Raw genomic sequence first — 97,063 nt, 5'->3', positions numbered from 1 at the left:
TCAGGTTAACAGTTAACGGTTAACAGAAAAATACTCAGATATAAGAAAAACCAATCCTTTTGTAGATTGGTTTTTTTTTTAGTTCATTGCTTCACTAGCTCATTGTCTCACCAACTCACCCTTTCAACAACCTACATCAGGTTAACAGTTAACGGTTAACAGAAAAATACTCAGATATAAGAAAAACCAATCCTTTTGTAGATTGGTTTTTTTACGTTCATTGCTTCACTAGCTCATTGTCTCACCAACTCAACAACTAGCAAATAAACAACCAACTTCAAATCAGTTATTTATCACCTTGTCACTTCTTCAATCAGGTAGAAAATAGACTTAAACGGATGCTCGCTATGTGCAGTTAAGCCAATTTCACAGGTTCGACTTGTAGAAAAACCTTCCGTACAAGTAGGGGGAATTTGTTGTTTGAGGTTTTGCGTTCCATGTTGATTGAGTTCAGGGAATGTAAAACCGCGATCTCCAGCAAATCCACAGCAATTGCTATCGAGAATAGTTACATGCTTAGCACATTGGTTGGCTACTTGGAGTAATTTTTCTTCCAAACCTAGTTTCTTCACAGAACAAACAGGAAAAATAGTTACTTCTTCTCGAGGATGGGTAACGGTTAATTGTGGAAGGGCTATATCCAAGATAAAGTCAATAGGGTCATAGCATGTAAAAGCCTGGTCGTCATGGTGTTTGTGAAAGGTATAAAAACAAGGACTCATATCAAATAAAACGGGGTATTCACCCTGCTCTGAAGCAATTAACAATGCGGTTTCAAGGGCAGTAGATTTTTGTGTTCCTTCTTCTTCAAAGCCTTTACTGCTAAAAGGCATGCCACAGCATAAGTTGTCGACTCCCTTAGGGTAGATTACTTCATAACCTGCACGCTCAAGTAGTACAACAATTAAATCTTTTAAGTCTAGTTCCCCTTTGCTGTAATCTTTCGATTTTCCCATGGTTCGATTGATACAGGAAGGAAAGTAAACCACTTTTTGCTTTGCCGTTACTGGAGTAGTAACAGGGGAAATGTTTTTTTTCGTTCCTGTAGGCATTCCCGTATTCCATTGAGGAAGGCGGTTATGGCTTATTTTTCGCATTTTAGTAGTCAATCGCAACATGGCGCGATCACCGAGTATATGTTGAAAAAAACGCACAAATTTGAGGCTGTATCGACCGATTTGGGTTAGCCGGTCTAAATGTTCGACAAAGTAGATCGCGTCTTGGTGATTTTTAGGGGTTAATTGATCCCTTCTTACTGTTTTTACATAGGTTCCTGTATCTATTTTAACAGGACAAGCCAGTGCACACAGGCCATCTGTAGCGCAAGTATCATCTACAAAATACGGTGCTTCTTTTTTCAGTAGAGCTAAAAGAGTGGGGTTGTCGTTGGTTTGTTCTAAACGAGCGATCTCTCGACCAATAACGATACGCTGACGAGGAGATAAGGTGAGTCCCTCTGAAACACAATGTGATTCACAAAAACCACATTCAATGCACGTATCGATAACAGGATGCGTCGCAGGTGTTGCTTTAAGATTTTCTAAGTGTATTTTAGGGTTTGTGTTGATCATCACTCCTGGGTTGATGACCTCATTTGGATCAAAGACCTGTTTGATGCGCAACATAAGCGCATAGGCTTGTTCTCCCCATTCTTTTTCAACAAAGGGAGCCATATTCCTACCCGTTCCGTGTTCCGCTTTTAGGGATCCATCAAATTGATGAACAACCAAGTTTACGAGCTCATCCATGAGATTTGCATAGCGTTGAATAGACGTTGCTGTGCTAAAATCTTGCGAAAAGACGAGGTGTAAATTTCCTTCTAAAGCATGTCCAAATAATACAGCATCATCATAGTGATATTTGGCAAATAGCTGTTGTAACGCCAAACTAGCTTCTGCTAATCGATCTAAAGGAAAAGCAACATCTTCAATAATACACGTAGTACCTGTTTCTCTTAAAGCTCCAGTTGTAGGTAATAAACCATTGCGTGCTTTCCAATTGAAAGCATACTCCTTTGGATCAGAGGTAAAAACAAAATCGCCCAGCGTTGGAATAGGTTTAACGGCTTGTTGTACCTCGCGTTGTTTGGTTTCCAATTCTTCTTGCGTACTAGCTTGTACTTCAACAAGTAACAAGCAAGCAGATGCAGGGAGTGTTTTAAAGTAAGAAGGAGCTTGAGGCTCATTTTCGATGGATCGAATACTATTTCGATCTAATAATTCAACCGCTGCAACAGGGCTGTTTTTCAAATAGGGTACTGCTTGACAAGCGGTAGCAATAGAATCAAAAACCAGTAACGTACACGCCTTTTTTTTGTGGTTAATTACGGTGTTATACGTGATCGTTGAAATAAAAGCTAGTGTACCTTCAGACCCAATCATGAGGTGCTTGAGGATCTCAATAGGATCGTGAAAGTCTATAAAAGCATTTAAGCTATACCCTGTGGTATTTTTGATCTTGTATTTGCGTTTAATTCGCTCGTATAGTGTTGAGTTATTTTGTATTTCATCGTGAATCGCTTGTATTTCAGTAATAATTTCTGGATGCTTGGTTTTAAACTGTTGTCGACTTACCGCATCTGCAGTATCTAGTACCGTTCCGTCGTAAAAAACGAGGCGAATATCCGCTACAGTATTGTATGAGTTTTGTGCCGTACCACAACACATTCCACTGGCATTGTTCGCTGCAATTCCGCCAATCATAGCTGCGTTAATGGAACCGGGATCCGGGCCAATTTTACGCCCATAAGGCGCCAAGAGTATATTCGCACGTCCACCAATTATTCCCGGTTGAAACGTAGCTTGTAAGCCGTTGTTTACAATCGTGTAATTCTTCCAATGATGGGTGGCTACTAATAAAATAGAATCGGTAATAGCTTGTCCTGATAAGCTCGTCCCTGCTGCGCGATACGTGATTGGAAGTTTGTTTTGATGTGCTAGTCTAATGGTTTGAATTGCCTCTTCTTCATTGTGTACTTCTACAACTACTTGCGGATTGAGACGGTAAAAACTCGCATCTGTTCCGTAAGCAATCGTTTGGATAGGATTAGTGATGATCTGCTGATTAGGAAGATGTTGACCTAACTCCTGAACAAAAGAAGCATAACGTTCTACTAGCATAACAGTGTTTTTTTGGTTTTATAGCAGAAAGTTACGATAAATAAGGGAAAGAGGAAATCGAAACGTGGTGAAGATTCATCGAATACCAAAATAAATATAAACCTAATGAGATAAAGAGGGGAAATCGGAGAGGGGAAATCGGAGCGAAGCGTAGATTCATCGAATACCAAAATAAATATAAACCTAATGAGATAAAGAGGAGAGAGGAAATCTCCTCTCTTCTTCCTTCTTTCCATCAATAACTAAACTCCATGGGAACATCTATTTTTTTAGCCATGCGTTCAGCTTGTAGTGCGCGGAGTTCCACGCGTTTTATTTTACCGCTAATCGTTTTGGGTAATTCCGTTACAAATTCGATTTTACGGGGCATTTTATAAGGAGCGAGGTGTTCACGGGAGAATTGAAATAATTCCTCAGCAAGTGCAGCATTTCCTTGTTGGATATCTTTGAGGATAATGAAAGCTTTAACTTCAAAGCCCTTGATGTTATGTGGGCTTGCGACTACAGCTGATTCAATAACCATGGGATGCTCAAGTAATACACTTTCCACTTCAAAGGGACCAATGCGGTAGTCAGATGCTTTAATCACATCGTCATCGCGACCAATAAACCAAATATATCCTTCTTCATCTTTGTAAGCTTTGTCTCCTGTAAAGTAGACTCCATTTTTGAATACTTGTCGTTGTCGTTCTTTGTCAAACATATACTCTTTGAATATACCATTGATTTTGCCTGTGTCTGTTCTAACGCAAATATTACCTTCTTCATTGTGGGGTAGCTCACGACCTTCTTCATCGGCGATTACAATATCGTAGAGAAAGGTTGGTTTTCCCATAGAACCGTATTTTAATTTTGCATGAGGATAGTTGGCTACCATACAGGTACTTTCTGTTTGACCAAAACCGTCTCGAATATATAGACCTGTAGCTTCATACCATTCTTCAATAATTTCAGGATTAAGAGGTTCACCTGCTGCTACACATTGTCGCAGACTAAATTGATAGGAAGCTAAATCTTCTTGAATAAAAAAGCGCAATACAGTAGGAGGTGCACAAAGCGTTGTGATTTTGTGTTTTTCCATTAAGGATAGGGTTGTCTTTGCCTGGAAGCGCGCTTTGGTGTGATAAGCAAAAATAGTAGCCCCAACGCTCCACGGTGCAAATAAGCTACTCCAAGCAAATTTGGCCCATCCAGGTTGAGAAATATTGTAGTGAATATCGTCTTTTTTCAAGCCAATCCAAGCTGCAGTTGTCAAGTTTCCAATAGGATAACTTAGTTGGGTGTGACAAACAATTTTAGGCATTCCCGTAGTGCCTGAGGTAAAAAAGAGAAAGAGATTGTCGTCGGGTTGAGTGTCAGCTCCTTCGGCTTCTGTAGCTTGTTCATCTAACACAGTTAGAGGATACCATCCTTCGCGTTCTCCATCGATGATTATTTTGATAGGAATACTCATATTAGCCGCCTTTTCTGCTGCATCAATTTTTTCAACGTTGTCTGAATCAGCAAGGATTACTTTAGGACCAATTTTTTCAAAGCGGTATTTTAAGTCATTAACACCTAAAATACTCGCTGCGGGAGATAGGCGATATCCTCCTTTAATTGTTGCTAAATGCGTAACCCAATTGATGCGCTGTAACATCATTTGAGTTAAAATAACATCTTGTTGTTGTATTCCCTTTTGGCGTAAAAAATTCAAAAGTTGATTGTAACGGTTGTATAAAGTTTTGAATGTATAGTGTTCCGTTTTTTTCCCATCAGTCCAGAGTAAGGCTGTTTTATCGGGAGTTTCCTTGACGTGTATCCCTTCAAATATTTCAGTTACCCAATTAAAGCGTGTGGGCTTTTCTACTTTTAATTCGCGTAAGGCACTAAAGTTTTCTTCAGCAATTAAGCTTCCAATAGTTTTAAACAGAGTTTTCATGTAATTTATGGTTTTTTGTGGTAGTATAAGATACACAAAAGGTTTTAGAGTACACAACAAAAAAGACGGATCAAACGCATTTTACTAGCGATTATGTCATTTTATACCCCTTTTAGGAAAAAAGTAAAGCTGATTTTAACCTTGTTTTTGTTGATTTATCAATTAAAAGGAGTTGGTTTGAAGGAAAAGTACCCACAAAATAGATATTTAATTCCTTGTTTTTCTGTTTTGGCTTTTTAGTGATAAATCAATTAATAAATTGTTATTAATGGTTAAAATAGAGTATAATTTATAAGTTTTTGAAGTAAACACTAGGGTTAGTGTCAAAATAAAATTACTGTTTTTAACGATTTGCAGGTTAATTAATTGTTATTCTTTATTTTTTTGAAATAAAAAATGATATTGTTGTAATATAATCAGTTTTTATTCGTTTTCTTTGGTATAAACCAAGAAACCCAAATTTTAAAATGAAAACATACTCCTTAAACGAAATTAATGAAGTGCTAAACGGAATAATTATAGGCACAACAGTAAAGAAAATTCATGCAGCAGAACAATTAGAAAAGGCACAAGACGGTCAAATATCCTTTATTGGAAATAAGAAATATGAGCGTATGTGGGCAAATTCTAAAGCTAGTATTGCTATTGTTAACCAAGATATCTCAATTGTTCCTGGTGACGATCGCGCTTTCATTAAAGTTGATAATGTAGATATTGCAATGTCGCAGTTGCTTGCTTTTTTTGCACCTAAATTGCCTGTTGTTAAAGAGGGGATTCACGCTAAAGCTGTTATTGAAGAAACGGCTCAAGTAGGAGAAGGGGCTCAAATTGGAGCTGGATGTTATATAGGAGAACACGTTGTGCTTGGAAAGAATGTTGTTTTATATCCGAATGTAACTGTGATGGATCACAGTGTGATTGGAGATAACACAATCATTTGGTCTGGAGCTGTTGTTCGCGAACGCACTCAAATCGGGAATCACTGTATTATTCATCCCAATGCGGTACTTGGTGCTGATGGATTTGGGTTTTGTCCATCAGAAAAAGGGTTGGTAAAAATTCCTCAAATCGGTCATGTTGTTATTGGAAATCACGTTGAGATAGGTGCTAATTCATGTGTTGATCGCGGGAAGTTTAGTGCTACTATTATTGGCGATGGCTGTAAAATAGATAATTTAGTTCAAATCGGACACAATTCAGTTTTAGGGAAGTGTTGTATTATGGCTGGAAATAGCGGATTAGCAGGATCTGTAACTTTAGGAAACTTCGTTATTATTGGGGGAAGTGCTTCGATTAAAGATCACGTTACTTTAGGTGACGGTGTAGTAGTAGGGGCAGGATCAGGTGTGACGGGTGATGTAGAAGCAGGGAAAACAGTGTTGGGATATCCCGCATTAGAAGCTAAAACAACATTGAAGCAATGGGCTTTTCTAAAGCAATTGGTAAAAAATTACAATAGCAAAGGATCCTAATAAACTTTGCGCACACATAAAAAAAGCCTCCATTACTGAGGCTTTTTTTATTGTTCTATTGCTTTTTGTTTGTTTTCTTGAATCATCTTGAGTTCTTCTGACTCAATTTTGTTCCCTTCTAAGTCGTATTTTGCGTCACTTTCAGGAATCGTAAATGCTTTTTTATTCGATTTGTATAGGGGGATAAAATAGCTAACGGTGTAATTAAAACCTACGCCAATTGCTCCGCTGTATTTTCTATTATACCCTGGAATGTATAAATTTTCGAAATCGTTCGGTTGTTTTTGAGAGATCAAACCAGTCAATCGAAGACTGAATCCCATAAAAACATTATTGAAGACTCTAGTTTTTATACCTGCTACAAATTCGACCCAGTGGGCTGATAAACCACTGTATTTTTTATCTACAGGAATTGCTGGATTATCAAAGTAACCGGAAGTAGTATAAGGTTTGTACCAATCTAAATTTTGAGAAAAAGTAGCAAAGCCATAACGTCCACCTACGTAAATCATGTCTTCTCGGTCTAACCAGTTTTCATGTAGGTTGTAATCAACCCCGATGCGAAGATAGGTTCCGTCTGTAGTAAATCCGTAGGTACTCTCTGTTTTATTTAGTTTATCACGACCTAATTCAGCAACAGCAAACAGCTTTTTATTGAGCCTATAGTCGCCAACAACTTCAAAACCATTATAGGTCTTATCGTACATGGAACGTGTGATACGAAACAAATCTGCACCTAAACGCAAACCATATCGCTGTGGATATTTAGGTGGTGCTTGAACAGCCATATGGGTGTTCTTCTCTGTAGTATTAGTTAACTCCTTGCTTTTTTCTTGTGCAGTGATGACAACAGAAAACAACAGAATTAAACTACTAGTAAAATACTTTAAAATGAGCTTCCTTTTCATTTTCTTTGTCTGCTAAATTGTTATCGATCTCGTTTGTTTCTGTTATATAGAGCTTAATCCAATTGCCTTTTGTACTATTGGCTTTTCCGTTTAAAAGAGGAGAGCTACCATCTTGAAGAAGAGAAAAGGTCGAGACATAGCCACATGCTTTGTTTAAATAGTGTGTATTCACACGGTATTTTAAGGTAAGTGTGTCGCGTAAAATAATAGTTTCTTTGCCTTTGGTTTCTTTAATTTGCAAGATCCAATCGGTTTGTTGTTGATCCAAACGAAGGGGAAGCAACAAGGTGTTTCCCGAATTGCGTATCGTGTCTTGTATTCCTACAGCATATGCTTCTACCATCCCATTTTGAGGTACCTCTTGATCCTCATAATTAAAGAATTGGATTTTATAATTGGGAGTTGTCGGTTCGTCTTTACCGCAAATATCATCTTTTTCACAAGCAACAAAGGCAAGTGTAGCCAAGGCTAAAAAAGAGGTGATAAGCATTGTTTTTTTCATATAGAAATAAGTCTAACTAATAGTAACAGCATCAAAAATACTAAAAACAAACCAAACGGTTTATATTCTTATGAATGCTTTTGCAAATAAGTAGGAATAAAACGATTTCACCTAAAAAGGCAAAAGAAACCTTTTGGCTTTTTAGATGAAATAAGCTGCAATTACACCAAGTAATATAGCAATTAGTTTATTGATATTAAATTTGTGGTCTTCGTTACTCTCAAAAATAATAGTAGAAGAGATGTGGAACAATATTCCCACGACAACTGCTGATATTTCAGCATAGTACGCGTTTAATAGAGGAATATTACTCGACACTAGTGTTCCCAAAGGAGTCATAATAGAAAAGAGCATCATAAAGATGAATACCATTTTCTTATTCATGTGTGCATTTATGAAGAAAGCAGTCAGAATAATAGCAATAGGCAAATGGTGGATACCTATACCTAGAGCTAATTCACTGTGTTGACTAATGGGCATTCCTTCAAAAAAGGCGTGAATACACAAGCTGATAAACAATAACCAAGGAATGCGTTCTAGCTTTTCATGACTGTGTACGTGACCGTGTTCAGCTCCTTTAGAGAAATACTCTAATATAATTTGAAATACAATACCAGCCATAATGAAAAAACCAATGCGTCCCGCACCACTGTGATCGTGGCTATGGTCGTGTATATGTTCTCCCCCGGCTGTTACAAGATCGCCAACTGCAGCTTGATACACATCAGGTAGTAAGTGCGTTACTGTTAAAGTAAGCAAGAAAGAACCACTAAACGCCATCAAAAGCTTGAGGTGTTTTTTGTTTTTCGGTTGAATAAGTAGCGCAATTAAATATCCAATAATTACGGCTAGTAAAGGTACGATATACGCCATCGGCTTATTTAAAGATCATAATTAATCGATCAGATTCGTTCGGATAGAATTTTCTTAATTTGTAATCGCCAAATACATCAAGCAAATAAATGTCGTTTTCATTCATCATTGTTTCAAAATCTTCCAAGGTAAAGGCTTTTACTTTTTCTGTGTAAGCGTGATCTTCACCATCAGCATGAAAGCGAATAGCTTTGATAATGTAGCCATCTTCTATTTTGCGTTCGATATGAAACTCAATACCGTCCACTGTTTTTACTTCTGTTTCTACTAAATTAGCGCTTACTTTATTTACATTCATAAAGTCAATCACAGCTAGTCCGTAGTCAGTTAAGCTATTGTGCATAGCTTTTAACGCCTTGATGTTATCTTCTGGATGACTAAAATAACCAAAACTCGTGAATAAGTTAAAGATCGCATCGTATTTTTTTTTCAATGGTTCACGCATATCGTGTACCTCAAAGTGCAGTTTTTCATTTTCAAATGCCTTCGCTGCAGTAATACTATTTGCAGATAAATCTGCGCCTACAACATCATAGCCTAAGCTGTTGAGGTAAATGGCATGACGTCCTTTGCCACAAGCTAAATCTAGCACCTGAGAATCTTCTGCTAAATTCAAATAGTGCGTAAGGTTATCGATAAAAAGTTGTGCTTCATCATAATCTCTGTCCTTATATAAAATGTGATAATAAGGAGTATCAAACCACGATGCATACCAAGCTTTCTTCTGTTCAGACATAGTTTTAAATTAAATCTTTTATTAGCTTGCAAATTTACTTTATTTTTGCACATTTGGATAACGAATGCAATTATTCCTTATAGCAATATAAAAAAATGGAGAATTTTAAAATGGTTGCTAAGACTTTATTCGGTTTGGAAGAAGTTTTGGCAAAAGAACTACAGCTTTTAGGAGCAACGAAAGTGAAGGAAGGAACTCGTATGGTGAGTTTTGAAGGTGATAAAGGTTTTTTATATAAAGCTAACTTAGCTTTGCGTACAGCATTGAAAATCTTAGTTCCAATTAAGCAATTTGCCGTGTATAACGAAAGCAACCTGTATAAGGGAATACAAAGTATTGATTGGAGTAAATATTTAGGAGCACATCAATCTTTTGTTATTGATTCTACTGTTTTTTCAGATCAGTTTAACAATAGCTTATTCGTGTCGCTAAAAGCGAAAGATGCTATTGTCGATCAATTTAGAGATAAATTGGGCAAGCGTCCGAATATTGATAAAGATTTTCCAGATTTGCGTATCAACGTACATATTCAACGTGATATGTGTACTGTTTCCTTAGATTCATCAGGGGCCTCTTTACACCAACGAGGATACAAAACAGCAACGAATATCGCACCTATTAATGAAGTATTAGCATCGGGTATGCTCTTATTGTCAGGGTGGGATGGAAGAAGCCACTTTATGGACCCCATGTGTGGATCAGGTACACTCTTGATTGAAGCAGCCATGATCGCTTGTAATATACCCGCTAATATTAATAGAAAGGAGTTTGCTTTTGAACGTTGGAATGATTGGGATGCGGATTTGTTTGAAGTGATCCAAGGTTCCTTGCTAAAACGCGTTCGCGAGTTTCACTATACAATTCAAGGGTATGACAAAGCACCTTCTGCTGTTATGAAAGCGATGGACAACGTACGCAATGCCAACTTGGAAGAATATATTAAAGTAGAAAATCTCAATTTTTTCGATACCTCCAAAGATGTAGAAGGTCCTTTGCATATGGTGTTTAATCCCCCTTATGGCGAGCGTCTGGATATAGATTTAGAGCGATTCTACCGTGAAATAGGCGATACCCTAAAGCAAGGCTATCCCGGAACAGAAGCTTGGTTTATTACCGCAAATATTGATGCGTTAAAATACGTAGGTTTACGTCCTTCAAGAAAAATTAAGCTATTTAATGGTAAATTAGAGGCTCGCTTAGCTAAATATGAGCTATACGAAGGAAGTAAAAAAGGAAAATATAGGAATCAAAATTAAAAGACTATGAGTGCAGGAACTAAAACATTGCTGTTTCAATTTGTGAGCTTTGCTGTATTGTTTCTTTTAGTGCGAACAGGTTTGATGTATTTTACCGATTTATCGGGCATCTGGTTACCACTTGTCAGTGCTATTATTGCAACAGTTTTCGCGCCACAATTTAAGGTTTTTAAAACAGATGAAGGAGATAAAATCTGTGTGAAATGGATTTTTCTAAAAGGCGTAAAGGTCTTGAACTAATAAAAAAAGGAAGCAACTCGCTTCCTTTTTTTATTGGAGAGAGGAAATCGAAGCGCAGCGAAAATCGAAACGTAGTGAAGATTCATCGAACACCAAAACAAAATATCAACTAGGTGAGGTATATTCATCGAATACAAAAAACAATATAAACTAGGTGAGATATAGAGGAGAGAGGAGAGAAGTGAAGGGACACGAACAACCTGTTAAAACGCTTATTAACATAAGTAAAGCATTAGCTTGATCGCCTTGAGTACTTTTGTATCACTAAAAAGAGAAGAAATGATACGATTATTTAGGGCTGCAGACAGCAAAGAAGTAGTAGAGCTATGGTATGAAGCATCTGTTATTGCGCATGATTTTATTGAACCGAATTATTGGCAAGAAAAAAAGGAAGACATGGCACAAATTTACATTCCCAATAGCGAAACTTATGTATATGAAAAAGAAAAACATATACTTGGTTTTGTATCTTTGATAGGAAATTATATCGCAGCCATATTTGTCGCTCCTGAACAACAAGGAAAAGGAATCGGAAAAGAGTTAATGCAGTTTGTTAAACAAAGAAAATCAACGTTGGAGTTGGGGGTTTACGCTAAGAATACTAATTCGATTGCCTTTTACAAAAAACAGGGATTTGTTGTAGTGGAAGAGAAACTAGAGGAAGCAACAGGTGAACGAGAAGTTGTGATGGAATATAAATAAGAGATGTTAACTTTTAATAGAGCTGATTTACCACTGGAAGAAGTATTAAGTGAAAGAAGTGTTGCTTTAATTGAGCAAACCCTTAAGCTTATTGTATTGCCTAAAGGATATAGACTATTAGAAGACAAGGAGGGAGTTAAGTATGCGTATCTTATAAAAAAGGGGATTGTTCGTGTTTTTGTAACAACAGAAGACAAAGAGATTACTTTTGAATTTGCTCGAGAAAAAGATATTTTGAGTGCTTCGTTCGGGTATTTTTACCAATCAATCAGTGATGAAAGTTTTGAGTTGTTAGAAGACACAATCCTGTATCAAATCGATTTAGTGGCAATGAAGAAACTCTTTCAAGAATCCCTGGAGATATGCAATTGGGCAAGACAAATTACAGAACTTAACGCCATACAAACGCAAAGACAGCTCATTGATGTTTTGGTATTAACCCCAGAAGATCGGTATCTTCATTTAATGGAACACGATAAAGCATTGTTTCAACGTGTTCCATTGAAGCAAATCGCCTCTTTTATTGGTATATCGCCAATTTCACTGAGTAGGATTAGAGCAAGAATAAAATAAAAAAAGCGGTATCATACCGCTTTTTTTATATCATCTGACTTAATTCGATCAACTGCTCTTGAATTTGTGCCATTCCTACAGAGGCTTTCTCTGCAATGACTTCTATTTTTCGGTGAAAGTGTTTCGTAGAGGCTGGGTGTAGATCAATATAGTAAACCAAAGCCTCAGGCTTTGCAAAATCTAATAAAGATGCGGCGGGATATACTTGTAAGGATGTACCGATGATCAGCACAATATCCGCTGCTTCTACATAGGGAATGGCGCGTTCTAGTTCTGGAACCATCTCGCCAAACCAAACAATGTGAGGGCGTAAACTATGCCCTTGTTCATTGCGATCTAAATCCGTTAAATCCGTTGTCCAAGTATATACAAGTTGTTCATTTACTTCACTGCGTACTTTTAATAATTCACCATGTAGGTGAATGACATCTTTACTTCCAGCACGCTCGTGTAGATCATCTACATTTTGTGTGATGACGGTCGTTTTAAAATGTTGTTGCAACTCGGCAATCGCCAAATGCGCTGCATTGGGTTTACAAGTCAACAATTGACGTCGTCTATCGTTGTAAAACTTTAAAACTACTGCTTTGTTTTTTGCCCAACCAACGGGTGAAGCTACCTCCATAATGTCGTGCCCTTCCCATAGACCGTCAGCATCTCGAAAGGTTTTTATTCCACTCTCTGCACTCATTCCTGCTCCTGAAAGTACAACCAAACGTTTTTCCATAATATTGTTACCTTTGCTTTTTTGAATAAAACGAAAGATATAATGAATATTTCAAACAAGCTATTTCAAGACAAAGAATACTTAGCTTATTTAGAAACTTTTTTAACTGAAAATCGAGTAGAGCGATTTAAAGAAGTTTTAGCAAATCGAACAGATCACATTACGGTTGTGGCAGAAGATGTCTATCAATTACATAATACGAGTGCTGTTATGCGTAGTTGTGAGGTTTTTGGTGTACAAAGCTTGCATGTAATTGAACAAAAGTTTGGCAAGCGAATTGATAAGCAAATTGCTCTTGGAGCAGAAAAATGGGTAGATATTCACCGCTATAACTCCATACAAGGAAGTATTGACGCAATTAAGGCGAAAGGGTATAAAATAGTTGCAACAACACCTCATGGAACAGCCCAAAGTTTGGATAAGTTTGACTTATCTGAGCCAGTAGCTATTTTTTTTGGTACTGAAAAATCGGGACTCTCTCCTGAAATTATTGAACAAGCAGACGATTTTATCACTATTCCCATGGTAGGGTTCACAGAGAGCTTAAATATATCTGTTTCGGCTGCCATTATTATTCAAAGCCTAACAACGCGATTAAGGGAATCTACAGTCCCATGGCAATTGACAGAAGAAGAATTATTGGCTAAGCGAATTGATTGGGCAAGAAAATCAATCAAAGATATTGACTTTGTCACGGAGCGCTTTTTAAATAGGTAATGGTTTACAGTTTACAGTTTGAATCGAAAAAACGTATACACAAAAAGGGTTCAGTTTTTTTAAACTGAACCCTTTTTGTGTATAGTTCCTCTCAACGACTCACCATTTCTCTATTTTGCTCTTTTTCGAATTCGCATATTGATAAACTCAACAACGAGTGAAAAAGCGATTGCGAAGTAGAGATAGCCTTTAGGTACAGCCCCAACATCTTGCCCAGCTAATTTAGCGTCAGATAAGTGCATACTCTCGGTAGTAAGCATAAAGCCGATTAAAATTAAGAAGGATAAGGCTAAGATTTGAATGGAAGGATTATTGTTGACGAATGTTCCAACAGGTACAGCAAAAATCATCATTACGGCAACAGAAACGATTACTGCTGCGACCATGATATACAGAGCTCCTGCTATTCCATTGGTCATACCTACGGCTGTTAGAATACTGTCAACAGAGAAAATCAAATCAATTAACAGAATTTGAACAAGGATATTTCCAAAAGATTTCGCTGCAATTTGTTTGGCATTGGGTGTAGCACTAACGTCTTCTGCAACTTGTACATGAGCGACTTTTTCATGTATTTCTTTGGTGGATTTGTAGATCAAAAAGATCCCCCCCGCCAATAAAATTAGTGCTTGACCATTGAAATTCGCACTAAACCAACCCCAATCTACAGAAAAGAGTGTGGCTTTCATTTTGATCAACCACGTGATAGCAAATAGTAAGCCTATTCGCATGAACATGGCTAAAAATAGACCAATTCGAGTGGCTTTTTTTCTTTTTTCTTCCGGGAGCTTGCCCGTTACAATTGAAATAAAAATGACGTTGTCAATTCCCAAAACAATTTCTAAGAAAGTTAGGGTAATAAACGCAACAATAGCGTCAGCAGTTAAAAAAACTTCCATATAGAGATAGGATTATAGTTCTCCAATTTTTTTTAGGTTTCCGCGCTCTTTTCGTGCGTCACCAACCAATCCGTATTCAAAAACACAATTATCACCGTCTGTAGTGATAATTTTAATACCCACTGCTTTTTTCTCTGCCATGTTTTTTGGATTCTTTTTTTGCAGAACAAATTCGCAATCATTGATCCAGCGGATGCTTGAAGTGTCTATTTTACCTTCAAATTCCTCTATTTCATACTCAGCTGTGCGAGTAAAAGTAGATCTTTTTTCAACACCGTCGATTTCCGTGACAAATTCAAATTTCCCTGTGCGAAAGTTAGTGCAATTGCGTTCTTGCTGATAGCAAGAGGCAAATAAAGCAAAACAGGGCAAAAGATAGCATAGTTTAGTTTTCATAGAATGATTATTTCCCAAATAATGATTTCATAATTGTATTAATACCCTTATAGAGTAAAAACATGGATGACAAACAAATGATACATCCTAATCCAAAGACAGGAATAAAAAACGGATTATTTTGGTTTTTTAACGAGCTGTGGATGACAATTGGACCAAGAAACAATAAAGGTAGTGTAATAGCAAGATATTTAACTCCTTTTTGTAATACTTTTCGATTTGTACCTTGAGGTTCCATAATGTTTATAATTTATAGTGATCAAGTGCCGAACGGACACTTTTATATTGATTTAATAGCTGTGTAGCTTCCTCTTCACTGAGTTGTAGTTCTTGTTGTAACATAGCAATACCGCGTTGAATCAGTTTTGCATTGGTCATTTTCATGTCCACCATGCGATTGCCTTTTACTCGTCCCAATTGAATCATAGTGGTTGTAGAGATCATATTGAGTACTAGTTTCTGTGCTGTACCAGCTTTCATGCGAGAACTTCCTGTGATGAATTCAGGGCCAACAACAACTTCAATGGGAAACTGTGCAATTTGACTCAAAGGACTATTAGGGTTACACGTAATACAAGCCGTTGGAATGTCATGTGCTTGACAAGCTTCTAATGCGTGTATTACATAAGGTGTTGTTCCCGAAGCAGCAATACCAACAACGAAATCATTGGTGTTAATTTGATGGGCTTGTAGGTCTAGCCATCCTTGATTGCTATTGTCTTCAGCATTTTCAACCGCATGGCGAATAGCGTGATCACCACCAGCAATTAATCCAATAACTAAATCAGGGGAAACGCCATAAGTAGGAGGACATTCTGAAGCGTCCAAAACACCTAATCGACCCGAGGTACCAGCACCAATATAAAACAAACGCCCTCCTTTTTTGAGTTGTGTAACAATAGCTTGAACAACAACTTCAATTTGGGGAATTGCTTTTTCAACTGCTAACGGAACACGCTGGTCTTCTTTGTTTATATTGGTCAATAGTTCTTGAACAGACTTATCTTCCAAGTGATCATAAGCAGAGGGTTGTTCCGTAATCTTAATAAAATCCACTTCAATTGCTTTAAGGTTGATACAAAAATACTCAAAAATAGTTTAGGTTTAATGGAGAAAATGCAGATTTAAGTTGAGGTATTTCATCCAGTTAAGGTATTGTGTTTTACTTTTTTAAAGGGGAGCTACATCTTTCTCTAGCGCTATTAAACGTACAAAAGACGCCAGTAAAAAACACTTTTACTGGCGTCTAGGTAATTTATTAAAAATTAAAGACAAATTATTTTAAAATTCAATTTCAATGGGGACTCTATTGCGGTCTTAACTAGTCGGTTGCCGTTCGAATACAGGAATTAATTCTTGTAAACTAATTCTTCTTCAAAATCAAATCCACTTCTTGTTGTTGTTTCAGTCTCTACAATAGAAGAGAATTGACCATTGATAATGGAAAACGAACCAATCAGTACATGTCGACTAGGTGTGTTTCCACTTCCTTCATCATTATCATTGAATTTGCCCATCATATGTTCAGATAAGCGAATACTAGAACCATTGTACATTACATTTACAATGTATTTACTACCCGCTCTTGGTGATTGACATTTGCTGTATAAGTCAACATAAATAGAGTAAACACCATCTGTTTTTAAATCATTGAAATAGATGTTCTCATTCTTAATCTCATCAATACTACAACCTGGATTAGAGTCGATATCTAATTCTGCAATTCTAATACCTTCTGTATCTAGTAGCGTTTTATTTCCATAGTATATGCGTTGACCTTCTTGGTTTACTAAATGTAAATCTACGTCATCTTCTAAATCCCATGAAAGTGAAATTTGCAATTCACCTGTACCTGCAGCTACCAATTGTAAGTCTACATATTGCGTTTCAGTCATGGTTCCATCCATTAGTCTTCCTGCAATTGCAAGTTCAAAATTTTCTAGACTTAATTTCTGTGATAAATCAACAATCACTTCATACGTGAACTCGTTTGTTCGTGTTAAAGTTTCATTTTGTAATTTAAAATCGTAAAACCCATCATGTCCTTTTAAGGCAACTAAAATGGCGTCTAACTGATCTGCACTTGTAATAGTCATAATGGTTTTTCCTCCATTGATAACATATTTATTGATGCGAATGTGCTTTACAGAATTTTTGTCACCTACAGGAATTTCCCCTTCTTTAAAAGTCGCTCCATCAATAGTAAAGAACTCATCTTCTAGTGTGTTAGGGATTTCTTTTTCTACATTAGTAGGGTTGCTGTTATCGTCATTACTACAAGAAGTAGTACCTAAAAGGAAAAAAACAGCTAGGGTAAATAATAAAACTTTCTTTTTCATAGCCTTTTATTTGTTATTAATAATTTATTTCTTTTTCAGTGACAAATATAGATAGAGTTTTATATATAAAATAAAATAAATTATTACTTTTTGGTATAGAATGTTCTTTGATTTTGTTTATTTATTGATAATAATTTAATTTAAAACCAAAATAACATAAAAGATGAAATGCTATGCTTTGTTTTTGTAACAGATTGTTTTATAAAAAGTTAAAAATAAAACTTTCTTTTTCAGTAGAATAATTGATGTTTTTTTTAATAAATGCGTGAATAGTGCAAATTATGCGTCTGTATTAATGCAAATGATTGATTATATGGGACGAATTGTCATGCGTCCAAACGGGTAAGGGGCCCATTTCTATGCGCCCCTATTCCGGAAGAACTATATTTTAATGCAAATGATTGATTATGTAGGGTATATATTTTAATGAAAATTAGCTATTCCTTTACACCTGATATACAAATGCATTAATATTCATACCAGCACCTACGGAAGCAAATAACAAATAATCGCCTGTTTTAAAGCTGTGGTTTTCTAGTTGCTTTCTGATAATCATATCGTACAGTGTTGGAAGAGTGGCAACACTGCTATTCCCCAATTTTTGAATGTTCATTGGCATGATGTGTTCTGGCATGGTGCGCCCATACAGTTCATAAAAGCGTTTGACAATAGCTTCATCCATTTTTTCGTTCGCTTGGTGAATGATGATTTTTTTGATTTGATCTATTTTTACACCACTCTCATCTAAACAGGCTTTCATGGCTTGGGGTACTTCTGTTAAGGCGAACTCATAAATTTTACGACCTACCATTTTAATATAGCGTGTGTCTTGTTGAGATTCTTTTTTATACGATTCTCCAAAGTGAATATAATAGGCTTCATCGGTTGTGAAACTGCAACTTTTCGTTGCAATAATTCCACCAGGTTCATTCGTTACCTCTAGTACAGTAGCACCTGCACCATCTGCGTAAATCATGGAGTCTCTATCGTGTAGGTCAATGACACGAGACAAGGTTTCTGCACCAATAACTAAGCAATATTTAGCAATTCCCAACGACATGAATGCATGGGCTTGGATGACACCTTGTAACCATCCTGGACAGCCAAACAATACATCATAAGCCACGCAATTTGGGTTTTTGATCTTGAGGTGGTGTTTTACCCTTGAAGCTAAGCTAGGAACAATATCCGATTGGTCTGTGCCGTATTTGATATCGCCAAAATTATGCGCAAAGATAATATAATCGAGTTTTTCGATGTCGATTTGGGCGTGTTCAATGGCGCGTTGAGCAGCAATCGTACCAATATCAGTGGTTGTTAAGTCAGAAGTAATATAACGTCTTTCTTGGATACCTGTAATTTGTTCAAGTTTTTTTGCCACTCTTTCGTTAGAATCCTTTAATGGTTGTCCACTTTCATCGCGAAAATCAAATTGATGAAAATCGTTGTTTGTGATAACCTCAGTTGGAATATAACTCCCTGAACCCTTTATTTTAATTGCCATAATTTAATTTTTTTGAAGTAATTAAGAGTTGTGTTGTAATTACTTTGATATTAGGTGAATTAATTTGTAAAGTTAATACCTACTAAGGTACATAAACCTCTTGTTTTGTATACTTAAATAAAAGTGAAATTATGTCGAATGTAGCTTAAATTTAGTTAAGTCGAGATAAATAGTTGATTTATGAATGTAATAGGAATAATTTCTTAGAATAGATACGCTGATAGAAGAGGAAAAGTTTTTTTAATTCTTTAAATTAGTACAAATTAAAAGTTAGTATGACATGACAACAAGAGAAAAAGTAGTTTACATCACAGGGGGAACTAAAGGTATTGGTAAAGGTATAGCTGCGGCTTTACTTGCAGCGGGGTATAAAGTAGCGATTTCAGGACGCTCTTTAGCGGATGTAACTCAAGTGGCTCGTGAATTGGGAGCTGAGGATCAGGTATTGGCGTTAGCTTCTAATGTGACGGTCTATGAAGATGAGGTAAAAGCAGTGGAGAAGATTGTTGATACATTTGGGCATTTAGATGTAGTTATTGCCAATGCGGGAGTAGGGATTTTTGCTTCTATTGAGGAGCTGTCTATTGAGGATTGGAATACGATGATTGACACTAACCTAACGGGAGTTTTTCATACGTTAAAGGCGAGTGTAGCTCAGCTGAAACAAAACAAAGGATACTATATCAGTGTGGCGAGTTTAGCGGGAATTAATTTCTTTGCTACGGGAAGTGGATACAATGCTAGTAAATTTGGCGTTGTTGGATTTACCCAAGCAGCTATGTTAGATTTAAGAGCGCATGATGTTAAAGTGACTACCATTTTACCAGGTTCTGTAACAAGTCATTTTAACAATCACCAACCCAATGAAAAAGATGCTTGGAAAATTCAACCGGAAGATATAGGGGAATTAGTGGTCGACCTGTTAAAGATGAATCCGCGTGCCTTACCGAGTAAAATTGAAATTAGACCGCTAAAAACAAGTTAACCCTTAATAAAAAAAATATGCAAGATTTAGGAAAATTTATTTTACGCCTAGGTGTGGGGGGATTAATGATCTTTCACGGAATTCATAAAATCATCCATGGACACGATATGATCATCGATCAATTAGCCGCTAAGGGATTTCCAACTTGGTTGTGGTTGGGAGTTCCTGTTGGTGAAATTATAGCGCCTATATTAGTAATTGTAGGGGCTTTTACTCGTCTATCAGGTGTTCTTATAGCCTTTACAATGGTCATGTCCATGGTATTGGTTAAAGGAGGAGGATCATTTGCGCTTAGTCCTGCAACGGGTGGACTTGGTGCAGAATTAAATTTGCTGTACTTAGCAGGAGCTTTGGCAATTGCTATGATTGGACCAGGTTCTTTCCGCTTGTATAAGGGAAGAAAAGGATGGTTTATTTAATTTAATTTACGGTTTGCAGCCAACTGTAAACCGTAAATCAATAAATTTTACAATTCTAATCAAACTCCCCTTTTATAATTAAGTCAGACTTTGTATGTTTAGGACATCAACTAAAAACATATAAATTTTGTTTATTCTAAAAAGGAAATTGCTTGTTGCACTCTTGTGCCCTGTGATATCTTGGACTTCTATGGCTCAAGAGGTTCCAGCAAATTACAATTTTGAAACGTTTAAAGACAAAGAACCCGTAGGATTTACTAATGAACCTGTAGGATGGAATATTGAGGGAAATAGTCTTTTTATTCCTATTCAAGATTTTGAGATTTATAAGGAAGGAAAATCTTCTTTTTCCTTAGCAATGCATGAGACGGATGAGGTGAATCCTATGTTTTCTGTTTCAAAACTATTGCCTAATTACAACGGAAAAAAGTTAGTTTTCTCTGGTTACATTAGGACAGATGGGGAGGATACTTTTCAAGTTACTCCTGTGATTCGCATAGACCCTATGTTGGATTTTGTCAAGTTATCTGAATGGATTACTGGAACCAATGAATGGCGAAAATTTGAAATTGAGGTTAACCTTAGGCCTGAGCAAACACAGCAAATAGTACTTGCGATACAAACTGCTGGTTATGGAGTCTTGTGGTTGGATGATTTTAAAGTAACCATCGATGGAGAAGATGTTTCAAAGGCAAAAGTCGCAGAAGTTAATTACCCCGCAAAACAAGATAAAGTGTTTGATCAAGGATCTTCTGTTGTATTTCCATCCTTAGATAGGGATAACAGAACTAATCTTGCTTTATTAGGCAGAGTCTGGGGATTCTTAAAATACCATCACCCTGCTATTGCTGTAGGAAAGTATAATTGGGATTATGAATTATTTCGATTTTTACCTGGTTATTTAGCGGTGACATCTAAAACAGAACGCGATGCCTTGCTGTTGAACTGGATAGAGCAATTGGGAATGGTCAGGTTATGTGAAACCTGTGAAGATACTGCTAGTGATGCTATTTTAAAACCGAATTTAGATTGGATGACTACCTACGCATTGTCAGACGAATTACAGCATAAGATAAAGTATATCTATAAAAATCGAAACCAAGAAAGGCATTACTATGTTAGTGAGGCTCCTGGTATAGGTAATGCTGTTTTTACCCATGAAGAAACGTATGAAAATATGGAATTACCTGATGCAGGTTTTCGTTTATTGGGGTTATATCGTTTTTGGAATGTGATGCAGTATTATATGCCGAATCGCCACTTAACAGATACGGATTGGGAAGATGTTTTGGCTTTGCATATTCGACCATTTCTTGAAGCTTCGGATCGATTAGCTTATGAAACAGCCGTTCTTCAGCTGATTGCGGAGGTAAATGATTCTCATACAGATTTATGGCAAGGAAGTAAAGCTTTAAATGAAAATAGAGGAAATCGATATGCTCCCTTTCGGGTGGAATTTATTTTAAACCAATTAGTGGTGACGGATATTTACAATCCCGAATTAATAACAGGTATTGAATTGGAGAAAGGGGATATAATAACCCATATTAACCAAGAGCGTATCGAACAAATTTTAGATCGTATTTTTCCGTATCATCCTGGTTCTAATCGCAGTGCTCAACTGAGAGATATTAGTTTGTTTAATATTTTGAGAACGAATGAAGAAGAGGTGGAAATCACCTATTTGGATCGCAACGCTAAAGAGCAACAAGCTACAATAAAGATGTATCCGAAAAGTGAACTCAAGTCTTACGGTTGGTTTAAGCCTTTGAAAGGTGAACCAAGTTATCGTTTTTTAGCGGATAATATTGGGTATGTTACACTCGGCAATATTCAAGATGGTGACGTTCAGAAAATTAAAGATACATTTCGAAATACAGAAGGAATTATAATCGATATTCGAAATTATCCATCTGCTTTTGTGCCCTTTACTTTAGGAAGCTTTTTTGTTTCTGAAACGAAAGCTTTTGCGAGATTTTCTAAGCCCAATTACAAGAATCCAGGCGAAATTGTATTTAATGATGTTTATCAGGTAATTGAATCGGATGGCGAACCTTATCAAGGACAAGTGGTTGTTTTAGTAGACGAACGCACCCAAAGTTCAGCTGAGTACACCGCTATGGCATTCAAAGTAGGTGATCGAGTAACCTTAGTTGGGAGTCAAACCGCTGGGGCAGATGGAAATGTTTCTTCTATTTCATTCCCTGGAGGTCTAGGGACTTATATTTCAGGATTAGGTGTATACTATCCTGATGGTAAGGAAACGCAACGTATCGGTATTGTACCCCATTTAGATGTACTAAAAACGATCCATGATATACGCAATGAGAAAGATACGTTTTTGGAAACAGCAGTGAAGTTGATTAACGGAACTTTGTAAGAGATGATAGTGCCTTCTTTCATCTTTCTTGATTCACTTCGTTGAGGGAAATAACGAATAGCTTATTTTTAACACAAAAATAGAGATAGATACGAAAATGAAACCAGAATTAAATTATATCGAAATAAACCGAAACTCATGGAATAATCGAACAGAAACCCATGTGAAATCAGACTTCTACGATGTCGAAGGATTTATAAAAGGAAAGAGCTCTTTAAATGAGATAGAATTGCATTTGTTAGGTGATATCAAGGGTAAGAAAATACTGCATTTGCAATGTCATTTCGGACAAGATACTATTTCGTTAAGTAGGTTAGGAGCAGAGGTAACAGGAGTAGATCTCTCTGATGAAGCTATTAAGCAGGCGCGACTTTTAGCGGAACAAACAGGAGCAACGACTCAATTTGTTTGTTGTGATATCTATGATCTGCCTAATCATTTAAATGATAAATTTGATCTTGTCTATACGAGTTATGGCGTAATTGGATGGTTACCTGATATGGATCAATGGGCTAAGGTTATTAAGACCTTTTTGAAACCAGGTGGTCGCTTAGTGTTCGTGGAATTTCATCCTGTAGTGTGGATGTTTGACGATGATTTTACTAAAGTAGGATACAATTACTTCAATGCAGAAGCGATTATAGAAACAACAAATGGAACTTATGCAGATAAAGAGGCTGAATTAACGCTTTCATCTGTATCGTGGAATCACAGCATGAGTGAAGTAGTAACTAGTTTATTGCAAAATGGACTAACCATACAGCGTTTAGAAGAATACGATTATTCTCCTTATGCGTGCTTTAATCATACCGTTGAGTTTGAACCGAATAAGCACCGTATTAAACACTTGGATAACAAAATACCAATGGTATATGCAATTGTGGCTATAGGGTGATAGTTTACAGTTTACAGTTTATTGTAAACTGTAAACCGTTCACCATTTTATTCTCTATAAATCTTATCGTATAAGTCTTTGTAGATTTCCAAGATAACTCTTCGTTTTAATTTCAACGTAGGGGTTAATTGTCCATTGTCAATACTCCACACATCAGGTGTTAATTCGAACTTTTTCACTTGTTCCCATTTACCAAATTTGCGGTTTACGTATTCTACTTCTTTTTCAATGCGTTTGCGTACTTGTTCGTTTTTGATCAGCTCTTCATTGGTATTTCCCAAGGCAATATTTTTGCGTTTCGCCCATTCTCTAACAAATTCAAAGTTAGGTTGAATTAAGGCTGCAGGCATTTTTTCTCCTTCACCGATTACCATAATTTGCTCAATGAAACGCGATTGTTTTAACGTGTTTTCAATGATTTGAGGTGCTACATATTTCCCTCCAGATGTTTTGAACATCTCTTTTTTACGATCGGTAATCTTTAAGAAGCCTTCTTCATCAATGGTTCCAATATCCCCTGTGTGGAAGTAACCGTCTTTTAGTTCTTCTTTGGTGCGCTCTTCATCTTTGTAGTATCCCAACATAATATTAGGGCCTTTACAAAGAATTTCACCGTCTTCTGCAATTTTTACTACTACATTACTCAGCGGTTTACCAACCGTACCAATTTTCATGGATTTATTGCGTTCGTCATTTACTGCAATTACAGGTGAAGTTTCGGTTAATCCATAGCCCTCCATCACGGGAATACCTGCTGCATTAAACACACGCGATAGACGAGGTTGTAGCGCAGCACTTCCTGAAACGATGATCTTCATTTCACCACCTAATGCTTCTTGCCATTTCTTAAAAACCAATTTGCGAGCGATACCCAATTGGAAGTTGTAGAAAAAACCTCTGTTGTAAGGTTGATACTTAAAACCTAATTCTAAAGCCCAAAAGAAAATGCTCTTTTTTAATCCAGTTAAAGCAGAACCTGTAGCAAAAATTTTATCGTATACTTTTTCTAAAAGGCGAGGTACAACGGTCATGACATTAGGTTTAACCTCTTTCATGTTATCTCCCATCTTATCAATGGATTCCGCATAGTAAATACGTACCCCACTATACTGATATAGATAGATCAACATACGTTCAAAAACGTGACATAAAGGAAGGAAACTCAGGGCTTTGAAATGTTGTTCCCTTGTAAAGGGAACCCGTTCACTACTACCTAACACATTCGATAGAATATTGTTGTGTGAAAGCATAACTCCTTTTGGTTTTCCTGTTGTTCCTGAGGTATAGATGAGAGTAGCTAGATCATCAGGTGTAACAGCAGCTTTGCGCTGTTCTACTTGTTCTTGATTGGATTCATCTGCACCTAATTCAAACAATTCATCTAAGTTTTTACATCCGGCAATCGCATCAAAGGAATAGACCGCTTTGATCAAAGGTAATTGATCAATAACAGACATTAATTTATCGTAGATTTCTTGGTCAGACACTACACAGTAACTTGCTTCGGAATGACTCAAGATGAATTGGTAGTCTTCCGGTGAAATAGTAGGATAAATTGGGATATTTTGTGCGCCAATCTGTAAAATGCCAATATCCAACAAATTCCATTTGGTTTGGTTATTACTAGAAATTACAGCGATTTTCTCATTGGGTTGTACTCCTAATCTCAAAAGTGCACGCGATAGTGCGTTTGCTTTTTGGAGGTAGCTTGCGGATGACGTCTTTTCCCAAACACCGTTAACTTTGGTTACCAGTGCATCTTCCAATGGAAAATGTTCATGTTGGAAATAAGGTATATCAAAAAGTCTTGTTGGATTCATCATCTTCATTATTTATTAGTTACTGCAAAATACGAAAAAAAAGGAGAATTTTGGACAAGTTACAGTAAAGTTGTTAACTTTTAAAAAAACAGAAGTTATTCTGCTAAAAGAAGTAAATATCAGCTTTGTTATTCATACTAAAAGTGGTGTTTTGTTGTCTAAAACAAGATATAGAAAACAAAAAACACCACTTTTTTATGAAACTAGTAAAAAATAAAATTATCCTTTTTTAAATAAAGCAGTTGGATTTAGAACGAGCTTTTTTTGCTGCATTTCCTCCCGCTTATCTCGAATAACTTTACTTATCTTAAGGATTTTTTCAGACAAATGTGCTAACCAAGTCAACTGTTGAATAACCATAGCAGATTCTTCCATTAAGTTTTTGATTTGCTTATCATCCGTATACGATTTTTTCAATTCGTATTCTCTAATATTTTGTAAATAACTCATACTCACACGAAAACTTTCCATGTCTTCGGCTGTAATTAAATCTTCTTCCGTAGGCGTATTGTTGAGCAGGTTACTGGTCAGTTGCATGTTTTTGTCAATATAGTCCATGACTATATTAAAAGATTCAGAGGCTTTGGTGGTGTGACGGGATTGGACGTATACACCAATCGAAGCTGCTGTAGATAAAAAGGTGTGATTGAGTACCGCTAATTCGTATATCTCAGAACGCAAACGCTGTTTAGATTTGGGTTCTTGGATCATGCGTTGAAAGGAGGCCATTAAATTACCTACCTCGATAAATGCATATTTACGCGCCAATTTATAGGCTAAAGTAGGATCGTTCTTTTGATTGTAGATCTCTTTAATCTCCTTTACATAGGTCTGATTAGCTTGAATGGATTTAGATAGATGCACATTGACATTTAAAAACTCCCACGAAGGCCATAGGATATAGTTTGCTCCTAACGCCAATAAGGCACCAATTAGGGTATCAATGACTCGATAGATTAAGAGATCCATGAAGTTAGGCGTAAGGATGGCGTAAATCAACACCACATACATGGTAATAAAAGTAACCCCTACTTTGTAATCTGTATGGGAGAACCAATAGCCCAAAATCATCGTTAAGATAGTAATATAGGCAATCAGCGTATAGTTGTCTTGCAAGATGAAGAGCATACCAAAGGCAATTAATCCACCCAATACAGTACCAATAACACGCTCAAAGGAACGCGTTTTTGTCAATCCATACCCTGGTCTCATAATCACGACAATGGTCAGCAAAATCCAGTAGCCATTTAACGGATTGAAAATATTACTGATAATCAAACCAATCAATATGGTTAAGGTTAGGCGCGTGGCATGTCGAAAAATGGTCGACGTAAAGTTTAAATTGACGATTAACGTTTCCCAACGATAGTGTACTGGCGTTAAGAATTTCTCCAATTCTTTGAAGCGATCTTCTACATTATCATTGAATGTTTTTTCCGTTAAGATGCGTTCTAAAATATGAATCTTATCAATCTGGCTTTGTGCATAGTGCAAGACATTCGAAAAGGAAAGAACAGCTTCCACTTTATTAGGCGATTTACTGTTGGCAATAAAATCGGTCAGTTTATCTTGTAGTGCAAGAAGCTTTCGATCGAAGTCGTATTTAGGTTTGTAGTTCAACCCCATATTGAGGGAGTCTCCAATATCTTTAATTGCAGTAGCAAAATCTTCGGCTAAGGTTTGATAATCTCGAATAATTGTTGGGTCATCTTCATCGAGCAAAGCGTGTAATTCTTTGTGATCAAAAGAAGTAGAAACAGCAATTTCCAAGATTTCCACTAAAGTTGAAAAGGCAACGAGTAAACGACGGTTATTCGAGGAGTTTCCAGTATTGGCTTTATTGAGGACTAAAAACTCGCGGAGATTTTCGTGTACTTCATTGAGTTTGATCTGAATATTGAGTTGTTCTTCAACAATTTTATCTGCATGAACCCCTTTGGTCCATAATTGGGCACGATATTTTAAATATTCTGCCGTTAAGTCCATGCATTCAGAAGTTTGTAATACCCCATAGCGTCTAGGTCTGATAAAATAAAAGGCTAGAGATACAATGAGATAGAGCAAGCCCCCTAGGAGAAGAAGTAAGCCATGTATCCACAAATCTTTTCCCGTATAGCTATGCGCTAGCCCCAAACTCGCTGCTAATAATCCGCTAAATGAAAGCATATTGGCACGGTGTCCGTAGACAGAGATCATACCCAAGCTAAAGAGGATGAAGGTAAAAACGGGATAAAAATACCAATGTCCATGTGTTAAGGATAAAAGCAAGGTAACAAAGGGCACCATGAGCGCACCAACTAAGATTCCGTTGATTTTGTCCTTGAGGTTACTCGGAATATCGACAGGTGCGGTAAGTAAAGCTCCAATAGCCATAGCAAATGCCCAATCAAATTGTTGCGTGGGCATAAAAATTAAAAAGGGAATTACACCTGAAATGGTGATTTTTAATGAATCTGCTAAATGAGTATTATCAGTATATTTTCTTGCTTTTTGAAGCATATGTTTTGTGGCTTAGGTTTAGTTTTCTTTTTTAAATCTGCAATTTTATATTTTAAACGGTATACTATCTGTAAAATAACTTTTTAAAAGTCAAATTGATGTACATTCTTTTTATTACTAGTAATATTTTCTATAAAGTTACTCAAAAACCTTTATGGTAGTAGGTTTACAGCTTTGAATTTAATAATAATTTAAAACTAAAGCAAGTTATGTGAGTAAAGGCATGAGCAGGGATAAAATAAGAGGCGCTAGTACGGCAGTTAAAATGCCATTAAAAATCATTCCTACACTTGCAAAAGCCCCGTATTTATTGCTGATTTCCATTGCTTTCATGGTTCCCATAGCATGGGAAGATGTACCTAAGGCAATTCCCTGTGACATGGGATTGCTGATTCGCGTTATACTCAAGACTTGAAACCCAATCATACTGCCAAAAATCCCAGCGATCATTACCGCAGCCGCTGTAATGGAAGGAATACCGTGTACCGTTTTTGAAATTTCAAGGGCAATGGGCGTACTCACCGATTTAGGAACTAAGGAGTAAATGATTTCTTGTTCTGCACCTGTCCAATGTGCCAATAAGACAACAGAGATAATTCCAGTCACACAACCCGCTAATTGACTGATTAGTATAGGAAACAATTGTTTCTTAATCACAGGCCAGTTGAGGTATAAAGGGATGGCTAAGGCCACAATTGATGGCTTGAGGAAAAAGTCAATATACTGCCCAGCTTGACTAAAACTAGCATAGGGAATATCAAGAACAACTAAGTAGGTAATGAGAATAGCGGTTGACAAAATAATTGGATTGAAAACAAGCCATTTGTACTTTTCACTTAAAGAAAGACCAAGGGCATAGCAGGCTACAACTAAAAAGAGTAGAAACGTCGGATTGGATAGAAAACTCATTTTTTTCTTTTTCTTAAAAGTTGGTGGGTAAATCCCGTGATACAAACGACGAGAATAGTACTGAGTAAAGTAGCAACTACTAAAGGAACAAAGGAAGCTTGAAGTAGATCGAAATAATTGAGCATAGCTACACAAGGCGGGACAAAAAAGATGCCCATGTTGCGCATGAGAAAGCCCGAAATATCTTGAATGGCATCTACTTTTACGGTTTGAGTTTGCAAGAGTGTCCAAAGGGTGATTAGACCGATAATACTGGAAGGAAGCTTGATGTCTGTGAGGTAAATGATTAATTCACCAAAGGCAAGGCAGCCAAAGATGACTGCAACTTGTTTGACTACGTTCATTTTGGATGTGATTTTTGTACAAAATTACTAAAAGTGATCTGGAGCAGTGAGACAAATGCTCGATAATTTCGATATATACCTCGTTAAATTTAATAGAAAAAAGAAGAGGATTCTCGATAACTGACTTCTCTTTATAGTTGATAAAAAACAAAAAAAAGAGAAGTATGGTTTTTTATATTACTGATATTTAGTTAGTTATCTCTTTGTGTTATTTTATTGTTTCGATTGAGTAGGATTCTTAATGCTAAGTTAAAGTAAAAGAGGGATTCTTATTTTTAACGTAATACGCAAACAAGGCTAAAACACAATATTTGTCTCAACTAAATTAAAAGAAAACCATGAGACAACAATTACTATTTTGGAATACCGTATTCCTTTTTTGTGTAACGCTAACGTATGCGCAACAAAAGCGAAACGTTATTGGTGTCGTACAAGATGAAACGGGACTAGAATTACCAGGTGCATCCGTTGTTATTAAAGGAACAACAGTGGGAACAACAACCGATTTAAATGGAAAATTCTCTTTAACTGTAGAAGAAAAAGATTGGATCGTTGTGTCATTTATTGGATATAGAAACAGTGAAAAAGCAGTTCAAAAAACAACCGACTTTACCTTTGTATTAACCCCTGAACAGGCCTCTTTAGATGAAGTAGTGATTACGGCATTGGGTATTTCAAAAGCGGAGAAAAAAATTGGATATGCAACACAAAATATAGATGTAAAAAAAGTACAAGAGGTAGCTACACCTAATATGGGTAGCTTGCTGAGTGGTCAAGTAGCGGGACTGCAAGTGTCTAATCCTCCTGGTATGTTACAATCGCCCAAGTTTTCCTTGAGAGGTAAAGATCCGCTCATTGTCATTGACGGAATACCCGTTACGACCGATTTTTATGACGTTTCTCCAGAGGATATCGCCAATATCAACGTGCTAAAAGGAACAAGTGCATCTGTATTATATGGATCATTAGGGCGTAATGGAGCGATTATGATTACAACTAAAAATGCTCAAAAAGAGGGCGTTTTTGTTGAGGTTTCTCAAAATACAATGATTAGTGCAGGGTATACGTTATTCCCGAAAACGCAGAATGAGTATGGTAGTGGATCGAATGGAAAATATGAGTTTTGGGATGGGAAAGATGGAGGAATTAGCGATGGTGATATGATTTGGGGACCGAAGTTTGAAGCAGGAGTGAAAATTGCACAGTGGAATAGCCCTATTCGCGATAAAGAAACAGGAAGTGTAATTCCTTGGTACGGAAACGTAGAAGGAACACAATACGATGATAAATCGCGTTATGAAAGAGTACCTATTGCTTGGGAGTACCACGATAATTTAAAAGATTTTTTGGAAACTGGAATTATCTCGCGAACGAATTTTGCTGTTACTAGTAAATCAGAAAAAGGATCGTATCGCCTAGGTGGAGACTTTTCTTACAACAAAGACCGCGTGCCAAATACAAGTATGTATAGAGGTAGTTTGAATTTTAAATCAACAACACAGCTTACAGATAAATTGACGTTGAATTCAAAACTAGCCTATAGTCGTGTTCACGCCCCGAATGTACCGAATTACGACTATAATCCAAGTGGACATATGTACACCATCTTAATTTGGATGGGAGATGATGTGAATGGTCGTGATTTAAAGAACAATTTGTGGACACCAGGAATGGAAGGCTACAAACAAGCTAGTTATAACTATGCTTGGTACAATAACCCTTGGTTTGGTTCGGAGTATTTTAAACGCATCTGGAATAAAGATGTGACAAATGCACAATTGAGCTTGAGCTATCAAGCAACAGAAGATTTAATGTTACAAGGTAGAGCATCGATGATCTCTACCAATAACAACACCGAATTACAAAGTCCGAAGTCTTATTTTAACTACAGTGCATCAAGAGAAGGTGGATATAGCTTAGAGCAAAATGAGCGTTTGGATATTGATTATGATTTCTTAGCGATGTACAATAAGAGTATTTCGGACAATTTTGATATTAATGTGAACGCAGGAGCCGCTTCTCGTTACTATCGCGTTGCAAATTCATTTGCTGCGGCTGATGGATTAACTGTACCTGGTGTGCACAACCTCGGAAATTCAAAAGGTCCTGTTACTGCAACGAACTACCTAGAGAAGAAAGCCGTAAATAGCGTGTATGGTACGATAGAATTCGATTTGTACAATGCTTTCTTTTTGAGCTTTGCAGGACGTAATGATTGGTCTTCGGCATTAGCGAAAAGCCAGCGTTCTTATTTCTACCCATCGGCTTCTCTAAGTGTCGTTGTTTCCAACTTAGTGGATATGCCAGAGCAAATTGATTACCTTAAAATGTACACCTCTTGGGCGAATGTATCAAGTGATTTAACTCCGTATCAGTTGCAATCAACTTATTCACCTGTGACTCCTGCTTTTAATGGAAATCAGATGGTAGAATATCCCAATGCTATTCTAAATCCTTATTTATTACCAGAGAAATCAAAAACATATGAGGTTGGTTTATCGAGTGCGTTTTACAAGAAACGCCTAAACTTAGATGTAACCTATTACCGCGTATTGGATTCGAATTTTATCATTGATTATCCTGTTTCTGAAGCTTCTGGATTCAACAATATGAAAGTAAATGGAAATGAATACACAACCAACGGTTGGGAGGTTTCTTTATCAGGGGTAGTGGTGAAAAACGATAATTTTCAATGGAATTCAGCGATCAACTGGAGTGCTCGAACAAGGCGCATCACAAAAATTCACGAAGATGCAGAGAAGTTTGGAGACTTGCGTTTGAATGATCGCGTGGATGCTTACTACGGTACGGAATGGATGAAATCACCAGATGGACAAGTTATCCTAGATGAAAAAACAGGAATGCCAACTGCTAATAAACAAGCAACTTATTTAGGTCATAAAGATCCAAAATGGACCTTAGGATGGAATAATAGCTTCAAGTATAAAAACTGGGGATTGAATATCGGAATTGATGGTATTTGGGGAGGTGTAATGCGCTCTGAAGTAGTTGAGAAAATGTGGTGGGGAGGAAAACATCCTGAATCCGTACAGTTTAGAGATGAAGAATACCAAACAGGAAATGCTGTATTTGTGCCGAATGGGGTAAATCTTGTTTCGGGTGAGTTGGTAACGGATGTACAGGGGAACGTGATTTCAGATACACGTGTTTTTAAAACACATACAGGAGCTGTAAACTGGCAGAGTTGGGCACAAAACTACCCGTATCGCGCCAGAGTAACTGAAAAGGAAAGTAAATTATTCGCTAACGTATTCGATCGTACTTATTTTAAGTTGAGAACCTTGAGTTTGTCTTATGATTTCACACCGATGATAAAATCAAAGCAAATTAGTCAGCTGTCTGCTTCTTTAACCGGGTACAACCTCTTCATGTGGAAAAAATCAAAAGGTTTGTATTCGGATCCAGATTACGACACGGCAAATAAAAACGATATCCAAGATCCTTCAACGCGTTGGATTGGATTAGCTGTACAAGTTAAATTTTAATACCAAGAATTAAAGTCATGAGAAAATATCTTAGAACCCTATATGCAATTACCTTGGCAATCACAGTAGTAGGATGCCATGATCTCGATAAATTAAATGAAGATCCCAATAAAATTAAGGAAACAGATCCCTATTTGTTGCTGACTAAAGTCGAAAAAACAGCTTTTTCGCTCCAAAATATTGATAAAGAGTATGCCGCTCGTATGATTATTCAAACAGATGGGGAAAGTACGTATCAGTATCTCAAATGGGGGAGTAAGGGGTTTGATCGCTATAAAGATCTGTTGCAAACGCAAAAAATGATGGATGAGGCAGTGCGTACGGGAAAAGAAGAGTATTTGGCTGTGGGCCATTTTTTAAAAGCACATTTCTTTTATGAATTAACCCTGACTTTTGGTGATATTCCCTTTTCTGAGGGATTACAAGGAGAAGACAAAATTCCATTTCCAAAATATGACGAACAGGAAATGGTGTTTGTCGGTATTTTGGATGAATTGGATAAAGCATCAGAAGTATTGAAAAAAGAAAAATCTCTTCAAGGAGATATTGTGTATAATGGCAATTTAAGTCGTTGGGAAAAATTAATTGAATCGTATAAATTAAAAGTTTTACTGACGTTGTCAAAAAAACAAAAAGTAGGAAATATCGATATTGCTCAGCGCTTTAATTCAATTTACCAAAAGGGAATTCTACTCCAAGATAATGCAGATAATGGACAAATTACCTTCTTTGACCAAGCGGGTAGTCGTTATCCTCAGTTCAACTCAAGTTCGTACGGATCGAGTATGTATATGTCTTCCACGTTTATTGATCTATTGAAAGAATTAAAAGACCCAAGATTATTTGTCTTTGCCCAACGTACGGCTTCTGCATTGGAACAAGGATTAGCGGAAGATGATTTTACGGGGTATAACGGAGGAGATCCTACGGTACCTTACGCAGAAAATGAAAAGTTAGTTCAAAGTAAAAATATTTCCAAAGTAAGAAATCGATACTACCAAGATCCAACGGCGGAAACCAACGTGATTTTGAGCTATGCAGAGCTTCAATTTATTTTAGCTGAAGCAGCAGCGAGGGGTTGGATTGCGGGAAGTGCAGAAGAGTTTTATCTCAAGGGAATTAAGGGAAGTTTTGATTACTACGGGCAATATGCCAAAGGGTTAGGTCATTATTTTACGGTCGAACAATATGACAACTACATCCAACAAGAAGAAGTTCGCTTTAAAGGACAGGATCTGATGGTACAGTTAAATCAAATCTTAACGCAAAAGTACTTGATTATGTTCCACCAAGGGGGAATGAGTATTTACTTTGACTATTTGAGAACAGGTTTCCCAGCATTGAAACTACAACAAGGGATTACCGCTCCAACGAGATGGCAATATCCAAGTTCAGAATACAACCGAAATCAAGCGAACTTGCAAAAAGCATTGGATCGTCAGTTTAGTGGTTCAGATAATATTAGAGGTGTTAGTTGGTGGTTAAAATAAGAGATATGAGTACAACGAGAAGAGATTTTATCAAAACGTCAACCCTTTTTATGGGAGGGATGACTGTTTTAAACGCAATGCCGGCTTCTATACAACGTGCATTGAGCATTGAAGCTGATCCAGGAACGACGTTCCTCGATGCAGAGCACATTGTATTTTTAATGCAAGAAAATCGATCTTTTGACCATTGTTATGGCACATTAAGTGGAGTACGAGGGTTCAATGATCCTCGTGTAATTCGCCAACCCAATCAAGCGCCAGTTTGGTTTCAAACTGATCAAGACCAAACGATTTACGGTCCTTTTCGATTGGATATTGAAAATACAAAGATAACGTGGATGGGAAGCTTACCTCATAGCTGGAAAGATATGGTAGAGGCGAGAAATGATGGTAAGATGGATCAATGGTTAATCGCCAAGAAACCAGGAAATAAGGAGTATGCCCATATGCCGTTAACGATGGGGTATTTTACACGAGAGGATATCCCTTTTTACTACGCTTTTGCCGATGCTTTTACGGTATGTGATCAGCATTTCTGCTCTTCCTTAACGGGAACAAGTGCCAATCGATCGTATTTTTGGGCGGGTGCTATACGTGAAAATCCCCGTGATCCCAATTCGATTGCCCACGTCAATAACGGGCAAATCAACTACAAAGATGTAAGTTGGAAAACCTATCCTGAACGATTGGAAGAACATAACATTTCTTGGCGTGTCTATCAAAATGAATTGAGTTTACCCGTTGGGTTTACCGATATAGAAGAATCGTGGTTAGCCAATTTTACTGATAATAACTTAGAGTTTTACAAACAGTATAATGTGCGTTTTCACAGCGCTCATATTCAGTTTATGCAGTTGGAGTTGACACGTTTACATCAAAAGATAGAAGAAGGTATTCAAGCGGGAACAGATGTTAAAAAGCTGCAAGAAGAAGAGGTTAAGATCGAACAGTACCTTGAACAATACAGTGAAGAAGCATTTCACAAGCTCTCTGTCTTTCAACAAAATATCCATCAAAAAGCCTTTACAACCAACACCGCTGATCCTCAATATCATCAATTAGAAGAGATTGAATATCAAGAAAATGGTGAAACAAAAAGAGTAGAAGTTCCCAAAGGAGATATTCTATATCAATTTAGAAAAGACGTCAAGGAAGACAAGTTACCGATGGTGAGTTGGTTGGTAGCGCCTTGTAATTTCTCCGATCATCCTGGAGCACCTTGGTTTGGTGCTTGGTACGTATCTGAGGTATTGGATATCTTAACGCAAAACCCCGACGTATGGAAAAAAACCATCTTCATATTAACCTATGATGAAAATGATGGTTATTTTGATCACGTCGCTCCTTTTGTACCACCTTTGAGTACAGATGAAAAGCAAGGGAAAGTTTCCAGTAAAATGGATACCCAAGACGAGTGGGTTACCCTAGCTCAAGATAAAGCAAGGGATAGTAAGAGTTCCTTGTCGAGTCCTATCGGACTGGGGTATCGAGTGCCTATGGTCGTAGCTTCTCCATGGACGAGAGGGGGATGGGTGAACTCAGAAGTATGTGACTTAACCTCTACGTTACAGTTTTTAGAGTACTTTATTGAGAAAAAAACAGGTAAAAAGGTCATCGAAGAAAATATTTCGGAATGGAGAAGGGGAACCTGTAGTAACATGACCTCCATTTTTCAACCAGCGAACGAGCTGAAAAAGGTAGATCTTGACTTCGTGGATCGCAATGCATACGTCGCACGTATCCTTAGTGCAAGAGATAAAAATCTACCCCATGGTTTTGTGTCCTATACCCAACAAGAATTGCAACAACATAGCGTTTGGAATGAATTAAAACGCTTTCCAAAACAAGAAAGCGGAACGAAAAAAGCTTGTGGATTACCGTATAACATCAATGTGAATGCATCACTTGACAGTAAAGGTGTACATATGCAGATGGATATCCAATCTAATAAATTGAAAAACAAGGACTATTTAGCTCCTATCCAAGTCTACGCCCACCAAAAAATTCAAGGTCAAACAGGCATGAATTGGAATTTTAGTGTGGATGAAAAAGATGCTTTACACTATAAATGGGCTAGCGAACATCTAGATCAAGGAATCTATAATTTTAGTGTGCATAGCTTTAATGGTTTTTATCGCAATTTTAGAGGAAATGTCAATGACCCTCAAGTTGGAATTGATTTTACAGTTAAGGATGACCAAACAGTAACGGTAGTTTTAAAAAATAAATCCAATCAAGCGCTTTATTTTTATGTTCAAGATGTGATCTATAGTAAAACCAATCAAAAGATTAAAGTACAACCGCAAACAGCACATACGCTAACCCTGGAGTATGCAAAGTACAAAGGGTGGTATGATATCGTTATTTCTTTAGCGGATTATACGCAATTTGTATATCAATATGCAGGGCATATCGAGAATGGAGCTAGTAGTATTACGGATCCCTATATGGCTAGTTTCTCGAAGTGGAGCTAGTGTATGGTTTACAGTTAACGGTTTACAGTTAACAGAAGATTATCAAGTAAAGAAAGCCAATCCTTTGTAGGGATTGGTTTTTTTGTTTTTTGTTTGTCGATTAAAGAAAACACTATCTATTTTAGAAAAATCTACCGATAGCTCATAACAGATCTCTGATAACTTTTTGTTTTTTGCTTGTCGATTAAAGAAAACATTATCTATTTTAGAAAAATCTACCGATAGCTCATAACAGATCTCTGATAACTTTTTGATTGTTGTTTGTTGACGGTAAATTTTACTGAAATAAGAAGATAGTCCCTTTAAACGAAGGAGCTTTACAACAAACGACAAACATCGCACACCAAACAGCAAACAACTTTGTTTATCTTTGTAGCGTACCGTGTTTAAACCAGAGACTACTACGTGGATAAAAGAGCATTTAAAGACAAAGTATATACAGAATTAGCTAAAGTAGCTAAAGCAATGGCAAATCCTGTGCGATTAGAGATTATCGATCTCTTGGGGCAAGGTCCTTTTACCGTTGAGCAAATTGCTGCCTCTATAAGTCAATCTATGGCTAATACATCTCAGCATCTTCAAAACTTGAAGAACGCCAAGTTAGTTCAAGTTACAAAACAGGGGAATTTTGTTTTATATGCTTTAGCTAGTAGTAGTGTATATCAAACGTGGCTTGCTCTGCGAACTTTAGGTATAGCGTTTAATGCTGAGGTAGGAAAAGTAGTCGATGATTTTCGACAAGAACAACACGACGCTTTACCAACAATTCACGCCGAACAGTTAACAGCTATGTTAGCAGAAGAGGAGATTGTAGTATTAGATGTGAGACCTGAAGAGGAGTTTGAGCGAGGGCATATTCAACATGCCATATCCATGCCGATTCACCAATTGAAAGACGCTTTAAAAAAATTCGCAAAGAAAAAGACGTTTGTAGTGTATTGTCGAGGTCCATTCTGTGTTTATGCGGACGAAGCAATTGCCTTGTTACACAACAAAGGGTTTAAAGTCCTTCGCTTAGAAGAAGGTTATCCAGAATGGGAACTAAAAGGGTTGCCAACAGGAAAGTAAATAGTTTTAAAATAAAAGTAAATGAGCAAATCAATCATCTGATTTGCTTATTTTTTTTGTAACTAATTGATTAGTAGTATTTCTTTGTTTTTAATTTTTTCTATTCAATTGAATTATTGAATAGTTGTGGTTTTTGTATATCTTTGTTTTCCTCAATAAACAAGAAATAATAATGAAAGAAGGAATAACAGGTAAAGTGTTGCGAGGATGGTTAGCTACACATAAAAGTGTTCTTATTCTTGACAGTAGACCTTTGCGCTAACGAGAAGTAAACTATATCAAAGTAAGTCTACATTTGGATGTTTACGACAAGTTGCAAGCAGGTGATCCAACTGTTTTTAACGCGGTGAATTTAGACCCTATAGTTCTTCTTATTACTGTTTGTACAGGAGGGAAGTTATGTTTAACTGCGGCGGCATTATTGTGTACGAAAGGATTTAATGTGATGTCTTTACGAGGAGGAATGAAGGCTTGGAACGAAGAACAGCAAAAAAGAGAATATAAAAAAAACGGAAGAGTAACATGGAAAATATAAAATTGGGATTGCGAGAAAACTGGAAACAATTTACTCTTTTGGTTTTGGTGAATATGATGGTAGGAGGTATGGTAGGATTAGAACGCACGGTTGTTCCACTAGTGGGAACCGAAGAGTTTCACCTTCAATCCGATGTTGTTGTTTTTTCTTTTATTATTGCTTTTGGGGTAGTAAAGGCATTTACCAATCTCATTTCGGGTGTATTAGCAGATCGATATACGCGTAAGAAGGTGTTGGTTTTAGGTTGGTTGATTGGTTTGCCTGTTCCTTTTTTATTGGCTTTTGGGCCTTCGTGGAATTGGATTTTGTTTGCTAATATTTTACTGGGTATTAGTCAAGGATTGGCTTGGTCGATGACTGTAAACATGAAAATTGATTTGGTCGGGAGTAAGAGTCGAGGTTTAGCCATGGGGCTAAATGAGGCGGCGGGGTATGGTGCAGTAGGCTTAACCGCACTAGCAACGGGTTTTATGGCCTCTCACTATGGCTTGCGACCTGCGCCTTTTTATCTGGGAATTGCTTATACATTTATCGGTTTATTACTCTCTATATTTATTGTAAGAGATACCCGTCAATTTGCGCAATTAGAAGCGAAACAACGGGTATCAACAACCCAAGAGGAAAACGTTAAACCCAACCTTTGGTGGGTATTTAAAGAAACAACCTTTAAAAATAAAAACTTGTTTTCCATTTCTCAAGCGGGCTTGATCAATAACCTCAATGATGGGATGTCTTGGGGGGTATTTCCCTTATTGTTCATGTCAATGGGAGTTGGATTGGAAGGTGTGGGATGGATTAAAGCAGTTTATCCTGTTGTTTGGGGAGTGGGACAGCTTGTAACAGGTCCACTAACGGATCGATGGGGGAGAAAGCCTTTAATTGTTTGGGGAATGTTTGTGCAAGTACTCGGACATCTTGTGATAGGATTAAATTATTTTGATCCTCTTACCGCAGGTCTTCTAGGTTCGATCTTGTTGGGTATCGGAACAGCGATGGTTTATCCAGCCTTACTTGCAGCAGTAAGTGATGTAGCCCATCCCAATTGGAGAGCTTCTTCTTTAGGGGTATACCGATTTTGGAGGGATATGGGTTATGCAATTGGCGCGTTGATGGCAGGTATTGTAGGTTCTTATTTCGGATTGATGTGGGCGGTACATCTCGCAGGTATTTTGACACTTATTTCTGGGATTGTCGTGTGGATTCGTATGAAAGAAAGAAAATTTTGAGCTAGTTAGGAGTTATGGAGTACTCTTCATCAAACAACAAAAGACAAACATTTAAATCCTTATCTTTGATAGACAAAATTCACCCTGATGCATTACCAAGAGATTCTTCCCTTTCCTCCCTTACAGGCGTATATTCGCTACTTTTGGGTATTGGAAAGTGGAGAAGAACAGGTGGGGAGTAAACAGTTTAAAATCCTACCAGATGGGATTCCTGCTCTAATTTATCAAGATACCTCTAATTTATTTCGAGATGAACACCATCAAAGCACCCCTCAGCTTTATATTTATGGAGCGTATACGACCTATACGAATCAGCTGGTAGATGGACCTTTTCGAATTATTGGTGCTTACCTCGAACCCACGGCTTTAAAAGCCATTTTCAAGTTAGATGCTTCAGAATTTGCCAATCAGAATATAGCGTTGGATGACTTGGTTTCTACTTCGCTACTTGATCAATTGCAACAGGCGCCAACGATCGAAGAGAAGATTAGGTTACTATCAGACTTTGTTTTACAACAAGTGCAAGCGTTGCGGTATGAGAATCAAAAAGCGCAGTTTGCTTCTACTTTGTTGCAAAGAGGACTCTCTTTAACTGAGGTTCAGACGCAAATGAAGCTATCTGAACGAACGTTAGAACGCTTAATCAAGCAACATATTGGCATGTCGCCTAAACTTTTCTCTCGTATTATGCGTTTTCAAACGAGTTTAGAACTGCTGAAGACGACCGATTTCAATACATGGACGACACTAGTTTACCAACAAGATTACTTCGATCAATCTCATTTTATTCGGGAGTTTAAAACTTTTACAGGAAACAATCCTACCCAGTTTTTGAAGTATTCAGAGGAAAAGCTATCTAATTTTCCCGAGTGGAAAATAGAAGAGAAAAAGTAATTGTAATACTGTCGGTTTTATCCAATTCTGGGAATAGTAAGCGTTGTAGTTTTGCTTCATCATTTTAAAAAAGAAGAAAATGCAAAACAAAGTTGTTCGAACGAACCCAACTACTGTACCACATCCTGTGGGAAAATATTCACATGTAACCATAATTCCAAAAGAAGCTAGTTTGTATACCTTTTCAGGTCAAATAGGCATGGATGCCACAGGTGTGATTCCCGCTGATTTTAACGAACAAGTCAATCTAACTTTTGAAAACATCCAACGTTTACTAGCAAGTCAAGGATTAACGGCTGAAGAGGTGATTAAAGTCAATATTTGGTCAACAAAAGAAATTGATTGGGAGCACTTTGATCGCGTATGGGAAGGTGTCTTTGGTAAACAATATCCCTCGATGACGGTTGCCTATATTTCCGCATTGGGATTACCAGAAATTGCCATTGAAATTGAAATTTGGGCTGCGAGGTAACATAGAATAACATTTTTAGTTGTATTCGCATAAAAGGAATGTTTGGATATAGTATGAAATAATCTTTTAAGTGTTTGATTATTAATGTTTTGTTCTGTTTGCTTTTTAGCAATTACTGGAATTTTTATTACGGGATGTAGTAAAGAGGACGAAAAAACGAAAACTCCTGTTGAGTTTCAGTTAACAGAACAAGAATATCGAGAAAAAGTTACTGAAATGAAAGGGATTTTAAAAAAGTATGGAGGTGTTGAAGATACAAATCACCCGTATGATTTTTATAAACCAGAAAATAGATTACATATTGAAAAACTAGATTTGAAAGAATTGGAAAACTTCTTTATTGAGCTTCATTCACCGGAAGGATTGAAAAATGTGGAGGATGAATTTACGATCGAGAAAGTAGAACTAAATGAATCTACAAAGAGGAAATAAAAGAGCATTACAATCATTTGTAATGCTCTTTTTTTATTTTAGGCTGTTTTTTATAGCATTTTTTTGTGAAGGTTATCTTTCTTTTTTGACTAATTTGCATCGATCAAGTGAGTAATGAAATGGAAAAAACAACAACATGAAAAAAGCAATTGTAATAGCCTTATTGGTGTTTAGTGGATTTGTATTAGCCAATAGTACCTGTTTTCATCAAGATACAACAAGTATAAAAGAGGGAGAAGTTATGGAGGAAAGAAAAAATAAGAATACCAAGGTCATCTATTTTGCAGGTGGATGTTTTTGGGGAACAGAGCACTTTTTTCAACAGGTGAGAGGAGTGGTTAGCACCGAAGTGGGATATGCCAACGGAGATACAAAAAATCCAACCTATAAACAGGTTACTACGGGAACAACGGGCTTTGCAGAAGCCGTAAAAGTAACCTATAACCCCCAAGAGGTGGATTTTGAATTGTTACTGGACTTGTTTCTTCAGACGATTGATCCAACTGCGTTAAATCGCCAAGGAAATGATGTTGGAACACAATATCGTTCGGGGATTTACTATGAAGATCAAGCGGATGAGTTTCTTATTACCCAAAAAATGAAGGAATTAGCTAAACAGTATACCCAAGAAATAGTAGTGGAAGTAGAGCCTTTGCGCAATTTTTACGATGCAGAACACTATCATCAAAACTATTTAGATAAAAACCCTGGAGGCTATTGTCATATTGGAGCAGACTTATTTGAAGTGGCAAGAAAAGCTAATCCGAAGAAAAAAAAGACCTATCAACGTCAAGAGAAAGAAGCATTAAAACAAGTACTAACCCCTATACAATATGAGGTAACCCAAAACAATGGGACGGAACGAGCGTATAGCAACGAGTTGTGGAAGGAATTTCGCGAAGGAATCTATGTAGATATTACCACAGGAGAACCTTTATTTATTTCAACGGATAAATACGATGCAGGTTGTGGATGGCCCAGTTTTTCCAAACCGATTGACACTAAGTTGATTGAAGAAAAAGAAGACAATACCCACGGTATGCAACGAACCGAAGTGAGAAGTACAACGGGAGATTCACATCTAGGCCATGTATTCAACGATGGACCGACCGAAACAGGAGGTTTGCGTTATTGTATTAATGGAGCATCCTTGCGTTTTGTACCTAAAGAAGAAATGAAAACCGAAGGTTACGAACAATACTTGCCTTTGCTTCAAAAGAAAAATAAAGGGCGAAAGTAATTTCGCCCCTATTGAAGATAGATGTAAAACTAACACACTACTTTATTGTTGAAGCAGTTCTACTTCTTGAATAAGCTGTGTGAGTATAACTTTAATTGATGCACCGCTATAAGGGCCTCGAGATTGTCCCGTCCATAAGCTAGAAAATTGAGGGTCTTTTTTTATTTTAGCCGCAATTCTCAAACCAACGGTTAATTTATTTTGGAAGGGATACGGGAGAATATAATCGGATTGATCGAGTTCTCGGGTGAAGGTATTGCTTAGTCCTCGTGCATAACGACCAGAGAAACTTTTCGTTAAGGTCAAGTCCTCTTCTTTTGCCTGTCGCAAAGCCTCTTTTTCAAATTCCGCTAGATTACTTTCTTCGGAACCCAAGAGTAAACTACCAAGAGCAAACCCTTGCGCTCCTAGTGTTTTAGCGGCTAATATAGTTGAGGCATTATAGAGTCCACCCGCGTAAATAAGAGGTGTTTGTACCGTGTCTTTTACCTTAGCTAATAAGGATAATCCACCAATTTTAGGTAGAGTATCCGTTAAGAACGTACCTTGATGTCCACCTGCTTCAATTCCTTGAACGCAAATGAGATCAATGCCCTTTTGTTCTAACACGAGAGCCTCCGCAACAGAAGTACAGGTACCAATTAGTACAATACCCTGCTGTTTCATCTTGTTGATGGTCTCATCATCAAAAACGCCAAACGTAAAACTGACAATTTTACAACCTTCTGCGATAATTGCCTCTACTTGATCTCGATAATCAGTATACACCACTTGCTCATAATCCGCTAAATTGGCTATTAAACCATGTTGTTCCGCTAAACCTTCGATATATTGCTTGGTGTGTGTATAGCGTTGTTCTAATTCCATCGTACGCTCAGGTAAAGGATTGAGAAAGACATTAACAGCAAAAGAGTGATGCGTTAGTCGCTTGGTTGCGCGAATTAATTCGGCGCATTTTTCAGCAGGTAAATCCCCCAAAGGAAGGGTGCCTAACACGCCAATTTCACCCGCTGCAGCAACCATCTTTGGTGTGGCAACACCAAACATTGGCGCTTGAATAATGGGATATTTTGTGTGTAGAAGTGCAGTGATTTTGTTTTTCCAAGTGAACGCATCCGTAGGCATTTTTATTCGTTTTTGGGGGTTAATACTCAAAAGTACAAGTTTTAAAAAAACAAGAAGATGATAAATAACAGTATTTTGAAAAAAAATAAAAAAAGCCCAATTGCAGATGCAATTGGGCTCAGCATAGTGGGAGTCTTTAAACTGTCCCCCTATTTTATTGTTGTTTTTCAAAGTAAGGTTGAACATTGTGTTCTTCCATATACTGCGTTATTTTTTCAAATTCTTCCAATTCAATATAATCTACAATAGGCGATGTTCTTAAGTTTTTCCAAAAATCATGGGTTTTATCTCCTTTTGTTGGTTCTTGCCCAAGAACAAAGTACTTTCCTTTTTTTTGTTCTTTCTCTTCTACAGAAATAGTTAAGGAAAGATAACTTGTAATATCGTGTTGTACATGCTGAATAGATTTTGTAAAATCTAAAGTTTGACCTAAAACAGGAATATCATTATTTCCAATAAAACCAATGTGAACGGGTACTAGTATGGTTTCAAAATCATTAGAATTTAATGTGATATTAGTATTTACTCTAGTCTTTATTTGGGGATACAACTGACGATTGACTTCATCTTTAATACTCACAGTTTGGTTATCTTCTTTTGTTTTGGGGATTACCTCCTCATAGGGATGGACGTATTTATTGAATAATATTTTAAAATTATCAAAAGTAGTCGTCAGTGCAATTGCTTTGGATGGACTGAAAGCAATTAAATTGTTGGCGTAATTGGAGAGGTAGTTTAAGTACTCTTCTTTAGCCCATTGTTCTGCATAGCTGAACTGGGAAAACAGTTTGTTTATATTTATTTCATTCGATCTACTCGCTTGTACATCTTTTTCTAAAGACTTTAAGTAATGCTTGATCAGGCTTTTCTTTTCAGTTGATAGTAAAGGAGAAATAAAACTCAATTTTTTAGCAGAAAATTGGTAGAAAAACTTTTCACCATCAGACATAACAAGACCTATGCATACTTTTTCATTCAAAGCTACATTCAAATTAACGTAGAGTAAACTATAAAATGTTTTCATGGTTAATTGATTAAAAAGGTTTGTACATACGTTCGAAATGTGATTTCACATTTATTTTTCCATTCTTTGGAGAATAGACGTTGTTTTAGTTGATCTGCAAATTGTTCCGTATTAATGTTCCAAGATTCAGGAATAAGCTGAATAATAGTTTCTAGTTCTTCTTCACATTTACTGGTGCAAAGGTAAAAATTTTGGACCAAATCTTCTACAATTTGCTTGGTTTTATTCTTCGAACGAAATAACAGCTTCGCTATTTCGGTGTTTATAATAGTTTCATCTTCAGTTATTTCATACAATTCGCGTTCTAGAAAAGAGGAATTAAACAAAGTTTCATGGTCAATAGTATAAAAGAAGTAAGATACAGTATCAACAGCGTTTAATAATAGATTGTAATTGTTGTGATGGCGATCTTCATTAGCAGTCCAGATATCAAAAAATGCAATCCATAAGAAATCTGTTTTATCCTCAATTTTTGCCCTGAAAATAGAATCGTTGAACAATGGAAGTATTGCGTTTGTAATAAGCTCGGCATTCTGTAAAAAAAGAGAACCAAAACAATCCTGTCTAAACCAGTTTAACTGTAAACCTCGATATTGATTCAAATCTATATGTTCTTCTAGGACTGTAATGAAACAGGTGTCAGGGGTTTTTATGTTCCAGTATTTAGCAAAAGCAGAGCCGATATATTCTTTTACTAAACAATTTGGAAAACGAGAATATTTACAGATCCAATCTTGCATATCATTACAAGTGACTAGTAGGGGCTCCATTCCTGTCCCGTAAAACTGCCTGTGAATACCCTCTATTGTCTGAAGTCGCTTCATCTAAGTCTTTAATTGTGAATCATTATACTCAAATATAAGAAAAAAAGGAATGAATAAACAGCTTTAAATAAGAGTCGTATTGTATCAGTTATACAATAAAAAAAGCCCAATTGCATCTGCAATTGGGCTTTATCGATCATTTTTTTAAAACTATTTTCTACTGTTTTTAGCAGCATCAAATTTTTGTCCTTTACCGTACGATTTTTTCGCAACTTTTGTTTGTTGAGCTGTAGTTCTACTTGCATTGTTAACGAATTGTAAGTTTCCAGTATAAGAAGCTGTAATTGTGTTTTCTCTATCGTCGATTGCGTTTACTGTAATGGTGTAAACTTCACCATTTTTTTCAACTTTTACTGTTCCTGTACGCGTAGGAGCGAAGCCTGAGGTTACTGACTCTCCGTCGCTGTTGATCGTTTGCTCAAAGAACCAAGTTCCCCAGTCTAATCCTGGCTCAGAACCACCACCTAAACCTGCGTTTCCTGCCATTTCTTCCCCAATTGGAAATTCACCTACAGGAATGTCTGTTGTTGCGTTAAGATCTGTGTAAAGCGTTACACGCATCCATTCTCCCGAACCTTCAACCCCGAAGTATTGCCCTGGATATGGAGTTAAGGTCTCGCTGTATAAATAAAGATTCCAACGGTTGTTTTCTTTTGCAGTAATCGGTGATTTACCTTTGTACTCCATGAAACCTTGCGTTAATTTCTTTACCTCTTTATCAGCTCTTAAAGTAGAAATGGTGTATTGATCTCCTTGTTTTACTGTTCCTGTATACTTACCTAAATGTCTCTTGCCATTTTCTACTAAGATATTGAAGCGAATCTCTTGTCCTTGCTCGTGTTCCATCACTTTGATTGAACCATCTAAGATATATAATTCCTCATCAATTCCAGCTGCTTGATCTCTGTGTATGAAGCTGGCAAATGAATAATCATCTTCCCCATTTTCAATCGCTTCTTTAGAACCTACTCTAAATGCACCTACTTCAAATTCGGTAGAAGCTTTGAACGTTTTATTTGGAACTTTAGCCTCCCATGCTTTAGGAGCCATTTGATCAAAGAACGACAATGAAATATGATATCCCGTTCCTTTTTCTTCTAATTCACCGAAGTTATTCGCATCTCCTTGAGTGAAATACGTCATGTATTCCGCTACATCCGGGTGATCAAACACATTATCTCCCCAGTACCATCCGTTTTGTACTTCATACGTTACGTCGTAAATAGGTTCGATGTCAATAGCCTGTGTGTAGTTAATGTCATACTCAACACCTTGCTCATCTTTTAAAGTACCTTTAAATGTGTACGCTTGCTCTGCCTGAGATACAACAAGTGAACCATCAACAATTTGAGCTTGTGTTTGCCCTTGTTTTACTACACTTTTAGTTGTAAGGGTGTAAAGTACTGATCCATCCGATACAAGATACGTTTCAGGTCTTAATTTAGCCTCAAGTAAATCTTCATCCGCTACAGCGTTAGAAATAAAATTCAAGTGAAAATCTCCCTTGTTTGTTTTTAAAACAATGCTGAAATCTCCTTTTTTATCTACTGTACCAAGGTACGTTCCTGTAGATTGATTTACCGTAATGGGCGTAGGGTTGTTCGATTTGTTGTCATCACTGCTACATGATGTCATCGCTAGATTTGTAAGCAAAATAAAGCTCACTAAAAACGATAGTTTTTTCATAGTAAATTGAATTAGTCTAAGATGTTTGCAGCAACATCTGATTTGTTTTTTTTTTAAAGCTAGACTTTGTTTCGAATAATGTATTTGAAAGCTACAATAATTTGAAATGTGGACTAAACTCAGGGTGCAAGGTAAATTTTATTTCTAATAGTTTCATAATAACTAAATAAATTAACAAAAATAAATAAAGTGATTTCTCATTATGTGAATAAATACAATGTTATAGTTTACTAATTGTATGCGTAAAAAAAAGGTTATTAAGGATAATCCTTCTGTTTATTGAAGGGGAGCTGTAAATTTATTAGTATAAAAAGGGAAGTCATAAATTTTCAGTGTTTAGGGAAATAAGTTTGTTTACAGTTTAGAGTTAACGGTGAACAGTTAACCGCAGATTTTGCTAAAATAGATGGGTTTTTCTTTAAACGTTGACGTTTCTCTCCATCTCATCGAGCAACAAACAACAAACAAAAAAACCACCCCTACAAAGGAATGGTTTGTCTATTATTGATTATTTTTCGGCAACTGTCAACTGTCAACCGTTAACGATTCAACGCATAGAATCGCACATTTTTCGCCATCTATGGCAGCAGAGATAATACCACCTGCATAACCGGCTCCTTCACCACAAGGGTAGAGACCTTTAATTTGAGGGTGTTCTAAAGAGCGATCATCACGAGGAATACGCACAGGAGAAGAGGTTCTACTTTCTGGTGCATGAAGAATGGCTTCATTGGTAAAATACCCCTTCATTGATTTGCCGAATTCTTGAAATCCTTCGCGCATAATTTGCGTTAAGAAATCAGGAAACACATCCCCTAATTCTAAAGAAGTTGTACCAGGCAAATAAGAAGTTTTAGGAATAGACGAAGAGACTTTCTTTTGCGAGAAGTCTACCATACGTTGAGCGGGTACTCCCTGGGTTTCCCCTGCCAAGAGAAAAGCTCTTTGTTCAATGGCTTTTTGGAATTCCATTCCAGCTAGAGCACCAAATTTCTCATACGGTTTAAAATCTTCTAATCGCAGTTCAACGACAATACCAGAGTTTGCGGTTGCTTGATCTCGTTTAGAAGGCGACCAACCGTTGGTAACTACTTCACCAGGTGCCGTGGCACAAGGTGCAACTACTCCTCCAGGACACATACAGAACGAATACATTCCCCTTCCATTTACTTGTTTCACAATAGAATAGGGCGCAGGAGGAAGAAATTCACCTCTATAGTCACAGGAGTATTGTATTTGATCAATGAGCGATTGCGGATGTTCCGCACGAACCCCTAGCGCAAAAGGTTTCGCTTCAATGAGTATCTTTTTTCGATCGAGTAATTCGTAAATATCACGAGCCGAGTGTCCTGTTGCCAGAATTACTTTATTCGCTTCGATTGTATCGCCATTTTCAAGTACAACTCCACGTATCTCATTGCCCTTTAAGACAAAGTCAACCACGCGCTTTTCAAATCGTACTTCCCCGCCAAATTCTTCAATTTTATAGCGCATATCCTGCATGATTTTAGGCAGTTTATTCGTCCCAATATGCGGATGAGCTTCAACTAAAATATCTTGAGGAGCACCAAAGGCAACGAGTAGCTCTAGAATGCGATTGATATCCCCGCGTTTTTTGGAACGCGTATATAGTTTACCGTCAGAATAGGTTCCCGCTCCTCCTTCTCCAAAACAGTAGTTAGAATCGGGGTTGACAATATGCTCGATATTAATTGCCTTTAGATCTCTACGACGTCCACGTACGTCTTTTCCTCTTTCGATCACAATGGGTTTTACACCGAGTTCGATGAGTTGTAAAGCCGCAAAATAACCCGCAGGTCCTGCTCCAACTACAATCACGCGTTTGGCGTCTTGTACATTTTTGTAGGCAGGAAAATTAATCTGCCGATGTATCACTTCTTCGCCTGCAAAAAACACCTGTACTTTTAAATTGATTTTGACAAGGCGCTGTCTGGCATCAATCGATCGTTTAAGGATGGTAATATGTTGAATATCAGAAACTGAGGTTTTGATATGTTGCGCAACATGAGCCGTTAATAAATCCGCAGAAGCCGCAACTTCAGGAAGCACTTGGAGCAATAATTCTTGTGGCATTTCTTTATAAAGCAAATAGAAATTAAAGCGCAAAAATACACTAAAAAACTTTTATTGGAAAGAAGAGAGAAGAGACGAGTGGGACTTTTTCTGATTTGAGGACACTATTCTTTTTTAATTGATAATCTTCACAACATCACAATATCACAAACAGCCCCAAAAACAAACCGTTGTCAAGCAGATGCGTTATCTTTGTACTTTATTGGTTGAACGAGGCGCTAACAAGCGCGATTTAAAAAGAGAAGTGATGTCTTACTGTGAACATGTTGAGTTATTGACGGGTGATCGAAAGGTTCTCCATAAAAAGTACCACGATCATCAGTATGGTTTTCCCATTCACGATGACAATGAATTATTTGGTCGATTGTTGATGGAGATTAATCAAGCGGGATTGAGTTGGGAAACTATACTCAAAAAAGAAGAGGCTTTTCGCAAGGCTTACGACGGTTTTGCTATTGCTGTCGTTGCAGCCTATACAGACAAGGATCGAGAGCGTTTAATGCAAGACGCTGGAATTATCCGCAATCGATTAAAAATCAATGCAGCAATTGAAAATGCCAAGGTTATTTTAGCGTTTCAACAAGAGTTTGGTTCATTTGAAAATTGGCTCAAGCATCATCATCCAAAGACAAAAGAAGAATGGGTGAAATTGTTTAAAAAACACTTTCGTTTTACAGGAGGAGAAATTGTCAATGAGTTTTTAATGAGTATTGGCTATTTAAAAGGGGCACATACAGCAGCTTGTCCAATTTATCAAGAGGTATTGAAAACCAAGCCCTTGTGGTCTTTGGAAGAATAAGATTATCTGTTTTTTGGCTTACACAAGACCAGATACACAAAAGGGAGATTGAAACATTTCCCTTTTTGCTACTTAGACCTCTTCTTTCCAGCGAATAAATAGAGAAGAAGCTTGTCCAAAAGGACCTGTGGTCTGTTCTTCTTGCTTTTCAAAACCCCAAGTAAGTAAGTGGGGTGTGATTGGATCCTGCGGTAAAACTTCTAACCAAATGGCGTCATACTGACGAGTAAGCGAAACAATCTTTGTCCAAAGTGACTGGCGCACTTCGTTTTGATCGTAGGCAGGTAGGAAGTATAAAGAGGCAAGATTAATTACTTTTTTACCTGCTAGTATCTCGGGTTGATCTACTTGTTTGATCATAACATAACCTGCCGGGGTATCATCTTGATAAACGGTTAGCATCTGTGTGCTTAAATCATTGAGTTCTAGTATTGTCTCTTTGTGATCCAATTGTTGGGTAATATAAGCTTTGAGCGATGCTTCCTCGAGCATTGAGGTGTACATGTCTCGGATTTGAGCTTCTCTTAATTGAAAGAGTGTGCGCAATCCCTCTTCTGTTGCTATGGTGAATTTTGATATGATGCTCATGATAAAATTGAGTTTATTCACAAAGATAGCCGAAAGGCGGTTATCTTTTTCGATATAGGGTAGAGGTATTGGTTTTTGTTGTTTTTTTTCAGTACAGAAAAAAGGCTTTTTGCCATTTTACCTTTTTTTGTACCTTTCCATTTGATACGAGTCTACCCAATTTATTTACTATGTTTACTGCTAATCAAACCCTATACCATTTACTATGTCCGTATTTTACTCCCCTTGCGATTCCTGCAAAACACAATTTGATTGAAGAGGGGCATTTTTCTAAACACTTTTACTTTGTTCAGGAAGGAGCTTTGCGTGGATGGACCTTGCACGAAGGAAAGGAAGTGACCTTTCAATTTGTATTTGAGGGAGGCTTTTTTTGTAGTATAGAGAGCTTTTGGTATGATAAACCGAGTCAATATACCGTAGAAGCCTTAGAAAACACTCATTTACTTGCTCTAGACAAGGCACAGTTAAAAGAATTGATGCAAGAGAATGTTGTGCTTTTAGAAGCTTTTACAACTTATATGATTGAACGCGTATTGATCTACCAAAAAATGACCATTGATCGTATCAAAGAAAATCCCGAAAAACGCTACAAGCAATTGATGCAACAAGCACCAGAGATCATTCAACGGATTCCCCAGCATTATGTTGCTTCTTATCTCGGGATAACACCTGTTTCACTTAGTAGAATTCGCAACAGACGTTAATTAACAATTGTTATCGTTCCCTCTTTTTCAATCGCTCATCTTTGTAGTATAATTTTAAAGAGCAGCACATGGAAAAGGTAGTAGAGAAAATGTTACATGTAATTATTGAAGGAAAAACGTATAGTGAATCTGATATCCAGCATTACTTTAGTCCGCATTACATACAAATTGTCGATGAGACCCGTTTGGATTTCGCGGGATTCAAACAGCATATACACAAGCTAAAAGAACTCATCGAATCTGTTGAAATCACCATACTCAATACGGCAAGTCGTGGAAATACGGTATTTACCAAGCATTTAGTTTCATCCGTGTTTAAAGACGGAACTTGCTATAAACACAAAGTAATGGCAGAGTTTACGATGGAAGCAGGGAAAATTATTCGCTGTGAAGAACTCACGTTGTTATTAGAAGGCTTAGAACAAGGAAAGCAGTTGGGAGCGGTAGTGTAAGAACTTTTGTATGATCTTCAGAGGGAGGTCAATCCCGATACAAAAAAGGTTGGAATACATCCAACCTTTTTTTACTTTGTAGCTACCTCTTCTGTTACTTCAGCAGTAGCATCCGTCATTTTTTGTTTAGGAGCTGCGGTATTCGCATTGGTTTCACGCGTAGCTTCTTTAAATTCCCTAATTCCTGTTCCAAGTCCCTTCATTAATTCTGGTATTTTTTTACCGCCGAACAATAATAAAGCTATTGCAACAACAACTATAAATTCAGATGGGGCTACCCCTCCTAATGGTAATGTAGTCATCAACATGGTTAATTATATTAATGGTTGAGGAAAACAAATGTAAATAAGGGGAAAGTTGAAGGAATTGTATTTAACATAACTTTATTATTCGATTACGTGGATTATTTGTGTTATGTGTTGAGGAAAAAATAAAAAGTAAAGGATTGTGTGTTCAAAATAAAACAGTTTTGATAAAAAGAGCTGATGTGTTGAGGCAGTTCTGATTAAAAGAATAACAATATGAAAATAGTGAGAGTGGCTTAGTTCAAAACTAAAGGCGAATTAACATGGGTTGAAGAAGGATAAAAGGAGAAGAAAGGAAGGTGGACAAAACTAATGTGTTTTATCCTTTTCCAATGAGTACTTCACCATCTCGAATTGCTTTGAACAGCCATTTGTTCGCGATACAGGTTTGTATTTCAACATCAATAGCTTTCGATTCAAAATGATCCGAATCATAATGTGGAAGAATACCGTAATTAAAAAAGCCCAATCCCTCGAAGATAGGGGTATCGATTTGAGGATAAGGTAGCTGAGTAGGATCGTCTACGTGCTGAATGTATTTAAGAGAGTCGCTTAATATACAAGCACCAGCACTATAGCCTGCCCACAAAAAATCGTTTCGTTGACGCAGTTCTTCAAAAAGTTGATCGAAACCACTTAATCGCATGGCTTGTCTCAAGATAAAAGTGTTTCCTCCACAAACCCAAATAGCATCAAGGGTCGTTAATTTGTGTCTCAGTGCTTCTGTTTTTCCAAAATAAGCCTGTAGATCAAGGTGTTCATTGACAAAACCCAATTGCTCTAAAAAGTTCATTTCTGTTTGCAAATCCCGTTGTTTGCGATCTTCATCCGCATCAACCCAGTCTTTGGCATTGGTGATATGACCAATGCGAGCCCCCGGAGGTAAAAGTTCCTTTAATTGAAGATAAGCGTCGCCAAATAGATAAGAAGAAAGATAGAAATTCATGAAGTGGGTTGATTAATAAGCTAAAATAAGAAATAAAAAAAGCTGACGATTAAGTCAGCCTCAATTTATTTTTTAGGGGCTTGGTCGATAAACATTTGTTTTACTTTTGGCAGACTATACCCTTTTCCTTCTTCAAGATCACCAGAAGCAATGATATTGGTTACTTCTCCTTCTCCGTCAAGTACAAAGAAAAACGGATATCCAATTCCGCGCGCATCAGGCGTATATTTGTTGAATACAGCTTTATTCTTGTTCTTTTGAGAGTAATTTAAGTGATAATAAATAAAGTTTTGATCTACAAGTTGCTTGAGCGCTGGAGTTTGTTGAACAAAATCATTAAATCTTAAACACCAAATACACCAGTTACCACCTGCTTGTACGAAAACGTATTTACCTTGTTTTTTGGCTTGAGCAACTAGCTCGTCTAACTTCGCTTGAGCATCTTCCTCCTCGTTATAAGGCTTAGTCAACGTTTCTTTTTCTTGTTCAATTTGCTTTTTTAAGGCAATGGTATCTACTTCTGTTTTAGGCTCGGGGGTACTTGCGCTATTCTCTGTTGCTGTGGGTTGAGTAGTTGTATCAACCTCTTTTTTACAGCTCATAAAAGTGAGTATAGCAAGTAGTGTTACAGCAAAGAATGTAGTTCTTTTCATGTTGGAATTTTCTTTTGATATGAAATACAAAGTAATGAAATTAGAAGTATATTTCAGCATGTCTTAGTGTTTTTTTCGTAGCGATATAGCTTGCTACTCGCAGGAAAAAAGAAAGGAAAAAGCAATGTTAACCGCAATATTGCTGTAATGTAAAGGGAGTGTTTAGGAAGTGAATAGGGAATTATGAAAAGGTTAAAAGTTTGATTTGTTGTTAGTTGTGTGTTTTAGTGTTTGTATATTTGACTCGTGAAAAAGAAAAGATAAGACAATGAACAAAAGTTACAATTTACAATAACAAAGGACTGATTCTACTATTTAAGCGATTTTTTGAGAAAACAAAATTCCAAGCGATAGGTATTTTCTCAATCTAAAGTTTTTTCTATTTATTGATCCCAATTTGTTACTATTTTATGGTCAGTTGTATGTTGTAATTGTAGCTTTTTTTATTGGCTTAAAAAAAAACAGTTTTAAATGAACTATTTTGTTGGAAGATGAAACAAAAATGTAGACATGCAGTAGCGTTGGGCATACAAGATACGATTGAATATGCACAAGTAAGATCACTGGGAAAAAAACGCAAGGGGATCACCACGTTGCAAACCCCTAAAGCCTTTCCACGTCCACAGGGACATTGTTTAACCGACACTTTGTCTTTTGCAGGAGTACTCGTAGCGCTAACACTTGTAGGTGCAATTCTTTGGAATTTTGAGCGTTTCGAATGGACCAATCGTCAATTGGCTTTCTTCTTCTTTAATATGGTATTGGGATTGACCCCTTTAGTATGGGCCTATCACGTGCTTTATCCTTTGTTTGACCGCAGACGCGTACAAAAGGGAAAACGAAAAGCAATAGGACGAATAGTAGCCATTGACCATGCAGGTAAGATACTCGAAGACGACGCACAACAACGGGCTTTAGTAGAGGTATTTCACCAAAATCAACGCTATTTGTTAGTAGCTAATCAAAAGGGACTATCTCTTATACCTAATACCACAGTTGCTGTAACTTGGAATAGTATTTCTCAATTGTGTTGGATACACGAGGAGAAATAAATAAACCAGAGGATTAGACCGGTTCACAAATTAAAAATACCTTTTGATTGGAATGGGTTGTGGTGAAGAAAATATACGTATCACCACCGTCCTTTATCTTCCATTTCTTGCGTAGATCATCTACTTTTAGAGGAAAATTACGCACCGTTATATTCGCTTTTTGTTGTTGTAAATATTCTTTGGCTGTAGCTTTATTATAAGGCAAATTATGCTTTATTTTAAAGCGCCTGCCCGAGAAGTTTACCAATTCATGACTTGTGTATAGTTGACTGTGTTGATGTAGTTTATCCACCTTAAAGTGAGCACTTATAGCATTGAATTTACCTGTTTTTAGCAAAGCGCTATAAGGTTCGTATAAGTAAGTAAGCGGTTCGGAATAGGTAGCAACACGTTCATCAGACCAGTACAACGTCGTAATAGATTGTTGCGTTTTGGTTAAGTTAACTGCCTGTAGGACAATCTCTCCTTCGTATCCTTTTTCAATGATCCACAACAATTCTTTTACCTCGTTTTGAAGGGAAACAATGTGTATGGCTTTGACGAATTTGAGCTCATTTAACCCTGCTTGAATATCCAAAAGAGGAGCAGTTTTAACTAAAACCGTTTGGGTATGCTCCAACAAAAGATCCAAATGTTCTACGATATTTGGCGTACAATCACGCAAAAAGAATACTTTTTCTTTACTTTGATTTCTACGAGCGGGATCTAAATAAATATAATCAAATTGCGTTTCACTCGCCGCTAAATAGGCTAAACTATCACCGGCAATACAGTTGATGTTAGACTGCTGCAATTGGGTGTAATTATACTGTACAAGGGCGCTGAGTTCGGGTTGTATTTCGCAATGGGTAACTTGTTTAATGCGCTGTGCAAAATAGTAACAATCAATTCCAAAACCTCCCGTTAGGTCAATCAGTGAATCCCCTTCTACAAGAGAAGACTTGTAAGCCGCGCATTCTTCAGATGAAGTTTGTTCGATGCTCAACTTTGCGGGAAATACGAGATTAGGTGTTGTATACCATTTAGACAACTTGTTTTTTGCCTTTTGTTTACTCTCTATTTGTGCGAGTAAATCGGGCATAGATACGTTAGGGAAGGGGCTTTTCTTAAAAGCCAGATCCGCTATTGCCTCGTTGAGGTGTTCGTTGATATACGCTTGAACTTCAGGTTGTAATAGGAGTTGAATATTCACTTATAATTTTTTGGTCAGCACTTGAATGAATCGCACATTAGGGAAAAACTCTTTACCGATAACCTTTAAACAAGTGTAAAGGGGAACAGCAGCAATCATTCCAAAAATTCCACTAAACATACCGCTAGCTAAGATAACAACGAATATTTCCAAGGGATGTGATTTCACACTATTAGAAAAAATCAAGGGTTGATTGATTACATTATCGATCAATTGAACCACTAAGAATCCAATCATTACAGATATTGCTTTGGGTATAGTCACTTCGATAAAATCATCGCCAATATAGGTTAACATGGTAAAAACTACCGCTAAGATATTGCCAATTAATGGGCCGATATAAGGAATGATATTGAGTATAGCGCATAAAAAGGCTATTGTAGCAGCTCCATTTACCCCAAAAATAAGCAATACGGTTAAGGCCAAAATATAGATAACAAACATTTGTACACAAAGGCCAAGGAAATAGCGAGAGAGTAAGTTGTTAATCTTATTGATGGAATTTAATACTTTGTTTTCGTGCTTTTTAGAAAACAATTTTTTGAACTGATATTCTAAGACAATTTGATCTTTCAGAAAGAAAAAGGCAATAAACAAAACAGAAAATAAGCCTATACCAATATCGCTCAGCATTCCAATAAGCGTGTTGAGGAGATTGGGAACAAAGTCGAGGTTAAACTGTGATTTGAGGTGAGATTCTTCCACTACTTTATCTAAACTAATTCCCTTTGCATCTAGGTAAAGATCAATTTTATGGATTAAACCCGTGAAATCTTGTTGCAGTTGTACCGTATTTAAAACAGAAAGATTCTTTGCTTGCGTAGTGAATAGCGGTACGAACATAAAGGAAAAGCCGATAAAGAGAGCAATGAATACGCCCATGGTAAGGCTGATGGCCAACATTTTTTTGAGCTTACATTTTTTATGTAAAAAATCCACCACAGGCTTGCCGATTAACGCTAAAACAAAAGCGAGTGCGATGTAAATAAATAAGGTTCGAATTTGGTATAATAGTCCTAAACTAAGGGCAATTCCACTTAAAATAAGGACTGCTCGAACGATGCCTTTTGAGATTTCTTTAGCTTTCAACATCCAATGATTTATTCGTTAGCGAAAACAAAACTGTGACACGCAACGAGAGCAGCGGTTTCTGTTCTCAGTCTTGTATGTCCTAAAGATACAGGTTTAAAACCTTTTTCTAAAGCTATTTTTATTTCAGCAGGAGAAAAATCTCCCTCAGGTCCTACCAGTAAAAGGTACTCTTCCTGTGATTTAATACTGTTTTTAAGCAATTCTTTTTCTTGATCTTCTTCACAGTGGGCAATATACAAAGCACCTTGATGGTCTTGTTTTAAAAACTCTTTTAGCGTGATTGGCGCATTCAGTTGAGGCAAGTACATTTGAAGAGATTGCTTCATAGCTGATTGAATAATTTTCTCAAAGCGCTCGGTTTTTACAACTTTGCGTTCCGAGTGATCGCAAATAATAGGCGTTATTTCGTGAATACCTATTTCTGTTGCTTTTTCTAAAAACCACTCATAACGCTCATTCATTTTCGTTGGAGCAACGGCTAAGTGCAAGCGGAAAGGCGTTTGCTCTTTATCAGTATATTGCGTGATTTCAGTCAAGCAATGACGATCAGAAGCTAAAGAGATCCTAGTTTCAAATAAAGTACCTTGACCGTTCGTTACAAAGAGAATATCCCCCTCTTTCTTGCGCAATACGCGGATGATGTGTTTGCTCTCCTCTTTGTCAAAAGTGAAGGTTGATTGAGTTTTATCAATGGAAGGTGAATAAAATAATTGCATAGGTTGAGTGGATTAAAATTCAATTCTCGCTTGGGATACCACAGAAGAATCTGCAAAAAGAGATTCGCGATAGCGGTAATATCCCACAATACCAATCATAGCGGCATTATCTGTCGTGTATTCAAATTTGGGAATATACGTTTTCCATTTGTATTTTTTTTCTGCTTCTTGTAAGGTTTGACGTATGCCTGAGTTCGCCGATACCCCTCCGCCAATAGCGATTTGTGTAAGTCCTGTTTGTTCAACTGCTAACTTGAGCTTATCCATCAAGATCTTGATGATAGTATGCTGAATTGACGCGCAAATGTCAGCCTTGTTTTCTGCTATAAAATTGGGGTTTTCAGCCACCTGTTTCTGAATAAAATACAAAAACTGTGTTTTTAAACCACTAAAACTGAAGTTTAACCCCTCTACTTTAGGTTTGGTAAATGGAAAAGCTTTGGGATTGCCCTCTTTTGCATATTGGTCAATCAGCGGCCCTCCTGGATAAGGAAAACCCAATATTTTTGCCGATTTATCAAAAGCCTCACCTACAGCATCATCTGTAGTTTCTCCCAAAACGCGTAAATCAAAGAAGCTATTGACCTGCACAATCTGGGTGTGTCCACCTGAAATGGTCAGCGCCAAAAAAGGAAACGTCGGCTGTTCATAGTCGTTTTCTTGAATGAAATGACATAGAATATGAGCGTGCATGTGATTAACCGCAATCAACGGAATGTCTAAAGCTAAAGCTAAAGATTTGGCAAATGATCCACCAACGAGCAGGGATCCCATTAAGCCAGGTCCTTGCGTAAAGGCAATGGCATGGAGTTGTTCTTTGGTAATTCCCGCTTTTTTTAAAGCAATATCAACTACGGGTACAATATTTTGTTGGTGTGCTCTCGAAGCAAGTTCTGGAACAACACCTCCGTATTCCTCGTGTATTTCTTGGCGAGCAACTACATTGGACAACACTTGATTGTCCTTCAAAACAGCGGCAGCTGTATCGTCACAAGAACTTTCAATCGCTAATATATAAGTGGGTTTTGTCGACATGAATAATTTAATTTAAACCTAATTTATATCTTCCTTTTTTGGTCAATCACTACCAAAAATTAATTAAATTTGTTGATTGTACCTCTGTCTTTAAAAGAGAAGATTAACATAGGGCAAATTTAAAACATTAATAGTTATCAAAAAATTTAAAAAAATAGTTTTTCGCCTGTTTTTGGCGGTGTTTTGCTTGTTGATTCTTGCAATAGGATCAATGATGCTACCTGTTGTACAAAGTTTTTTAGCGCAAGTAGCAACAGAAAAAATAAACAAAAAATTGGGTACGGATTTTTATATTGACCGTCTTGCAATTGATATTTTTGGTATTATTCACCTCAAAGGGGTTGAAGCAAGGGACAATCATCACAATATCCTCATTGGCATTGATCACGTTAAGACGCGTTTGGCCGATTTTAATGCACTAAAAGAAGGAAAGGTGTATTTGGGAACAACGCGCATCCATGGACTGTATCTCAATATTCACAAATATGAAAACGAAGAACTAACCAATTTAGATCAATTGATCGAAATTTTTGATGATGGACAACCTGGTGATGGAAAGTTTAGATTAAAGGCTTCCCGCATTTTTATTAAAGATTCTCAATTGATTATCTCAGATGATAATACGAAAGGTAAGGTTGCTGTTGATTTTAGAAAATTAAAAGGACAGGTAGACAACTTCTTGATTAAAGGGCCTGAAATTTACGGGTTGATCAAAGAGGTTAGCTTTATGGATCACTGGGGCATGAATGTTCAAAAGCTGCAGGCCGATTTCTCTCACACCAAGACGACTATTGGGTTAAAGGACTTACTCCTTGTAACGGATCAATCTTCTATTGAAGGGGATCTCGTACTTGCGTTTGAACCTGGTGATATGAAGTATTTTGTCGATAAGGTAAATTGGGATTTTCAAATTAAAAATGCGCGATTAAATTCATCCGATATCAACGTTTTTGCTCATGAATTTGCTTCAAATAAAGAGGTGTACTTCAAAGGGCATATGAAAGGGGTAATGAATGATTTTCAGCTGCAAGGCGCTAATTTAATCGATGAAAACAACTCTCAAATTATTGGAGATTTTGCCTTTCGCAATGTTTTTGACGACCATAAACCCTTTTGGATGCATGCCAATTTAGCGCGTTTGCAAACGACGCGTTTCAACCTAACGGCACTCATGCCTGATTTACTGGGGAAATTTTTGCCAGAACAATTAAATGAATTGGGCTTGGTTAACCTTATCGGAACTATAACGCTGACCAAACGCACCCTAGATACCGATATTGAATTGATCACTTCTATCGGAAAGGGGAATGCTAAAATAGCAATTCAACAGTTAGATAATCCTGATCACGCAACCTATAAGGGGAATATTAAGTTAGATCACTTCGATTTAGGACATTTTATCAATAATAATCAGTTTGGGTTAACGTCTTTTGATTTGTATGTAGATGGACATGGATTCAATCAAAAATCGTTGAATACTTCTGTAAAGGGAGATGTGTTTTCTTTTGTATTTGGCAAGTATAGATACAGGGAAATTGCCGTGGATGGATTGATGAAAATGCCGTACTATCACGGACTTGTTCACAGTGCAGATCCCAATGCTAAACTAGATTTTAATGGAACAATTGACTTGAGTACGCAAGAGAAAAATTACGATTTCGTCGCTCAAGTGGATTATGCTGACTTATATGCACTTGGCTTTGTAAATGATACGTTGTCTAAGTTTTCTGGAGATTTCGAATTTAAAGCAAAAGGGAATAATATCGAAGATTTAGAGGGGATTTTTAAAGTAAATAAAGCTATTTACGACAATAGTAAAGATCATTATGTCTTTGAAGCGTTTTCAATCGAATCTACTTTTACTCCTGATGGAGAGCGCTTTTTAAAGCTAAACTCCAAAGAGGCAATTGAAGGCTATATCAAAGGGAAATTTTTGTTTGGCGAATCAAAGCTGTTGTTTACCAATGCGCTGGGTAGCTTGTATACCAACTATTCCCCTTATAAAACGAAACAAGGTCAATACGTTGATTTTGATATTACGGTGCATAACCGTTTGATCGAGGTATTCTTACCACAATTAACGCTAAATGAAAGAACACATGTCGATGGGGAAATCGACAGTGATGAAAATTTGTTTAAGCTCAATTTTGACTCGCCTAGTATTGCTGTAAGTGGTGTGGAATTTTTCAATATCTTATTGAATGTCAATAATTCTAACCCCATTTATAATACCTATGTTGCCATTGATAGTGTACACACGAATTTTTATGATATTTCCGATTTTAACTTGCTGAACTTAACACATAATGATACCTTATTTGTGCGTTCAGAGTTCAAAGGAGGCAAGCACTTAAAAGATAAGTTCGAGTTGAACTTGTATCACACAATCAATGAAGAAAAACTCTCTGTGGTGGGATTCAAGAAATCAGAGATGTTTTTTAAAGACTTTCAATGGAGTATCAACGAATTTAACGACAAGGCGAATAAGTTGGTGTTCAATAAAAAACTGATGGATTTTACCATCGATTCTCTCGCTATCTCGCACAATAAGCAAATGGTTAATTTAAGCGGGGTTATGCGCGATTCAACCTATAAACAATTGAATCTGTCTTTTGGCAATGTAGATTTGAATAAAATTACACCTGATATTGAAAATCTGTCTTTTGGTGGGAAAATTGATGGTGATGTTAAATTCTACCAACAAAAAGATGTTTATCATCCACAGGCAAATATTGTCATCGATTCTCTGTTGATCAATAAAATGTATTTAGGGGATCTGTTCTTCAAGGTAGATGGTGATAAGAATTTGGAAAAATTCACGGTTCATTCGAGTATGATCGACGATGAAGAGAAAGAGCGCTTCTACCTCAATGGGGATATTGATGTGATCAATAAACAAACGCGCTTTAATTTAGAATCGGGATTAACTGATTTTCCGCTGCAAACCATTGCGCCTTTTTTGAGTAGTGTGGCGAGTGATATGACGGGAACAGCTTTTGGTAAAATCTCTTTTTTAGGAACGCCTAAGGCACCAGATGTCAATGGACGTTTATACTTAAATGATGCCAAATTTAAATCTAAATTCACGGGAGTGAGTTATGCTTTTGACCAAGAAACTCCTTTGGATATTACGACGAAACAATTTATTCTGCGCAAAGCAGGCTTGACTGATACCAAGTATAAAACAAGAGGTCTGGTGGACGGAAATGTCTCCCATAAGATTTTTAAAGATTGGGTCATGAATTTATCGCTTTCTTCTACCAACCTATTGGCACTTGATACGCAATATGAAGAAGGAAGTTTGTACTATGGAACAGCTTATATCAACGGAAAAGCAGATATTGTCGGACCTATCGAGATGCTGGCAATCAATATCAACGCGACTTCGAATAAGGGAACTTCCATAAAAATCCCACTGAAAGAGGCGCAAAGTACGGGTGAAAATAACTTTATTCACTTCTTGTCTCCACAGGAAAAGAAACTGCGCTTGACAGGGGGGGATTACGATCCGTATAAATACCGCAATAGTGGGATTGAATTGGATTTTGAGTTCTATGTAACCCCAGAAGCGGAGATTGAGATTATTCTCGATCGCGAATCGGGTCATGCCATGCGTGGAAAAGGAGCAGGTTTTATTACGATGGAAATTAATACGCTGGGGAAATTTAATATGTGGGGCGATTTCCAAGCCTATGAAGGAGAATACAACTTTAAATACGGTGGGTTAATCGACAAGAAATTCGTCGTTAAAAAGTATGGTACGATTCGATGGGATGGTAACCCGATGAATGCGATTCTCGACTTACAGGCCATCTATCACACAGAAGCAAATCCAAGTGTAATTATAGACAACTCTATTATCAATAGAAAGGTGCCGACAGATGTAGCAATCGTTTTAAATGGAAGTTTGAGTAATCCAGAAGTCGATTTTGACATTAACTTCCCAACGGTAAGTTCGGTGGTTAAATCCGAATTGGACTATAAACTGAGTGATAGAGATACACGTGAACGACAAGCCATGGCATTATTGGCAACTGGTTCTTTCTTCTCTTCTGACAACTCTTCCTCTGCTTTAGCGGGAAGTTTGTTTGAACGTGCGAGTAGTATTTTTGATGATTTGTTTTCTGATGCGGATGATAAATTTAAGGTGGGCCTAAATTACGCTCAAGGAGAGCGAAATCCATACACTCAAACGGAAGGTCGTTTAGGAGTAACGTTTACTACCAAAGTTAATGACCGTATTTCGGTTAATGGAAAACTTGGCGTTCCTGTTGGTGGAGTAGAACAGTCGGTGATTGTTGGTGATGTTGAGGTGTTATTGCGCATTAATGAGGAAGGAACACTTAACGCACGCTTCTTTAATAGAGAGAACGATATTAACTATATTGGGGAAGGTATTGGCTATACCCAAGGGGTGGGCTTGTCGTATGAAGTCGATTTTGATACGTTTAAAGAATTGCTCTCTAAATTCTTGAATCAAGCGGAAAAACGCGCCAAGAAGAAGGAAGAAAAGGAATCCGCTAACAACAGAGCAGAGGATCTCCCAGATTCTGATTATAGCCAAGAGTTCATTCGCTTTTATGAAACAAGACGTAAAACAGGTACCGCTCCTCTTGGACCAGAGCAATAGGTTTGTTCTATGTCGTTTATCGAGGCACAACCTACAACCTATATATTAGAACAGGAACTGACTATAGAGGACCTTTCGTCTATATGAGTTAAATATACCTCCATGGTGAGTCCATAGTGAGTCTATTAAAAACAATCATTTAATGGACTCACTATGGACTCACCATGGACTCACTATGGACTCACCCCAAACAAGCTAGGTCTAATCCAACTATAAGGGTGCACTTATAATTGAGGATTTGGTTCTTTATTGCATTGTTTTAGAAAAATAGAGCAAGTTTTTGCTACAAATCATCCTCATTACGAGGAGGGTGATATTTAGAAAATGACCCGATCGCGCGGATTTGCACCTTAAATCCGCGCTATCGGGTGCTATTGTTTATGGGATAGATAAAGTCACGGATTGCAAATCCGCGCTATCGGGGTATTTGCGTCCTCTAACTATGATGAGCCACAGTTTTTTATGAATGCAACTCAAAACCGATCGATAGAGGATGTATGTGCGGAGTTTCTTTATTCCTTAAGAGATAGATTTGCAAAAGAAAAAAACAGCAATTGTGAGCGAATATTAAACGAGCTGTTGGATAAAAAAATGAGACCTTGTGAAATTGTAAACAAATTAGAGCGAGAACAATGTTTTGAAAAATGGAAATGCGATTCAACCTTAGAAGGGCTAATAGATAGTTTAAAGAAAGAGGGTAAAGAGGAGTGTTTGAAAGAAATTAATATGTTGCAAAGACAGGGACTCAATGATTGTTTGATTTTGTTTGTTTTTGAGCAAATTGAATGTAATAAAGAAAAAGATAGTTGTCAAGATGCCTTTGATGATTGGGTTAAGTTTTTTGAAGAACACCGTCGTTATGACTGTTTACAAAAGCTCCTTGACAATATTGCTAATTCAGGAGAGATGACTATTTGTAAAGCGGTTGCTTACTTAGAAGGGAATAGCGATTGCATGGAGGTGGACGCCTATGAAAAGTGTTATGAAGAATTTGTGACAGCTTATGAAGAATGTATTGAACAATATGGTGTAGTGTGTAGTTCAATTTTTTCAAAATACCCATTAGAAAGAGGAAAGGATTCAGAAACGGGACAAACGATAAACTATTGTGAGTTGATCAGTTTTATTATTCAACTTCCACCTCGCCCAGTACCGCCTGTTGAATTGCCAGAACAACCTAGACCAGGTGAAGGTGGTGGAAGTACAGGAGGTGGTTCAACACCTGAAATTGATCCTGTAGTACCAACTTACCCTACTATTCCTGATCCGCCACTTATTTCAGGAAGAATATGGTGGTACCATAGCGACCATTTATCTCATTAACGATTATATTTGTTTTGGTATTCGATGAACTTTGTTTAGGAAGTTCTTCTTATCTTACAGACATCAATGGAGTGCCTACGCATTACTATGGTTATCTACCATTTACCTCATTAATGATTTTATTTGTTTTGGTATTCGGTGCACTTCGTGAGGAGAGCTGATGGTGGTTTACAACAACAGTAATTATAATAATGTGTATAAGTTTAATGATTTCGGAGACTAAAGCGAGTAGCTTTAGTTGAACGAACCGCACGTAGTGCAGAATTGGATCCACAAATCGACGAAGGAGATTCACCGAGGCCTAAAAAAATATTAAAGAGGAGGTAAACGGGTTACTACTATTACGGTGCGCGTTATTACGATCCGACGATGAGTGTGTTTTTGAGTGTGGATCCACATGCTGAAAAATACCCAAATATTAACCCTTATGTATATGTGGCTAATAATCCGATTAATGCAATAGATCCCGATGGAAGAGATATTGTTGTGTTATCCTATGGAGCTAAAAGGAGAGGACATAAATATGGGCATTTAGCAATGCTTATAGGAGATGACGAAAAAGGTTGGACTTATTTTTCGTTAGACGGAGGACGATATACTTACCAAAATCAAAAAGGAGAAGAATCGGTTAAACATGGCTATTCTATATCAAAAAAAGGAGAATATAAATCAGTCGAAGAATTTGCACAATCACAGCACAATACATTTAAGGATAATTATTATGATGGAAAAGGCTTTGAAAGTTCAGAAAGAGATAGAGATGGTAATCTTCTTCAACGATATGAAAAGGCGTACCAAATTACAACAACAGAAGAACAGAATACAATGATGTATAATACAGCTGATAAAATAACTAAAGATGATTATTCGAATTTTACAAATTGGTGTACAGATAATGTTAATGGAGCAGTTGAAGCAGGTGGATTAGAAGGTGCAGATTCAACTACTTTTTGGCCTAATTCGTATTTTAAGGATATTGAAAGAAAAAATAGTGGTGAGCGTATTGACAATAAATTAAAAATTAATGATGTAAATAAAGGAAATGAAAATAAACAAAAAAATTAAAATTGTTTTATATTGTTTACTAACTGCAGTAATATATTATTGGGGTTCTGTACTTATTGACCCAAATAGTTTTTTTATCCAAAACCATAAGATAAATAGTGTACCAAAGGAAGAAGCAATTGCAAATAAAACTTTTATAGAAATAGTTGAACCAAATATCGTTTACACCAACAAAATGAGCTATAACTTTTATGTTTATAAATATGATTTTAGCTATTTAAAGAGTTATGGATTGTTGCAATTATTTAAACATAGGGTGACAGTAGATAAACAATGTTATTATAAGTTGATTATAACAGATCCTTTAGTAGAGCTTTCAGAAATAGGGATTCAATACAATGATTTAAATACGAATTTATTTAATGATGTTGAAGGGTTTAATACGATGAAAAAGAATGATGTTATGATAACAGTAACGCAAAATGCTGAAATTTTATATATGGCTTTGTATAAAAGTAGTGACAAATAAAACACCACCCCAACCTTCCAAAACGGATCGTTGGGGTTTTGTTATTTAGGGGGGGATTGTTTAGTGGATAAAAGAAACACCCTACCACCGTTACACCATTAAAAAAGGCATCGACTATCCAACGACAATGGTAAAAGTGTTTCAAAACATAAAGTACAGCCATAGTCTACAAAAAAGCAACAGTGAGTTTTAGTTGACAGTTAGCTGTTAACGGTTTACGGAAAATTATTCGATTAAAAGAGAAGTAAAACTGTAAGCTGTAAACCGTCCACCGTAAACTAAAAAGTAGTTGGGTTTTGGACAACTATTTATTATAAAAGAGAATAGAAACTGTTCACTGTAAGCCGTTTACTGTCAACTATATTTATCGTCGGTGGAGTAGTAAAGAGGAACGAAGTGAGTCGAAGGCTACGACAGTGAGGATAAACAATGTAGTTTTACAAAGACTACTTTTTTACATTGAAGACAAAGACTACAATTGCAAAGTACAAAAACAGCCAAATGAAAATCAAAAGATTGTATGCATTTATTTTTACAATAGAACAATTGATTCATTAAAACAAAGTAAATCGATTGTACGAAGGATTTACTGCATTAAAACCAATGATTAAAGCAAAGAATGATATTGCATTTACTTTATTGAAGTACAAAAGAAGAAAGTCGTCGACGTATTAAAATACTACAAAGAAGAAATACCATTGCTTTTTACTTTTAGTACAACAATTAAAAAATACTACAATGCATAAAGTACTGACTTTTAATACAAAGGAAGTAGAATCGCTTTAAAAAAGCATTATACCATAATTTTAAATGATCGCTACTTTATAAAAACAAATCAATTGCTATTTACTACAAAAGAGAAGCTATCTTCTATTGTAACTAACTATTTGCCAAAAAGAAAAAGGGACGCAGTCCCAAAATAGCTTTTTGATTACTTTTTTTAAAAAAGTGATGCCTTATTTGCGATTCTTTTTTATATCTATTGTTTATATAGGGTATTTATATCTTTACTTATATATAAGGCTAAAATCGGTGATAGTAAAAACAAAAATTGGTGAGGTATAGGGCTAAAATTGGTGATAGACTAAAAATAATCGGTGAGAGTAAAGTATAAAATTGATGACTTTTTTTAAAGAAGAGAATAAAGTATTTGATAACAAAAAAGATAAGGGTAGCAGACACTACCCTTATTTTAGATTATTGAGATAGGACAACAGCAGTTGAGCGTTTTCGTTGCCATTAATTTTGATATAACTATTGAATGACTGTTCGGTTTGATGTCCTGTTATTGACATAATAACGCGTGAAGGAACCCCTTTTTTAAATAAATTAGTAGCAAAAGAGCGACGTGCTGTGTGAGTAGAGATCAACTGATATTTAGGCAAACACTGTTCAACCCTTTGTTTACCCTTAGAGCGAATAAGGATAACATTGTCGTTTAAATTAGCCAACTGCCCAATTATTTTAAGGTATTTATTCATCGTTAGACTACAACAAACTGTAGGAAAACCATTAGGCGTAGACTGATAGCGATGGAGGATTTGCACCACAATAGGCAGTAGTGGAATAGTAACCCATTGTAGTGTTTTTTGTGTTTTAATAGTAAGGGTATTATCGCTGATGTTTTCCCTTTTGACTTTGGCAATATCGCTAAAGCGCAAACCTGTATAGCATGCGATAATAAAGCAATCGCGGACTAATTGCATTGTAGTATTATCGGATAAATCCAATTGAATAATTTGCTGTAGTTCGTCTTCACTTAAATAAATGTTGTTGACTTCTTCCTTTAATACCTTAAATTTTTTGCTTTTGTAGGCAGTACAGTTGTGGATATTGTGTTCCAAAGCATTGTTGAGAATGATTTTGATAATTTTAATCGCCCTACCAAAACCATTGGTATGCAGTGATTGAACATTGGTATAAAAGTGAAGGAAATCGTAGTAGAACGCCATATCAAATGAATGCCAACACAAAGACACTTTAGCATAGCTTTGATATTGTAGAAGCTTATTGATAACCGTTACATAGGTTTTAACTGTAGCATTGGATTTATGTAGTTTACTTTGCGCTATAAATTGTTTGGCGTAGTCGAAAAAAGAAAGTGCATTGGATTGACTTCCATTTTGTAGTTTGAGTTGATTGTACTTTTGTTTAACAACCAAAGGCATAGGCGATTGATTATCGCTGAGTAGTTGATTGACGATGTCTTCTACTTTTTGTTTAAAAAGACGCAAATACGAATTAAGGGTAGTTGCAGTATCAAACGATTTTTTAGCGCATTGTTTAGTCGCATCCCAATAATTGGTATCGATATTTTTAAAAGTAGAGAATAAAACGCTTTGTTTGTTGTGGGTATAACGAAGCATAATCATCGATTGATTACTGCCAACTTTGCGCTGTTGTTGTGATTTAGAGAGGATAAGCTTTAGTGTAGCCATAGTTATAAAATTTGATTAGTTAACCTTACGACTAAAAACAGCAAAGAGACAACGCCAATCAGCGCATAAATGGGCGCAGTTAAAAATAGCAGTAAGCAAAGGCTAAAAAGTAGCAGTTAGCAGATGAAAAAACAAAGAGAATTGCGATATTTACTTTGTGATTAACTTAACATAATAAACAAAAAAAGAAGTGAAGGAATCGTTGAATAAACAGCAAAACACCAAAAAGTTAGCGCATATACAGACGCACATTGAAATACAGTGTAGATAAACCCACTGAAATTGCATAGGTAAAACAAAGGGTAAGGGTACCATAGCGACCATTTATCTCATTAACGATTATATTTGTTTTGGTATTCGATGAACTTTGTTTAGGCAGTTCTTCTTACCTTACAGACATCAATGGAATACCAACACATTACTATGGTTATCTACCATTTACCTCATTAATGATTTTATTTGTTTTGGTATTCGGTGCACTTCGTGAGGAGAGCTGATGGTGGAACACAATAATAGTAATTATGATAATGTGTATAAGTTTAATGATTTCGGAAACTAAAGCGAGTAGCTTTAGTAGAACGAACCGCACGTAGTGCAGAATTGGATCCACAAATCGACGAAGGAGATTCACCTAGGCCTAAAAAAATAATAACGAGGAGGTAAACAGGTTACTATTACTACGGTGCGCGTTATTACGATCCGACGATGAGTGTGTTTTTATCGGTTGATCCACATGCTGAAAAATACCCCAACATTAACCCTTATGTATATGTGGCTAATAATCCGATTAATGCAATAGATCCCGATGGAAGAGATATCATTCATTTAAATGGTAAGGGGAGTATTACTAAGGTTGTTAATGATAATAAATCTCATATTACCATTATGGATGGAGGAAAAGTTAGATCATTATCAGATTATTCGATTGGAAAAAGTTGGTTTGGTTTAAATAGTAGGGATAGACAATCTGTAGCTAATATTGTAGGTTATTATGCCAACCAAATTGGAGTTGAAGGGGTTGGCGCAACTAATGAAGTGGGAGGTATAGCGCATTATAATTCAAATAATAATAAAATTTGGATTGCTCCTGTCGGAGATAACGGTACAGTAAGTAGTTTATTGAATGATAAAAATAATTTGATGAATGTATTAGTTCATGAAAGAGAGCATAGGATTGATAATGCTAATGGAGTAATAACTTCATTCGAAAGTCATGTAGATGTTTATGTTAGACAGATGAGTGATGAATCTTTTAGTGGAACTACGGAGGACTTTCAGAAGGGAATGATTAGTGCAATGGCCTCATACTTAGGTGGTATAAGGAGCCGCAGTACACGTAGTGAATTGATTAATAAATTTAATAGTAATAATGTAGGAGGATATAAGCTAGAAGATTTTAAATCAGGGTACGGTTATGGATTAGAGAAAAATGGTGAGAAAAAGTATTTTGATGTTAAGACTAAAAAGGAACCTAATTAATGTTTTTAATATGAAGTATACAATATTGTTTAGTTTGTTGTTGATATTGACTAATTGTAATAATCAAAAAAATCTTTTTTTTGATATATTAGTAAGTGATGCTAATGATACAAAAATTTGGAATTATTATGTGTTAGAGAATAAAAAAGAATTTCATTATTTGGGATATAAGTATAAGTTTGAAAAAGATAAGTATGAAATTTATAGAGGAGACGTTAATGAGGCTGAGAATAATTTTTCTGAAGATTTTGAGATAGGTAATTTAGATAGTAATTGGTATTTTGACTCCAAATCGTTAGTCTTAAATTTTGGACTAAATTCTTTTATAATAGAAAGATATACTACTGATACTATTTTTATGAAAGGCAATGGTTTTGACGGTAAATTCATAATGGTTAAGATGAATGTTTTAAAGTGATTGAAATCTTATAAGAATATGAATTTTAGATAGATAAAGTTGAATTAATGACCCCAACCTTCCAAAACGGATCGTTGGGGTTTTGTTATTTAGGGGATAATTGGTTATGGGTTATGAGAAATGGGTTAAGAATTGTCAAAGTAGTCAATTGTGTACTACAAAAGAAACACCCTACCACCGTTACACCATTAAAAAAGGCTTCGACTTTAATCAACGACAATGGTAGAAGTGTTTCAAAAGGTAAAGTACAGCCGAAGATGACAAAAAAGCAACAGTGAGTTTTAGTTGGCAGTTAGCTGTTAACGGTTAACGGAAGATTTTCAATATAAAGAGAACCCCGATCGCGCGGACTTGCAGTCCGTGCGGCTAAATTATAAAAGAAGAAAATCCGTTAGTCTTTTTGATTAGCAGGTTTTGTTTTATAAAATAGTTTGTAATTTCCCGATCGCGCGGATTTGCACCTTAAATCCGCGCTATCGGGTGCTATTGTTTATGGGATAGATAAAGTCACGGATTGCAAATCCGCGCTATCGGGTGAGGAAGGTTAGATGCCAAACATGCTGAAGCATTAAGAAGTAATTCTTCCGAAGGAGTTTTTGATACCAGTAAAGTAGATAGTGCACCGACATCCACAATAAAACGTACTGGAAATGGAGGATTTGACCCAAGTAGAGTAGATGGAGCTGTAATAAATGCGCTTAAATACGATTTACCACAAGGATTACAAGATACAGGAGATGCTGTTAGTTTAGTGGGATATGGAATGACATTGACAGGTGCTGGTGCTGGTATTGGTGTGCCAGTGGCAGGTATAGGAAATGGTATATCACTAGCGGGAAGTGCTATAGAATTCGGTGTTGATTTATGTGATGGGAATATGAGAGGAGCAGGTATTAATCTAGGTTTTTATATAGGTGGTAAATTAGTTGAGAAAGGATTAAATAAAGTATTACCAGGAGCAGGAAAAAAATTTGGAGAAGAAGGGTTTAATTTAGGAACTGAAATCCTGACTCAAGGAGCATCTTTAAAAGTTAATGGAACTCAAAAAATTGTAAGTGAAAAACTAAAAGAATAATTAAAATGGGAAATGTTTTTTTGTCAATACTTTTCATAATAGGAGGATTGTTATTTTTTATCATGACGCTAAAAGATGAGAAAAATGGAGATAAAGCTTTGACAACAAGTTATGTAATGCACTTAAAGGGATACTTAGGAGGAATTGGTCTTTTTTTGATGGGAATAATAATGTTATATAGATATTTTTTTAATTAAATAGCTATATATCGTTTGAAGGATGTATGTAATACCACCCCAACCTTCCAAAACGGATCGTTGGGGTTTGTTTTTTAGTTAACAGTTTACTGTTAACGGTTGACAGAAAATTATTCAATGTAAAGAGAATTAAAACGGTAAACAGTAAACCGTCCACTGTAAACCAAATAAACACCCCGATGGCGCGGATTTGTGGAGCACTATACATTTTCAAGAGAACAAGAAAAAGAAATGATGCAGCAGGCGATGCAGGATATCGAGAATAGTGTTTTTTTACTCGCTGAAACTACAGACAAAGGCATTGGAATAGGAATAGAAGCGGGATATGCCAAAGCCCTAAAGAAACCCGTTGTATATTTGCGTAAACAAAGTGCAGCGCATTCTACTACTTTAGCGGGATTTAGTGACTATCAACTTGTGTATCAGGATACTGATTATTTAGCGAGGCAATTAAAACAAGTTATTCAAGTGCTAGCTTTAGGGACCAAGTAAATAAATGGAACATGAAAAAAGAAATTCTAGAGCGAATTCATCAATTAGGTGGTGATAGTAGCCAAGTAAAAGGAAATAATATAGTTGAAGACCTGTTAGCTATAACGTTCAATACGGTGTTGTATAAAAGGCCTGTGGATACGCCTTGGGCAACAGCAGAACAAACAGAACCTATTCGTGGATTGGGTGATTTTATTACAGAAAATCAAGAGTTAGTTCATACCAATCGCGAGGTATTGTATCAAAAAATTATTGCGCATTATTATCGCCATACAGAGGAAGGGTACGGACAAACATTTTGGCAGCCTGTTCTTTTTACTCCTTTTACAAAAGGAACTGCTGATTATGAAGAGTGGTATGAAGGCTACTTTGACGATGATACAGTAGTGGATTTTACAGCGGTACGTAGGGTAATCAAAAAAGAACCCGGAGAATTTTTGCAGCTGTTTTATAGCTATGGGTTTCCCGATCAACTGTATATTAGCTTAGATGATCCTCAACCGGATAACCCGACGGTTTTCGGTACTGATCACGAAGTTTTTTTTGGGGAAATTACAAATGAAGGTTCTTTGGAAGTGTATTTTAATCAATTTATGACGCGTAAAGAATTGATTGAAATCGTAGCAAAAGCACTTGATAAACAATAAAATAAATGACGATACAAGAACGACTAAAGCAACTCACAGCAAAGGATAAAACTCAACTTAAAGCAGTAGAAGTACGCGAGTTGGATGAGGAAGATGCAGGGCATTTTGTGGCCTTTGTCGATGAGGCGGAAGAAACATACGATGTCCATATCCAGGTAAAGGATGAGCATATCAATGCGATGACTTGTGATTGTGGAGGTACAAGCGAACTTTGTATTCATCAAGCAGCGGTACTGCTGCAAATTTCTCAAATGGGATTGAAAGTTGTGCCTTCTCAATTGGTAAAAAAGACGAGACCAAAAGCGAAACAACCAGCGAGTACAGTTTTACTACACGAGCAGAGTAAGGAGGTGTTAACACAGTGGTTGACGGAAGTATTTAAGAAGAACAAGGCATTAGAGCAACAGTTCATCTTGACCTTTTCGCAAGAAAAAGTAGAGTATACGGTTGAATATGTGGAAGATATTATGCAACAAACATTTAAGGCTGTTGCGGGAAGAAGGAAGACATTAGAAGGGATGAAAATCAAAAAGATATTAGATACCCTAGCTATTGCGTTTGAACCTGTCAATGATTTTATTACGGTCAATATCGATAAACCCATTGCTTGCGATCTCTTTTCCAAAATCATGTTAGATATTCAAGCATTTGATAAGCGTATTTCCCATCACAGCAAGAAATTTACCGACTTTTATCAAAACTATAGCACTTGGTTTGCTTTAACGCTCAATAATACCCAAAATCAACGGGTATGGCTAGAGCAATTAAGTCAGATAATGAATCGCGTTTTTATCGAAAATACCAATACGCGAACCGTTGATACGGTAGTATTGAAAAATTGTTATGACCACGCGAATCTCGAACAACAAAAAGCTTTTGCAATAGCTTTACAAGCAAGTGTGCGTCAAACTGCGTATACGCGATACGATTTTAAAATGGATTTTGTCAGCTTTGTACGAGATGTAGCTTTAACACATGATTTTTATGATGAGGTAGATTCCTTCTTTGAAATTAAAAGTTGAAAAGTAGCAGCGATGTAACTTAAGTTACTGTAGCAATGCTTCAAACGACCTATTTTCGTCTTAAAATAGAATATAATGTTACAGTGGTTAAAAAAATGGTTCAGTTCTTCTGAGTCAAAACCTTCGTTTGCAATGTTAATCGAAGAAGGGGCTATATTGATTGACGTGCGTACACAAGGAGAATACTTGAGTGGTAGTGCAAATAAAGCCATCAATATCCCGTTGGACCAACTAGTTGCTAAAAGTGGTCGATATAGCAAAGAAACGCCCTTAATTGTGTTTTGTAGGAGTGGTATGCGAAGTCAACAAGCCAAAAGAGTATTGGAGCAGTTGGGGTATCAAAGGGTGTATAATGGAGGAGGAGTTGGCAAGGTAATCAATCAATTAAAGCAACAGTAATGAGTCAACAATTTTGGGAAGAACGATATAAGCAGGAGGATTATGTATATGGCATCGAGCCTAATGCTTTTTTAAAAGAGGTCTTGCCCCTGAATGGACAAGGTAAACAATTGGTTTTCGCTGCAGAAGGAGAAGGAAGAAATGCAGTTTATGCCGCCACCTTGGGCTATGCCGTTGATGCGTTTGATTTAAGCTTAGAAGGAAAGAAAAAAGCCATGCGCTTAGCGTCCAAACAAGGGGTAGAATTGCGATATGACGTTTGTGCCGTAGAAGATTGGCCTATTCATGAAGCTAAATATGATGGACTTGTTTTGATTTATGCTCATTTTCCACTGCAGAAGCGTCGTGCGTATCATCAACATTTAGCGCAAGTTGTAAAACCAGGAGGAATACTTATTTTAGAAGCTTTTTCTCCTCAACAGGTAGCGCAAAGAAAGAAAGGGAGTATTGGTGGACCTGGAGAACTCGAAATGCTTTATTCCTTAGAACAGTTGAGGGAAGATTTTCCTTCTTTTCAATTTAGTTTAGCACAAGAAAAAGAAGTCGAGTTACAAGAAGGACATTTTCATCAAGGGATCGGAGCGGTTGTTCGATTGATTGGACAAAAAAAATAAAAGAAAAACCAACAGGTTGAATGGCTGTTGGTTTTTCTTTTATTCTTCTTTTTCGTCTGAGAAATATTGATTGTAAATCTTGATACTGTCTATTGGATCAGGCATGCCCATAGGAGCATTATCTCGCTCGTATTTTTCAATTAGAATTTGTAATACCTCTAGTTCATCTACAGTATCCTTATTTTGTGGACTACCTTCTAATAGTTGTACTTTGATCATAGCCATGTGGTAATCTTCTTCCGTACGAATAGGTCTTAATTTCATAATACTACAATTTTTTGCACGTTTTGGGTTGAACGAAAACTTGGTTTTCAAGCCGTTTCTATAAAACTACACCTTTTTTTTGATTAAAAGACGCAATTTCGTGCTAATTACTGTTAACAGCTATAAAAAAAGCCCGCTGTGAAGCGGGCTTTATATGCTGTTATTTTGTGTTATTTGCTTCAATCCATTGACGTGCATTAACAAAAGCTTCCATCCATGGAGAAACTTCGTCTTGGCGTCCTTCTGGGTAATTTGCCCAGTGCCATTGGAATAGCGAACGTTCAATGTGTGGCATCATCACCAAGTGACGTCCTGTATTGTCACACATCATAGCGGTATTGTAATCCGATCCGTTTGGATTTGCTGGATAACTGTCATACGCGTATTTCGCTACAATATTGTAGTTGCTTTCAGCCTCTGGTAAGTTGAATTTACCCTCACCATGTGAAATCCAAACGCCTAATGTACTACCTGCTAACGTAGATAACATAATAGAGTTGTTCTCTTGAATAGTAACCGATGTAAAATTACTCTCGTGTTTTTGAGAATCGTTGTGCAACATCTTGCCGTGAACAGCGTGCTCTGGATTGATTAACTCCAGTTCCATGAACAACTGACAACCATTACAAATACCCACAGATAAAGTATCTTTACGTGCAAAGAAATTCTTCAAAGCTGTGTTCGCTTTCTCATTGTACATGAAAGCACCTGCCCATCCTTTTGCCGATCCTAAAACGTCTGAGTTTGAGAAACCTCCAACAGCTCCGATGAATTGGATGTCTTCTAATGTTTCTCTACCCGAAATTAAATCCGTCATGTGAACGTCTTTTACGTCAAATCCTGCCAGGAACATGGCGTTGGCAACCTCTCTTTCCGAGTTACTTCCCTTTTCGCGGATAATAGCCGCTTTTGGACGTGGTTTAGACGCGTCAATAGCTGGTTTCTTTCCGTCAAATTGTGCTGGGAATGCAAACTGTAACGGTTGATTTTTATAATTGTTAAAGCGATCTGTCGCTTTGTTGTTTTTCGTTTGCTTCTGATCCAATAAATACGAGGTCTTGTACCACGTATCACGGATTGCGGGAACACTATAGCTAAAGTGATCGCTTCCGTTTTGGAACGATACGGTTTCTTCAGCTAAAACCGTTCCGATTTTAGTTGCCTCAATACCTGCGGCATTTACTGCTTTTTCGAAAGCATCGTCGTTTTTCGCTTGAATGACTAAACCGATGTTTTCGTTGAAAAGAACTTTTACCGTATCTTTTTCATTTAAAGCCGTTAAATCATAACGCGCTCCTAAGTTTACATCAGCAAATGTCATCTCTAAAAGCGTCGTGATTAAACCTCCACTTCCAATGTCGTGACCTGCAGCAATTTGATTGTTTTCAACTAAAGTTTGTACGGTATTAAATGCCTTTTTGAAGTAAGCTGCATCTTGAATCGTAGGTACATCCTGTCCAATTGCATTTAAAATCTGAGCAAATGATGATCCTCCTAATTTGAAGTTATCTTGTGATAAGCGTATATAGTAGATTGAACCTGCATTTTTCTTTAAAGTAGGTTCAACAATTTTTGTGATATCCGTACAGTTGGCAGCCGCAGAAATAATAACAGTTCCCGGAGCAATTACCTCGTCATTCGGATATTTTTGCTTCATAGAAAGGGAGTCCTTTCCAGTCGGGATATTGATTCCCAATTCGATGGCAAAATCCGAGCACGCTTGTACAGCTTCATATAAACGCGCATCTTCTCCAGGGTTGTTACATGCCCACATCCAGTTTGCAGATAAAGAAATTCCCTTCATTTGGTCTTTTAATGGAGCCCAAACAATGTTAGATAACGCCTCAGCGATAGCATTTCTACTTCCTGCAGTAGGGTTAACTAAGGCAACAACAGGAGCATGTCCTACCGTCGTAGCAATTCCTTCTTTTCCTTTGTAGTCAAGAGCCATCGCTCCTAAGTTGTTCAAAGGTAATTGTAGGGGACCTGTACATTGTTGTTTCGCCACGCGACCTCCAACACAGCGGTCTACCTTATTGGTTAACCAATCTTTAGAAGCTACTGCTTCTAATTGTAACAATTGGTTTAAATAATCGTTTACGTTTTCAACTGAATAATCTAAATCAGCATAAATACGCGAAATCGTTTCATCTGCCATGATGGTTTTTGGAGAACTTCCAAACATTTCTTCAAGGGCAAAATCCATAGGTTTAGCTCCCGTTTTAGCAGATTCAATTGTGAAGCGGTGATCATTGGTGATTTCACCAACAGCATACATCGGTGCACGCTCTCTTTCTGCAATGCGCGCCAAAGTATCCATGTCTTTTTTACCAATCACCAATCCCATTCTTTCTTGTGATTCGTTTCCGATGGTTTCTTTAGCCGAAAGCGTCGGATCACCAACTGGAAGTTGATCTAAATTGATATGTCCTCCTGTTTCTTCTACTAATTCTGATAAACAGTTTAAGTGTCCACCTGCTCCGTGATCGTGAATCGATACAATAGGGTTGTGGTCTGCTTCAACTAAACCACGAATTGCGTTTGCTGCACGTTTTTGCATTTCAGGATTCGAACGTTGGATGGCATTTAATTCAATACCCGATCCAAAAGCACCTGTATTTGCAGAAGAAACCGCAGCTCCTCCCATACCAATGCGATAGTTTTCACCACCCAAGATCACTACTTGATCCCCTTGTTCTGGTTTGTGCTTTTTCGCTTGTTCTAATTTTCCATATCCTATTCCACCCGCTTGCATAATCACTTTGTCAAAGCCAAGCTTACGCGCGTCTTCTTCATGTTCGAACGTTAAAATAGACCCAGTAATTAACGGCTGTCCGAATTTATTTCCAAAATCAGATGCTCCATTTGAAGCTTTGATTAAAATATCAATTGGCGTTTGGTATAACCAAGCTCTCTCATCCATGGCTTTTTCCCAAGGACGGTTTTCTTCTAAACGAGAATAAGAAGTCATGTAAATCGCAGTTCCCGCTAGAGGTAACGATCCTTGTCCTCCCGCTAAACGATCGCGAATTTCTCCTCCCGAACCCGTTGCAGCTCCGTTAAACGGCTCTACCGTAGTAGGGAAGTTGTGCGTTTCTGCTTTTAACGAAATAACAGAATCAAATTCTTTCTCCGCATAAAAGTCTGGTTTATCCGCTGATAAAGGAGCGAATTGTGTTACACGTGGTCCTTTTACAAACGCAACGTTATCTTTATAAGCCGATACAATATCGTTTGGATTTGTTTCTGATGTTTTCTTGATCAATTTGAATAGTGAACTCGGTTTTTCCTCTCCATCTATTACAAATGTTCCGTTGAATATCTTGTGACGACAGTGTTCTGAGTTTACTTGTGAAAAACCAAATACCTCTGAATCTGTTAGTTTACGTCCTATTTTTTGAGCTAGCTCTTCCAAATAAGTAATCTCTTCCTCGTTGAGGGCAAGACCTTCTTCTTGGTTGTATTTCGCAATATCTTCGATGTAAATAATTGGCTCTGGTTGAATGTGAATCGCGAAGATATCTTGATTCAACGTTTCAAATACTTGAGACAACATCGGGTCGAATTCTTGTTGGTTTGCTTCGAAAAATTCCTCAATACGAACAATTCCATCAATGCCCATATTTTGTGTAATCTCCACCGCATTAGTACTCCAAGGTGTAATCATTGTTGCACGTGGACCAATAAACTTGTTGTTGATTACTTCTTGATCGAGGTGCGTAGCATTGCCAAAAAGCCAATTTAGTTTTTGAATATCTTCAATAGATAAAGCGTTCTCCACCTGAACAGCGTAGAACTTTTTCGAAGGGTTTTCGAAGAAATAAATCATTGCGATAAGATTATTTTAGTTGTTGTTGTAAGATGCAAAAATATACTAAAAAAAGACAATTAAAAAATTATTCTTTGGTAGTTTCAATATGCTGATAAGCCCCTAGATCAGGTGCGTTTATTCGCGTTTTTCCGTTGAGATCTTGCGGTATATCCCGTGCAATCGCGGGATCTCCTTTGCCAATTAAGTGGGTCATGAGGCTAGAGTAGTAGAATTGATTCTTTTTCGGGTCTTGAAAATCAATGGTTCCCAACGTTGGGGTATCCAGGAGAATGGTATTCGCATACAGCATCTGATTGCTGTAGTCGTAAACGGAAGTACTCAAATTTCGCTTGCTCGTATCTTTTAAGGCGGTGGATTCAAAGCGAATATTAGCTACATTGTCTACTGCAAGGATAAAACTTTGCGCGATAGCACTGTGTAAAAGGCTGTTTTGAACAAGTAGGCGATCAAAAGAACTTCCCGTATTATTTTCAATGCGAAGGGCCGTTTGATCTGGTCGGAATCCAGCGTTGCTGAAGGTACAATGTTGAAAGAGGTAATTACCTCCATTGCGCAAAACAACAGTGGCGTTTTGCGTATTGGCCGCTGCGATATTTTGCCCAACAAGGGTAGAGTTTATCGCCTCTAAGGCAGTATAAGAATGGTTGAATAATTGGGTGTTTCGCAAGGTGAAATGACTCGCATTTTCAAGGTGTAACCCAATTTTTGCATGCGTGATCACAACGTGGTTAAATACACTGGGACTGGGACTTTGTAGGCGTACACCAGACCATTGTCCAGCGGTATAAGCATAAGCTTCCTCTAAGCGATCATGTGATAAAACAATGGGATGCTCTAGAGTTCCTTCCGCCTGTATAGCGCTTCCCTTTAGACCAATAATACCTGAGTTTTTATGAAAGTACAACTGGGTGCCAGCATCGAGGTATAGGGTTTGATTTTCGGGAATCATCGCGTAACCGTACACAACATAAGGTTTTTGATTGTCTAACCTCAAAGTATTTTTAGCGTGAACATCTGTATCGCCCAGATAAAAACCTTCAATAAGGGTATGATCTTCTAATTGTACGCGGTGTAATACTTGTTTCTCCACTTTACCAGGATGTAGAAAGTAAGCATCCTTGATTAGCGTAACCAATTCGATCTGTTGGGGCTGGGCGTGACCGTGTAGTTGAATTTGATCGGTATAGATAAAATCCTTGTTCGACGGATCTGCTTTCCCTAGGGTATGAATAAATACATATAAGCTGTCTTTGGCTAATAGCTCTACATTGGAAAATCTTTTTCCCGATACGCCTTCTATTAACAAATTGAAATAAGACTGTTCGCCTTTTCCTAGACTAAGTTGTGGAATTTTGATGTTTTGATTACTCGAATTGTAGATTTTTACCAAATAGGAACTCGAAGCTGTTTCTGAAAAAACAGGATCTAAGTAAACCGTATCAGCAGAAAAACGCAACGGCTGAGACATAGGTTCAAAGTCCATATCCGTTCGACAGCTACCTAGGCTGAGTAGGATAAAAAACAAAAAGAAGATCCGTAGTGTATTCATAAGATGCGTTTAACTATAAAAATAAGAAAAATAACAATAACCGTTTGTTTCTTAACTAATTTTCGATTTTGTTTCTCAACATCCAAAGTTTGACATAGCGTAAAAAAGTGGCATAGGCATTGAGTGATGAGAGTATTAATCCAGGGATACCATCTCTAAAACCTTGTTTGATCACATAGTGTTTAAAGAAGCGCATTCCTGGTTTGATAATAAAGTGAAAACCTGTGAGTTTACCTGTTTTTTGATCGTAATCTTCGGCTTGAAGACTGGCATATCGACTGAGTTTTGCTAGGTGGAAATCAAATCCACGATAGGTATTGTGATGCAACCTTGCTGTTAAAAAACCAACAGGTCCATCAACATGTAAACACTCGTGTACACGATTGCTGTAGCGTGAAAAATCTTTTTTGAACAAGCGTATAACCTTGTCTTTTTGATAGCCTGAATATTTGATTTCGCGGTTGAAGAAAAAGTTCTTTCGGTAGACCCAGTAGGCATTGTGTTGATCTATTGTGTCTTGTGTTAGTAATGCTGTGATTTCATCGACTAATTCTGGTGTTAACTTTTCGTCGGCATCTAACAAGAGAATCCAGTCATTAGGTATTTGTTCAATAGCCCAATTCTTTTGATTGGAATAGTTGTCAAATTGGCGCGATAACACGCGTGCCCCCAACTCTTGGGCAAGATCAACCGTTCTATCTGTACTGTATGAATCGACAATGTAAATGTCATCCACAATATGTTTAGCAGATAAAATACAGTCTCTAATATTAGACTCTTCGTTCTTTGTGGGAATTAAAAGAGTAATCTTTTTTTTCATAAATAGGTGTAAAGCAATTTAATTTATACAAGTTTTCTACTTCGTTGATTTATGTAATCGAATTAACTTTACATACTTCATGAACGAAAAGAATGACTGAATTATTGCAAAAGCTAAGCCATCAATTCCATTTAACACGCCTTTTTTAAAAAAATAACATCTTATAAATGCTACTAAACCATTGATAACGGGCTTAAAGGAAGATACTTTTTTTCCCTTTTCAAAGAGTTGATGCGCGGCCCAAGTGGAATACTGATTCTTTTTGTCTATCACTTGTTTGTAATTTTCCCAACCGTAATGTAAAATGTGGACATTAACGCTTTTTTCATTGGTTGTGACAATATACTGATGGGTAATATCTGCTGAAGGATGTGCTGTCTTTTTATTAAAAAAACGAACTTTCGAATCAGGATACCATCCAGAGAAGTTAATGAGCTTATCGCCCAGGAAGTTCTTTACTCTAAATTTAAATCCATCATAAGGACTATTCTCGTACGACTTTTGTTTAATGAATGCCAAGGCATCTGTATCGAGGAATTCATCTGCATCTAGATTCATAATCCAATCGTTTTTACAGTATTGTAAACCGTGTGAACGTTGAGGACCATCGCCCAAAAAAGCTTGAAGGTAAACTTGCGCTCCTTTGCTCTTTGCAATTTCAACGGTATTGTCTTTGCTATTGGAATCAATGATGATCACTTCATCGCAGTATTGAAATAAGGCATCAATACATTTTCCTATATTCTTTTCTTCATTAAATGTAATTACGAGTCCACTGATTGCCATGGTATATTGTTTTTTGAAAAGGTCTTTTTTAAATCGTTTAAAATCTGTTGTAAAGATGCTAAAATTATAGCTTCGTTTTAACTACTAATTGATTGTTTTTTACGCGTGAATTAAATGTTTGGATGTAAGCTTTTAAAAAACGTTCCATTTCTCGCACTTTTTCAGGCTCTTTAGCTACTAAATTCTCTTTTAGTTCAGGATCTTGTTTCCAATTGTAAAGACCTAAACTCTTTGTTCCGTCAAAGGCAAGATAATAATCTCCTTCTTCGTAATTGTAAATGGTATTGAGGTAACTAATAGCAAAATCTTGAGTTGATTGATACGATTTCCCGAATGAAACAACTTGTGTGTTGATTTGTAAATAGTCCATTAAACTGGGTAAAATGTCAATTTGTTGAAAGTTGCGTTCATTTTTAGCAACAGGCAAAGATGGATCGCCAGGCGCAAAAAAGAGAATGGGAATTCTAAATTTCCCCACATTGGTTTTCCATTTTTCTTCCTGAGGTTCAGAAGAAGTGTGATCTGCTACAACGATAAAAATTGTATTGTTGTACCACGATTTGGTTTTTGCGGTTTCGAAAAACTGACGAAGCGCATAATCAGCATAGGCAATAGACTCGTGTATAGCAGCAGTACCTTTAGGGAATTTTCCTTTGTATTTTTCAGGAATAGTATAAGGGTTATGGGAAGAAATGGTAAACAAAGTGGTGAAGAATGGCGTGGAGAATTGATCTAGTTTCTGGGCGAAAAACTGCAAGAATTCTTCGTCAAATATTCCCCAAGAACCATCAAAGGCCTCTGGTCCTTCGTATTCATTTTTACCATAGTATTCCTTAAATCCTGCTACATTGGCATATTGATCAAAGTTTTGACTTCCGTTGAATGCACCGTGAAAAAAAGCCGTGTGATACCCTTCGTTATTGAGTATTTTCGGAAGCGGGTAGACATCGTTCAACGCATAGCTAGACGTGATAAAGGTGCGATCCATTAAGCTAGGAATACTAGAGATAGAAGAGGGAACCGCATCAATAGACACTTTTCCATTGGCAAAACCATGTTCAAAAAAGTAGCTGTTTTCTGCTAAAGAGTCCATAAAAGGCGTCAACCCCCTGTGCATATTTTCCCTGCCAAAACTCTCTACAATGAGCAAGACTACGTTTTTTTTGTTGATTGAGTCATAGCGAAAGGTTTGTACAGGATCGAAAATGCGAACTAGTTCCTCCTCACTATAGAAGTTGTAATCGGGAAGTGTTTCCTTTTTACCCATGGTTTTTAGAACAGAAAAAGGCGTATTGAGCACTAAAGCTGTATTCTTCAATCCTCCATAAGCTGCTGCATCAACTAGTCGAATAGGTTTTGGTTGTAACCCACCACGACCCAATACCAGTAAAACACCTGTTAGGAGTATGGCAACGATTACTTGTGGGAAATTAAAGCGAGAATCGTGTATTTTGTAATCGATCTTTCGGTGAATAAGCCAAAAGAAAACGAAAGACCCCAACATAAATAAGGGAATCCACCAATAGTCAACGATGAAGTTCTTCAACAGTCCTGGCAATTCATTTTCCATACCTGATGCGGTAATGAATGCATACGAACTTCGTCTGCCGATAAATCTAAAGTATTCAAAGTCAACGAAATTTAAACAAAGAATGAACAGGTTGACTAAATAGAAGCTGTAAAATAAAAAAGATTGATATCCCTTTTTCGTTTGAAATTTTCCCGGCCATAGGTGTAAAAGAACAAAGACAAGATTGATAAATCCCAAGGCTGCTAAATCAAAGCGAATTCCTCCTAGAATCACAGCGGAGTCTATCGGATCTAACAGATGTCCATTATACCAGTAAAAGCCAAATCGAACCAATTGATAAAAGGCGAAAAGGAGTAAAAAACGCAAGGTGAAAATTTTCGCGTTTTTAGAAAATAGCTTGTTCATAAAATAATCGTGTCTTTTAAAGCTAAATTACCACAGTCCAAAAGGGACTGTGGTAATTTTATATTGAGGTTAGCGATCCATTAGACCGCAACATTGTACTCTCGTAAAGCGTCGTTTAAAGATGTTTTTAAATCTGTAGAGGGTTTGCGTTTTCCGATGATCAAAGCACAAGGTACTTGGAAGTCACCAGCGGGGAATTTTTTGGTATACGAACCTGGTATCACCACCGAACGCTCTGGAACATAACCTTTGAGTTCAACGGGTTGATCACCGGTTACATCAATGATCTTTGTAGAGGCTGTGAGAACAACATTCGCACCCAAAACAGCTTCTTTCCCTACGCGAACACCTTCTACAACAATACAACGTGAACCAATAAAAGCATGATCCTCAATAATAACAGGAGCGGCTTGTAAGGGTTCTAAAACACCACCAATACCCACACCACCTGATAGGTGTACGTGCTTGCCTATTTGAGCGCATGAACCTACGGTTGCCCATGTATCAACCATCGTACCTTCATCGACATAAGCACCAATATTGACATAAGAAGGCATTAAAATTACCCCCGAAGAAATATAAGCCCCATGGCGAGCAACTGCATGGGGAACAACGCGAATTCCTTTTGCAGCGTAATTTTTCTTTAAAGGCATCTTATCGTGGTATTCAAATATACCTACCTCAAAGGTCTCCATCTTTTGAATGGGAAAGTATAGTACTACGGCTTTTTTTACCCACTCGTTTACTTGCCAACCTGTAGCTAGGGGCTCTGCAACGCGTAACTTTCCTTGGTCAATCGCTTCGATTACCTCTCGAATGGCGTCTTGTGTATCTTGATTTTGAAGCAAAGAACGATCTGCCCATGCTTGCTCGATAATTTGTTGTAGATGACTCATCTTTACTTTGTTGGAAATTAAAATTACGTTCGAATAAACCACTTCTTACGTTGCAGTCTATGTCTTCTTTTCATCGATTTTAGTCCCTCCACTTTTTTCTCCTTTTACAAGTAAAAACAAAGCGACAATCTTACCTTTTTTTAACTAAAGGTAGAAGCAAATATAAGTATAAATGTTCAGAAAATACGTGTTAAATATTGTGGAATTCCACGGTATGGCCACGAAAAACTAAGGTGTTTTTTACGTCCAAACTGTTGTTTTTTTAAGTGTACCTAGAGGAGAATTCTATTTTTAACTGTAATTTTAAAAAAAAATGTTAAAATTAAATCCTCGTAAATGAAGCTAAAAAAAATTGGTTTAATCGGTATTGCCTTGCTATTTCTGGGCTATTTATTTATCTGGTGCAAGTACGATTTCTTGTATGAAAACTACAATCCAGAAAAAGTTGCGCCTCAATTTGAAGCAAAAAAAATGCGAGCTCCCGTTTATGATACGCTGGTAATCAATAAGTTTAAAGTTGGTTATTTAAGTAATAAACGCCATAATTATGTGGAGGGATACGATTATTTGGGAGGTATTCGAAATCCATATCTTCTATTAATTCCTGAGAATGGAGCTTCTGTTGCTAGTCTGTTGCCGTATTTTATGGATGAAGAACTCAATAAAAAGTTTCATCTTATTGCTATAGATCGCCTTGGTTTTGGCGGAAGTAAAGTCGAAAAAAACGAGGAAGGAAAACCTTTTGGACACTATGATAACAGGGTTTCTTTTGAAGAAAATGCACTATATACTTTATTAATGATGCCGAAGTATATCGCCAAAAGCGAGGGAAATTACCTCGATGAAGTACGCGTTGTGTTTAGTGGAAAAACGGCCGTTACTGGTTTGGGAACCGCCTATGATATGTCGATGACTTCAGAAAAGATTTTCTTGCTTAATGCGGACTTATCCGAACGTTACTTTTGGACTATCGGCTATAGTCGCTTTGTCATCAGTGGCATCGGAAGACTGATTTTTCCTGAAAATTACGTGAGTAAACACCAAGATTTATGTATTGCTGATCAAGCGAAAACTAAGTATATGAAGCATTGGGTTGAAGCAGTCAAATACGCAGAAGATGAAGAAAATCAGAACGAATACAGCATGTATAAAGGAGCTTCACAAGGCAAAAAAGCTAAATGGCTCTTCTTTGCAGGATTGGACGGATCAGATAAGAAGAAGGTAGATGCACTTACTGGGGGGGATAATTTTACGTTTTACGAGGAGACTGTTGAGTTGAACGATATTGAACAAGTACTTGAAGTGCTGCGTAAAGCAGATTTTTATACCTTGGAGTTTAATCAGTTAAGTAAATCGAGGTATTTAAATCCGAACAAAGAATAGTTTGTACATGGAGTCTCTTAGAAAGAAAAAAGTGTTGTTAAATAGACGCATAAAAAAAGGATAAATTTAAAATTCATCCTTTTTTTTATACCTTATTTTACCTCTGTTTTTGCAAATAGAGTATCTTATTCATCTGGTAAAAGTTTACTTTTTCGTCAATTGATCTTTGTAAATCTTACCGTCTTTGATAATCAAAAGTAAGTTGTTTTTGGGATCTCCAATAACGCTGATATCTTCTAAGGGACTCTTGTCATACAACAAGATATCTGCATAGGCTTCTACTTCAATTGTTCCTAAATTTGCAGGATATGGATTTCTTGGTCCACTCATTTTTAAGAGTTGAGCATTGTCATAGGTAATCATTTTTAGAATTTCGAAATTGGTAAACCATTGTTTCAGATTTACGACTAATTCGTTTTGTCTCAATGGGTTTTTAGGTGGAGCAACTAAATCCGTTCCAAAGGCAAGTTTTACTTTGTGTCTTTTCGCCCAAGTGTACACGTTTTCAGTACCTTGTCCAACTAGTACTTTATTGGCAGCTTGCTCTGGGTTTGTGTAAGCACTTGCATCGAGATCAAACGGTTGCATGCTCAACCAAATGTCTTTTTCTCCCAGTAATTTTACAGTAGCTTCATCGAGTAAATGACCGTGATCTACACATTTAACTCCGGCATCGATGGCTTGTCTGACAGCTTTCGGTGTATAGGCGTGTACGGTAACATAAGTGCCCCAGTTTTCCGCCGCATCAACTGCTGCTTTGATTTCTTTTGTAGTGTATTGTGTAGCATCTAACGGGTCGTAAATCGTAGCCACACCACCGCCAGCCATTACTTTTAATTGGGATGCTCCTTTTCTCAGTTGCTCTCTTGCGGCAACGGTAACTTCTTGTTCTCCATCCGCTATAATACTTCCCCCTAGTACTTGAAATCTCGGTGGGGTATGATCAATCATGCGAGGTTCTGACCACGGAAAACTAGCGTCTCCATGTCCTCCTGTTTGCGAAATCATCGCCTCACTAGGGTAGATACGAGGTCCTTTATTGATGCCGTAATCATTGGCTTGCTTAATTCCCATTACATGTCCGCCTAAGTCGCGAACGGTCGTAAATCCTCTCTGTAACGTATTTTCTGATTCTTTAGCCGCATTGATGAATAAAAAACTCTCGTCTCCTAACATAATTGCTTGGTTGGAATTTGCCGCTAGAAAAGAATGCCAATGCGCATCTATCATCCCAGGCATTGCAAATTTTCCTTGACAGTCAATAACCTGAGCTTGCTCAAGATCTGATGCTGATGCTTGACCTGTGATGACTTTTGTGATTTTATTTTTCTCAATTACAATAGAACCTAACTTCGTTTTACTGTCCTTGCCATTAAAAATTTCTACATTATTTAGTACGATTTTACTTTGAGCAAAAGTGGCTGTTGTAAAACAAAAAACACTAAAAAGTAAACTAATTTTTAAAAATTTTTGTATCATGTTTATTTTTTAAGGTAAATATACATTAATTAAATTGTTGCCTTAATCATATATCGTAAAAAAAGTATTTTTTTATGTTAGTATTGAGACTATTTTAAATTTTTGATAAAGTAAAAAGGGTACTGAAATCTAACTTAACTTTGTAAATAAAAGGACGAGTATGCGTAAAAGATATTTGATTTATGGAATTAGCAAGGGATTAGGGAAAGCAATTGCTCAAGTAATCCCTCAACGGGAAGATGTAGTATTTGGTATATCTCGATCAAAGCCAGCGGGGATGAATGAAAATTGTGTTTGGATACAGGCGGATCTTTCTAAACCCACACAAGCGGTTGAGGCGGTACAAAAAACAATAGGGGATACAGCGCTTGACTATATCATTTACAATGTTGGTATTTGGGAACAGGAAGCATTTACCTCTACGTATGACTTTGAGCAAACGCCCGTAGAAGAGATAGTGCAACTCATACAGACTAATGTTACGTCTTGCATTCTCGCGTTACAAGCGTTTATAGAGAATTTAAAATCGAGTCCAAACGCCAAGATTATTTTAATCGGATCTACCTGGGGATTGGAAAATCACAAGGGAAAAGAAGTAGCGTTTTCAGCCTCTAAGTTTGCGCTTAGAGGTGTGGTTCATGCTTTGAGAGAAACGTTACGCGAGTACAATATTGGGATTAGTATTTTGAACCTAGGCTATTTAGCTACGGAGTATGACTACGCTGTTGCGGTGGAACAGGTGGTAGAAGAAACACAAGGGGAACTCATTCCTTTGGCGGATGTTTTAGCGGCTATTCGATTTATTCTACAAACGAGTAAAGCAACCTGTGTCAAGGAAATCAATATGCCAGCAATGAAAGATTTTAATGTGTAAATTGAGCTAAAGTAAAGAACAAGTTGTATCTTATTAAGCTATAAAATGAAAGAAAATGTTCAGTAGTCAAACGTATAGTAAAAGAAGGGAAGTACTAATTCAAAAGATGGGACGCCAAGGAATTGTATTGTTTCTAGGAAATGGAGAATATCCCATAAATTTTGAGGATAATACGTATCCTTTTCGTCAAGATAGTACATTTTTATACTATTTTGGAATTCAACAACCGCATTTGGCGGCCATTATTGATTTAGATGAGAATCGCACGGTTGTTTTTGGTGATGAGATGTCCATCGATGCCTTAGTTTGGATGGGGAGACAAGAGACCTTACGGGCCAAATGTGAAAAATCAGGAGTTGTTGAAACACGCTCTTTTGGAGAGTTAGCACATTATCTGGCGATGGCGTTGACGACCCAGCGAACAATACACTACCTACCACCTTATCAACCAGCAAACAAAATTTTGTTAGGAGAGCTCCTTCAACTATCGATTGCGGATTTTAAGCCTTCTACGGCTTTTATACAAGCGGTTGTGTCGCAAAGAGAAATAAAGGAAGAGCAGGAAATAAGCGAAATTGAAAAGGCCTTAACGGTTTCCAATAAAATGCATCTAGCAGCTATGCGCTTGGCACGACCAGGAGTTAAAGAGTATGAGATTGCCGCTGCAATTCAGCAAATCGCCGCTCAAGAAAATTGTGCTTTGGCTTATCCGTCTATTGTTACTGTGAAAGGAGGAATATTACACAACCACTATCAAGGAAATACCCTTCAATCGGGGCAGTTGTTGTTGAACGATTCCGGATGTGAAACGGCTAGGGGGTATGCTTCTGATTTGACGCGTACATTTCCCGTTGACCGCACATTTACAACAGAACAACGCGAGCTTTATCAGGTGGTACTCGATGCTTTTGAAGGGGCCAAAAGTAAACTAAAAGCAGGTGTGAAGTTTAAAGAAGTTCACCTGCATGCGGCCCTAATTCTCTCTCAAGGACTAATCGATTTTGGATTGATGAAAGGGAATGCCGAGGATGCTGTGGCTGCGCATGCGCATACGATGTTTTTTCAGTGTGGACTTGGTCATATGATGGGACTAGATGTCCACGATATGGAAGACCTAGGGGAACAATATGTCGGCTATACAGCCACTGATCCCAAAGAAACGCAATTGTTTGGCTTAAAATCACTGCGATTAGGCAAAGCACTAAAGCCAGGGCATGTGTTAACAGTAGAACCAGGAATTTACTTTATTCCGGAACTCATTGAACGTTGGGAGGCAGAAAAAAAATACGCCGATTTTATTCATTACGAGAAACTAAATCAATACAAAGGTTTTGGTGGAATCCGAATTGAAGATAACTTTCTCATTGAAGAAAAGGGATACCGTCAATTGGGACCTGAATTGATTCGCACGATTGAGGAAATAGAAGAGGTAAGAGGGTGAATAGTTAACAGTTAACGGTAGATTTTTCTAAAATAGATAGACTTTTCTTTAAACGAAAATCAACGAACAACAAACAACGAACAATTATCTACCTAACAAAAGCATAAAATCGACGGGTTTTGAGATATTCCAAATTCTCTTCATTGGCATAAGCTTCTCGCTCAAAAGAAATTGCGCGATAGGCTTTTCCTTTGTTTTTTAGGTAAGCGAAGTGCACGAGAAATTCTACTGCATACCAAAGGTAAAAGGGTAAGATGAGTAGCTCTACTTGTTGCTGGAGGTGAATGCGCTCGTGGTTAACGAGTATATCATCTGTTGTGTATGTTTTCTTTTTATAGAGGATAAAGGGAAACAGCGTAAGGGCTGCGATGTTTTTGGGCAGCCACGGGCATAGGAGGGGGAAGTGTTTGATCTTCATACATTCAGATTAGTAGAATCAAGTGTAAATTACGCTTTTTTTCGTCTTCTTTTTATTCCAATACGCGTACTTCTAATCTGATCAACGGTATGGTGTCTTATGTACTCGTGGTGTAACAACCAACCGCCTATTCCTCCCAATAAGCTTCCGATAACTATATCAAGTAAACGCGCTTGTATTAAGTCATTCGGCGTGTGGATCAAAGGGCTACCTGCTTCAGCTAGTAGAACAGTTAAAGCTGTAATGAAGATCACAGCAAGCGCATAGTTTCGAGAAATGAATATCTCTATAATAAACTGTAAAAGCATGATACAAATACACAGGTATAACGGTTCTTGTGAAATCGAGATTAACACCCAACACAAACCAATTCCGATAAAAGTTCCCGCAATGCGGTGTAAGGCTCGTTGCCAAACGTGATAGAGAGAAATACCCTGCATGATGGCCAAGCAGGAAATGGGAATCCAATAAGGATTATTGAAGTTCAATACATTGCCGATTAGCAGCGAAAGCGACATGAAAACGCCTACAATTATGGCGCGAATCAAGTAATCTACCTGTGTTTTTATAGGGACAGGTTGAATGATGCGCACTGGAGTTTTGGAGGTGTATTTTCGGCCAACAATAAAGCTGTAGAGGAGTGCCAAGGTACAGGCAAACATTGTTCCTAAAACGAAATAGCCAATTCGCGTAGCCATGGTATCAAAGTCAAAAGGGGTATTACTAGCCATAGAAGCAATCATGATGAAGAAAAAGCTTCCAGGAGGGGGCATGGAGAAATAGAGGGACAACCAATGCATTGCTGTGGAAAATAAACCAAAAACAAAGGCTGACACAAGGAAGTTAAAGCTGAAACTCACGCCTACCACATAGGAAAACATAAAACCAAACGAACACACCAACATAATAAACATGCGTTGAGGAGTTGGAAGGTTCGAAGGAAGGTATAAGATGACCAATCCCGCTAAACAGGCTAATAAACCCGCTTGTAAATGGTCAAAATACCAACCTGCTAAAAGGGGAACACCAATGGCAAACATCGCCATGAAGGGAATATGCCACAGGCGATCACTGTGCTTGAGTTTAAATAAATTTTTACTTTCTTGTGTTAGTAATTGAATAAAGAGACTATTTCTCATGGTTGAAATCAAATTAACAGTCTAAAAAGAGATAAACTGCTCTGGGTTTATGTGAAGGAATTTAAACCCAAACAAAGGTACAACATGTGAGCGCAAATTGCAATTGCGTATGTGTACTTTATTTGATGAGAAGGATTAAAAAAAGGGTGCTCTTTTTGGAACACCCTTTTTGGTTTTATTTGTCGATTGACCCGAGTACGCGCTGCATAAAGCTGTTTAAAGCTTCTTTTTGCGTTGCACCTTCTTTCATTAATTTCTGAACTTCTAATGCACCGTACATATTGGAAATTAATTCACCTATTACGTCTAATTCCTCGTCTTTTAACGAAGGTACTTCCGTAAGGTTTTCCAATACTTCAAGGGTTTCAATGATATAATCTTGGTCATTTTGCTCAATAAATTGAGTCAAATGTTTAATTACTGGTAATTTCATGCTCGTCGTATTTAGGATTAAGCGATTTCTCCAACCAATTCGTGTAAAACCTCTGTTTTATTCGTTTGCGTTTGGTTCACTAATTTTCCATTTACGAAAGTAGCAAATGTCGGTAGATTACTCACGTCAGCTAGTTTTCTTGATTCAGGGAATTTCTCCGCATCTGCAATAACAAAGGTGATATTCTCTTTTTCAGTTGAAAGCTTTTTAAACTTCGGTTTCATAATTCTACAATTACCACACCATGTAGCTGAAAATTGTACAACTACTTTTTCATTTTGACCTACAATCTCTTGTAAGTTATCTTGTTCTAATTCTAAAAGCATTTTTTTAAATTTTTGACGTTAATACTTGATTAGTGTTTGCTTAAGTAATCAGCAACACCTTTTCTGTCTGCATTCATTGCCTCTTTTCCTTCTTCCCAGTTTGCAGGACATACTTCACCATGTGTTTGAACGTGTGAATAAGCATCGATTAAACGTACATACTCGTTTACGTTTCTTCCTAATGGCATATCGTTTACTGACTCGTGGAAGATTTTTCCTGTCTCATCAATTAAATAAGTAGCTCTGTACGTAACGTTTGATCCTTCAATTTGAACTGAATCTAACTCTTCATTGTATACTTCACTCTCTACATCTAAAATTCCCAATACAGAAGATAAGTTTCTTTGTGTATCAGCAATGATAGGGTAAGTAACTCCTTCAATACCTCCGTTGTCTTTTGCTGTGTTTAACCAAGCAAAGTGTACTTCGTTTGTATCGCAAGATGCTCCAATTACCATTGTATTTCTTTTTTCAAATTCAGGAAGAGCTTCTTGGAAAGCGTGTAATTCTGTAGGACATACGAATGTAAAGTCTTTTGGATACCAGAATAATAATACTTTTTTGTTATTTTTTGTCGCTTCTTCGAAAATGTTGATTCTTAAGTTATCACCCATTTCTGAAATTGCATCTACTGTAATGTTTGGAAACTTTTTACCTACTAAAGACATAATGTTTATTTTTTAAAAGTTAATATTTGTTTTTCCTTTCTTAATTTCTACTTACAAAAGTAGCGCACAAATCTGGTATATACTATTATTTTTGATTATTGTTTTTTATTTTACTATAAGATTAATCTATAGCTTAAAATGAAAATAAGAGATTTACCTTACGCTGTGAAACTAATTTCGGTGAGACTAAATATACGGATAATTTCGAACTTGTTATGTGAAGAATTTGTTATAAATTCTCTTGTTTGACTCCTTCATTGTTATCCCTATTAAAAAAGTAAGGACGATGAACAAGGATCGGTTAAAAAATCCGTTGAACATCGTCCCTCAAAAAAAAAATTAAATATGATATAATTGACTTAATGGTAGTGATTTGGAAGGCTGAATAGACACTGGTTTTTGATCAATGTGAATTTCATACGTTTCGTGATTCATGGCGATATGAGGTTGACTAGCGTTGTGAATCAAGTCGGACTTCTTCACCTGACGTGTGTTTTTTACTGCTTTTAGGGCTTTCTCCACGCCTAATTCTTGTAATCCACCGTGATCAATGGCTTGTTGGGCAACGAATAGGGCAGAGATCTCACCAACTACTTTGCCAAATGTTCCCCACATCGGTCGATACATATAGGGTTGTGGAGTTGAAATTGAGGCGTTAGGGTCTCCCATTCCGGCATAAGCAATGACTCCGCCTTTGAGTACCATTTCTGGTTTTATACCAAATGCACACGGTCTATAGAAAACTAAATCCGCCATCTTACCAACTTCAACAGAGCCAACATATTCAGCTATACCATGGGTAATTGCAGGGTTAATTGTGTATTTCGCAACATATCGTTTTGCTCTGAAGTTGTCATTGACAGTATCAGGTTGTAGCGGACCAAAATCTTTTTTCATTTTATCTGCAATTTGCCATGTTCTCGTTACTACTTCGCCAATGCGTCCCATCGCTTGTGAGTCAGAACTCATCATAGAAATTGCTCCCATATCGTGTAAAATTCCCTCTGCTGCAATGGTTTGTTCACGGATACGCGATTTGGCAAAAGCAATATCTTCGGGAATGTTTTTATCCAAATGATGGCATATCATCATCATATCCAAGTGTTCATCAATGGTGTTGATCGTAAAGGGATTGGTGGGCGTGGTTGAAGAGGGTAAAATATTGTCATATTCCACTACTTTTAGTAAATCAGGGGCGTGTCCACCACCAGCACCTTCTGTGTGATAGGTGTGAATGGATCGTCGGTTGAACGCGCGTAGAGAGTCTTCAACAAATCCCGCTTCGTTTAGTGTATCGGTGTGGATGCAAACTTGGATATCCGCTTGATCCGCTACTTCTAAACATTTATTTAATACATAAGGTGTACTTCCCCAATCTTCGTGAATCTTCATTCCTCCTGCACCTGCTGTAACAATTTCGTTTAAGGCCTCTGCACTTGAACTATTGCCTTTAGCTAAGAAAATAAAGTTTACAGGAATTTTATCAGTGGCTAGCGCCATACGTTGTAAATGCCACGCACCCGATGTACAGTTTGTTGCTAAAGTACCTGCAGCCGGTCCGGTACCACCGCCAACAACTGTTGTTGTACCCGACTGGAGTGCAACGTTAAATTGCTGTGGACAAATATAGTGGACATGGGTATCAATCGTTCCTGCGGTAACAATCATATTTTCACCTGCAATGTATTCGGTTCCTACACCTACAATCATATGAGGTGAAACACCATCCATGGTTAAGGGATTTCCCGCTTTTCCAATTCCAACAATACTGCCGTTTTTGATTCCAATATCTGCTTTGACAATCCCCCAATGATCTAGTATAATCGCATTAGAGATAACGGTATCTAGTACTTGATCTTTAGTTGCTAAAGGATGTTGCCCCATACCATCTCGCACTACTTTTCCTCCACCAAAAATCAACTCATCTCCATAGGTTGTGTAATCTTTTTCAATTTGGATCCAAAGATCCGTATCGGCTAAACGTATTTTGTCTCCTGTTGTTGGTCCAAAATAGCTAGCATATTCTTTACGTGATATTTTTTTCATTTTACTTCTTACTCCTTTAAATTAAATCGAACCATTTATTTTTCCTGTAAAACCGTGAATGATTTTATCTCCTCCATATTCAACAAGTGATATGGTTTCTTCTACTCCAGGCATAAATCGAATGGATAAACCAGATGCAATATCCAGGTGATAGCCCTTTGTTAATTCGCGATCAAAGGCCAAAGCAGGGTTTACCTCGTAGAAGTGGAAGTGTGATCCTACTTGTACTGGGCGATCAGCAGTGTTAACAACGGTTATTTCTACGCGTTTTCTTCCCTCTGATAGGATAATATCCTCTGCAGCATAGGCATAGGCTCCAGGAAGAAGGGAGTCAGATGCAGTAGAAGGAATAGGGCTGTTGAGGGATACTAATTTCGTGCCATCTACAAACATCGCCTCTACTTGCAATTCGGCTATTAATGCTGGAACACCTGGCATAACATCTTCATTTGTCAGCAATTGATTGCATTCTTCGATTAGTTGCTGTACTGTTTTTCCCTCTCGTGCTCCTTCTATAATATGTCCAGACAAATAAGCCACCGCTTCTGGATAGCTCAATTTCAGTCCTTTTTCTTTTCTGCTCTTTGCAACAATCGCTGCAAATAAAAGAAGCACTTTCTCCTTTTCTTGGTGAGTTAAATACATAGTTTTAAAAGTTTTGCACAAAAGTAGCTCTTCACCAAGTCGCTGTAAATAGCTATATCATGCGAATAGTTGCCTTTTTCGTGCCATGCTAAGCTGTCCTTTTTTTACTTATCTTTAGGCGTATTTTTACTGTACTTTTATATGAAAGATGTTACTACGATTTTATCTAGTTACGATTATAAAAAAAGATACTTACCCTATCTCGATTTTGCGATATTAAGCAATACAAATTCGCTTCAAGTTTATAAAATAGAAGAGTATTTAACAGGAATAGTGAAGCCTGTAAGTCCGTATCGAACGGCATTTAGCTTCATCATCTTTGTTACCCAAGGCGAGTTTGAACAATTGATCAATTTTCAAAATTACCGCATTGTTGCAGGGGAATGTCTCCATGTAAAGCAAGGGGTTTGGACTGCCACACAATATCTTTCAGGAGACATCAAAGGGTTTATAGTTTTCTATGAATCGGATATTTTTACGCAATACTTGTTGATGCATGATAAAAAGGAAGAAATCAAGTATATGCCTTACTATGTGTTAAACTATTACGACAGTCAAGCATTAACCGCTAGTATGCTTTTGCTGTACGGCGAATTGGGATTAGCAGAAAATAGACCAAGTATTTATGTGCCTATTTTTTATTCTATATTATCTCGTTTAAACTATTATACCGATCATTATACCTTTAATTCAAGGGATTTAGAAATTGCTTTTAAGTTCAAGGAATTGGTTATTGAAACTCATATACGAGAGAAGTCAGTCAGTTACTATGCTCATCAATTGTGTATCTCTGAGAATTATTTGAATCGCTGTATTAAAAAAGTTATTGGACGATCTGCCAAGCAATTGATCAATGAAGTAACGGTTGAATACGCCAAATTACTCCTCCTTAATTCAAATTTAGACATAGCAGAAATTGCTTATGAGTTAAACTTCCCTTCTCCAAGCTATTTTTCTAAGTTTTTTAGAAAAGAAATGGAAATTTCTCCTCATGCTTTTCGCTCTAAAAGGGAATTGCCTTTGGTGTGAGGTTTGTTCTTTGTGAGGTTTGTTCTTTGTGAGGTTTGTTCTTTGTAAGGTTTGTTCTTTGTGAGGTTTGTT

Annotated in this window: 87 protein-coding genes; 41 read left to right on the top strand and 46 right to left on the bottom strand. The window is 37.1% G+C overall.

Annotated features, from left to right (window positions below):
- Nucleotides 1-293 precede the first annotated feature (293 nt).
- Together ACPDG9_RS06760 and ACPDG9_RS06755 are read right to left on the bottom strand one after the other, a co-directional pair.
- Complete coding sequence (locus ACPDG9_RS06760) at nucleotides 294-3,119, bottom strand: FAD-binding and (Fe-S)-binding domain-containing protein (RefSeq protein ID WP_430527000.1); 2,826 nt, start codon at nucleotides 3,117-3,119, stop codon at nucleotides 294-296.
- Between the two features lie 235 nt (nucleotides 3,120-3,354).
- Complete coding sequence (locus tag ACPDG9_RS06755) at nucleotides 3,355-5,040, bottom strand: acyl-CoA synthetase (RefSeq protein ID WP_430526999.1); 1,686 nt, start codon at nucleotides 5,038-5,040, stop codon at nucleotides 3,355-3,357.
- Between the two features lie 467 nt (nucleotides 5,041-5,507).
- Here ACPDG9_RS06755 and lpxD point away from each other — a divergent pair, with 467 nt between their 5' ends.
- A complete protein-coding gene (gene lpxD / locus ACPDG9_RS06750) occupies nucleotides 5,508-6,512 on the top strand; it encodes a UDP-3-O-(3-hydroxymyristoyl)glucosamine N-acyltransferase (protein ID WP_430526998.1) in 1,005 nt (334 codons plus the stop codon).
- A 47-nt stretch (nucleotides 6,513-6,559) separates the two neighbouring features.
- Here the strand turns inward: lpxD and ACPDG9_RS06745 are convergent, their stop codons facing one another.
- From ACPDG9_RS06745 to ACPDG9_RS06730, 4 genes are all read right to left on the bottom strand, one after another.
- On the bottom strand, nucleotides 6,560-7,420 hold the full coding sequence (locus ACPDG9_RS06745; RefSeq protein WP_430526997.1) for a DUF6048 family protein: 861 nt from the start codon (nucleotides 7,418-7,420) through the stop codon (nucleotides 6,560-6,562).
- A complete protein-coding gene (locus ACPDG9_RS06740) occupies nucleotides 7,386-7,922 on the bottom strand; it encodes a DUF6452 family protein (RefSeq protein ID WP_430526996.1) in 537 nt (178 codons plus the stop codon). Before ACPDG9_RS06740 ends, ACPDG9_RS06745 begins: the two co-directional genes overlap by 35 nt.
- 141 nt (nucleotides 7,923-8,063) lie before the next feature.
- The gene (locus ACPDG9_RS06735; RefSeq protein ID WP_430526995.1) at nucleotides 8,064-8,795 is read right to left on the bottom strand and encodes a ZIP family metal transporter; all 732 of its coding nucleotides are present in this window, start codon (nucleotides 8,793-8,795) and stop codon (nucleotides 8,064-8,066) included.
- A 4-nt stretch (nucleotides 8,796-8,799) separates the two neighbouring features.
- Nucleotides 8,800-9,531 (bottom strand): class I SAM-dependent DNA methyltransferase, encoded by a 732-nt coding sequence (locus tag ACPDG9_RS06730; protein WP_430526994.1) that lies wholly within the window; start codon nucleotides 9,529-9,531, stop codon nucleotides 8,800-8,802.
- A gap of 95 nt (nucleotides 9,532-9,626) precedes the next feature.
- On the opposite strand from ACPDG9_RS06730, the gene ACPDG9_RS06725 reads away from it, so the two are divergent.
- From ACPDG9_RS06725 to ACPDG9_RS06710, 4 genes are all read left to right on the top strand, one after another.
- Complete coding sequence (locus ACPDG9_RS06725; protein ID WP_430526993.1) at nucleotides 9,627-10,787, top strand: THUMP domain-containing class I SAM-dependent RNA methyltransferase; 1,161 nt, start codon at nucleotides 9,627-9,629, stop codon at nucleotides 10,785-10,787.
- A gap of 6 nt (nucleotides 10,788-10,793) precedes the next feature.
- A complete protein-coding gene (locus ACPDG9_RS06720) occupies nucleotides 10,794-11,027 on the top strand; it encodes a hypothetical protein (protein ID WP_430526992.1) in 234 nt (77 codons plus the stop codon).
- Nucleotides 11,028-11,306: 279 nt separating this feature from the next.
- Nucleotides 11,307-11,729, top strand: a complete 423-nt coding sequence (locus tag ACPDG9_RS06715) for an N-acetyltransferase (protein ID WP_430526991.1) — start codon at nucleotides 11,307-11,309, stop codon at nucleotides 11,727-11,729.
- A gap of 3 nt (nucleotides 11,730-11,732) precedes the next feature.
- Nucleotides 11,733-12,302 (top strand): Crp/Fnr family transcriptional regulator, encoded by a 570-nt coding sequence (locus ACPDG9_RS06710; protein ID WP_430526990.1) that lies wholly within the window; start codon nucleotides 11,733-11,735, stop codon nucleotides 12,300-12,302.
- A gap of 25 nt (nucleotides 12,303-12,327) precedes the next feature.
- On the opposite strand, the gene ACPDG9_RS06705 is transcribed toward ACPDG9_RS06710, so the two are convergent.
- Nucleotides 12,328-13,029 carry an SIR2 family NAD-dependent protein deacylase gene (locus ACPDG9_RS06705; RefSeq protein WP_430526989.1) on the bottom strand — a complete coding sequence of 234 codons (702 nt, stop codon included), beginning with the start codon at nucleotides 13,027-13,029 and terminating at the stop codon, nucleotides 12,328-12,330.
- Between the two features lie 42 nt (nucleotides 13,030-13,071).
- Between ACPDG9_RS06705 and ACPDG9_RS06700 the strand changes: the two genes are divergently transcribed.
- The gene (locus ACPDG9_RS06700) at nucleotides 13,072-13,746 is read left to right on the top strand and encodes a TrmH family RNA methyltransferase (RefSeq protein ID WP_430526988.1); all 675 of its coding nucleotides are present in this window, start codon (nucleotides 13,072-13,074) and stop codon (nucleotides 13,744-13,746) included.
- A 110-nt stretch (nucleotides 13,747-13,856) separates the two neighbouring features.
- Here ACPDG9_RS06700 and ACPDG9_RS06695 read toward each other — a convergent pair whose 3' ends face one another.
- The 6 genes from ACPDG9_RS06695 to ACPDG9_RS06670 form a co-directional block, all read right to left on the bottom strand.
- On the bottom strand, nucleotides 13,857-14,645 hold the full coding sequence (locus ACPDG9_RS06695; protein WP_430526987.1) for a TerC family protein: 789 nt from the start codon (nucleotides 14,643-14,645) through the stop codon (nucleotides 13,857-13,859).
- A gap of 12 nt (nucleotides 14,646-14,657) precedes the next feature.
- A complete protein-coding gene (locus ACPDG9_RS06690; protein WP_430526986.1) occupies nucleotides 14,658-15,041 on the bottom strand; it encodes a DNA topoisomerase IV in 384 nt (127 codons plus the stop codon).
- A gap of 7 nt (nucleotides 15,042-15,048) precedes the next feature.
- Entirely contained in the window at nucleotides 15,049-15,279 is a 231-nt protein-coding gene (locus ACPDG9_RS06685; protein WP_430526985.1) for a DUF6095 family protein, read from the bottom strand.
- 5 nt (nucleotides 15,280-15,284) lie between these two features.
- On the bottom strand, nucleotides 15,285-16,097 hold the full coding sequence (gene murQ, locus ACPDG9_RS06680; RefSeq protein ID WP_430526984.1) for an N-acetylmuramic acid 6-phosphate etherase: 813 nt from the start codon (nucleotides 16,095-16,097) through the stop codon (nucleotides 15,285-15,287).
- 293 nt (nucleotides 16,098-16,390) lie between these two features.
- Nucleotides 16,391-17,380, bottom strand: coding sequence for a hypothetical protein (locus ACPDG9_RS06675; RefSeq protein ID WP_430526983.1), 990 nt, complete (start codon nucleotides 17,378-17,380; stop codon nucleotides 16,391-16,393).
- 445 nt (nucleotides 17,381-17,825) lie between these two features.
- Nucleotides 17,826-18,884: a 3-oxoacyl-ACP synthase III family protein gene (locus ACPDG9_RS06670; RefSeq protein WP_430526982.1), complete on the bottom strand. Its 1,059-nt coding sequence runs from the start codon at nucleotides 18,882-18,884 to the stop codon at nucleotides 17,826-17,828.
- A 280-nt stretch (nucleotides 18,885-19,164) separates the two neighbouring features.
- Here ACPDG9_RS06670 and ACPDG9_RS06665 point away from each other — a divergent pair, with 280 nt between their 5' ends.
- The 4 genes from ACPDG9_RS06665 to ACPDG9_RS06650 all read left to right on the top strand — a co-directional run bounded on the left by ACPDG9_RS06665 (nucleotide 19,165) and on the right by ACPDG9_RS06650 (nucleotide 23,563).
- Nucleotides 19,165-19,869: an SDR family oxidoreductase gene (locus ACPDG9_RS06665; RefSeq protein WP_430526981.1), complete on the top strand. Its 705-nt coding sequence runs from the start codon at nucleotides 19,165-19,167 to the stop codon at nucleotides 19,867-19,869.
- A gap of 17 nt (nucleotides 19,870-19,886) precedes the next feature.
- Nucleotides 19,887-20,288, top strand: a complete 402-nt coding sequence (locus ACPDG9_RS06660) for a DoxX family protein (protein WP_430526980.1) — start codon at nucleotides 19,887-19,889, stop codon at nucleotides 20,286-20,288.
- 190 nt (nucleotides 20,289-20,478) lie between these two features.
- Nucleotides 20,479-22,668 (top strand): S41 family peptidase, encoded by a 2,190-nt coding sequence (locus tag ACPDG9_RS06655; RefSeq protein WP_430526979.1) that lies wholly within the window; start codon nucleotides 20,479-20,481, stop codon nucleotides 22,666-22,668.
- 97 nt (nucleotides 22,669-22,765) lie between these two features.
- Nucleotides 22,766-23,563 (top strand): class I SAM-dependent methyltransferase, encoded by a 798-nt coding sequence (locus ACPDG9_RS06650; RefSeq protein ID WP_430526978.1) that lies wholly within the window; start codon nucleotides 22,766-22,768, stop codon nucleotides 23,561-23,563.
- Nucleotides 23,564-23,610: 47 nt separating this feature from the next.
- Here ACPDG9_RS06650 and ACPDG9_RS06645 read toward each other — a convergent pair whose 3' ends face one another.
- The 4 genes from ACPDG9_RS06645 to ACPDG9_RS06630 form a co-directional block, all read right to left on the bottom strand.
- A complete protein-coding gene (locus ACPDG9_RS06645; protein ID WP_430526977.1) occupies nucleotides 23,611-25,386 on the bottom strand; it encodes an AMP-dependent synthetase/ligase in 1,776 nt (591 codons plus the stop codon).
- A gap of 216 nt (nucleotides 25,387-25,602) precedes the next feature.
- Complete coding sequence (locus ACPDG9_RS06640; RefSeq protein ID WP_430526976.1) at nucleotides 25,603-27,882, bottom strand: FUSC family membrane protein; 2,280 nt, start codon at nucleotides 27,880-27,882, stop codon at nucleotides 25,603-25,605.
- Nucleotides 27,883-28,089: 207 nt separating this feature from the next.
- Nucleotides 28,090-28,791, bottom strand: coding sequence for an LrgB family protein (locus ACPDG9_RS06635; RefSeq protein ID WP_430526975.1), 702 nt, complete (start codon nucleotides 28,789-28,791; stop codon nucleotides 28,090-28,092).
- Nucleotides 28,788-29,135 (bottom strand): CidA/LrgA family protein, encoded by a 348-nt coding sequence (locus ACPDG9_RS06630; protein ID WP_430526974.1) that lies wholly within the window; start codon nucleotides 29,133-29,135, stop codon nucleotides 28,788-28,790. The genes ACPDG9_RS06635 and ACPDG9_RS06630 overlap by 4 nt, the downstream gene beginning before the upstream one ends.
- Before the next feature lie 338 nt (nucleotides 29,136-29,473).
- Here ACPDG9_RS06630 and ACPDG9_RS06625 point away from each other — a divergent pair, with 338 nt between their 5' ends.
- The 10 genes from ACPDG9_RS06625 to msrA all read left to right on the top strand — a co-directional run bounded on the left by ACPDG9_RS06625 (nucleotide 29,474) and on the right by msrA (nucleotide 42,472).
- Complete coding sequence (locus ACPDG9_RS06625) at nucleotides 29,474-32,641, top strand: SusC/RagA family TonB-linked outer membrane protein (RefSeq protein WP_430526973.1); 3,168 nt, start codon at nucleotides 29,474-29,476, stop codon at nucleotides 32,639-32,641.
- Nucleotides 32,642-32,658: 17 nt separating this feature from the next.
- The gene (locus tag ACPDG9_RS06620; protein WP_430526972.1) at nucleotides 32,659-34,131 is read left to right on the top strand and encodes a SusD/RagB family nutrient-binding outer membrane lipoprotein; all 1,473 of its coding nucleotides are present in this window, start codon (nucleotides 32,659-32,661) and stop codon (nucleotides 34,129-34,131) included.
- Nucleotides 34,132-34,136: 5 nt separating this feature from the next.
- A complete protein-coding gene (locus tag ACPDG9_RS06615) occupies nucleotides 34,137-36,605 on the top strand; it encodes a phosphocholine-specific phospholipase C (RefSeq protein WP_430526971.1) in 2,469 nt (822 codons plus the stop codon).
- Nucleotides 36,606-37,010: 405 nt separating this feature from the next.
- Nucleotides 37,011-37,673, top strand: a complete 663-nt coding sequence (locus ACPDG9_RS06610) for an ArsR/SmtB family transcription factor (RefSeq protein WP_430526970.1) — start codon at nucleotides 37,011-37,013, stop codon at nucleotides 37,671-37,673.
- 295 nt (nucleotides 37,674-37,968) lie between these two features.
- On the top strand, nucleotides 37,969-38,208 hold the full coding sequence (locus tag ACPDG9_RS06605; RefSeq protein WP_430526969.1) for a rhodanese-like domain-containing protein: 240 nt from the start codon (nucleotides 37,969-37,971) through the stop codon (nucleotides 38,206-38,208).
- Complete coding sequence (locus ACPDG9_RS06600; RefSeq protein WP_430526968.1) at nucleotides 38,196-39,434, top strand: MFS transporter; 1,239 nt, start codon at nucleotides 38,196-38,198, stop codon at nucleotides 39,432-39,434. Before ACPDG9_RS06605 ends, ACPDG9_RS06600 begins: the two co-directional genes overlap by 13 nt.
- Before the next feature lie 87 nt (nucleotides 39,435-39,521).
- On the top strand, nucleotides 39,522-40,328 hold the full coding sequence (locus ACPDG9_RS06595) for an AraC family transcriptional regulator (protein WP_430526967.1): 807 nt from the start codon (nucleotides 39,522-39,524) through the stop codon (nucleotides 40,326-40,328).
- Between the two features lie 79 nt (nucleotides 40,329-40,407).
- The gene (locus ACPDG9_RS06590) at nucleotides 40,408-40,800 is read left to right on the top strand and encodes a RidA family protein (RefSeq protein ID WP_430526966.1); all 393 of its coding nucleotides are present in this window, start codon (nucleotides 40,408-40,410) and stop codon (nucleotides 40,798-40,800) included.
- Nucleotides 40,801-40,884: 84 nt separating this feature from the next.
- A complete protein-coding gene (locus tag ACPDG9_RS06585) occupies nucleotides 40,885-41,232 on the top strand; it encodes a hypothetical protein (RefSeq protein WP_430526965.1) in 348 nt (115 codons plus the stop codon).
- Nucleotides 41,233-41,368: 136 nt separating this feature from the next.
- Nucleotides 41,369-42,472: a peptide-methionine (S)-S-oxide reductase MsrA gene (msrA, locus tag ACPDG9_RS06580; protein ID WP_430526964.1), complete on the top strand. Its 1,104-nt coding sequence runs from the start codon at nucleotides 41,369-41,371 to the stop codon at nucleotides 42,470-42,472.
- A gap of 42 nt (nucleotides 42,473-42,514) precedes the next feature.
- Here the strand turns inward: msrA and ACPDG9_RS06575 are convergent, their stop codons facing one another.
- The 5 genes from ACPDG9_RS06575 to ACPDG9_RS06555 all read right to left on the bottom strand — a co-directional run bounded on the left by ACPDG9_RS06575 (nucleotide 42,515) and on the right by ACPDG9_RS06555 (nucleotide 49,225).
- Nucleotides 42,515-43,627 carry an NAD(P)H-dependent flavin oxidoreductase gene (locus tag ACPDG9_RS06575; RefSeq protein ID WP_430526963.1) on the bottom strand — a complete coding sequence of 371 codons (1,113 nt, stop codon included), beginning with the start codon at nucleotides 43,625-43,627 and terminating at the stop codon, nucleotides 42,515-42,517.
- Nucleotides 43,628-43,751: 124 nt separating this feature from the next.
- Nucleotides 43,752-44,621, bottom strand: coding sequence for a hypothetical protein (locus ACPDG9_RS06570; protein ID WP_430526962.1), 870 nt, complete (start codon nucleotides 44,619-44,621; stop codon nucleotides 43,752-43,754).
- A 2-nt stretch (nucleotides 44,622-44,623) separates the two neighbouring features.
- Nucleotides 44,624-45,445: a HipA family kinase gene (locus ACPDG9_RS06565; protein ID WP_430526961.1), complete on the bottom strand. Its 822-nt coding sequence runs from the start codon at nucleotides 45,443-45,445 to the stop codon at nucleotides 44,624-44,626.
- A gap of 150 nt (nucleotides 45,446-45,595) precedes the next feature.
- Entirely contained in the window at nucleotides 45,596-47,131 is a 1,536-nt protein-coding gene (locus ACPDG9_RS06560; RefSeq protein ID WP_430526960.1) for a hypothetical protein, read from the bottom strand.
- Between the two features lie 525 nt (nucleotides 47,132-47,656).
- The gene (locus tag ACPDG9_RS06555) at nucleotides 47,657-49,225 is read right to left on the bottom strand and encodes an NAD(P)/FAD-dependent oxidoreductase (RefSeq protein WP_430526959.1); all 1,569 of its coding nucleotides are present in this window, start codon (nucleotides 49,223-49,225) and stop codon (nucleotides 47,657-47,659) included.
- 247 nt (nucleotides 49,226-49,472) lie between these two features.
- On the opposite strand from ACPDG9_RS06555, the gene ACPDG9_RS06550 reads away from it, so the two are divergent.
- Nucleotides 49,473-50,024: a DNA-3-methyladenine glycosylase I gene (locus ACPDG9_RS06550; RefSeq protein WP_430527001.1), complete on the top strand. Its 552-nt coding sequence runs from the start codon at nucleotides 49,473-49,475 to the stop codon at nucleotides 50,022-50,024.
- 72 nt (nucleotides 50,025-50,096) lie between these two features.
- Here the strand turns inward: ACPDG9_RS06550 and ACPDG9_RS06545 are convergent, their stop codons facing one another.
- Complete coding sequence (locus ACPDG9_RS06545) at nucleotides 50,097-50,612, bottom strand: GNAT family N-acetyltransferase (protein WP_430526958.1); 516 nt, start codon at nucleotides 50,610-50,612, stop codon at nucleotides 50,097-50,099.
- Nucleotides 50,613-50,782: 170 nt separating this feature from the next.
- Here ACPDG9_RS06545 and ACPDG9_RS06540 point away from each other — a divergent pair, with 170 nt between their 5' ends.
- Together ACPDG9_RS06540 and ACPDG9_RS06535 are read left to right on the top strand one after the other, a co-directional pair.
- A complete protein-coding gene (locus tag ACPDG9_RS06540) occupies nucleotides 50,783-51,316 on the top strand; it encodes a Crp/Fnr family transcriptional regulator (protein ID WP_430526957.1) in 534 nt (177 codons plus the stop codon).
- A 68-nt stretch (nucleotides 51,317-51,384) separates the two neighbouring features.
- Nucleotides 51,385-51,768 (top strand): hypothetical protein, encoded by a 384-nt coding sequence (locus ACPDG9_RS06535; RefSeq protein ID WP_430526956.1) that lies wholly within the window; start codon nucleotides 51,385-51,387, stop codon nucleotides 51,766-51,768.
- Nucleotides 51,769-51,839: 71 nt separating this feature from the next.
- Here the strand turns inward: ACPDG9_RS06535 and ACPDG9_RS06530 are convergent, their stop codons facing one another.
- The 3 genes from ACPDG9_RS06530 to ACPDG9_RS06520 all read right to left on the bottom strand — a co-directional run bounded on the left by ACPDG9_RS06530 (nucleotide 51,840) and on the right by ACPDG9_RS06520 (nucleotide 53,672).
- On the bottom strand, nucleotides 51,840-52,076 hold the full coding sequence (locus ACPDG9_RS06530) for a Sec-independent protein translocase subunit TatA/TatB (protein ID WP_430526955.1): 237 nt from the start codon (nucleotides 52,074-52,076) through the stop codon (nucleotides 51,840-51,842).
- A 316-nt stretch (nucleotides 52,077-52,392) separates the two neighbouring features.
- The gene (locus tag ACPDG9_RS06525) at nucleotides 52,393-53,019 is read right to left on the bottom strand and encodes a Type 1 glutamine amidotransferase-like domain-containing protein (protein WP_430526954.1); all 627 of its coding nucleotides are present in this window, start codon (nucleotides 53,017-53,019) and stop codon (nucleotides 52,393-52,395) included.
- Between the two features lie 65 nt (nucleotides 53,020-53,084).
- Complete coding sequence (locus ACPDG9_RS06520) at nucleotides 53,085-53,672, bottom strand: thioredoxin family protein (protein WP_430526953.1); 588 nt, start codon at nucleotides 53,670-53,672, stop codon at nucleotides 53,085-53,087.
- A gap of 491 nt (nucleotides 53,673-54,163) precedes the next feature.
- Between ACPDG9_RS06520 and ACPDG9_RS06515 the strand changes: the two genes are divergently transcribed.
- Complete coding sequence (locus tag ACPDG9_RS06515) at nucleotides 54,164-54,724, top strand: hypothetical protein (RefSeq protein WP_430526952.1); 561 nt, start codon at nucleotides 54,164-54,166, stop codon at nucleotides 54,722-54,724.
- 13 nt (nucleotides 54,725-54,737) lie between these two features.
- Here ACPDG9_RS06515 and ACPDG9_RS06510 read toward each other — a convergent pair whose 3' ends face one another.
- The 4 genes from ACPDG9_RS06510 to tsaD are packed head-to-tail and all read right to left on the bottom strand — an operon-like array spanning nucleotide 54,738 to nucleotide 58,759.
- On the bottom strand, nucleotides 54,738-55,916 hold the full coding sequence (locus ACPDG9_RS06510) for a class I SAM-dependent methyltransferase (RefSeq protein ID WP_430526951.1): 1,179 nt from the start codon (nucleotides 55,914-55,916) through the stop codon (nucleotides 54,738-54,740).
- Nucleotides 55,917-57,008: an AI-2E family transporter gene (locus ACPDG9_RS06505; RefSeq protein WP_430526950.1), complete on the bottom strand. Its 1,092-nt coding sequence runs from the start codon at nucleotides 57,006-57,008 to the stop codon at nucleotides 55,917-55,919.
- 8 nt (nucleotides 57,009-57,016) lie between these two features.
- Nucleotides 57,017-57,724: a 16S rRNA (uracil(1498)-N(3))-methyltransferase gene (locus ACPDG9_RS06500; RefSeq protein WP_430526949.1), complete on the bottom strand. Its 708-nt coding sequence runs from the start codon at nucleotides 57,722-57,724 to the stop codon at nucleotides 57,017-57,019.
- A 12-nt stretch (nucleotides 57,725-57,736) separates the two neighbouring features.
- Nucleotides 57,737-58,759 (bottom strand): tRNA (adenosine(37)-N6)-threonylcarbamoyltransferase complex transferase subunit TsaD, encoded by a 1,023-nt coding sequence (tsaD, locus tag ACPDG9_RS06495; protein ID WP_430526948.1) that lies wholly within the window; start codon nucleotides 58,757-58,759, stop codon nucleotides 57,737-57,739.
- A gap of 211 nt (nucleotides 58,760-58,970) precedes the next feature.
- On the opposite strand from tsaD, the gene ACPDG9_RS06490 reads away from it, so the two are divergent.
- From ACPDG9_RS06490 to ACPDG9_RS06475, 4 genes are all read left to right on the top strand, one after another.
- Nucleotides 58,971-63,389 (top strand): translocation/assembly module TamB domain-containing protein, encoded by a 4,419-nt coding sequence (locus ACPDG9_RS06490; RefSeq protein ID WP_430526947.1) that lies wholly within the window; start codon nucleotides 58,971-58,973, stop codon nucleotides 63,387-63,389.
- 462 nt (nucleotides 63,390-63,851) lie between these two features.
- Complete coding sequence (locus ACPDG9_RS06485; protein ID WP_430526946.1) at nucleotides 63,852-64,712, top strand: hypothetical protein; 861 nt, start codon at nucleotides 63,852-63,854, stop codon at nucleotides 64,710-64,712.
- 369 nt (nucleotides 64,713-65,081) lie between these two features.
- On the top strand, nucleotides 65,082-65,777 hold the full coding sequence (locus tag ACPDG9_RS06480) for a hypothetical protein (protein ID WP_430526945.1): 696 nt from the start codon (nucleotides 65,082-65,084) through the stop codon (nucleotides 65,775-65,777).
- Nucleotides 65,755-66,246 (top strand): hypothetical protein, encoded by a 492-nt coding sequence (locus ACPDG9_RS06475; protein ID WP_430526944.1) that lies wholly within the window; start codon nucleotides 65,755-65,757, stop codon nucleotides 66,244-66,246. Before ACPDG9_RS06480 ends, ACPDG9_RS06475 begins: the two co-directional genes overlap by 23 nt.
- Before the next feature lie 1,187 nt (nucleotides 66,247-67,433).
- On the opposite strand, the gene ACPDG9_RS06470 is transcribed toward ACPDG9_RS06475, so the two are convergent.
- Complete coding sequence (locus ACPDG9_RS06470; protein ID WP_430526943.1) at nucleotides 67,434-68,684, bottom strand: tyrosine-type recombinase/integrase; 1,251 nt, start codon at nucleotides 68,682-68,684, stop codon at nucleotides 67,434-67,436.
- Between the two features lie 705 nt (nucleotides 68,685-69,389).
- On the opposite strand from ACPDG9_RS06470, the gene ACPDG9_RS06465 reads away from it, so the two are divergent.
- From ACPDG9_RS06465 to ACPDG9_RS06425, 9 genes are all read left to right on the top strand, one after another.
- On the top strand, nucleotides 69,390-70,163 hold the full coding sequence (locus ACPDG9_RS06465; protein WP_430526942.1) for a hypothetical protein: 774 nt from the start codon (nucleotides 69,390-69,392) through the stop codon (nucleotides 70,161-70,163).
- Nucleotides 70,164-70,173: 10 nt separating this feature from the next.
- Nucleotides 70,174-70,581 carry a hypothetical protein gene (locus ACPDG9_RS06460; protein WP_430526941.1) on the top strand — a complete coding sequence of 136 codons (408 nt, stop codon included), beginning with the start codon at nucleotides 70,174-70,176 and terminating at the stop codon, nucleotides 70,579-70,581.
- A gap of 47 nt (nucleotides 70,582-70,628) precedes the next feature.
- Nucleotides 70,629-70,859 (top strand): hypothetical protein, encoded by a 231-nt coding sequence (locus ACPDG9_RS06455; protein ID WP_430526940.1) that lies wholly within the window; start codon nucleotides 70,629-70,631, stop codon nucleotides 70,857-70,859.
- A 485-nt stretch (nucleotides 70,860-71,344) separates the two neighbouring features.
- Entirely contained in the window at nucleotides 71,345-71,656 is a 312-nt protein-coding gene (locus ACPDG9_RS06450) for a hypothetical protein (RefSeq protein WP_430526939.1), read from the top strand.
- A gap of 389 nt (nucleotides 71,657-72,045) precedes the next feature.
- The gene (locus ACPDG9_RS06445; RefSeq protein WP_430526938.1) at nucleotides 72,046-72,345 is read left to right on the top strand and encodes a hypothetical protein; all 300 of its coding nucleotides are present in this window, start codon (nucleotides 72,046-72,048) and stop codon (nucleotides 72,343-72,345) included.
- Nucleotides 72,346-72,356: 11 nt separating this feature from the next.
- Entirely contained in the window at nucleotides 72,357-72,992 is a 636-nt protein-coding gene (locus ACPDG9_RS06440; protein WP_430526937.1) for a hypothetical protein, read from the top strand.
- Nucleotides 72,993-72,997: 5 nt separating this feature from the next.
- The gene (locus tag ACPDG9_RS06435) at nucleotides 72,998-74,014 is read left to right on the top strand and encodes a hypothetical protein (RefSeq protein ID WP_430526936.1); all 1,017 of its coding nucleotides are present in this window, start codon (nucleotides 72,998-73,000) and stop codon (nucleotides 74,012-74,014) included.
- Nucleotides 74,015-74,089: 75 nt separating this feature from the next.
- Nucleotides 74,090-74,413, top strand: a complete 324-nt coding sequence (locus tag ACPDG9_RS06430; RefSeq protein WP_430526935.1) for a rhodanese-like domain-containing protein — start codon at nucleotides 74,090-74,092, stop codon at nucleotides 74,411-74,413.
- Nucleotides 74,413-75,027 (top strand): class I SAM-dependent methyltransferase, encoded by a 615-nt coding sequence (locus ACPDG9_RS06425; RefSeq protein WP_430526934.1) that lies wholly within the window; start codon nucleotides 74,413-74,415, stop codon nucleotides 75,025-75,027. Before ACPDG9_RS06430 ends, ACPDG9_RS06425 begins: the two co-directional genes overlap by 1 nt.
- A 39-nt stretch (nucleotides 75,028-75,066) precedes the next feature.
- On the opposite strand, the gene ACPDG9_RS06420 is transcribed toward ACPDG9_RS06425, so the two are convergent.
- The 7 genes from ACPDG9_RS06420 to ACPDG9_RS06390 form a co-directional block, all read right to left on the bottom strand.
- Entirely contained in the window at nucleotides 75,067-75,291 is a 225-nt protein-coding gene (locus ACPDG9_RS06420) for a hypothetical protein (RefSeq protein WP_158963080.1), read from the bottom strand.
- Between the two features lie 160 nt (nucleotides 75,292-75,451).
- On the bottom strand, nucleotides 75,452-79,120 hold the full coding sequence (gene purL / locus ACPDG9_RS06415; RefSeq protein WP_430526933.1) for a phosphoribosylformylglycinamidine synthase: 3,669 nt from the start codon (nucleotides 79,118-79,120) through the stop codon (nucleotides 75,452-75,454).
- 67 nt (nucleotides 79,121-79,187) lie between these two features.
- The gene (locus ACPDG9_RS06410; protein WP_430526932.1) at nucleotides 79,188-80,672 is read right to left on the bottom strand and encodes a hypothetical protein; all 1,485 of its coding nucleotides are present in this window, start codon (nucleotides 80,670-80,672) and stop codon (nucleotides 79,188-79,190) included.
- A 55-nt stretch (nucleotides 80,673-80,727) separates the two neighbouring features.
- The gene (locus ACPDG9_RS06405) at nucleotides 80,728-81,492 is read right to left on the bottom strand and encodes a glycosyltransferase family 2 protein (RefSeq protein WP_430526931.1); all 765 of its coding nucleotides are present in this window, start codon (nucleotides 81,490-81,492) and stop codon (nucleotides 80,728-80,730) included.
- A gap of 36 nt (nucleotides 81,493-81,528) precedes the next feature.
- Nucleotides 81,529-82,278, bottom strand: coding sequence for a glycosyltransferase family 2 protein (locus tag ACPDG9_RS06400; RefSeq protein ID WP_430526930.1), 750 nt, complete (start codon nucleotides 82,276-82,278; stop codon nucleotides 81,529-81,531).
- Nucleotides 82,279-82,342: 64 nt separating this feature from the next.
- Nucleotides 82,343-84,214 (bottom strand): LTA synthase family protein, encoded by a 1,872-nt coding sequence (locus ACPDG9_RS06395; RefSeq protein WP_430526929.1) that lies wholly within the window; start codon nucleotides 84,212-84,214, stop codon nucleotides 82,343-82,345.
- Nucleotides 84,215-84,294: 80 nt separating this feature from the next.
- Complete coding sequence (locus ACPDG9_RS06390) at nucleotides 84,295-85,110, bottom strand: 2,3,4,5-tetrahydropyridine-2,6-dicarboxylate N-succinyltransferase (protein ID WP_430526928.1); 816 nt, start codon at nucleotides 85,108-85,110, stop codon at nucleotides 84,295-84,297.
- Nucleotides 85,111-85,446: 336 nt separating this feature from the next.
- On the opposite strand from ACPDG9_RS06390, the gene ACPDG9_RS06385 reads away from it, so the two are divergent.
- Nucleotides 85,447-86,493, top strand: a complete 1,047-nt coding sequence (locus tag ACPDG9_RS06385; RefSeq protein ID WP_430526927.1) for a hypothetical protein — start codon at nucleotides 85,447-85,449, stop codon at nucleotides 86,491-86,493.
- A 144-nt stretch (nucleotides 86,494-86,637) separates the two neighbouring features.
- Here the strand turns inward: ACPDG9_RS06385 and ACPDG9_RS06380 are convergent, their stop codons facing one another.
- Entirely contained in the window at nucleotides 86,638-87,972 is a 1,335-nt protein-coding gene (locus ACPDG9_RS06380) for an amidohydrolase family protein (protein ID WP_430526926.1), read from the bottom strand.
- A gap of 160 nt (nucleotides 87,973-88,132) precedes the next feature.
- On the opposite strand from ACPDG9_RS06380, the gene ACPDG9_RS06375 reads away from it, so the two are divergent.
- Nucleotides 88,133-88,846, top strand: coding sequence for an SDR family NAD(P)-dependent oxidoreductase (locus ACPDG9_RS06375; protein WP_430526925.1), 714 nt, complete (start codon nucleotides 88,133-88,135; stop codon nucleotides 88,844-88,846).
- A 55-nt stretch (nucleotides 88,847-88,901) separates the two neighbouring features.
- Nucleotides 88,902-90,287 carry an aminopeptidase P family protein gene (locus ACPDG9_RS06370; RefSeq protein WP_430526924.1) on the top strand — a complete coding sequence of 462 codons (1,386 nt, stop codon included), beginning with the start codon at nucleotides 88,902-88,904 and terminating at the stop codon, nucleotides 90,285-90,287.
- 88 nt (nucleotides 90,288-90,375) lie between these two features.
- Here the strand turns inward: ACPDG9_RS06370 and ACPDG9_RS06365 are convergent, their stop codons facing one another.
- From ACPDG9_RS06365 to ACPDG9_RS06335, 7 genes are all read right to left on the bottom strand, one after another.
- Complete coding sequence (locus ACPDG9_RS06365) at nucleotides 90,376-90,705, bottom strand: hypothetical protein (protein WP_430526923.1); 330 nt, start codon at nucleotides 90,703-90,705, stop codon at nucleotides 90,376-90,378.
- A gap of 29 nt (nucleotides 90,706-90,734) precedes the next feature.
- Nucleotides 90,735-91,844: an FUSC family protein gene (locus ACPDG9_RS06360; RefSeq protein ID WP_430526922.1), complete on the bottom strand. Its 1,110-nt coding sequence runs from the start codon at nucleotides 91,842-91,844 to the stop codon at nucleotides 90,735-90,737.
- Nucleotides 91,845-92,019: 175 nt separating this feature from the next.
- Entirely contained in the window at nucleotides 92,020-92,277 is a 258-nt protein-coding gene (locus ACPDG9_RS06355; RefSeq protein ID WP_002985723.1) for a DUF6952 family protein, read from the bottom strand.
- 17 nt (nucleotides 92,278-92,294) lie between these two features.
- Nucleotides 92,295-92,603 (bottom strand): thioredoxin family protein, encoded by a 309-nt coding sequence (locus tag ACPDG9_RS06350; RefSeq protein ID WP_430526921.1) that lies wholly within the window; start codon nucleotides 92,601-92,603, stop codon nucleotides 92,295-92,297.
- A gap of 29 nt (nucleotides 92,604-92,632) precedes the next feature.
- Complete coding sequence (locus ACPDG9_RS06345) at nucleotides 92,633-93,271, bottom strand: peroxiredoxin (protein ID WP_430526920.1); 639 nt, start codon at nucleotides 93,269-93,271, stop codon at nucleotides 92,633-92,635.
- A 339-nt stretch (nucleotides 93,272-93,610) separates the two neighbouring features.
- Complete coding sequence (gene ureC, locus ACPDG9_RS06340) at nucleotides 93,611-95,317, bottom strand: urease subunit alpha (protein ID WP_430526919.1); 1,707 nt, start codon at nucleotides 95,315-95,317, stop codon at nucleotides 93,611-93,613.
- Nucleotides 95,318-95,338: 21 nt separating this feature from the next.
- Nucleotides 95,339-95,962: an urease subunit beta gene (locus ACPDG9_RS06335; RefSeq protein WP_430526918.1), complete on the bottom strand. Its 624-nt coding sequence runs from the start codon at nucleotides 95,960-95,962 to the stop codon at nucleotides 95,339-95,341.
- 141 nt (nucleotides 95,963-96,103) lie between these two features.
- Here ACPDG9_RS06335 and ACPDG9_RS06330 point away from each other — a divergent pair, with 141 nt between their 5' ends.
- Entirely contained in the window at nucleotides 96,104-96,991 is an 888-nt protein-coding gene (locus ACPDG9_RS06330; RefSeq protein WP_430526917.1) for a helix-turn-helix domain-containing protein, read from the top strand.
- Nucleotides 96,992-97,063 lie beyond the last annotated feature (72 nt).

The organism is Myroides sp. C6-3 (genome assembly GCF_050522425.1).
In the GTDB taxonomy this organism is placed as follows: domain Bacteria; phylum Bacteroidota; class Bacteroidia; order Flavobacteriales; family Flavobacteriaceae; genus Flavobacterium.
The sequence above is the reverse complement of the archived record's forward strand: the minus strand, read 5'-3'. Positions and strand labels throughout refer to the sequence as shown.

Bases quoted from the DNA above. Each gene is read 5' to 3' on its own strand.
- ACPDG9_RS06760 (WP_430527000.1), bottom strand. From the start codon at position 3,119: ATGCTAGTAGAACGTTATGCTTCTTTTGTTCAGGAGTTAGGTCAACAT.
- ACPDG9_RS06755 (WP_430526999.1), bottom strand. From the start codon at position 5,040: ATGAAAACTCTGTTTAAAACTATTGGAAGCTTAATTGCTGAAGAAAAC.
- lpxD (WP_430526998.1), top strand. From the start codon at position 5,508: ATGAAAACATACTCCTTAAACGAAATTAATGAAGTGCTAAACGGAATA.
- ACPDG9_RS06745 (WP_430526997.1), bottom strand. From the start codon at position 7,420: ATGAAAAGGAAGCTCATTTTAAAGTATTTTACTAGTAGTTTAATTCTG.
- ACPDG9_RS06740 (WP_430526996.1), bottom strand. From the start codon at position 7,922: ATGAAAAAAACAATGCTTATCACCTCTTTTTTAGCCTTGGCTACACTT.
- ACPDG9_RS06735 (WP_430526995.1), bottom strand. From the start codon at position 8,795: ATGGCGTATATCGTACCTTTACTAGCCGTAATTATTGGATATTTAATT.
- ACPDG9_RS06730 (WP_430526994.1), bottom strand. From the start codon at position 9,531: ATGTCTGAACAGAAGAAAGCTTGGTATGCATCGTGGTTTGATACTCCT.
- ACPDG9_RS06725 (WP_430526993.1), top strand. From the start codon at position 9,627: ATGGAGAATTTTAAAATGGTTGCTAAGACTTTATTCGGTTTGGAAGAA.
- ACPDG9_RS06720 (WP_430526992.1), top strand. From the start codon at position 10,794: ATGAGTGCAGGAACTAAAACATTGCTGTTTCAATTTGTGAGCTTTGCT.
- ACPDG9_RS06715 (WP_430526991.1), top strand. From the start codon at position 11,307: ATGATACGATTATTTAGGGCTGCAGACAGCAAAGAAGTAGTAGAGCTA.
- ACPDG9_RS06710 (WP_430526990.1), top strand. From the start codon at position 11,733: ATGTTAACTTTTAATAGAGCTGATTTACCACTGGAAGAAGTATTAAGT.
- ACPDG9_RS06705 (WP_430526989.1), bottom strand. From the start codon at position 13,029: ATGGAAAAACGTTTGGTTGTACTTTCAGGAGCAGGAATGAGTGCAGAG.
- ACPDG9_RS06700 (WP_430526988.1), top strand. From the start codon at position 13,072: ATGAATATTTCAAACAAGCTATTTCAAGACAAAGAATACTTAGCTTAT.
- ACPDG9_RS06695 (WP_430526987.1), bottom strand. From the start codon at position 14,645: ATGGAAGTTTTTTTAACTGCTGACGCTATTGTTGCGTTTATTACCCTA.
- ACPDG9_RS06690 (WP_430526986.1), bottom strand. From the start codon at position 15,041: ATGAAAACTAAACTATGCTATCTTTTGCCCTGTTTTGCTTTATTTGCC.
- ACPDG9_RS06685 (WP_430526985.1), bottom strand. From the start codon at position 15,279: ATGGAACCTCAAGGTACAAATCGAAAAGTATTACAAAAAGGAGTTAAA.
- ACPDG9_RS06675 (WP_430526983.1), bottom strand. From the start codon at position 17,380: ATGAAAAAGAAAGTTTTATTATTTACCCTAGCTGTTTTTTTCCTTTTA.
- ACPDG9_RS06670 (WP_430526982.1), bottom strand. From the start codon at position 18,884: ATGGCAATTAAAATAAAGGGTTCAGGGAGTTATATTCCAACTGAGGTT.
- ACPDG9_RS06665 (WP_430526981.1), top strand. From the start codon at position 19,165: ATGACAACAAGAGAAAAAGTAGTTTACATCACAGGGGGAACTAAAGGT.
- ACPDG9_RS06660 (WP_430526980.1), top strand. From the start codon at position 19,887: ATGCAAGATTTAGGAAAATTTATTTTACGCCTAGGTGTGGGGGGATTA.
- ACPDG9_RS06655 (WP_430526979.1), top strand. From the start codon at position 20,479: ATGGCTCAAGAGGTTCCAGCAAATTACAATTTTGAAACGTTTAAAGAC.
- ACPDG9_RS06650 (WP_430526978.1), top strand. From the start codon at position 22,766: ATGAAACCAGAATTAAATTATATCGAAATAAACCGAAACTCATGGAAT.
- ACPDG9_RS06645 (WP_430526977.1), bottom strand. From the start codon at position 25,386: ATGATGAATCCAACAAGACTTTTTGATATACCTTATTTCCAACATGAA.
- ACPDG9_RS06640 (WP_430526976.1), bottom strand. From the start codon at position 27,882: ATGCTTCAAAAAGCAAGAAAATATACTGATAATACTCATTTAGCAGAT.
- ACPDG9_RS06635 (WP_430526975.1), bottom strand. From the start codon at position 28,791: ATGAGTTTTCTATCCAATCCGACGTTTCTACTCTTTTTAGTTGTAGCC.
- ACPDG9_RS06630 (WP_430526974.1), bottom strand. From the start codon at position 29,135: ATGAACGTAGTCAAACAAGTTGCAGTCATCTTTGGCTGCCTTGCCTTT.
- ACPDG9_RS06625 (WP_430526973.1), top strand. From the start codon at position 29,474: ATGAGACAACAATTACTATTTTGGAATACCGTATTCCTTTTTTGTGTA.
- ACPDG9_RS06620 (WP_430526972.1), top strand. From the start codon at position 32,659: ATGAGAAAATATCTTAGAACCCTATATGCAATTACCTTGGCAATCACA.
- ACPDG9_RS06615 (WP_430526971.1), top strand. From the start codon at position 34,137: ATGAGTACAACGAGAAGAGATTTTATCAAAACGTCAACCCTTTTTATG.
- ACPDG9_RS06600 (WP_430526968.1), top strand. From the start codon at position 38,196: ATGGAAAATATAAAATTGGGATTGCGAGAAAACTGGAAACAATTTACT.
- ACPDG9_RS06595 (WP_430526967.1), top strand. From the start codon at position 39,522: ATGCATTACCAAGAGATTCTTCCCTTTCCTCCCTTACAGGCGTATATT.
- ACPDG9_RS06590 (WP_430526966.1), top strand. From the start codon at position 40,408: ATGCAAAACAAAGTTGTTCGAACGAACCCAACTACTGTACCACATCCT.
- ACPDG9_RS06585 (WP_430526965.1), top strand. From the start codon at position 40,885: ATGTTTTGTTCTGTTTGCTTTTTAGCAATTACTGGAATTTTTATTACG.
- msrA (WP_430526964.1), top strand. From the start codon at position 41,369: ATGAAAAAAGCAATTGTAATAGCCTTATTGGTGTTTAGTGGATTTGTA.
- ACPDG9_RS06570 (WP_430526962.1), bottom strand. From the start codon at position 44,621: ATGAAAACATTTTATAGTTTACTCTACGTTAATTTGAATGTAGCTTTG.
- ACPDG9_RS06565 (WP_430526961.1), bottom strand. From the start codon at position 45,445: ATGAAGCGACTTCAGACAATAGAGGGTATTCACAGGCAGTTTTACGGG.
- ACPDG9_RS06560 (WP_430526960.1), bottom strand. From the start codon at position 47,131: ATGAAAAAACTATCGTTTTTAGTGAGCTTTATTTTGCTTACAAATCTA.
- ACPDG9_RS06555 (WP_430526959.1), bottom strand. From the start codon at position 49,225: ATGCCACAAGAATTATTGCTCCAAGTGCTTCCTGAAGTTGCGGCTTCT.
- ACPDG9_RS06550 (WP_430527001.1), top strand. From the start codon at position 49,473: ATGTCTTACTGTGAACATGTTGAGTTATTGACGGGTGATCGAAAGGTT.
- ACPDG9_RS06545 (WP_430526958.1), bottom strand. From the start codon at position 50,612: ATGAGCATCATATCAAAATTCACCATAGCAACAGAAGAGGGATTGCGC.
- ACPDG9_RS06540 (WP_430526957.1), top strand. From the start codon at position 50,783: ATGTTTACTGCTAATCAAACCCTATACCATTTACTATGTCCGTATTTT.
- ACPDG9_RS06535 (WP_430526956.1), top strand. From the start codon at position 51,385: ATGGAAAAGGTAGTAGAGAAAATGTTACATGTAATTATTGAAGGAAAA.
- ACPDG9_RS06530 (WP_430526955.1), bottom strand. From the start codon at position 52,076: ATGTTGATGACTACATTACCATTAGGAGGGGTAGCCCCATCTGAATTT.
- ACPDG9_RS06525 (WP_430526954.1), bottom strand. From the start codon at position 53,019: ATGAATTTCTATCTTTCTTCTTATCTATTTGGCGACGCTTATCTTCAA.
- ACPDG9_RS06520 (WP_430526953.1), bottom strand. From the start codon at position 53,672: ATGAAAAGAACTACATTCTTTGCTGTAACACTACTTGCTATACTCACT.
- ACPDG9_RS06515 (WP_430526952.1), top strand. From the start codon at position 54,164: ATGAAACAAAAATGTAGACATGCAGTAGCGTTGGGCATACAAGATACG.
- ACPDG9_RS06505 (WP_430526950.1), bottom strand. From the start codon at position 57,008: ATGTTGAAAGCTAAAGAAATCTCAAAAGGCATCGTTCGAGCAGTCCTT.
- ACPDG9_RS06500 (WP_430526949.1), bottom strand. From the start codon at position 57,724: ATGCAATTATTTTATTCACCTTCCATTGATAAAACTCAATCAACCTTC.
- tsaD (WP_430526948.1), bottom strand. From the start codon at position 58,759: ATGTCGACAAAACCCACTTATATATTAGCGATTGAAAGTTCTTGTGAC.
- ACPDG9_RS06490 (WP_430526947.1), top strand. From the start codon at position 58,971: ATGATGCTACCTGTTGTACAAAGTTTTTTAGCGCAAGTAGCAACAGAA.
- ACPDG9_RS06485 (WP_430526946.1), top strand. From the start codon at position 63,852: ATGAATGCAACTCAAAACCGATCGATAGAGGATGTATGTGCGGAGTTT.
- ACPDG9_RS06480 (WP_430526945.1), top strand. From the start codon at position 65,082: ATGAGTGTGTTTTTGAGTGTGGATCCACATGCTGAAAAATACCCAAAT.
- ACPDG9_RS06475 (WP_430526944.1), top strand. From the start codon at position 65,755: ATGAAAATAAACAAAAAAATTAAAATTGTTTTATATTGTTTACTAACT.
- ACPDG9_RS06470 (WP_430526943.1), bottom strand. From the start codon at position 68,684: ATGGCTACACTAAAGCTTATCCTCTCTAAATCACAACAACAGCGCAAA.
- ACPDG9_RS06465 (WP_430526942.1), top strand. From the start codon at position 69,390: ATGAGTGTGTTTTTATCGGTTGATCCACATGCTGAAAAATACCCCAAC.
- ACPDG9_RS06460 (WP_430526941.1), top strand. From the start codon at position 70,174: ATGAAGTATACAATATTGTTTAGTTTGTTGTTGATATTGACTAATTGT.
- ACPDG9_RS06455 (WP_430526940.1), top strand. From the start codon at position 70,629: ATGACCCCAACCTTCCAAAACGGATCGTTGGGGTTTTGTTATTTAGGG.
- ACPDG9_RS06450 (WP_430526939.1), top strand. From the start codon at position 71,345: ATGACATTGACAGGTGCTGGTGCTGGTATTGGTGTGCCAGTGGCAGGT.
- ACPDG9_RS06440 (WP_430526937.1), top strand. From the start codon at position 72,357: ATGAAAAAAGAAATTCTAGAGCGAATTCATCAATTAGGTGGTGATAGT.
- ACPDG9_RS06435 (WP_430526936.1), top strand. From the start codon at position 72,998: ATGACGATACAAGAACGACTAAAGCAACTCACAGCAAAGGATAAAACT.
- ACPDG9_RS06430 (WP_430526935.1), top strand. From the start codon at position 74,090: ATGTTACAGTGGTTAAAAAAATGGTTCAGTTCTTCTGAGTCAAAACCT.
- ACPDG9_RS06425 (WP_430526934.1), top strand. From the start codon at position 74,413: ATGAGTCAACAATTTTGGGAAGAACGATATAAGCAGGAGGATTATGTA.
- ACPDG9_RS06420 (WP_158963080.1), bottom strand. From the start codon at position 75,291: ATGAAATTAAGACCTATTCGTACGGAAGAAGATTACCACATGGCTATG.
- purL (WP_430526933.1), bottom strand. From the start codon at position 79,120: ATGATTTATTTCTTCGAAAACCCTTCGAAAAAGTTCTACGCTGTTCAG.
- ACPDG9_RS06410 (WP_430526932.1), bottom strand. From the start codon at position 80,672: ATGAATACACTACGGATCTTCTTTTTGTTTTTTATCCTACTCAGCCTA.
- ACPDG9_RS06405 (WP_430526931.1), bottom strand. From the start codon at position 81,492: ATGAAAAAAAAGATTACTCTTTTAATTCCCACAAAGAACGAAGAGTCT.
- ACPDG9_RS06400 (WP_430526930.1), bottom strand. From the start codon at position 82,278: ATGGCAATCAGTGGACTCGTAATTACATTTAATGAAGAAAAGAATATA.
- ACPDG9_RS06395 (WP_430526929.1), bottom strand. From the start codon at position 84,214: ATGAACAAGCTATTTTCTAAAAACGCGAAAATTTTCACCTTGCGTTTT.
- ACPDG9_RS06390 (WP_430526928.1), bottom strand. From the start codon at position 85,110: ATGAGTCATCTACAACAAATTATCGAGCAAGCATGGGCAGATCGTTCT.
- ACPDG9_RS06385 (WP_430526927.1), top strand. From the start codon at position 85,447: ATGAAGCTAAAAAAAATTGGTTTAATCGGTATTGCCTTGCTATTTCTG.
- ACPDG9_RS06380 (WP_430526926.1), bottom strand. From the start codon at position 87,972: ATGATACAAAAATTTTTAAAAATTAGTTTACTTTTTAGTGTTTTTTGT.
- ACPDG9_RS06375 (WP_430526925.1), top strand. From the start codon at position 88,133: ATGCGTAAAAGATATTTGATTTATGGAATTAGCAAGGGATTAGGGAAA.
- ACPDG9_RS06370 (WP_430526924.1), top strand. From the start codon at position 88,902: ATGTTCAGTAGTCAAACGTATAGTAAAAGAAGGGAAGTACTAATTCAA.
- ACPDG9_RS06365 (WP_430526923.1), bottom strand. From the start codon at position 90,705: ATGAAGATCAAACACTTCCCCCTCCTATGCCCGTGGCTGCCCAAAAAC.
- ACPDG9_RS06360 (WP_430526922.1), bottom strand. From the start codon at position 91,844: ATGAGAAATAGTCTCTTTATTCAATTACTAACACAAGAAAGTAAAAAT.
- ACPDG9_RS06355 (WP_002985723.1), bottom strand. From the start codon at position 92,277: ATGAAATTACCAGTAATTAAACATTTGACTCAATTTATTGAGCAAAAT.
- ACPDG9_RS06350 (WP_430526921.1), bottom strand. From the start codon at position 92,603: ATGCTTTTAGAATTAGAACAAGATAACTTACAAGAGATTGTAGGTCAA.
- ACPDG9_RS06345 (WP_430526920.1), bottom strand. From the start codon at position 93,271: ATGTCTTTAGTAGGTAAAAAGTTTCCAAACATTACAGTAGATGCAATT.
- ureC (WP_430526919.1), bottom strand. From the start codon at position 95,317: ATGAAAAAAATATCACGTAAAGAATATGCTAGCTATTTTGGACCAACA.
- ACPDG9_RS06335 (WP_430526918.1), bottom strand. From the start codon at position 95,962: ATGTATTTAACTCACCAAGAAAAGGAGAAAGTGCTTCTTTTATTTGCA.
- ACPDG9_RS06330 (WP_430526917.1), top strand. From the start codon at position 96,104: ATGAAAGATGTTACTACGATTTTATCTAGTTACGATTATAAAAAAAGA.